This is a genomic window from Paenibacillus sp. RU5M (assembly GCF_900221055.1).
In the GTDB taxonomy this organism is placed as follows: Bacteria; Bacillota; Bacilli; order Paenibacillales; family Paenibacillaceae; genus Paenibacillus; species Paenibacillus marchantiae.
In genome coordinates, this window is the sequence record NZ_OBQM01000004.1 from 1 (window position 1) to 115,343 (window position 115,343).

Annotated in this window: 103 protein-coding genes and 1 pseudogene (1 of these 104 running past the window's edge); 78 read left to right on the forward strand and 26 right to left on the reverse strand. The window is 47.7% G+C overall.

The annotated features are described in order from the left end of the window. Positions 1-201 precede the first annotated feature (201 nt). Positions 202-1,047, reverse strand: coding sequence for an aldo/keto reductase (locus CRO25_RS13965; protein ID WP_079695410.1), 846 nt, complete (start codon positions 1,045-1,047; stop codon positions 202-204). 208 nt (positions 1,048-1,255) lie between these two features. Continuing rightward, positions 1,256-2,455 (reverse strand): MFS transporter, encoded by a 1,200-nt coding sequence (locus CRO25_RS13970; RefSeq protein ID WP_079695411.1) that lies wholly within the window; start codon positions 2,453-2,455, stop codon positions 1,256-1,258. Positions 2,456-2,618: 163 nt separating this feature from the next. On the opposite strand from CRO25_RS13970, the gene CRO25_RS13975 reads away from it, so the two are divergent. From CRO25_RS13975 to CRO25_RS13985, 3 genes are all read left to right on the forward strand, one after another. After that, positions 2,619-3,014, forward strand: a complete 396-nt coding sequence (locus CRO25_RS13975) for a helix-turn-helix domain-containing protein (RefSeq protein ID WP_063567750.1) — start codon at positions 2,619-2,621, stop codon at positions 3,012-3,014. Next, a complete protein-coding gene (locus CRO25_RS13980) occupies positions 3,011-3,688 on the forward strand; it encodes a TIGR00266 family protein (RefSeq protein ID WP_063567751.1) in 678 nt (225 codons plus the stop codon). Before CRO25_RS13975 ends, CRO25_RS13980 begins: the two co-directional genes overlap by 4 nt. An 80-nt stretch (positions 3,689-3,768) precedes the next feature. After that, a complete protein-coding gene (locus CRO25_RS13985) occupies positions 3,769-4,248 on the forward strand; it encodes a MarR family winged helix-turn-helix transcriptional regulator (protein WP_079695412.1) in 480 nt (159 codons plus the stop codon). Positions 4,249-4,343: 95 nt separating this feature from the next. Here the strand turns inward: CRO25_RS13985 and CRO25_RS13990 are convergent, their stop codons facing one another. Beyond that, positions 4,344-5,318, reverse strand: a complete 975-nt coding sequence (locus CRO25_RS13990) for an aldo/keto reductase (protein WP_079695413.1) — start codon at positions 5,316-5,318, stop codon at positions 4,344-4,346. Between the two features lie 110 nt (positions 5,319-5,428). Here CRO25_RS13990 and CRO25_RS13995 point away from each other — a divergent pair, with 110 nt between their 5' ends. Then, a complete protein-coding gene (locus CRO25_RS13995; RefSeq protein ID WP_306291809.1) occupies positions 5,429-6,463 on the forward strand; it encodes an LCP family protein in 1,035 nt (344 codons plus the stop codon). Positions 6,464-6,713: 250 nt separating this feature from the next. Beyond that, positions 6,714-9,281 carry a DUF2339 domain-containing protein gene (locus tag CRO25_RS14000; RefSeq protein ID WP_079695415.1) on the forward strand — a complete coding sequence of 856 codons (2,568 nt, stop codon included), beginning with the start codon at positions 6,714-6,716 and terminating at the stop codon, positions 9,279-9,281. 415 nt (positions 9,282-9,696) lie between these two features. On the opposite strand, the gene CRO25_RS33360 is transcribed toward CRO25_RS14000, so the two are convergent. Next, positions 9,697-9,852, reverse strand: coding sequence for a hypothetical protein (locus CRO25_RS33360; protein ID WP_176854514.1), 156 nt, complete (start codon positions 9,850-9,852; stop codon positions 9,697-9,699). Between the two features lie 223 nt (positions 9,853-10,075). Here CRO25_RS33360 and CRO25_RS14005 point away from each other — a divergent pair, with 223 nt between their 5' ends. Both CRO25_RS14005 and CRO25_RS14010 read left to right on the forward strand, forming a co-directional pair. After that, positions 10,076-10,747, forward strand: coding sequence for an FHA domain-containing protein (locus tag CRO25_RS14005; RefSeq protein WP_079695416.1), 672 nt, complete (start codon positions 10,076-10,078; stop codon positions 10,745-10,747). Between the two features lie 155 nt (positions 10,748-10,902). Next, the gene (locus CRO25_RS14010) at positions 10,903-11,481 is read left to right on the forward strand and encodes a class I SAM-dependent methyltransferase (RefSeq protein ID WP_079695417.1); all 579 of its coding nucleotides are present in this window, start codon (positions 10,903-10,905) and stop codon (positions 11,479-11,481) included. A gap of 226 nt (positions 11,482-11,707) precedes the next feature. On the opposite strand, the gene CRO25_RS14015 is transcribed toward CRO25_RS14010, so the two are convergent. From CRO25_RS14015 to CRO25_RS14025, 3 genes are read right to left on the reverse strand one after another with little or no spacing between them, the layout of a single operon-like run. Then, entirely contained in the window at positions 11,708-14,032 is a 2,325-nt protein-coding gene (locus tag CRO25_RS14015; RefSeq protein ID WP_079695418.1) for a carbohydrate-binding domain-containing protein, read from the reverse strand. 22 nt (positions 14,033-14,054) lie between these two features. Continuing rightward, entirely contained in the window at positions 14,055-14,738 is a 684-nt protein-coding gene (locus tag CRO25_RS14020; protein WP_063567759.1) for a DUF4956 domain-containing protein, read from the reverse strand. Then, positions 14,731-15,549, reverse strand: a complete 819-nt coding sequence (locus tag CRO25_RS14025; RefSeq protein WP_063567760.1) for a polyphosphate polymerase domain-containing protein — start codon at positions 15,547-15,549, stop codon at positions 14,731-14,733. The genes CRO25_RS14020 and CRO25_RS14025 overlap by 8 nt, the downstream gene beginning before the upstream one ends. Before the next feature lie 251 nt (positions 15,550-15,800). Between CRO25_RS14025 and CRO25_RS14030 the strand changes: the two genes are divergently transcribed. From CRO25_RS14030 to CRO25_RS14040, 3 genes are read left to right on the forward strand one after another with little or no spacing between them, the layout of a single operon-like run. Further along, a complete protein-coding gene (locus CRO25_RS14030; protein ID WP_063567761.1) occupies positions 15,801-16,478 on the forward strand; it encodes a response regulator transcription factor in 678 nt (225 codons plus the stop codon). Further along, positions 16,478-17,779 (forward strand): cell wall metabolism sensor histidine kinase WalK, encoded by a 1,302-nt coding sequence (locus CRO25_RS14035; RefSeq protein ID WP_079695419.1) that lies wholly within the window; start codon positions 16,478-16,480, stop codon positions 17,777-17,779. Before CRO25_RS14030 ends, CRO25_RS14035 begins: the two co-directional genes overlap by 1 nt. A 45-nt stretch (positions 17,780-17,824) precedes the next feature. Then, positions 17,825-18,148, forward strand: a complete 324-nt coding sequence (locus tag CRO25_RS14040) for a hypothetical protein (RefSeq protein WP_256863648.1) — start codon at positions 17,825-17,827, stop codon at positions 18,146-18,148. A 131-nt stretch (positions 18,149-18,279) separates the two neighbouring features. On the opposite strand, the gene CRO25_RS14045 is transcribed toward CRO25_RS14040, so the two are convergent. Further along, positions 18,280-19,047, reverse strand: coding sequence for an SDR family NAD(P)-dependent oxidoreductase (locus CRO25_RS14045; RefSeq protein ID WP_063567763.1), 768 nt, complete (start codon positions 19,045-19,047; stop codon positions 18,280-18,282). Positions 19,048-19,245: 198 nt separating this feature from the next. Here CRO25_RS14045 and CRO25_RS14050 point away from each other — a divergent pair, with 198 nt between their 5' ends. Continuing rightward, positions 19,246-19,881, forward strand: a complete 636-nt coding sequence (locus tag CRO25_RS14050; protein ID WP_179132180.1) for a TetR/AcrR family transcriptional regulator — start codon at positions 19,246-19,248, stop codon at positions 19,879-19,881. Between the two features lie 18 nt (positions 19,882-19,899). On the opposite strand, the gene CRO25_RS14055 is transcribed toward CRO25_RS14050, so the two are convergent. Then, positions 19,900-20,412 (reverse strand): acyl-CoA thioesterase, encoded by a 513-nt coding sequence (locus tag CRO25_RS14055; RefSeq protein ID WP_063567782.1) that lies wholly within the window; start codon positions 20,410-20,412, stop codon positions 19,900-19,902. An 81-nt stretch (positions 20,413-20,493) separates the two neighbouring features. Here CRO25_RS14055 and CRO25_RS34280 point away from each other — a divergent pair, with 81 nt between their 5' ends. Continuing rightward, positions 20,494-20,712, forward strand: coding sequence for a hypothetical protein (locus tag CRO25_RS34280; protein WP_372828775.1), 219 nt, complete (start codon positions 20,494-20,496; stop codon positions 20,710-20,712). A 104-nt stretch (positions 20,713-20,816) separates the two neighbouring features. Here CRO25_RS34280 and CRO25_RS14060 read toward each other — a convergent pair whose 3' ends face one another. Together CRO25_RS14060 and CRO25_RS14065 are read right to left on the reverse strand one after the other, a co-directional pair. Continuing rightward, positions 20,817-21,284 (reverse strand): hypothetical protein, encoded by a 468-nt coding sequence (locus CRO25_RS14060; protein WP_063567766.1) that lies wholly within the window; start codon positions 21,282-21,284, stop codon positions 20,817-20,819. A 184-nt stretch (positions 21,285-21,468) separates the two neighbouring features. After that, the gene (locus CRO25_RS14065) at positions 21,469-22,092 is read right to left on the reverse strand and encodes an acetate uptake transporter family protein (protein WP_063567767.1); all 624 of its coding nucleotides are present in this window, start codon (positions 22,090-22,092) and stop codon (positions 21,469-21,471) included. A gap of 471 nt (positions 22,093-22,563) precedes the next feature. On the opposite strand from CRO25_RS14065, the gene CRO25_RS34140 reads away from it, so the two are divergent. Both CRO25_RS34140 and CRO25_RS14075 read left to right on the forward strand, forming a co-directional pair. Then, positions 22,564-27,759: a fibronectin type III domain-containing protein gene (locus CRO25_RS34140; RefSeq protein WP_079695421.1), complete on the forward strand. Its 5,196-nt coding sequence runs from the start codon at positions 22,564-22,566 to the stop codon at positions 27,757-27,759. A 344-nt stretch (positions 27,760-28,103) separates the two neighbouring features. Then, the gene (locus tag CRO25_RS14075) at positions 28,104-28,280 is read left to right on the forward strand and encodes an aspartyl-phosphate phosphatase Spo0E family protein (RefSeq protein WP_053782597.1); all 177 of its coding nucleotides are present in this window, start codon (positions 28,104-28,106) and stop codon (positions 28,278-28,280) included. 118 nt (positions 28,281-28,398) lie between these two features. On the opposite strand, the gene CRO25_RS14080 is transcribed toward CRO25_RS14075, so the two are convergent. Beyond that, entirely contained in the window at positions 28,399-29,328 is a 930-nt protein-coding gene (locus tag CRO25_RS14080; protein WP_064641662.1) for a response regulator, read from the reverse strand. Between the two features lie 447 nt (positions 29,329-29,775). Here CRO25_RS14080 and CRO25_RS14085 point away from each other — a divergent pair, with 447 nt between their 5' ends. Next, a complete protein-coding gene (locus tag CRO25_RS14085; protein WP_079695422.1) occupies positions 29,776-31,212 on the forward strand; it encodes a sodium:alanine symporter family protein in 1,437 nt (478 codons plus the stop codon). Positions 31,213-31,407: 195 nt separating this feature from the next. On the opposite strand, the gene CRO25_RS14090 is transcribed toward CRO25_RS14085, so the two are convergent. Beyond that, the gene (locus tag CRO25_RS14090; protein WP_063567771.1) at positions 31,408-32,262 is read right to left on the reverse strand and encodes a methyl-accepting chemotaxis protein; all 855 of its coding nucleotides are present in this window, start codon (positions 32,260-32,262) and stop codon (positions 31,408-31,410) included. Positions 32,263-32,533: 271 nt separating this feature from the next. On the opposite strand from CRO25_RS14090, the gene CRO25_RS14095 reads away from it, so the two are divergent. After that, the gene (locus CRO25_RS14095; protein WP_063567772.1) at positions 32,534-33,226 is read left to right on the forward strand and encodes a Crp/Fnr family transcriptional regulator; all 693 of its coding nucleotides are present in this window, start codon (positions 32,534-32,536) and stop codon (positions 33,224-33,226) included. 152 nt (positions 33,227-33,378) lie between these two features. Here the strand turns inward: CRO25_RS14095 and pepT are convergent, their stop codons facing one another. After that, positions 33,379-34,617 (reverse strand): peptidase T, encoded by a 1,239-nt coding sequence (gene pepT / locus CRO25_RS14100; RefSeq protein ID WP_079695424.1) that lies wholly within the window; start codon positions 34,615-34,617, stop codon positions 33,379-33,381. Between the two features lie 315 nt (positions 34,618-34,932). On the opposite strand from pepT, the gene CRO25_RS14105 reads away from it, so the two are divergent. Then, the gene (locus CRO25_RS14105; RefSeq protein WP_063567774.1) at positions 34,933-35,967 is read left to right on the forward strand and encodes an NADH:flavin oxidoreductase/NADH oxidase; all 1,035 of its coding nucleotides are present in this window, start codon (positions 34,933-34,935) and stop codon (positions 35,965-35,967) included. A 231-nt stretch (positions 35,968-36,198) separates the two neighbouring features. Here CRO25_RS14105 and CRO25_RS14110 read toward each other — a convergent pair whose 3' ends face one another. Continuing rightward, positions 36,199-36,981 carry a bifunctional 2-polyprenyl-6-hydroxyphenol methylase/3-demethylubiquinol 3-O-methyltransferase UbiG gene (locus CRO25_RS14110; RefSeq protein WP_079695425.1) on the reverse strand — a complete coding sequence of 261 codons (783 nt, stop codon included), beginning with the start codon at positions 36,979-36,981 and terminating at the stop codon, positions 36,199-36,201. 328 nt (positions 36,982-37,309) lie between these two features. Between CRO25_RS14110 and CRO25_RS14115 the strand changes: the two genes are divergently transcribed. The 8 genes from CRO25_RS14115 to CRO25_RS14150 all read left to right on the forward strand — a co-directional run bounded on the left by CRO25_RS14115 (position 37,310) and on the right by CRO25_RS14150 (position 49,413). After that, complete coding sequence (locus CRO25_RS14115) at positions 37,310-37,732, forward strand: SRPBCC domain-containing protein (protein WP_079695426.1); 423 nt, start codon at positions 37,310-37,312, stop codon at positions 37,730-37,732. A gap of 216 nt (positions 37,733-37,948) precedes the next feature. After that, the gene (locus CRO25_RS14120; protein WP_079695427.1) at positions 37,949-41,047 is read left to right on the forward strand and encodes an ATP-binding protein; all 3,099 of its coding nucleotides are present in this window, start codon (positions 37,949-37,951) and stop codon (positions 41,045-41,047) included. A gap of 99 nt (positions 41,048-41,146) precedes the next feature. Further along, positions 41,147-42,307, forward strand: a complete 1,161-nt coding sequence (locus CRO25_RS14125; RefSeq protein WP_079695428.1) for a response regulator — start codon at positions 41,147-41,149, stop codon at positions 42,305-42,307. A 27-nt stretch (positions 42,308-42,334) separates the two neighbouring features. Further along, positions 42,335-43,681, forward strand: a complete 1,347-nt coding sequence (locus CRO25_RS14130; RefSeq protein WP_079695429.1) for a deoxyribodipyrimidine photo-lyase — start codon at positions 42,335-42,337, stop codon at positions 43,679-43,681. 250 nt (positions 43,682-43,931) lie between these two features. Beyond that, on the forward strand, positions 43,932-45,107 hold the full coding sequence (locus CRO25_RS14135) for an acyltransferase (protein ID WP_063567780.1): 1,176 nt from the start codon (positions 43,932-43,934) through the stop codon (positions 45,105-45,107). A gap of 591 nt (positions 45,108-45,698) precedes the next feature. Next, positions 45,699-47,315, forward strand: a complete 1,617-nt coding sequence (locus CRO25_RS34145) for an HNH endonuclease (RefSeq protein WP_306291810.1) — start codon at positions 45,699-45,701, stop codon at positions 47,313-47,315. Positions 47,316-47,600: 285 nt separating this feature from the next. Beyond that, on the forward strand, positions 47,601-48,260 hold the full coding sequence (locus CRO25_RS14145; RefSeq protein WP_063568231.1) for a TVP38/TMEM64 family protein: 660 nt from the start codon (positions 47,601-47,603) through the stop codon (positions 48,258-48,260). Between the two features lie 88 nt (positions 48,261-48,348). Further along, the gene (locus tag CRO25_RS14150; protein ID WP_079695430.1) at positions 48,349-49,413 is read left to right on the forward strand and encodes a DUF1835 domain-containing protein; all 1,065 of its coding nucleotides are present in this window, start codon (positions 48,349-48,351) and stop codon (positions 49,411-49,413) included. 55 nt (positions 49,414-49,468) lie between these two features. Here CRO25_RS14150 and CRO25_RS14155 read toward each other — a convergent pair whose 3' ends face one another. Further along, complete coding sequence (locus tag CRO25_RS14155; protein ID WP_063568229.1) at positions 49,469-49,987, reverse strand: cupin domain-containing protein; 519 nt, start codon at positions 49,985-49,987, stop codon at positions 49,469-49,471. Between the two features lie 147 nt (positions 49,988-50,134). Here CRO25_RS14155 and CRO25_RS14160 point away from each other — a divergent pair, with 147 nt between their 5' ends. Further along, entirely contained in the window at positions 50,135-51,142 is a 1,008-nt protein-coding gene (locus tag CRO25_RS14160; protein WP_079695431.1) for an NAD(P)-dependent oxidoreductase, read from the forward strand. Between the two features lie 160 nt (positions 51,143-51,302). Here the strand turns inward: CRO25_RS14160 and CRO25_RS14165 are convergent, their stop codons facing one another. Beyond that, positions 51,303-51,476 carry a CsbD family protein gene (locus CRO25_RS14165; RefSeq protein WP_064506464.1) on the reverse strand — a complete coding sequence of 58 codons (174 nt, stop codon included), beginning with the start codon at positions 51,474-51,476 and terminating at the stop codon, positions 51,303-51,305. A gap of 191 nt (positions 51,477-51,667) precedes the next feature. On the opposite strand from CRO25_RS14165, the gene CRO25_RS14170 reads away from it, so the two are divergent. From CRO25_RS14170 to CRO25_RS14225, 12 genes are all read left to right on the forward strand, one after another. Next, entirely contained in the window at positions 51,668-52,600 is a 933-nt protein-coding gene (locus tag CRO25_RS14170) for a hypothetical protein (protein WP_079695432.1), read from the forward strand. Positions 52,601-52,643: 43 nt separating this feature from the next. Next, entirely contained in the window at positions 52,644-54,455 is a 1,812-nt protein-coding gene (locus tag CRO25_RS14175; protein ID WP_079695433.1) for an RNA polymerase sigma factor, read from the forward strand. A gap of 666 nt (positions 54,456-55,121) precedes the next feature. Then, a complete protein-coding gene (locus CRO25_RS14180; protein WP_024629786.1) occupies positions 55,122-55,568 on the forward strand; it encodes a DUF1641 domain-containing protein in 447 nt (148 codons plus the stop codon). A 23-nt stretch (positions 55,569-55,591) separates the two neighbouring features. Continuing rightward, complete coding sequence (locus CRO25_RS14185) at positions 55,592-56,773, forward strand: NAD(P)/FAD-dependent oxidoreductase (RefSeq protein ID WP_063568226.1); 1,182 nt, start codon at positions 55,592-55,594, stop codon at positions 56,771-56,773. Between the two features lie 341 nt (positions 56,774-57,114). Next, a complete protein-coding gene (locus CRO25_RS14190) occupies positions 57,115-57,759 on the forward strand; it encodes an SDR family oxidoreductase (RefSeq protein ID WP_079695434.1) in 645 nt (214 codons plus the stop codon). 54 nt (positions 57,760-57,813) lie between these two features. After that, the gene (locus CRO25_RS14195; protein WP_079695435.1) at positions 57,814-58,563 is read left to right on the forward strand and encodes a response regulator transcription factor; all 750 of its coding nucleotides are present in this window, start codon (positions 57,814-57,816) and stop codon (positions 58,561-58,563) included. Then, positions 58,560-59,936, forward strand: coding sequence for an ATP-binding protein (locus CRO25_RS14200; protein ID WP_079695436.1), 1,377 nt, complete (start codon positions 58,560-58,562; stop codon positions 59,934-59,936). Before CRO25_RS14195 ends, CRO25_RS14200 begins: the two co-directional genes overlap by 4 nt. Positions 59,937-60,014: 78 nt before the next feature. Beyond that, on the forward strand, positions 60,015-60,812 hold the full coding sequence (locus CRO25_RS14205) for a PepSY domain-containing protein (RefSeq protein WP_179132181.1): 798 nt from the start codon (positions 60,015-60,017) through the stop codon (positions 60,810-60,812). Positions 60,813-60,950: 138 nt separating this feature from the next. Beyond that, entirely contained in the window at positions 60,951-61,583 is a 633-nt protein-coding gene (locus tag CRO25_RS14210; protein WP_179132182.1) for a PepSY domain-containing protein, read from the forward strand. 288 nt (positions 61,584-61,871) lie between these two features. Then, positions 61,872-63,374, forward strand: coding sequence for an RICIN domain-containing protein (locus CRO25_RS14215; protein WP_090994638.1), 1,503 nt, complete (start codon positions 61,872-61,874; stop codon positions 63,372-63,374). A 236-nt stretch (positions 63,375-63,610) separates the two neighbouring features. Further along, entirely contained in the window at positions 63,611-64,396 is a 786-nt protein-coding gene (locus tag CRO25_RS14220; RefSeq protein WP_079695439.1) for an ABC transporter ATP-binding protein, read from the forward strand. A gap of 1 nt (position 64,397) precedes the next feature. Further along, positions 64,398-66,059 (forward strand): hypothetical protein, encoded by a 1,662-nt coding sequence (locus tag CRO25_RS14225; protein WP_079695440.1) that lies wholly within the window; start codon positions 64,398-64,400, stop codon positions 66,057-66,059. A 235-nt stretch (positions 66,060-66,294) separates the two neighbouring features. Here CRO25_RS14225 and CRO25_RS14230 read toward each other — a convergent pair whose 3' ends face one another. Together CRO25_RS14230 and CRO25_RS33365 are read right to left on the reverse strand one after the other, a co-directional pair. Continuing rightward, a complete protein-coding gene (locus CRO25_RS14230; protein ID WP_079695441.1) occupies positions 66,295-67,512 on the reverse strand; it encodes a Glu/Leu/Phe/Val dehydrogenase family protein in 1,218 nt (405 codons plus the stop codon). Continuing rightward, on the reverse strand, positions 67,454-67,603 hold the full coding sequence (locus CRO25_RS33365) for a hypothetical protein (RefSeq protein ID WP_179132178.1): 150 nt from the start codon (positions 67,601-67,603) through the stop codon (positions 67,454-67,456). Before CRO25_RS33365 ends, CRO25_RS14230 begins: the two co-directional genes overlap by 59 nt. 258 nt (positions 67,604-67,861) lie before the next feature. Between CRO25_RS33365 and CRO25_RS14235 the strand changes: the two genes are divergently transcribed. Then, a complete protein-coding gene (locus CRO25_RS14235; protein ID WP_053782622.1) occupies positions 67,862-68,377 on the forward strand; it encodes a DUF2179 domain-containing protein in 516 nt (171 codons plus the stop codon). 79 nt (positions 68,378-68,456) lie between these two features. On the opposite strand, the gene CRO25_RS14240 is transcribed toward CRO25_RS14235, so the two are convergent. After that, positions 68,457-69,563, reverse strand: coding sequence for a Fic family protein (locus CRO25_RS14240; protein ID WP_218843445.1), 1,107 nt, complete (start codon positions 69,561-69,563; stop codon positions 68,457-68,459). 628 nt (positions 69,564-70,191) lie between these two features. Between CRO25_RS14240 and CRO25_RS14245 the strand changes: the two genes are divergently transcribed. Next, a complete protein-coding gene (locus CRO25_RS14245; RefSeq protein WP_079695443.1) occupies positions 70,192-71,619 on the forward strand; it encodes a hypothetical protein in 1,428 nt (475 codons plus the stop codon). Between the two features lie 158 nt (positions 71,620-71,777). On the opposite strand, the gene CRO25_RS14250 is transcribed toward CRO25_RS14245, so the two are convergent. The 3 genes from CRO25_RS14250 to CRO25_RS14260 form a co-directional block, all read right to left on the reverse strand. After that, a complete protein-coding gene (locus tag CRO25_RS14250) occupies positions 71,778-72,791 on the reverse strand; it encodes a LacI family DNA-binding transcriptional regulator (RefSeq protein WP_072733779.1) in 1,014 nt (337 codons plus the stop codon). Positions 72,792-72,994: 203 nt separating this feature from the next. Next, on the reverse strand, positions 72,995-74,179 hold the full coding sequence (locus tag CRO25_RS14255; protein WP_079695444.1) for a glycosidase: 1,185 nt from the start codon (positions 74,177-74,179) through the stop codon (positions 72,995-72,997). A 2-nt stretch (positions 74,180-74,181) separates the two neighbouring features. Then, positions 74,182-75,363: an AGE family epimerase/isomerase gene (locus tag CRO25_RS14260; RefSeq protein WP_079695445.1), complete on the reverse strand. Its 1,182-nt coding sequence runs from the start codon at positions 75,361-75,363 to the stop codon at positions 74,182-74,184. Positions 75,364-75,585: 222 nt separating this feature from the next. On the opposite strand from CRO25_RS14260, the gene CRO25_RS14265 reads away from it, so the two are divergent. The 5 genes from CRO25_RS14265 to CRO25_RS14285 all read left to right on the forward strand — a co-directional run bounded on the left by CRO25_RS14265 (position 75,586) and on the right by CRO25_RS14285 (position 80,989). Beyond that, positions 75,586-76,899, forward strand: coding sequence for an ABC transporter substrate-binding protein (locus tag CRO25_RS14265; RefSeq protein WP_079695446.1), 1,314 nt, complete (start codon positions 75,586-75,588; stop codon positions 76,897-76,899). Positions 76,900-77,147: 248 nt separating this feature from the next. Then, the gene (locus CRO25_RS14270; RefSeq protein ID WP_072733955.1) at positions 77,148-78,035 is read left to right on the forward strand and encodes a carbohydrate ABC transporter permease; all 888 of its coding nucleotides are present in this window, start codon (positions 77,148-77,150) and stop codon (positions 78,033-78,035) included. Continuing rightward, a complete protein-coding gene (locus tag CRO25_RS14275) occupies positions 78,032-78,871 on the forward strand; it encodes a carbohydrate ABC transporter permease (protein ID WP_079695447.1) in 840 nt (279 codons plus the stop codon). Before CRO25_RS14270 ends, CRO25_RS14275 begins: the two co-directional genes overlap by 4 nt. 22 nt (positions 78,872-78,893) lie before the next feature. After that, a complete protein-coding gene (locus CRO25_RS14280; protein WP_079695448.1) occupies positions 78,894-79,931 on the forward strand; it encodes a glycoside hydrolase family 130 protein in 1,038 nt (345 codons plus the stop codon). A gap of 116 nt (positions 79,932-80,047) precedes the next feature. Next, positions 80,048-80,989, forward strand: coding sequence for a 1,4-beta-xylanase (locus CRO25_RS14285; protein ID WP_079695687.1), 942 nt, complete (start codon positions 80,048-80,050; stop codon positions 80,987-80,989). A gap of 211 nt (positions 80,990-81,200) precedes the next feature. On the opposite strand, the gene CRO25_RS14290 is transcribed toward CRO25_RS14285, so the two are convergent. Beyond that, positions 81,201-81,782 (reverse strand): NAD(P)H-dependent oxidoreductase, encoded by a 582-nt coding sequence (locus CRO25_RS14290; protein ID WP_079695449.1) that lies wholly within the window; start codon positions 81,780-81,782, stop codon positions 81,201-81,203. Positions 81,783-81,989: 207 nt separating this feature from the next. After that, positions 81,990-82,601: a TetR/AcrR family transcriptional regulator gene (locus CRO25_RS14295; protein WP_072733774.1), complete on the reverse strand. Its 612-nt coding sequence runs from the start codon at positions 82,599-82,601 to the stop codon at positions 81,990-81,992. Between the two features lie 164 nt (positions 82,602-82,765). Here CRO25_RS14295 and CRO25_RS14300 point away from each other — a divergent pair, with 164 nt between their 5' ends. The 33 genes and pseudogenes from CRO25_RS14300 (at position 82,766) to CRO25_RS14445 (ending at position 114,714) form a co-directional block, all read left to right on the forward strand. Then, positions 82,766-83,806, forward strand: a complete 1,041-nt coding sequence (locus tag CRO25_RS14300) for a phosphotransferase family protein (RefSeq protein ID WP_079695451.1) — start codon at positions 82,766-82,768, stop codon at positions 83,804-83,806. An 18-nt stretch (positions 83,807-83,824) separates the two neighbouring features. Further along, positions 83,825-84,823, forward strand: a complete 999-nt coding sequence (locus tag CRO25_RS14305; protein WP_079695452.1) for a glycosyltransferase — start codon at positions 83,825-83,827, stop codon at positions 84,821-84,823. A gap of 53 nt (positions 84,824-84,876) precedes the next feature. Then, on the forward strand, positions 84,877-85,161 hold the full coding sequence (locus CRO25_RS14310; protein WP_063567583.1) for a hypothetical protein: 285 nt from the start codon (positions 84,877-84,879) through the stop codon (positions 85,159-85,161). A 111-nt stretch (positions 85,162-85,272) separates the two neighbouring features. Then, a complete protein-coding gene (locus CRO25_RS33370; RefSeq protein WP_162842465.1) occupies positions 85,273-85,434 on the forward strand; it encodes a hypothetical protein in 162 nt (53 codons plus the stop codon). A gap of 98 nt (positions 85,435-85,532) precedes the next feature. Next, on the forward strand, positions 85,533-87,467 hold the full coding sequence (gene abc-f / locus CRO25_RS14315; protein WP_079695453.1) for a ribosomal protection-like ABC-F family protein: 1,935 nt from the start codon (positions 85,533-85,535) through the stop codon (positions 87,465-87,467). A 413-nt stretch (positions 87,468-87,880) separates the two neighbouring features. Beyond that, complete coding sequence (locus tag CRO25_RS14320) at positions 87,881-88,348, forward strand: hypothetical protein (RefSeq protein ID WP_079695454.1); 468 nt, start codon at positions 87,881-87,883, stop codon at positions 88,346-88,348. Then, on the forward strand, positions 88,348-88,623 hold the full coding sequence (locus tag CRO25_RS14325; RefSeq protein WP_079695455.1) for a hypothetical protein: 276 nt from the start codon (positions 88,348-88,350) through the stop codon (positions 88,621-88,623). The genes CRO25_RS14320 and CRO25_RS14325 overlap by 1 nt, the downstream gene beginning before the upstream one ends. A gap of 6 nt (positions 88,624-88,629) precedes the next feature. Continuing rightward, complete coding sequence (locus CRO25_RS14330; protein ID WP_079695456.1) at positions 88,630-90,027, forward strand: glutathionylspermidine synthase family protein; 1,398 nt, start codon at positions 88,630-88,632, stop codon at positions 90,025-90,027. Then, positions 90,009-90,413, forward strand: coding sequence for a DUF350 domain-containing protein (locus CRO25_RS14335; RefSeq protein ID WP_063567587.1), 405 nt, complete (start codon positions 90,009-90,011; stop codon positions 90,411-90,413). The genes CRO25_RS14330 and CRO25_RS14335 overlap by 19 nt, the downstream gene beginning before the upstream one ends. A gap of 60 nt (positions 90,414-90,473) precedes the next feature. Continuing rightward, positions 90,474-91,421 carry a nucleoside hydrolase gene (locus CRO25_RS14340; RefSeq protein WP_079695457.1) on the forward strand — a complete coding sequence of 316 codons (948 nt, stop codon included), beginning with the start codon at positions 90,474-90,476 and terminating at the stop codon, positions 91,419-91,421. Positions 91,422-91,582: 161 nt separating this feature from the next. After that, positions 91,583-91,909 (forward strand): PadR family transcriptional regulator, encoded by a 327-nt coding sequence (locus tag CRO25_RS14345; RefSeq protein WP_079695459.1) that lies wholly within the window; start codon positions 91,583-91,585, stop codon positions 91,907-91,909. 6 nt (positions 91,910-91,915) lie between these two features. Next, positions 91,916-92,893, forward strand: a complete 978-nt coding sequence (locus CRO25_RS14350; RefSeq protein ID WP_079695461.1) for a permease prefix domain 1-containing protein — start codon at positions 91,916-91,918, stop codon at positions 92,891-92,893. Between the two features lie 124 nt (positions 92,894-93,017). Further along, positions 93,018-93,506 carry a signal peptidase II gene (gene lspA, locus CRO25_RS14355; protein WP_063567589.1) on the forward strand — a complete coding sequence of 163 codons (489 nt, stop codon included), beginning with the start codon at positions 93,018-93,020 and terminating at the stop codon, positions 93,504-93,506. A 299-nt stretch (positions 93,507-93,805) separates the two neighbouring features. Further along, complete coding sequence (locus CRO25_RS14360) at positions 93,806-95,011, forward strand: ABC transporter substrate-binding protein (protein ID WP_097115781.1); 1,206 nt, start codon at positions 93,806-93,808, stop codon at positions 95,009-95,011. Positions 95,012-95,036: 25 nt separating this feature from the next. Further along, the gene (locus CRO25_RS14365; protein WP_063567591.1) at positions 95,037-95,903 is read left to right on the forward strand and encodes a carbohydrate ABC transporter permease; all 867 of its coding nucleotides are present in this window, start codon (positions 95,037-95,039) and stop codon (positions 95,901-95,903) included. Next, complete coding sequence (locus CRO25_RS14370) at positions 95,903-96,730, forward strand: carbohydrate ABC transporter permease (protein ID WP_053782648.1); 828 nt, start codon at positions 95,903-95,905, stop codon at positions 96,728-96,730. Before CRO25_RS14365 ends, CRO25_RS14370 begins: the two co-directional genes overlap by 1 nt. Before the next feature lie 2 nt (positions 96,731-96,732). Further along, a pseudogene (locus CRO25_RS33045) lies at positions 96,733-96,846 on the forward strand (carbohydrate ABC transporter permease); the annotation flags it as partial. Positions 96,847-97,152: 306 nt separating this feature from the next. Further along, positions 97,153-98,559, forward strand: coding sequence for an MATE family efflux transporter (locus tag CRO25_RS14375; RefSeq protein ID WP_063567592.1), 1,407 nt, complete (start codon positions 97,153-97,155; stop codon positions 98,557-98,559). A 304-nt stretch (positions 98,560-98,863) separates the two neighbouring features. Next, positions 98,864-99,574, forward strand: coding sequence for a response regulator transcription factor (locus tag CRO25_RS14380; RefSeq protein WP_079695464.1), 711 nt, complete (start codon positions 98,864-98,866; stop codon positions 99,572-99,574). Then, on the forward strand, positions 99,571-101,076 hold the full coding sequence (locus CRO25_RS14385) for a HAMP domain-containing sensor histidine kinase (RefSeq protein ID WP_079695465.1): 1,506 nt from the start codon (positions 99,571-99,573) through the stop codon (positions 101,074-101,076). The genes CRO25_RS14380 and CRO25_RS14385 overlap by 4 nt, the downstream gene beginning before the upstream one ends. 58 nt (positions 101,077-101,134) lie before the next feature. Further along, positions 101,135-102,241 (forward strand): DUF5050 domain-containing protein, encoded by a 1,107-nt coding sequence (locus CRO25_RS14390; RefSeq protein WP_079695466.1) that lies wholly within the window; start codon positions 101,135-101,137, stop codon positions 102,239-102,241. 129 nt (positions 102,242-102,370) lie between these two features. Further along, positions 102,371-103,279 carry a LysR family transcriptional regulator gene (locus tag CRO25_RS14395; protein ID WP_079695467.1) on the forward strand — a complete coding sequence of 303 codons (909 nt, stop codon included), beginning with the start codon at positions 102,371-102,373 and terminating at the stop codon, positions 103,277-103,279. Between the two features lie 395 nt (positions 103,280-103,674). Continuing rightward, entirely contained in the window at positions 103,675-104,847 is a 1,173-nt protein-coding gene (locus CRO25_RS14400) for a M20 family metallopeptidase (RefSeq protein WP_256337986.1), read from the forward strand. 4 nt (positions 104,848-104,851) lie between these two features. Continuing rightward, positions 104,852-106,276: a YfcC family protein gene (locus CRO25_RS14405; RefSeq protein ID WP_244192812.1), complete on the forward strand. Its 1,425-nt coding sequence runs from the start codon at positions 104,852-104,854 to the stop codon at positions 106,274-106,276. Between the two features lie 251 nt (positions 106,277-106,527). Beyond that, positions 106,528-107,415 carry a rhodanese-related sulfurtransferase gene (locus CRO25_RS14410; protein ID WP_063567600.1) on the forward strand — a complete coding sequence of 296 codons (888 nt, stop codon included), beginning with the start codon at positions 106,528-106,530 and terminating at the stop codon, positions 107,413-107,415. Between the two features lie 13 nt (positions 107,416-107,428). Then, the gene (locus CRO25_RS14415; protein ID WP_090809140.1) at positions 107,429-108,076 is read left to right on the forward strand and encodes a metalloregulator ArsR/SmtB family transcription factor; all 648 of its coding nucleotides are present in this window, start codon (positions 107,429-107,431) and stop codon (positions 108,074-108,076) included. Between the two features lie 152 nt (positions 108,077-108,228). Further along, positions 108,229-108,363 (forward strand): hypothetical protein, encoded by a 135-nt coding sequence (locus tag CRO25_RS33890; RefSeq protein ID WP_256336484.1) that lies wholly within the window; start codon positions 108,229-108,231, stop codon positions 108,361-108,363. Continuing rightward, entirely contained in the window at positions 108,353-108,772 is a 420-nt protein-coding gene (locus CRO25_RS14420) for a PD-(D/E)XK nuclease family transposase (RefSeq protein ID WP_079695470.1), read from the forward strand. The genes CRO25_RS33890 and CRO25_RS14420 overlap by 11 nt, the downstream gene beginning before the upstream one ends. A gap of 353 nt (positions 108,773-109,125) precedes the next feature. Beyond that, positions 109,126-110,175: an ABC transporter substrate-binding protein gene (locus CRO25_RS14425; RefSeq protein ID WP_079695471.1), complete on the forward strand. Its 1,050-nt coding sequence runs from the start codon at positions 109,126-109,128 to the stop codon at positions 110,173-110,175. A 150-nt stretch (positions 110,176-110,325) separates the two neighbouring features. Continuing rightward, positions 110,326-111,186, forward strand: coding sequence for an ABC transporter permease (locus tag CRO25_RS14430; RefSeq protein WP_063567616.1), 861 nt, complete (start codon positions 110,326-110,328; stop codon positions 111,184-111,186). Positions 111,187-111,188: 2 nt separating this feature from the next. Continuing rightward, positions 111,189-111,983, forward strand: coding sequence for an ABC transporter ATP-binding protein (locus CRO25_RS14435; RefSeq protein ID WP_063567603.1), 795 nt, complete (start codon positions 111,189-111,191; stop codon positions 111,981-111,983). Between the two features lie 140 nt (positions 111,984-112,123). Next, complete coding sequence (locus CRO25_RS14440) at positions 112,124-113,302, forward strand: winged helix-turn-helix domain-containing protein (RefSeq protein ID WP_079695472.1); 1,179 nt, start codon at positions 112,124-112,126, stop codon at positions 113,300-113,302. Between the two features lie 71 nt (positions 113,303-113,373). Beyond that, complete coding sequence (locus CRO25_RS14445) at positions 113,374-114,714, forward strand: MFS transporter (protein ID WP_079695473.1); 1,341 nt, start codon at positions 113,374-113,376, stop codon at positions 114,712-114,714. 93 nt (positions 114,715-114,807) lie between these two features. Here the strand turns inward: CRO25_RS14445 and CRO25_RS14450 are convergent, their stop codons facing one another. Next, a protein-coding gene (locus tag CRO25_RS14450) for a hypothetical protein (protein WP_063567605.1) crosses the window boundary here: on the reverse strand, positions 114,808-115,343 show its 3' portion. The gene runs 46 nt beyond the window's last position; 536 of the gene's 582 nt are visible here — the last part of the coding sequence; its start codon lies beyond the right edge, outside the window — the gene reads right to left on this strand; the stop codon is at positions 114,808-114,810.

Consider the following 115,343-nt stretch of genomic DNA (forward strand, 5'->3'; position numbering starts at 1 on the left):
CAAAACTAAAAGGCATGAGTCCGGTACGGTACCGGATTCATGCCCAACAAGTTGCTTAAAGATATAATGTGTCTAACTTTACGGGGTCACTTCATGATCCGGTGGTTTTTGGCTATGGTATGTCAAAGCAGGCTCCAACAAGGCTTTGCCCTACTTAGTTTATCTAGAAGAAATATATTCCGACATAATTTGAATCTTCAATTAGAAATCAAAGTTGTCCGGGTCGGGTCCAACGCGAACATCTTCGTTCAGAGCGCTAATACGCTCCATCTCATCATTGGACAATTCAAAGTCGAAGATGGAAGAGTTCTCGACGATACGTTTTTCCTTGGTAGACTTGGGAATGGTGATGACACCGTTTTGCAAGTCCCAGCGCAGGATGACTTGTGCTACAGATTTACCTTTTGCAGTGGCAATTTCGGTCAGAACCGAATTGTCCAGAAGTTGACCCTGCATCAGCGGCGACCAAGCTTCCAATTGAATTCCGTTTTTCTCACAGAATGCTTTAAGTGGAGCTTGAGTCAGACGAGGGTGGTACTCTACCTGATTAATTGCTGGCTTCACTTCAGCATCCTGCAACAGATCTTCAAGATGATGAATCTGGAAGTTGCTGACGCCAATAGCTTTAATGCGGCCTGCTTTGTACAGCTGCTCCATCGCTTTCCATGCGCCTTTGTATTTCCCTGCTTTTGGCCAGTGAATTAGATACAGGTCCAGGTATTCCAGTCCAAGTTTGTTCAGCGTTGTCTCATATGCCGCAAGCGTCTCATCATATCCGAGGTCTGCGTTCCACACTTTGGACGTAATGAACAATTCTTCACGTTTCAGATTATTCTCTCTCAATGCCTCGGCAATCGCTTGGCCTACACCGGATTCGTTGCCGTATATAGCAGCTGTATCAATACTGCGGTAACCGTGAGCAATGGCTTGTTTAACGGCCTCGATTAATTCAGCTCCTTCTTCTACCTTAAATACGCCCAGTCCGAACCAAGGCATATGAACGCCGTTATTTAAAGCTACTGTGGATTGTAAATGTTGTGCTGTCATGTGAAGTCCTCCTCATATTATGAATCAAAATGATAGTAACGATGTTAAACAATAAATTCTAGTTTCCTTCATTAAGTCATAGTAGATTAAATTCGAATTAACGTATTATACTAGATTAAAATAAAGGCGAAACCGGTTCCGAGTTGCAGCTTCAACCTAGGAAAGACGCGTGTTTAGGCTGATATCTGACCGAACCTCCTAACCTGTCTTAAGACTCTGATGGGGAATAGGGATCTTTACGATCAAGCGCTCTTGCCCAACCAGTCAGAAGAACAGCAGCCAGAACCATAATTGCACCAACCCATGTGGTATGAATCAGACCGATGGAATCTGTGATTACACCGCCCAAATATGCACCAATTGCGATACCTGCGTTAAAGGCTGCGATGTTGAAGGCGGAGGCGACGTCTTTGGCTTGTGGAGCATAACGTTCTGCGAGCGTCACGACGTACGTCTGAAGCCCTGGCACATTCATGAAGGCAAGCAGACCCATGCTGAGTATCGTGAGTAACGCTGCCAGCTTAAATGGAACTGTGAAATACAGTATGCCCAGAATGACGGTCTGGATGATAAACATATAGAAGAGTGCTCGGAGCGGATTGCGGTTGGCGGCTTTCCCCCCGATAATATTGCCGATAGCAATGGCGATCCCGTACAGCAGCAGAATTCCCGCGACCGTTTTCTCGGAATACCCGCTGATATCATGCAATAGTGGGGACAGATAAGTGAATACCACAAACGTTCCCCCATATCCCACGGCGGTAATGGCAAAAGCCAGCAGCAACCGTCCGCCTGTTACCAGCTTCAGTTGTTCTCGGAAGGCAGTTCGCGTTCCGCGTTGCAACGTGGATGGCACGAGAAGCATGTTGCCGATAAAGGCCACAACACCTACGACAACGATAAGAATGAAAGCTGCGCGCCAGCCCCAGTTTTGACCGATGAGTGTACCCAGGGGTACACCAGTTACTGTAGCAATGGTCAAACCAGAGAACATGATGGCAATAGCGCTCGCCCGTCGGTTTGCAGGAACCAGGTCTGCCGCAATGGTGGAACCAATGGACATGAATACTCCGTGTGCCAAGGCGGAGACAATTCGCGCAATGAGCAGCATGGTAATTCCACTCGAGAGCGCCGCCATGGTGTTACCGGCGATGAAAACAACCATAATGGCAAGCAGCAGCGTCTTGCGTGACACCGTTGACGTCAATGAGGTCAGAATCGGTGCCCCGAAGGTTACGCCTAATGCATATAAAGTAACGGTCAGTCCCGCTGTCGTTACGGAAATGCCCAGGTCATCTGCAATAAGGGGCAGCAGACCAACGCTGATAAATTCAGTGGTGCCGATGGCAAACGCACTGATTGCCAGCGCCAGCAGTGCCCAGGTACTGCGTTTTGAATCATGTAACATGTCTTGTTCAACTCCCCAGAATGTAGATTTACGTACCGGCAAATGCTATTATGAGTTATTCGACATAAAATGAATAGTACGTACTTTTTAGTACCCTACGTACTTTTTAGTGCCTATATAGCAATTGCTTTTATGAATAACAATTTCCGGGAGGACATTCAGCATGATCAGAAAGAAGTATAATATTTCAGTTGAAGCGACACTTGAAGTCATCGGTGGCAAGTGGAAATGCGTTATCCTCTGCCATCTGACACACGGGAAGAAACGCACTAGTGATCTCAAACGTATTATGCCCGCAATTACGCAGAAAATGTTAACACAGCAGCTGAGGGAGCTTGAAGATGACGGGATTGTGAACCGCATTGTGTATAATCAGGTACCTCCCAAGGTGGAGTATGAACTGAGTGAATATGGCCGAAGTTTGGAACCGATTCTGAATGCCCTTTGTAACTGGGGAGATCAGCACATTATTAAGGAATACGGAGACAAATTCTCAGTGTTAGAGGATAATGGGTTAAATGATTTTAACACGGACAATAAGGAGCTGATGAAGCCGTGAACTATGAAATTCTATATGATGGTGCATTTGCGATGCTTAAGGTGCAATTGCAACGGGGAGAACGGTTCAAGGCAGAAAGCGGGGCCATGGTATCCATGACACCAACCGTTGACTTGAAGGGATCTGCTGAAGGCGGTATGTTTGCCGGATTCGGACGGATGATCAGCGGCGAGAAATTCTTTTTTCAGGAATTAACGGCTGCAGGGGGATCTGCGGAAATTCTGTTGTCACCCTCCAGCATGGGGGATGTGGAGGCGATTGAACTGGATGGCTCCTATTCGCTCTACGTACAGAAAGATGGTTTTCTGGCCGGAACGGAAGGCATCCAGGTGAATACCAAAATGCAAAACTTGAAGAAAGGTCTCTTCTCAGGAGAGGGTTTCTTTATTATAGAGATCAGTGGGCGAGGAACAGTGTTCCTATCATCCTATGGTGCAATCCATGCGATTAATCTGGCTGCGGGTGAAGAAGTGATCGTGGATAATGCCCACTTGGTCGCATGGCCCAATTATATGAATTATCGCATTGAGAAAGCTTCACAAGGTTGGTTATCTAGCGTGACCAGTGGAGAAGGATTGGTATGCCGATTTCGAGGTGAAGGTACAGTCCTGATCCAGAGCCGTAATCCGCATGGATTTGGTCAATGGGTCAAGCAATTTATTCCTTCACGCTAATGTTTTCCGCTGAAAATGTACAACGTTGAAACGCATGCGTTCCGACAATCGTTATAAGATAGGATGAAGCTCAAGGTGTAATGATGGAGGTATATGAGATGGAAAGCTCACGGTATAAAAATGCTCAGGAAAGTCCGGGGTATCTGCTATGGCAGGTTACTACGATGTGGCAAAAGGAAATACGCAGGGTGCTCGAGCCTCTGGAATTAACACAACCCCAATTTGTATTATTGCATGCCTGTGTGTGGCTCAATGAACGCGATACAGTGGGCAAGGGGGTAACTCAGGTCCAGCTTGCGCAATTTGCCAATGTGGATGTTAACGTTACTTCTCAAGTGCTCCGTGCTCTTGAAAAGAGAGAGTTAATAACTCGCAAGCGTCATCTTACCGATACCCGTGCGAATATTATTACAACAACGCCGGAAGGAACTCGCTTGGCGCTTGAAGGTATTCATCTTGTTGAAGCCGCGGACAAGGTGTTCTTTGATGTGTTAAGTGATCGTAAGGATGAATACATGGAAATCATGCAGGAATTTATCCAACATAAAACAGATGTTTAATTCATAGAAAGATTTTTTCTATGCTTTATTAGACTACAGAGTGTAGTGAAGTTGTACCTCCCAGACTTTTTAGCCGGGAGGTTTTTTGTATTGGTTCAATTAATTCGATAAGTCGCAAATGGCTTACCATGACGGAAAGAGTCGCTGAGTTGATCGAGCTGCGAGATTATATCATCGGTCAGTTTCATGTCCAGGCTAGCCAGATTATGCTCCAGCTGTTCCGTGCTCGTTGCCCCAACGATAACCGTCGAAACAGCAGGGCGTGCCAGCAGCCATGCAAGCGACAGGACACTTGGAGAGCAGCCATACGCCGATGCCTTTTCGCTGACCTGCTCACCTAATTTAATATTGTGTTCCAGCAGGAAACGATTGAAGGCTGGATCGGTATCCGCTCTGGAACCGGAAGGCACGCCCGCTTCACCGTTGTATTTGCCTGTCAGAATGCCACCAGCCAGCGGGAAATATGGAATGATACCTACGCCTTGATCAAGACACATCGGTACAAGTTCAAGCTCAGGTGTGCGATCAGCCAGAGAGTAGCTGGTTTGGGCCGAGATATAACGTACGTATCCTTTCAACTCGCTGGTACCAAGGGCTTTCATCAGCTCCCAGGCTGCATAGTTGGAAGCTCCGATATAGCGGACTTTGCCGGAAGTGACCATATCGTCCAATGTGCGCAGCGTCTCATCCAGCGGTGTGTGCGGATCAAAGGTATGGATCTGATACAGATCCACATAGTCCGTTTGCAGACGCCGCAGGCTATGTTCAAGCTCCTGCTGCAAATGATAGCGGGAGGAACCGCGCCCATTGGGACCCTCATGCCGGGGAAGTCCGGCTTTGGTAGCAAGCACAGCGTTTTCCCGTCTACCTGCCAGGGCCTGTCCGATAATCCGCTCTGATTCCGTTCCGGCGTAGATGTTGGCGGTATCGATAAAATTGATTCCCTGATCCAGTGCCGTATGAATAATGCGGATTGAAGTCGGGTCGTCCGCCCGTTTACCAAAGGCATTGGTGCCGAGTCCAAGTGCGGAAACGCGCAGACCGCTATTCCCCAAACGTCGATATTCCATCGTTCATCACTCCTTCTGTGTCATTTCTTGTATAGCAGATTATAACGTAATCTATTGAAAACGTGTTATTAATATAGTTAAATGATTCTAAGACCGTTATTAAAGGAGATATGATGGAGAACAGTGCTGCACATTTAACCAGACGGAAGCCGAAGAAACCGAAGAAGAGATGGAAGAAACCTTTGATTATCATCCTGAGTACTTTGATTGTGCTGGGGGGGCTCGGATTTATCTATCAAAAGCAACTCGTTGTGTTTGCGTTTAACCTGTTTGCTTCGGAAACCGTAAAGGAAACGCTCGATGAATCCTTCAAGCCTGTTGGCGATAAGGACGCACCCGTTGTAGAACATACCGATCCATTCTCGCTGTTGTTGCTAGGAATTGACCAACGGGATAACGAACCAAGCCGTTCGGATACCATGATCTATTCTGTTGTTCGTCCGGAAGAAAATAAAGTGTTGCTGCTGTCAATTCCGCGTGACTCCTACACCGATATTATCGGCCGGGATGTGAAGTCGAAGATTAATTCAGCCTATGCACATGGTGAAGCCAAGATGGCGATGGATACCGTAGAGCATTTGTTGGAAAACAAAGTCGATTTCTATGCCGCGATTAATTTTAACGGACTCAAGGATATTGTTGATGCGGTTGGCGGTGTTGAATTGCCGATCAAGAAAAATATTGAGAACAAATTGAAAATCCATGAGAAGCTGTTTGTTGAAGCGAACAAACCGATCTACAGCGGCGAAGAAGCGCTGGGCTATGTGCGTTACCGGGAAGATTCCGATTTCAATCGGACGATGCGGCACCGTCTTTTTCTAAGTGCCTTCATGAATCGTGCGCTTGAGGTCAAAAACCTGACCAAGATCCCGGACGTTATCCAAATCGCTGGATCGAATTTTACAACCAACATGAACTCGGATTTCATCATGAAATTTGCCGAGTCTCTATATATGAAAGACAGCACGCCAACAATCAGCAATTACATGCTGAAGGGTGAGGGCGCAACGCGTAGCGGCACATGGTACTATGATTTGTCAGAGAGTGATCTGCAATATGTGCGGACCCTGCTTGCCAACTGGCTGGACCCGGATGCCACTGAAATTATGGAGCCGGAGACGCCGGATACGAAAGATCCGGCGTAAGCAAGTATCCGAGGCTCAGTAAGATGACCAGAAATTGTATACGTGTGTAGAATGACTATATCAATGAATGAGAGTCCTGGGAGCTGATGCTTCCCGGGCTTTTTGTTATGTAAGCATTTGATATAAATCCCATAACGACTTCCGATCCGCAGAGAACGGTTGAATGATTCTATTCCTTAAACCCCATTTTATGGCATACATATAGTAAAATATAGGGAATGAATTCAACATCAACCAACGGAGGAAGCTCATGAAAGAGTTCAAGGATCGGCTTCACCAGGTTCAGGAGCAGCAGAAGCAGCTGGTAAAGGAATATAATGCTCTGCTTCAGGACTATCAATCCGATGACCTGATCGTGCAGAACGAACAACTGCGAACGCAATATGAAGCGCACCAACTCAAGCTGCAACAGCTTGAATTACGCACACGGAAAATGGAAGAGGAGAATGCCCGTCTTCGCATGGCTCTATCCGAACAGATGCTGGATGAGAAAATGAATCTCATTCGTGTATCCCAGGAGAAGATGGAGACCTACTTTCGGGGAAAGACGAGTGTACATAATGATCGGCTCGTGGCGCATGAGCACCGCGCCAAAGTGAATTTGAATGCCATATTCAACCGAGCTTCAGAGGAACTTCAGGGTGACGCCAATGAGATGAAGGAAAGAATTGCTCATCTGGCTGCTGAGGTGCAGGAACGTATTGCATTGCATAGGCAGACCCTGTGGGAGAGGGAAGAGGCGCTGCGCGGACAGATGCAACAAGGATATGAGCATATGGCAGAAGAAGGCTTAAGCGAAGAGACCATTCAGCGGCGCATTCGCCAGAATCGGATGGAGATGAAGATTGGCCTGAGCTGGATCAACAAGGTCGCCATCCTGCTGATCATTCTTGGCGTTGGTGCAGCCTTTCAGTACTCCTACAAGACCTGGTTCAGCGATGAGGTGAAAGGGGTAGCGTTCTTCCTGCTTGGTGCGCTTATGCTTGCCGGGGGAGAATGGCTGTTCCGGCGTAAAAGACAAACGTTCGCGATGGGGCTGCTGGGCGGCGGGATATCGGTTCTGTTTGGCTCCATTTTCTACAGCTATTTTCTATTGCATATCATCGGGTTATATACGGGACTTGCCTTGTCGGTGCTGGTTTCGGCGTTATCCGTTCTACTTTCGTTAAGGTATCAGTCCAGGACGATCTGCTCACTTGGTCTGGTTGGAGGATATCTGCCGTTAATCTCCTATGTGGCCTATTTCGGCCTTCAAGGCTCGGCTGTTTATGTGGCCATGATTTATCTGTTGCTCCTGAACGGAATTATTGTATGGATTTCATTTGGCAAACGGTGGCCAATCGTGCACTATATCAGTTTTCTGTTCAACACACCGTCCATGCTCATCCTGTTATGGCTCTCACCAAGTGAGAAGATCGGCATGGTGTATTCCATTGTGACATTTGCATTATATCTCGGCATTACACTGGCGTATCCGTTTAAACATCGGGTGAAGTTAACCTGGTGGGACTTTGCACTGCTCGCCATGAATACGAGCATCAGTTGCCTGATGTTATATGTATTGTTCGATGCAGCGGGCTGGAATGACGCACAAGGTTTGCTTGCTCTGATTTTTGCTCTGGTCTATTTCGGGCTCGCCCGTTTTATCCAGCAGAGGATGCCTCAGGAAAAGCAGACCCTTCTATTGTTCTACGTGACTTCACTGACCTTTGCCATTCTGATTATACCGTTCCAGTTTGGTGCGAAGTGGCTGTCTATGGGCTGGCTGATCGAAGGAATTCTGTTGGTTACGCTCGGACATCTGAAGCGGTTCAAGTTGGTGGAACGTGCTGGATGGGGAATCGTGCTTCTGTGCATGTTCACCTTTGTGTACTACGACGTGCTGGTGCTGTTCATCATGGGGGAGCAATCCTATTTCATGCTAAAATACTCCTGCATCACGCTGGGTGCGCTGCTTATTACGCTCTATTACGCCTTGGATCGCAACGCCTCCCTATCCGGAGAGAAATATCATTATAGCCAGACAGAGCTTGGCTTTTTGAATGCATTCAAGTACATCACACTCGCCAATCTGTGGTTATATGTGCTGTATGAATCGAATGAATTGTATATGAAAGCAGTTGATGACTCATTCCTGTTATACCTGTTCTACAAATGGCTGTTGTTCGCTGCGCTGACCATTGCCATGGCCTATGGATTGGGTAAAGTGAGGCTTTTGCGTGATCGGATCGTGCAGGGTTATATCTTCTTCCTGCATGCGATGGGCTGTTGTATTGCACTGGCAGTAACGTTATCCATGCCGGCACTTCAGCCGGATGTTCAGCAGCACACAGCGGCTGAAGTCGTAGGTTTACTCGTATTAATTATCTTTAATGTGGGCGTGTTCTTTGCAGGAAGGGATCTGCTGATCACGGCAATCCGCGGGCAGTTCAAGAGCGTTGAATGGTATCCGGTGATCGCAGGGTTCTATCTGCTGGGTGTCATCACCGTGTTCTTGACGGTCCAGTTCCATTGGGGAGATGTAGGGCTGATGTTCAGCCTAATCTATCTGCTGCTTGCGATCCTGTATATCGCCTACGGGTTCCGAAGAAAATATGTAATGATTCGGCGCCTCGGTCTGGGCCTGACGTTGTTTTCCACAGGGAAAATGGTCTTCTATGATGTGGGACTACTTACATCCGGTAGCAAGATCATTGCCTATTTCAGCTTTGGCGTACTGCTGCTTGGCATTTCTTATCTGTATCAGAAGGTGTCGAGCCGGATGGAGGAAATTCAGGCTAGAGAGATAGAACAGTCTAATGAATCCGATCTGCCGTAGGATGAAAAAAACCAATTTTAGGATAGTCGATACAGCATTCACAATCTTTGGGGGGAGGGATACAACATGGGATTTGATCTGAGTATCATGTTATGGCAATTATTATGGATTGCTGGCTCTGTAGCTCTTATTGTGTATGGGTGGAGGAAACTTGGTATCAGAAAAAAGCGGCGCTGAGGGCGGGGGATGCCGTTGCAACATCGCTTTTGACATAAGTCATTATCGGATGAACTGATTGGTATCCATATCATAAATATGCATTAAAATGAGGCTCTTGAGCGCTGGTTTTTAGCGTCCAGGGGCCTTATTCTGATGAACGGATTATGATCTGAACCTCATTCAGAATAGCATGACCCAGCATAAGATGACATTCGTGAAACGTTTTTTCTGTTGATCACGTTATAATAGAGTATACTTACGGCTGGGTATTCAGTTGCAACCATGAAGTTTCGGTTGTGGTTATGCCTTTCAGTGATTCTCCGCGATCATCATTGATGCGGGAGAGCACCGTTAATGTAATGGATAGGGTGAAGGCGAGCAGCACATATATGAAAATGTTTTTTTTGTTCATGATGAGGGACCTCTCTTGTTGATTGGGCTAGGGCATGGATACGACTGTTATGAGAAAAAAGGCACAACGTCTGGTATAGTAGAGAAAAGCATATAACGATGCCTGTATACACTATATAAATTATTATGGATGCAAACAATGGAACAAATCTGATGAATTTATCATTATTTATGAACGAAAGCGCTCATAGAGATAGAGTGATATTTGAAGGTGGGAGAATAACATGCGGGAGACGGCAAAAATCGTCATTCGTACGCCAGGGCAGGAAAGTGACGGTTCGTTCGCTTATGTCAGCCAGGGGCGTTCTATTACAGTGGGGCGTTATACGGGTGGAGATGAACTGGACTTGTCTGTCTACAATCAGTTGATATCGAAGCGGCATTGCCGCATTCATTATGATGTGCAGCAGCAACTTTGGATTGAGGATCTGGATAGCAAAAATGGAACGGAATTGAACGGGCAGCGCCTCGTTCCTTATGAGAAATACCCGTTTGCCGAAGGAGACAGCCTGACCCTGGTCAACGGCTTGATTCAGCTCCGCGTAGAAGGGGATCTCGAAGAAACGAGAGAATATCGGCTATCTGAGCTGCTGGGCGAGGGCGTGCGTTTACAGGATCACCTGCAAACGGTGCAGATTGGAGAAGTGGAGATTCCACTGTCCAAGAAAGAGTACCAACTGTTCAAGCTATTGTACAGCCAGTTGGATCACTTTGTGACACGGGAGCAGATTGTCGGCCAAGTGTGGCCGGAGCGAAGCATGCTGGAGAGTGAGCCGGTAGGCATTGACGAGATTAACTCGCTGATATACCGGACGAATCGCAAGCTGGGCGTACATTTTACAATCAAATCGGTGTACAAAAAGGGTGTATACATGAAGTCCCATGTGCCGGACTGAATGCGTGGAATGAGCAGTGGGATGGAATGAGGTAAAGCCAAAATAGAATAACAAGAAGGAAGCTTCTGTCAGGTTTTTTAGACCTGGGGAAGCTTCTTTTGTTATGATGAAAGTGCAAATGCCACCTCTTAATTAAAATCCAAAGGGTTGAGGTTATGTTCATATTTCAATTTATACCATGGCTGATTGCTGTGGTGACACTTATATCGGTAGTATCCATCGTGCTGGTCAGTTGGAAAAATGGAATCTCACCGATGCCCACATCCAGCATCGTCAGGCAGACAGTCATTCAAGAGGTCAACCATATTCCCGGTTACGGTGACGTGATTGAAGCAGGCTCCGGCTGGGGAACGCTCGCACTGGACGTAGTGAGGCATTGTCCAGGCAAACGGCTAACGGGTATTGAAAATTCAATTGTTCCCTTATGGGCCTCCCAACTGATTGCTTTTCTAAGTGTCCGCTTACGGCGAGCAAAGGGAAAGCGCCATTCTCTGGAGGGACGGCTGCGATTCATCCGTGGCAACATCTATACTAGTTCATATGAACACGCAGATTGCGTCATCTGTTATTTGTTTCCTGGAGCAATGAATCGACTCGTCGACAAGTTCAATCGGGAGCTGCCTCCGGGAGCAAAGGTAATTAGCGTCTGTTTTGCATTGCCAGGCAAGGTACCGCTACGGACAATCACATGCCGGGACACGTTGCGTACCAAGGTGTATGTATATACGTTTTGAGCACTAACAAACCTACCGCATCTTAAAAGGTGAATAATCAAGGAATGCAGCATTTAATGAACATCAGCAACGTTATTCCTTCATCCAATGGGAGCGGATAGCTTGTACGAGCTTCTTTAGAACAAAATAGCAAAAACAAGGGATGTCCTCCGTCATATTCATGACGTATGGGACATCCCTTGTTTTTAATCATTTATTTGTTGGCTTTTATGACCTGAATCATAACTTACTTCGCGGTATCCGTAGTGCCCGTTGTACCTGTAGTATCGGTTGTTGTACCCGATTGCGGTCTGTTTCTTCCGCCGCCGAATCCACCTTGGCCACCGCCTCCACCTGGACCCATACCTGTATTGGCAGTTGTAACACCAGATTCATTCACCCAAGTTACATTGCTTGTGGATTGGAAGGCAACCACTTTGGTCCCACCACTATACGTTCCGTCTGTATAGAGTCCATCCACTGCTTTGCCCGTCGATGTTCCGCCGGAGTAAATCACGTAAGATCCATCCTTCTTCAGATCAGGGGAACTAACCACAACAGATTGATAATCTTTCGCTGGAGCAAAGGTCAGGATGTTATTGCCTTCACTGTCTTGCACATGAACGAGTGTGCCTGCTTTTTGTGTTTCAGGGTATGTCATCACGATTGTATTTTGAGTTGATGTATCGGATGTACCTTGTGCCATGCCGGAACTGCCGGCAGCGACCAAATATCCACCACTCATCTCGAATGTACCATCATAGTCGAGTGGACCGTTGCCATTATCCGTTGGACCGTTCACAATGACCGTTCCGTCTGTCATATAGATGGAGCCATTCGAATCCAGTCCATCGCCGCCTGCATTTACGGTGAGGGAACCGCCGTTGATATGAAGCTCACTGTTGCTGGCGGATTCACCCGGCATACCACCTGGCCCACCGCCTTGTGGGCGAGCATTGCTATTCGCGTCTGTACTTTGATTGGACTGATCCGTAGTTGATGTTGTGCCAGTCGTCTCTGTAACAGAAGTGTTGGAGACTGCAGTTGTATCGGTATCGGCTGCTTTAGTACTGTCATCTGCAGTGGTTGCAGCATCGGCATCAGCATCAGCGTCAGTTGCAGTTATGTCACCCGAAGCATTCACGCCATCATCTGATGCAGTCACATCCACATTCCCATCGTTCAGGGTGATGATTGCACCTTCAAGGCCTTCGTAGCTCTTGGCAATGGTGATCGTTCCGCCGTTAATGGTAAGCGCCTGATCTGCATGAATCCCGTCATCACCGGATTCAATGCTGAACTTGCCGTTATTGACAATTACATTGTTGTTACTGTGTAGGGAATCATCCATGGAATCAATCGTATACGTACCGCCATTGACGGTGAGGTCAACTCCAGCTTTAAGTGCTTTGGCACTCGTCGTTTCTTCTTCTGTTGTTGTGCTTGTGTCTGCATCCGCATTGGAATCAGCAGGTGCTTTGGCATTTGTAGAGCTGGATGGAGCTGCGCCTGTTGCGTTCGTGCCATTATTGCTCGGCATATCAGCAGGTGGTTCACCATCCGGTGGTGTACCCATATCGGTTGGAGGTGTACCGCCACCCCATCCGCCGCCACCGCCGCCAAATGGTCCTTCTTCTACTTTTTCTGGTGCATTGGCACTGCCGCCTCCGGTTACGATGTTAAATGTGCCGCCATCCGTAACCAATGCGGTTTCCGCTTGAATGCCGTCGCTGCCGCTCTGGATGTTGAATGTACCTCCAGCAATGGCAACGAAGCCTTTAGTCGTATCCGTATCGTTTGTGGATTTAATGCCGTCACCTTCTGAATCAATGGTAATGATACCGGCTTGAATGGCCACCATATCTTTACCTTTGATGCCATCATCCGCAGATTTGACGTTAATTGTGCCACTGACGATTTTCAGATCATCCTTGCTCGTAATACCTTCATTGTAGTTGCCTGTAACCGTCAGCTTGCCTGTACCATTGAACGTCAGGTCTGCCTTGCTGAAGATGGCTGCATCCGGCTCATCCGTTGTAGCGTCGGCGTATACGTATGTCTTGCCATCGGAGACAGCATTCTCGGTTCCTTCCTCCAGCGTAATGATAGCTTTGCCCGCTTTCTGGATATAGATGGCTGCACTGTCGTTATCATTGATTGTTGCCCCGTTTAATACGAGATGTACGGTGCCCTTATCAGCAACATTAACTACAATCTGTCCATCGGTAAGCTTACCGCTAAGTACATAGGTACCCGCTGCGGAGATGGTTACTGATCCGTTTGCTGCTTTTGCACCCGATCCTGTGATGGAAGCGGTCGTCCCGTTCAGCTTAATCGTTGTGGAATCTGTTGCACTCCAGCTAACATTGGTATCGTCTGCATCCATTGTGACCAGATCGGCATACTTCACCGAGGTTTGTTCACTGACGGATACGGTTTTGGTTGTCCCTGTCGTTGACACTGCGGCGTTTGCAGTGCTGTTGGTTGCTGCCGGAGCGCTGCAAGCCGTAACCATTGCAGTAATCATCGCGACGGACCACAGTTTGCTGCCAGTTATGATTTTCTTTTTCATATTATATCGTTCCCTTCGAATTTTAATATTCAGTGGCTGTTGGACTCATCGTTAACGAGATATCCAGATTACCGTTTCGGGTACGGATCATGTCGAGGAATTCTTTTTGATTGACACTTTCATGAATGGTGACGTTGTAGACCAGCTCGTACAGACTGCCAAGTTCGGTTGTTCTGATTTTTTTGAGCTCATGTACGACATTGAATTTGTGGAATACTTCGTCCAGTGCTTCTTCGTAACTCAGATTCTCGGGAATAGTCACTTTCAACGTTTTTTGCTGGCTTTTCTTCGCTCCGAAGTTGAAGCGGCTCAGGACAAACATCAGTACACACAGGATGATGGTGAACATTACGGCATAACCGAATGCGCCTACACCGCAGGCAAGACCGGAAGCCATGGTGAACAAAACATAAGCAATATCTTTCGGGTCACCAGGCGCACTTCTGAATCGGATGATGGAGAAGGCACCGGCGAGGCTGAATGCACGGGCAATGTTGCTGCCGATCAGAAGAATGATAATGGCTACGATGACTGGCAAAACAACCATGGTTAGCGTAAAGCTCTGGGAGTAGGTGCTTTGATTGGTCTTCATGTATGTCAGGCTGATAATGGCCCCCATAATGATGGCAAGGCCGATGGTAACAATGGCATTGCTGAAGGTCAGAGTTGTATCGGTTAGTGCCGAACTAAAGATGGAATCAAGCATACAGGACACGCTCTCTTTCTGTGATTGTTTTTTCTTGTTCTATGGATGGGTTGAAATCGGTACCCGGCAGCAATTCTCGTTCAGTCTGGTAGTTCAGGTTGGTTGTTCTGGCCAGATGTCTGTACTCATTGCCGTATTTCGAGAATCCGGTGCGGTAAAGACCGTGTTCGGATAACAGTTGGGAGAGCCACATCGGAACGGTTTTCTCGGCTTTGACTTCCATCAGCCAGCGTCCGTCTTTCACCAGCGGCTCACCATAATCTCCCTGCTCCAGCTTCAGATCGTATCTACGACTGCGGATGTTGGTATCAAAGGTGATGCGGAGATCGCGGCTGTTCTTGTCGAACAGTGCCTTGCGTTCATACGCCAGATATACTTTTGGTTCCAGATCGTACAGCCGGAGGAAATACTTGATCTCTTCGACAACCTGTTTGTTCATGTAATCGGCGAGATCAGGCGCTTTGCCTGTCCGAACGAATTCGTAGGCTTCATCCAGCTTCAGGGCAGTTCGGCGTTTGTTCACCAGGCCAAATACTTTCTTTTTGATCTCCAGATATACCTTCGCATTCTCTTCAGGAACTCCGTATGCCCGCAGTCTCAGCTTCTCCTTGTATTTAGGTTTAGAGAGACTTGCGCGGATCAGGGAGTCCTGCGGAGTGTCGAAGTACAGATTGCTGATGGAGTAAAACTCGTGTTTCTTGTTAAAGGCGTCCAGCTCCATATACTTCAGCAGATCGGTGTAGAAGTTCTCGTATTGCTCATCTGTCAGGAGATACTTGCTCTCATATCGGTTGAATACTTCAATTGCCATTGGGGTTCAGTCCTTTCATCCATGTTTTGTATGTTTTGTTGCATCGTGTATTGCTTCCATGTCTGTATCTTAGAGCGCCAACCTTGAATGAATCTTAAATGATTTTACATTCCGTTGATCTTTTTTTACCTTCCTTTAATAGTTCGCGAAAAAACTGAAATTAAGATTGATTCAAGGTTCGGTTGCTACAATCGTTGGTATAATAGATTGACATATATCGAAACCAATTCATGCAGAGGAATGAAGAACCGATGAGAATACTAATTGCGGAAGATGAGGTTCATTTGGCAGAAGCCGTATCGCAAATATTGAAAAAACACAATTACTCTGTAGACATGGTGCATGACGGGAGATCGGGTCTGGATTATGCGCTAAGTGGAATCTATGATCTGTTGCTGCTGGACATTATGATGCCGGAAATGGACGGGATTACCGTGCTGAAAAAACTGCGCAGCGAAGGCAATCATACGCCTGTCATTCTGCTCACAGCCAAAGGAGAAATTTCAGACAAAGTGACCGGGCTGGATTATGGAGCCGATGATTATATAGCAAAGCCCTTTGCCACGGAGGAATTGCTCGCACGGATTCGGGCAGCCTTGAGAAGGAAGGGAGAAGTTGTTCCAGAGGATGGACTGAAGTTCGGTGACATCGAACTGAACACGACGCAGCTGAAGCTGAGTGTGCAAGGCAAGGAGATCAAGCTGAATCTGAAAGAAAATGAACTGCTGGAACTGCTAATCACGCGCAAACAGGCCATTACTTCCAAAGAGCAGATTATTGAGAAATTGTGGGGTTTCGATTCGGAAGTGGAGTATAACAATGTGGAGGTGTACATCTCGTTTTTACGCAAAAAATTAACCTTCCTGAACTCCTCGGTCCGCATCAATACGATTAGGGGTGTGGGGTACGTACTTGAGGTGACGTCCTGATGTTCAAGAAACTCAGAAACCGATTTCTGATCGTGAACCTGGTATCCATATCAATTATGATGCTGGTTGCCTTTGCCACGATCTACATCATTACGTACCAGAATGTACAGCGGGAAACCAACATGGAACTGTTCAAAGTGTCGGATTTCTATCATGGGCCTTACAACTCCAGCAAGATGCCTCGCGGTGATGACAGAGATTCGGGGACGGGATCACTACCGTCCGATTCCATTGCGAATGGAGATCCAGGGAGTGATCCGAATTCACCGCCAGGACGCTCTGTATCGTTCATGGTCAAGACGGACAGTGAATGGAAAATCACCGATGCACACTCCAGGTTTGATATGGATGACACGTTCTATACTGAAGCTTTGCAAAAGGTGAATAAAGTCGACGATCTGGATCGGAAGACCGGACAGTTTACACTGAATGGAACGGACTGGGCTTATGTGATCGACCCGAGCAGCACAGGGCATATGATTGTGTTCATCGATGTGACGGCCCAACAGGGCATCCTTACGAATCTGATTTATACTTTTGCCGTCGTGGGTTTGATCATGCTGATCGTTATCTATTTCCTGAGCCGCTATTTCGCCAATCGATCCATTACCCCGGTTAAGGAAGCCTTTGAGAAGCAAAAGCAGTTCATAGCCGATGCTTCACATGAATTGAAAACGCCGCTGGCGATCATTAATACCAACACAGATGTGCTTCTCGCGAACCGGGAGGATACGATTGAGAATCAAGCTAAATGGCTGCATTACATCAAGTCGGAGACGGAACGCATGTCGGGACTGACGAATGATCTGTTATATCTGACTCAAATTGACGATTCAAGATCCTCGATGATTCATGCCAAATTCAATATGAGCGATGCGGTGGAGACGATTATTTTGACGATGGAAGCCGTAATTTTTGAGAAAAATATATCTCTGGACTACAGCATTGAGCCGCAGCTCATGGTCCATGGCAACAGCGAACAGATCAAGCAGGTCATTCTGATTTTGCTCGATAATGCTGTGAAATACTCCAGAGCCAAGGGCTCGGTCAACGTATCGTTGAAGAAACAGAACAATGACGTTGTGCTGGCCGTTTCCAACACGGGAGAAGGCATTGCGCACGAACATCTGGACCGGATCTTCGATCGCTTCTATCGCACGGATGCCTCCAGAGCACGGAAACATGGTGGACATGGATTGGGTCTTGCGATTGCAAGGTCGATCGTGGAGCAGCACAAAGGTGAGATTTACGCCCGCAGTGTAGTAGGGGAAGGTGCAACATTTTACGTTCGTTTATCCTAGGGATAAGGAATAAGGCATGTCTGTTGTGGGTTAACCTATGCTACAATGGCAACAGAACGTATGAATCAAGGAGCTGACTTTAACGTGACTGAAGCAAATTCAATGAATGAACAGGAAATGAAGGCATATATTGCAGAGAAGACAAAGGCAAGCGAAGCGAATATCGCTCTTGTCCTGAAGCATGAGCAGGCGTACATTAACAAAGCACATGAAAATGCCAAAGGCGACGTGGATATCGACGGTGACGATCTGGCCGACTACATTTTGAGCCGCAAAGATGTAAAGCTGGATGAACTAACCGTTGAAAGCATACTGGATGCTGAAATGGACTACTTGATGGAAAAAGGTCTCGCAGGCTACGTGGATTAAATTTAAATCAATCTATTTATTAAAAAAATGACCTCAGCCTCCACGTTATTGTGGAATTTGAGGTCATTTTGGATTGTACACTCGGAAATACCTTTTAAAGCGTCAGCCAAGTTAGGCTAGCCCCATTCTTCTTATTGACCCATCATACCGCCATCGACAGTATAGAGCGAAGCGGTGACATACGAAGCTTCTTCGGATAACAGGAAGTTCATGATGGCTGCGACTTCTTCCGGTTCACCATAGCGGCCCATCGGAATTGCGGATACGGTAGCTGATTGATAATCTTCCACATTACCGGAGTTTGCTTCGATTTGACGCATCATACGGGTATTAATGGTGCCTGGCAATACCGCGTTAACCCGAATACCATGAGGCGCGAGTTCATTCGCTGCTGTGCGGGTGAGGCCAATCACGGCATGTTTGGACATAATATATGGAGATACGGCTGGAGCACCCATCAGACCTGCGAGGGAAGAGGTATTCAGAATCGCACCTGATTTTTGTTTTTTCATGACAGGGATGACGTTCTGCAAACCAAGGAATACGCCGCGCACATTGACGTTATATACGAGGTCGAGCGCTTCAACGCTCAGATCCTCGATCAGTCCGGTTGGACCTTCAATGCCGGCATTGTTGGCAAAATAATCGATACGACCAAACGTATCAAGTGCTTGCTGCACATAGTTTTTCACGTCGGCTTCCTGAGATACGTTTGCTTTCACTGCAATGGCGTGCTCTTTGTCGAGTTTCAGATCCGTGATGGTTTGCTGGATGGCTTCTTCGTTCAGGTCGACCAGCACCAGATTAATTTTGCGTTCAGCAAGGCGGCGTGCCAATTCTTTACCGATGCCTCCGGCTGCTCCTGTAATAACGGCTGTTTGGGTATATGATGTACTCATCATGTATTCGCTCCTTATAAAATGAAATCAGGTGAACTGTGAGTGAACATTCAACCTGTGGTCTATCGTTCCTATCTCAATGTTAAGATATACATAGTAATGTGACAATCATCATTGACAGCGCATATGTCAGCTATCGGACAGAGATGTAAGCGGTGTTCATTTAGGTTACAATAATGGACAGAGGAGGTGGAAATGTTGATTATCGAACACCCTCAGGATCGGAGAGCACGAAGAACGCAGGATGCCATCATTGCTGCGGCAGTTTCTTTGATATTGGAAAAGGGAGCTGAAGCCGTCACGATTCGTGACATTACGGAGCGGGCAGATTATAACCGGGGAACGTTCTATTTACATTTTTCTGGTAAACCCGAGCTATTGCAATTCATTCTGGATGATTTCATGCAGGGCGTGGGACAAGCTTATGCATCACCTTACGCAAAGTTAAAAGAAGTGGATATGACGGCATTGCTGCCATCAACGATGCCTGTATTTGAATATATCGAAGCACATCAGGATATCTTTCGAGCCTTGATGACGATGCATGGGGATATGGGAACGAGACTCTGCAATATGTTCAGAACATATTTAACCGAGGATTTTGTATTGGTGACCGAAGACAGCGACTACACCATTAATTACGATATCATGCTAAGTTACCTGGTATCTGCGACCGTTGGTGTGATTATGCACTGGGCGGAGATTGGGTTCAAGTATTCTTCCCACTACATGGGAGAACAGTTGACCGCGTTAATTAACATCAAACCGACCCGTCTCCTGATTGAACCAGGGCAGAAGGGCCGGACCATTCATGAACGCATGCTTCAGGACTGAATAGCGTGCCTGATTCTCTTATTCCCAAGGATAACTAACGGTGAGGAAGTCGGCGAAGTTCTTGCTTTCTGCCCGCCGTTGTTTCCGCATGGCCGCCCGGGCTGGAGCAGTCTCGTATAATTTCTTCTCTTCCTCCGTCTCCGGAATGATGCGAGGAACAATGAGTTTACGGTTATTTTCATCCAAAGCGACAAAGGTAAGGAATGCGGTCGCCGCAATCTTCTTCTCCCCCGTCTTCAGATCCTCGCGGATCACCTTCACAAAAATCTCCATCGAACTTCGTCCCGTCCACGATGCGAAGGATTCCAACGTCACCGAATCCGTCGGATTAATCGGATACAAGAAATCGACCGAATCGGTCGAAGCCGTAACGGTATTTACCCGGCACAACTTGGATGCGGCGATGGATGCAATGTCATCGATATAAGACATGAGTTTGCCGCCAAACAAGGTATTATGGTTATTTACATCGGTTGGAAATACTCTTGCCGTCTTGAAACAACGTGTTTCGCGCACATACTTTCTCTCCACTTGATCTAATTCCGTAGGTTTAGGTATCTCTCTCATTCTTTGTAGTCCTCCTGACAGTATGGCTGATGGACTCTGCAAGATATGCCGTGTCCATCCTCTCTATATGTTAGTTCTAGTATAGGTGTCGGTCACTTCTTCCTCGCCATCAGGAACCAGTTCAAAGCGCAAGCCAAGCGCAAAAGCCACCTTCTGGAGCGTATCGAAGCGCGGAATCTGCTCGGAGCTCTCCAGACGGGCAATAGCCGACTGCTTGAGTCCCTGCTCGTTCACCGATATTATCGGAAGCTAGGGCGCTTCTAGCGTCGACGACATGCCGTCTGATGTACCAATATAATAGACTGTCATACACTGTTACATTTCGAATCCTTTTTTGTGAATAATCAGTCGTAACGGATTTTAATGTTTTATGCGTTAGCTTCAGTGACGCTATTGGAAGCGAATGCAGACCACTTTGCATTTACACCACTGGAACAATGGAATGAGATGGTATAATCACCACCGCGCATACCTTGCGGATAATCCGCCGTGCTTCTCCAAGTATATGCTGCTCCCGGCTTAACAGTAGCTGCAATATACTCTAATCCTGATGAGTGTGTCATCGTAACAGTTAGATTGCTTGTTCCATTGTTTAGGAAGTAGAATTTACCATGTCCGTAACCAGCTGGAACCGAGAAATAAGCGGGGACGATAGAAGTAGCAGCGCTCACAGTTGTGAGCGGCTGTTGGTTACCAACAGAGAACGGAGTAACAATTGGTGGCGTTGTCTCATCTGCCGGATTTGCTTGGACGCTATCAGCGCTAACTACTGCTGGAATCGCCAAAGTTGCGGCTAGTGCTAAGGATAAAACTGCCGATCTTGCTTTGTTTCTCATTTGTTATAAACTCCCTCACCTAGTAGAATGTTGTATATGACATGTTAATATTATACTTTTTTTCAGAAAAAGAAATAAAAAAATGGTAAAAAGTAAAAAAGAAGCTGTATCCCTATTCAAGTGAAGCATAATTCAAAAAAACCGCCAGGCGCGGACCGGCGCGCTGGCGGTTTGATGCTGTATATTAAGCCTTGGGTCTGAAAATGCCAGCCGGCTTGCCGATGGGCAAGAACGTATAGCCGAAGTGAGCGTTCAGTACGGAAGCACCTGTGCCGTACAACGACACGATTCCGATTCCCATTTCAGCATAAGCTGCGATGGTATGGAAGATATGAGGAGCTACGCCGAACGCGTCAAAGGTCAGGCCAAGGAACAGGAAGTCAATGAGAATGAAAATGATGAGCAATACTTTGTTGGCTTCCACGGCACCCAGCGTCATGAACAGGGTGAACACGAGGTATCCGGCAAAAGCAAATCCGAGCTGCTTGCCATCTGCCTGTTCCGCAAGAGTGGAGCCAAACACGCCCATTTTGATCAGCCAGTTGGCACCCATCGCGAACCAGAAGAATGCGTATGCGCCGAAGGCAGTTGTACCAAAGGTATTGTTGCGTTTGGAATCTTGAATGCAAGCGAACAGCTGGGCAAAGGCACCGAGGAAAATCGCCCAAGGAATGGCGTAGCTAAGGCCGTCTGTAATGCCAAGCTTTTGGGAGGAAGCGACCAGAGTGACGATGGCCAACCCAAATAATCCCATCGCGCTGGGATCGGCGTTTATGATTTTGACTTTAGTCTGTGAATCGGTTTGCATGGTGTTGATGAGCCTCCAAATAATCAAATCAGGATGATCCGTTCGAACTGAACCGTCCTCTATACTTCGTATTTCGTATCCGCCTGGTCCGGACACACACATCGCCCTATTGTACCTGAATGTATTTCGTATGAAAAGGGATTTTATTACCTTTGGGGCATTATCCCTTCCCTTGTAAGGCTTGTGTTAGAGATCAAGAACGAAGAGATCGGTTTTTTGGTGGAAAAAGACGGAAAATTACATGTTCATTCCCTGGAAGAAGGGATAGTATCGAGGGGGAATGAAAACCTTTGCCTCAAAGTTTACTGATGTGAAGCATTAAAGAATTTGAAAATTAAAAATTAAAGAGGTGATCCGTTAATCAAAAGTAGTTCTTTTTTTAAACGACAAAATGCAAGCGCTTACTTATGGGTTGTACCATCGTTCTGGCTTTAATCATTCTATGATGAGGAAACGAAAGGATGGGTGTTCATGATCGCGAAGACGCGGCAGGTTGGTTTGGTTTTGCTCCTATGGGTATTTACAATTTCCAGTCTGGGGTGGGGAACAATGTTTGGCACACCAACAGCAAGTGCAGCCGTATCGGCTGATGAAGCTGCCGGTGGAGGCACTTATAAATTCGATTTTGGTTCAGGAGCTGTTGCGAATGGATATACAGGTGTGGACGCAACGTCTGCGTATTCGGCGGAACGTGGCTATGGATTCACCGATGTATCCAAGGTAACGGTACAGGATCGGGGTACAAGTGATCCGATTAAATCCGATTTTGCCAAAATCGCCGATGGGGGCGGATTCAAGGTGGATTTGCCAAACGGTGATTATACCGTCTCCCTTGTCGCTGGCGACAGTGCAGGCAACACAGATATTGCGATCAAAGTGGAGAGCATGAACAAGGTTCAGCAGAATACCAAGCCAGCGGGTGAATATCTGGAGATGAGCTTCGATATTGCCCTGGTGGATGGGCAGATGAACTTTGAATTCTCCGGAACGGCCGCTAATATCAATGCGCTCGTGATCACCAAACAACAGGAACGCGAGGCAGGGAACAAACCTGCTGTGTACCTTGCGGGTGACTCCACGATGCAGACGTATAATCCATATTGGGAGCCCCAAGCGGGTTGGGGACAAATGTTCCCGTCCTTTTTCAGTGATGCCGTGGAGATTAAGAACCATTCCATCGGTGGACGCAGCTCCAAATCCTTTATTTTCGAAGGCCGATTAGATGAGGTTCTGCGCCTCATTCGTCCGGGAGATTATCTGTTCGTGCAGTTCGGACACAATGATGCAACGATCAGTGTTCCTGACCGTTATGCTTCACCCGCCGATTACAAAAACTATCTGAAAACCTACATAGACGGCGTGCAGCAGCGGGGAGCTACCCCAATTCTGGTCACCCCAATGGGTCGCAGGGACTTTAACGCAGACACAGGCAAGTTCAATGTATCCTTCCCTGAATATGTGCAGGCGATGAAAGAGGTGGCTTCGGAGAAAAATGTGAAGCTGATTGATCTGAGCGCACTCAGCATTGCGTACTATGATTCCATTGGACCGGAAGCGACATTGTCTGTTTTCCTCCATGTATCACCAGGCATCTATCAGGCATTCCCGAACGGGGCAACGGACAATACGCACTTCCAGGAATATGGAGCGATTCAGATTGCCCGTCTGGTTGCAGGTGCGGTTCGTGAACTGGATCTGCCATTATCGGAAGCGGTTCAGGATGCTGAAGTTCCGGCTGAATTGCCAGCCAAACCTGCTGGGCTGAAGGCAGGCAGCATCAGCAACGCGGGAACGGTATTAAAATGGACGGCGGATGACACCGCAGACATCTACAAAGTATACCGTAAGCTCTCAACAGAGCCGGAAACTGCCTACAAGCTGGCAGGAACGGCAACCGTACCTACTTTAACGCTAAGTGGTTTGGTTGAAGGTAAGTCGTACACGGTTCGAGTAACGGCTGTGAATGGTCGCGGCGAATCCGATCCTTCGGATGAAGTCAGCTTCACCACCAAATCGGCAACGTATCGATATGACTTTGGCCCGGTAGGTTCTCCGGTTGCTGAAGGGTATACGGAAGTCAATCGGAATACGCTGTATACACCAGAACGCGGTTATGGATTAACGTCTTCCGCCAATATGGCGGATCGGGATCGTGGCAGTGCGACGGATAACCTGCGTCGTGACTTCGTGATCTATTTTAACGGATCATATGAATTCAAAGTGGATCTGCCGAATGGTACCTATTCGGTCAAGACGTACACTGGGGACTGGATTGGGTCAGCAAAAACCAACATTAACATCGAAGGCAAAGATTATGGAACCGTATCTTCCGGTGCTCAGAATATTGCCGAAAAAGTGATCAACCAGATTACCGTGCAGGACGGGCAGATGAATCTGGTCTTCAGTGGGGCTACGGCGCATCTCAACGGACTTGAGATTACACCTGTATTGGTGGCCCCTTCCAATCTGAAACTGAATGGCCTGGATCTGGAGAGTGATCCGATCACCGCTGCATTGTCGTGGGATGCTATTGCCGATGACGTACAGTATAAGGTATACCGTCAGTCAACTGGAGCGGCCAAGGCCGAGCTGCTGGGAACCACGGATGCAACAACCTATACCGATAATAAGATTGACCTGGGCATGAATTATGTATATACGGTAACGGCTGCGGATCGTACAGGTACGGAATCGGTAGCATCCAATGCATTGCCTGTATCGACGATTGATTCATCTGTAGACAAGGCAGAGGTTCCTTCAGGTCTGTCGTTACAAAGCATCAACAAAAATGACGTCTCCATCACTTGGACGGAATCAACAGGAGCGCGTGCATACCAAATCTATCGTGCTGTGAAGCAGGATGGACCGTATGATCTAATCGCTCGCACCAAGGAGACGGCATACACAGACTCCACCATTCTCAGCACCATTCCTTATTTCTATAAAGTGGCGTCTGTGAATGCGGGAGGGGTCTCCGAACTTTCGGCTGCACTCGAAACACCAGTAGCAACGACGCTGAATCGTGAAATGGAGTATCTGGACCGTGCTCCGGTGGCTGTAAAAACAGAAAACGGCAACTATATCGGCTGGCGCATGCTAGGCTTGGATGCCGAGACCATTGCTTTCAATCTGTATCGGGATGGTGTGAAGCTTAACGATGAACCGATAACTGGAAGCACCAACTTTACGGATGCCGAAGGTACGGATGCATCCAAATACCGGGTCATGACGGTAGAAAACGGCATTGAAAAAGCGGCAACGAAGGAATTCGGCGTTTGGCAGGAGCAATACCTGTCTGTACCTCTGCAAAAGCCTGCTGATGCCTATACGAAAGACGGGCAGCCGTATTCGTATTATGCGGGTGATGCCAGCGTGGGCGATGTCGATGGTGATGGCGAATATGAGATTGTTCTGATGTGGTCGCCAAACAACGGCAAGGATAACTCCCAATCCGGATATACCGGTATTGTCTATATGGATGCCTATAAGCTGGATGGAACAAGATTGTGGCGCATCAATATGGGGCCGAATATTCGTGCGGGTGCGCACTACTCTCCATTCCTGGTTTATGACTTCGATGGTGATGGCAGAGCCGAACTGATGATGCGTACCGCAGATGGTACCGTCGATGGACAAGGAAAAGTCATTGGAGACGCCAATGCAGACCACCGGAACAGTTCCGGTTACGTTCTGCTTGGTGATGAATTCCTGACGGTGTTCGATGGTGAAACCGGAGCAGCACTGGATACGGTGGAATATGATCCGCCGCGTGGAGATGTTGCTTCCTGGGGCGATGGCTATGGAAACCGGGTGGACCGTTTCCTGGCAGCGGTAGCGTATCTGGATGGCGAACATCCAAGTGCCATGTTCAGCCGTGGATATTATACGCGTACTGTGCTGGCATCCTACAATTTCCGTGATGGAAAGATAAGCAAAGTATGGCGTTTTGACTCAAGCGACGATGGCTACGGCGAGTATGCAGGCCAAGGGAATCACAATCTCTCGGTTGCAGATGTGGATGGCGACGGCAAGGATGAGATTACATTTGGTGCGATGGCCATCGACGATAATGGCAAACCGCTCTACAATACGAAACTCGGTCATGGCGATGCCATGCATCTGAGTGATCTGGACCCGACACGTCCAGGACTGGAAGTATTCGACGTACACGAACATAAAGATTCTAAGTATGGTATGGAAATGCGCGATGCGGCTACAGGTGAAATCCTCTGGGGTGTGTTCACAGGCATCGATACCGGACGTGGCATGGCTGCCGATATTGATCCGAACTATCCGGGAGCTGAGGTATGGGCTGCAACCATTACCAATGCTGAGCATATTCCAATCACCGGGCTTTACAGTGCTCAGGGGGAACTGATCACGACGAAGATTCCATCGTCCACCAACTTCGGCATCTGGTGGGACGGTGACCTGCTGCGTGAGCTTCAGGATGATATTCGTATCGACAAATGGGATTATGAGAACCAAACGACAGTTAATCTGCTGACGGCAACAGGTGCAGCTTCGAACAATAGCACCAAAGCGAACCCGAGTTTGCAGGCAGATCTGTTTGGGGACTGGCGTGAAGAAGTGATGTGGCGCAGTCAGGACAGCTCGGAATTACGCATTTATACGACGACAGATGAGACGGATGTGCGTATTCGCACGTTGATGCATGATCCAGTCTACCGCCTTGGGGTAGCTTGGCAAAATGTAGCCTATAACCAGCCGCCACATACCGGCTTCCATCTTGGAGTAGGCATGGAGCAGCCAGCGGCACCGAATATTCGTTATGTAGGTGGTCCGCAAGAAGTAGAAGATACGACACCTCCGGTCATTACAGGCATGCCTGCGGAACAGATGAGTGAAGAGGATGTACTCCAAGTTGATGTGAAGGCAGAAGATCCGGAGTCCGGGATTACTCTTCTGGAGTTGACTTGGGACGGTGAGGCCGTAGAACAGGGTGATGAGATTGCACTGACGGGTCTGGTGGGAAAACACACCTTTACAGCCAAAGCAGTTAACGGCGCGGGACTCATCACCGAGCTTTCCGTGGAAGTGACAGTCATCGCCGCAGACCAAGCCACAGGTGCACCGGGTGTACCTTCCTTGTCCGACGATAACCAACATGGCGACGGTTTGGCGGATGGAACATACACCATCACCATGAATATGTGGTGGGGGAATAACGGTACACAGTATAAATTGTATGAGAACGGTGAACTGATCGATACGCAGAAGCTCACGGCTTCAAGCTCTTCTGCCCAAAAGGCATCGACGGATATTTCGGGTCGGGTAAACGGTACGTATGTATATACTTGCGAACTAATCAATTCAAAAGGGACGACCGAATGCGCTCCGCATACCGTAATCGTTCGTGATGCAGCACCAGGGAAGCCGGTGCTCTCTCATGACAACTGGGATGGGGATGGAAACTACACGATTACGATGAATATGTGGTGGGGCACAAATGCCACCTCCTATCGTTTGTCTGAGAACGGTCAAGAGGTCGACAGCCAACCGTTGGCTGCAGCATCTCCGAATGCACAGACAGCAACAGCAGTGATCAAAGATCGTGCACCTGGCGAGTATGAGTACGTTGTGGAATGGATTAACGAAAGTGGATCGGTTTCTAGCGAAGTCATCACAGTGAAGGTCACACATTGATTAAAGTGATCTAACGATAAAGCACCTCTCTATCGATATAGGGTAACCCCTTGGGTAAGCCTTAGATAGAGAGGTGCTTTTTGGTTTTTTCAACATACACAATAATGACACAACTGTTTGATTATGAAGTTAGTGGGGAAAATTTGCTCGTGAAATTGTAATCCAACCTTCAATTAGGCGTTGCAGAGCCATTTTCGGATCGTCTTCTAGGGATAGCTATAGAGACTTTCAAAAATTGGAGAAGGATACAAAACATCCATGTGAACTATGCCATATGTTAATCCAACTATAGATTGACAGGAAAACCTAAAATGTAACACAGAAATAGGGAGGGATTAGACGCGATGGTTATGAGTTTGGAATTGAAAAATCAAATAGAGAAAGCCAGACATAACCTTCATATGTTGGTAGAGCATAACGAGGGTAGATTTGGACATCCCGATGTGCTTCAGCAGTCCATGGTACTGGATGAATTGATCAATGAGTATAATCGAATGCACTTAAGCAAGCCGAGGGCTTGATGGATATAGATGAGCTTTTTTTGCATGCGCACATGATAATAGCTGGAATAGACAGCAGGAAGAACGAATGCTGTATCATTCCAGTTCAATCATGAGCGCATGTTTTTTTTGTTACTCCTCAATGCAACAGCCGCTTGGCTTCCAGATAAAGTACCTGAACGAACTTTTTGGTATTAATGCGGGTCTGAGACAAGGAGGGCTCCACATTGTTTTGTAGTTCCAGCATTTTCTTGCGAATCTCCGTAAAGTCAAAGAACTTTGACGCGTAATTCTCAAACTTCGGATGTGTGTAATCCGTGAGTCCGAGCGATACGACATGGCTTAATGTTTGGAAAATTGCACGGCGAACGCGCTGCTCAGATGCTTTAATCTCCTTCGTTACTTCCGCTGGTGAGGCATCGGAACCCAGTTTGCGTATGGCTACATTCTGGAAGATATCCTTAAGTGATGGGAACGTGTATGGAGAGAGCTTATGCTCCTCCGTTTCAATCTGCTCCAGGTATTCCAGCATGTCCAGCAAATCTCTGCTGCCCGCTTCTCCGATCATGCCCATCTCGGATAGTAGGAAATGTCCTGCTGTGGTAATCGTTTTGTCGGGGGCTGGTGTTGAAGCACGTTCGGAAGATTGCAGTCTAGACAGTCCTTGCAACGTACGCTGAATATCTGCGATGGATTGCTGCATACGCAGACGTTCGTCCACCAGACGCAGAACAGACAGGATCTCCAGCCGATTAATCGGCTTCGTAATATAATATTCGATGCCAAGCGAATAGGCTTCCCCGATCATATTTTTCGACTCAATCTGGGAGATCATCACGATCTTGCCATCGAACCTTCCTTCAAGTGCACGTATCGTCTGAATCCCGTCTCGCTGCGGCATGAGCAGATCAATCAGCAGTACATCCACCTTATGCAGCTCCAGCAGTTCAGCATGAATATGAGCCCCATCTTCAGCTTCCCCCGCAATCTCGCCGAGCCCCTCATCTTCAATAATATCCATCAGCATGGATCGAACCCCAGGATCATCATCCACAATAAAATAACGCATTTCCGTGTCCTCCTTTCTGATTAAGTTAACTCCTATATATTCCGTTCTCTGCATCTATAAATGATCTTTCCCTGCTATTAATGTCCCCTATTATCATACTTGGTTGTATATCCCGATGTGAAGACCCGTGCATGCTAACAAATATGTCAGATAAAGTGACAGTGAATGGATAAACGTTGCTTATTTATAAAAAATTTAAATGTTTCTGTGTAGGTATTTGTCGGTTTCCGTAGATGCCCCTGTAGTATAGGTAACATCCGAAAATGTGGATTCCGAGATATGCAGAATGGTACAAACGATCTCTTAACCTATCGTACTTCAGCACAAAACGGTCCGTCTGAGGCGATAGAACTGCATGCCTTTATGAAGTAGTATGAGAATTTTTCGCTCAGTCATACAGCTGGGGAACGCTTTTTAACGAACCATCAACGAAAAGGGGCATTGCCAATGGAGCAAACAATACAAGATATTATTGCAGTTTTCAATGATTTTCTATGGTCCAAGCTGTTAATCATCTTGTTGGTCGTATGTGGTTTGTATTTTACGACCAAGACCCGGTTCATGCAATTCCGCATGATTGGAGATATGGTGAAAGTGCTCAAGGAGCCAAAGAGCAAGGAGCCCGGCAAAATTTCGCCGTTTCAGGCATTCTGTATCAGTATGGCAGCGCGCGTGGGAACCGGGAATATTACAGGTATTGCACTGGCAATCGCACTGGGGGGACCAGGGGCTGTATTCTGGATGTGGGTTATCGCGATTTTTGGTTCAGCTTCGAGTTTTGTGGAGAGTACACTTGCTCAAATTTATAAAATCAAAGATAAGGGCGGATTCCGCGGGGGTCCTGCTTATTATATGGAGCGTGGCCTCGGGAAACGATGGATGGGGATATTGTTCGCAATTCTCATCACGTTGTCGTTCGGTTTGGTCTTTAATGCTGTACAGTCCAACACGATTACAGTCGCATTCAAAAATTCATTCGGCATCGATCGGTTGACGGTAGGTATTATTATGGCCGTTGTGTTTGCGGCAATCATCATGGGTGGTGTTAAACGGATTGCCAAGGCGTCCGAATACATCGTCGTTGTTCTTGCTGTGCTGTATATTGGCGTGGCTGCATTTGTTGTTCTGTCGAACATCACACAGCTTCCGGCCATGATTGCGCTGATTGTGAAAAATGCCTTTGGCATTGAACAGGTCGCTGGTGGTACACTTGGAGCCGCGCTGATGAATGGTGTCAAACGTGGTTTGTTCTCCAATGAGGCGGGTATGGGTAGTGCGCCGAATGCTGCGGCTACGGCGGATACAACACATCCGGTTAAACAAGGGCTTATTCAGGCGTTTGGCGTGTTGACGGATACCTTGGTCATTTGTACAAGCACGGCCATGATTATTTTGCTATCAGGTGTATACAAAGGTTCCAATCTGGGTGGAATTGAATTAACTCAAGCGGCATTAAGTGTGCATATGGGTTCATGGGCGTCCGGATTTTTGGCAGTCATGGTGTTCCTGTTTGCCTTTAGTACGCTCATCGGGAATTATTACTACGGGGAGACCAATATTGAGTTTATCAAATCCAATAAAGGTTGGCTGTGGGTATACCGTGTGTGTGTTATCGCGATGGTGCTGTTCGGTGCCGTTGCCAAGGTCCAGCTGGTATGGGATTTGGCCGACCTATTCATGGGGCTGATGGTTGTGGTGAATCTGATTGCCATCCTGATGCTGTCCAAGGTGACATTCGATGCGCTGAAAGATTACAAGAAACAAAAGGCCGAAGGACGTGACCCGATCTTTACTCGGGACCGTATTCACATTCCGGGCGAAGTGGAATGCTGGGAGTCGGAGGCCGAGGTAGTAGGAACAAAATTGAGTGAAGTTGCTAAATAACGAAGAAATAACGGATACAAATACAACAAGAGATCCACATACACTACGATAAAAAGACAAATGAAAAAACAGGACTTAGAATTTCCGTCACGGGGACGGGGATTCCAAGTCCTGTTTATTACATATAAAGTAGTTAATGTTCAGTATATCTGGTGGAATGGGTGGTAACCATCCTATCGGGAGATGTACCTGCCCTTAATCGTTCACAGAGTAACTGATGAGTTGTTCAGACAGAGCTTTCATGCGTTCTCCTGCTTCATTCAGCTTTTCGATGACATCCGTAAAGGAAGATACGAGCGTGGCTTGCTCCTGAGAAGAAGCTGCAATCTGGGATACTTCGACTTCCATCTGTTTAATAACCTGTTGTACATCTTTCAAGCTGATATCAATATCGCTGGTAGCCTGTTTGGCATCGACAGAAAGTTTGCGCACTTCCGTTGCGACCACACCAAAGCCTGCTCCGGCTTCACCTACACGCGCAGCTTCGATAGCGGCATTAAGCCCAAGCAAGTTGGTCTGTTCCGAGATTTCACGAATGAACCCGGCAACCTTGTTGATCTGAGACGAATTCTTTACCGCCAGGCGTGTATTCTCCAGAATCTGTTCGCTGGTGGCCTGCAATTCCTCCGCATGAGCGGCAACGTGCTGGACCATTTCAACCAGGTTTCCATTAATCGTTTGGTTTTCTTGTATAATAGCTTCAAGCTGATTCTGGTTCGATTGATCATACGATACGCAGAAAATAGCAACGACCTGATGATTGTCATCAAAGATCGGTATATTAAGGACATCCAGCTCAATACCGTAGTATTCTGCCGGCAGGTGGGTCAGAGAGGCTTCGTTTCCGTTCTTGAGAGCGGTGAAGTTCTTATATCCATCCAAAAGAGGATCGCCTTCGTTGAATCCGAGATTGAACTTTTCAGTGGAGACAGAATACAATACCTTCTCGTGATCATACACCGTTAGACTGGCTGGTTCTCTAAGAATCAGACGGATATAAGGCATTACTTTCAAAAGGGCATCTACAACGTTCATAGTAGGTCGAACCATCCTTTCTTTATTTGGATTCTAAATTAGCAGTTGTAACTATGCTTATCGCTTTATCTTTCATCGGATAAGAGTGCGCTATCATGTACTCCATTTTCCATAAAATATTGTCATTTTGAAGGCTTAATTTTAGAATATTTCCCATTTGAATGAATGTATTGGATATAAAATCTAGTTGTAACTATTTTTATATCAAGATATTTGTACGAACCTATATCGTTTATGGGACATGTGTCCATTGTATATGTAGATTCACACAGGGGGTTTATCCGAGATGAGAGAAATTATGGACTTTGGATTGCTGCGCCAGCTTGCGCGGGAGCATGGCCTGGATCAGGTGCTCGACGAACCTGCGCTTGCTGAATTAAGGTTGCTCGAAGCCTCCAAAGGTGAGATTATATGTGCCAAAGGTGAACGTCCCGAACGATTATATTTTCTCGTCCAGGGTAAGCTCAAGATTTATACAACACTGCCGAATGGCAAGTCTTTGTTGCTTCGTTTCAGTATGCCTCCTGCGCTGGTAGGTGATCTGGAGCTGGTCAATGGCAAGGAAGCCAAAAACACGGTGGAATCCGTCAATAAGAGCCTGCTGCTCGGTGTAAGCTATCGCTATCTCAAGAATACATATGCTGAAAACCCGAAGTTTCTCCATTTTATGCTCAGTCATGTGACCCACAAATTATATACCTTCTCGAATCTGTCGAGTCTTAATCTGCTTTATCCTGTCGAGAGCCGTTTTGCAAGCTATTTGCTGTCCACGATGGAGCAGGGGGAGCAGATCACAGAAGAAATCCAGACTTCCAAGCTGACAGAACTGGCGGATATGCTGGGCACGAGCTATAGACATTTGAACCGAGTGATCCATGACCTCCGCGACCGTGAAATCATCCGCAAAGAACAGCGCAACATTGTCATCTGCAATCTGGAGCAGTTGCGCGAAATTGCGGGAGGTAATATGTACGAATAAATAAGGATAGTTCTGCTATTTTACAGCATTCTTAAACCATTAGTACGACAAAAACACCCTCTGCATGTCCTATGCCAGAGGGTGTTTTGCATCCACCTGTCGGTGGATGATCCATTTGAATTGCTGTGCTGTAGCTTTATGTTTGAATTGGATTAAATATCTCCACGCTGTTCAAATAATTGAGCAATTTCCACGATGACCTGTGTGGCCTTCACCATATTATCAACCGATACATATTCGAATTTGCCGTGATAGTTCTCTCCGCCCGTGAAGATGTTGGGTGTAGGCATACCCATGTACGAGAGCTGGGAACCGTCTGTACCTCCCCGAATTGGGCGGATGACAGGCTCGATATCCAGGCGAGTCATCGCTTCATGTGCAATATCGACGATCTGGCGCACAGGTTCGATTTTCTCACGCATGTTATAGTATTGATCATTCAATTCAATGGAAATGCTTTTCTCGCCATATTTGCTTTTCAATTCGCCCACGACATCCAACAAATACGCTTTACGTTTCTCAAACTTCTCCCGGTCGAAGTCCCGGATGATGTAGCTCATCTTGGTCAGTTCGACGTCTCCCTCGATAGATAACAAATGATAGAATCCTTCATAACCTTCTGTGAATTCGGGAGCTTCCTCCGCAGGCAGTCGGCGGTTCAACTCCATCGCAATTTTAGCGGAATTGACCATCTTGTTTTTGGCTGTGCCCGGGTGCACGTTGGTGCCCCGTACTGTGATTTTGGCAGCAGCCGCGTTGAAACTTTCGTATTCCAGCTCACCGAGAGGTCCGCCGTCCACCGTGTAGGCATATTTGGCGCCAAAAGCAGGCACATCGAACTTATGCGGCCCACGGCCAATCTCTTCATCCGGGGTAAAAGCAACACGAATCTTTCCGTGTTTTAATTCCGGGTGTTCAATCAGGTAGGCCATTGCCGTCATGATCTCGGTAATACCGGCTTTATTGTCCGCACCAAGCAGTGTTGTGCCATCTGTTGTAATCAGAGTGTGGCCTTTATATTCACGCAGTTCAGGGAAATCAGTGGTGGATAACACTACATCCAATTCCTGATTCAGCACAATATCCTGTCCATCATAGTTGTCGATGACCTGTGGTTTGACATCTTTGCCTGTGAAGTCGGTTGCTGTATCCAGATGTGCGAGGAAACCGATCACTGGAACATCCTTGTCGGTGTTGGATGGCAATGTCGCCATTACGTAGCCGTTATTATCCATGGTCACTTCCTGCAATCCAATGGATTTACATTCTTCAACCAGGTATTTACCCAAGACCAGCTGGCCTGGTGTGGAAGGGCAGGTTTCACTATTTTCATCAGATTGCGTATCCATTTGAGCATAGGTTGTCAGTCTTTGAATTAAAATATCTTTCACCAGTAATCGCTCCTTCGGCTCGGTTTATTATAGTTGGGTATATTATAACCTGTATGTCTGTATGGCTATCATATCATGTTTTAGATTCATTTCGAGTTGTGGTGAATGCATCAGAGGAAAGGGTCGACTAGGTATAAAAAAGGGTACTATCTCACAAAAAAGTACGTACTTGTATTTCTATAGGTTAGGTTCATAATAGTGATTGAGGATTTGAAGCAGGACAACTGCGGCAAGCATGGGCAGCTGTTTTCCGATCTGGAAAACAAGGAATTGCCTCAACATATATCATCATATTGAATAGGAGATGTAATTGAAATGACAGAGAAATTATTTTCCCCGTATCAATTCAAGGGACTTCAACTAAATAACCGTGTCGTCATGGCACCGATGTGCCAATATTCCGTTACTGCCAAAGATGGTATTCCGAACGATTGGCATCAGGTACACTATGTAAGCCGTGCGGTTGGGGGTACAGGATTGATCGTGATTGAGATGACGGATGTTGATCCGGACGGACGTATTACCGACAATGATTTGGGCATCTGGTCAGATGAACACATTCCTGCCTTTACCAAGCTGGTGGATGGCATTCACGCTTATGGCTCCAAGGTGGCGATTCAGATCGCGCATGCTGGACGTAAAGCAGAGGATGCGGCTCGACCTGTAGCTCCATCGGTGGTTACCTTCCCTGGAGAGAGCTTCAATACGCCGCATGCTTTAACTACAGAGGAAACACAAGCCATGGTACAGAAGTTTGCGGACGGTGTACGCCGCGCAGTAGCTGCTGGGGTCGATGCTATTGAGCTGCATGGTGCACATGGTTACCTCATCCACCAGTTCCATTCTCCGCTGATGAACCATCGCGAGGATGCGTATGGACAGGATCTTTCCCGTTTTGGTGTCGAGATTATTCATGCAGTGAAAAAAGAAATGCCTGAAGATATGCCTCTGATTATGCGGATTTCGGCAGTGGAGTACGCTGATGGCGGATATGATATTGATCATACCATTGAAATTTCCCGTGCCTATCAGGCAGCAGGCGTGGATATATTCCACATTAGCTCCGGTGGTGAAGGGGCTTCCGGACAACGTAAACCGGGTAACTACCCTGGTTACCAAGTGCCTTTTGCTCGTCGTTTCCGTGAAGAACTGAACGTTCCTGTCATTGCGGTAGGTATGCTTGAGGATTCAGCACTGGCTCAAGCAGTTATCGGCAACGGTGATGCAGATCTGGTCGCGGTTGGCAGAGGTATGCTGCGCGATCCTTACTGGGCGACTCATGCAGCTCTGGAACTGGGTGTTAGCAAAGATAAAGCGCCTGTTGCACAGCCATATTCCCGCGGATACTGATCTTAATTAGAACATTTATATAAATGCAATTAAAAAGGGATGTCCCATAAGTCATGAACATGACGGAGGACATCCCTTTTCTGTATCATTACGATCTAACGAACCGAACAGCTGTTATTAGCTGCAATTTCCACAGGTTTACGGATTAACAAATCGTAGGCACGTTTCTTCCTCGATCTTGGATCCTTCCTGGTGAGATCGATTCGTTAGCGCTTTGGCCTGAAAGTGAAATCACTTCGAGGGTATTCCTCGTGTAGCTTTAAACACAAATTTCTGATCAGAACGCGAAGGTGCCTGTTTGGGATCGAAGTCAGCATATACAACAACGTCGATGAAACCGATCTGTTCCAGAATTATGCGCAGCTCCTCCACACCGTACCAACGTAATGCAATCTGTTGCAGTTCTGTGGCTATGAGGGTGCCATGGCGCCACTTTTCATAGCGAATTAAACTTACTTTGTACTGCTGAAGCATATTGACTTCGATGTCTTTGCTCTCCATTGTAATCGTATCGCCATCCGGTAATTGAACAGTCGAGGTACCTGAGTAGTGTGAGGTCGTATTCGTTACATCGGGTAGAAAGAGGTCCAGCACAAGTCGACCTCCCGGTTCCAGATGTTGATACAGATTACGCAGGGCCTTTATGGAAGCCTGCCTGTCTTGAATAAGTAGCAGGGAGCCTGCGGCGATTATAATGACTTCATACCGGTAAGGAAGATCAAGTGTCTCCAGATCAGCAGCGAACAATTCAGGCATGGGCAATCCCCGCATGGAGCAAAGAGCACGGCATGAATCGAGCATATCCGTTGAATAATCAAGACCGTCTACGTTCAAACCAGCCTCAAGTAATGGAATCAGCATTCGACCTGAGCCAGACATCGCTTCCAGGATGCGTCCATTGCAGTTCGTCAGATAATTACGGTAAAATTCAATATCGCCTCCAAGGGAGTGGCCAACAGGCTTGGTGGCATTATAAACCTCAGTACATAACGGACCATAATAACTAAAAGACATGTAACGTTTCCTCCACAACATAATTAAAATGAGAATGTGGAAGGGACTAGCTACGAAATGTTTATCCCTTCCGGCAACGGTTGGAATTGAATTTTTCAGAGCAGACTATCATAGGGAATCACGCACCTTTTGTGTAATATATTCCAATTATAGGGTGGGGTTGAGAGTGGGTCAACAGAGTACCTGCCATAATACCTGTTGTTAGCAGAATTTATTTGACACTCATCACTTCATTTCGAACAATAAGTTAAAAGGGGATTTTGCATCAATTCCATGAGCGATAAATGGAATGATGCAAAATACTGATATATATCTAGGAGGAGATATCATGGAATCTTCAAGTGCATTGCCAGATATTCGGGAGCAGCTGTTGCTTCACGCGCCTGTGGAGAAAGTATGGGGGATTGTATCGAGGTCAAAAGGCTTGGAATCATGGTTTATGCCAAGCAATCTAGAGCCAGTGGAAGGGCATGAATTTATACTGGAAGCTGGACCCTTCGGAAAATCACCGTGTAAAGTTACGGAAGTTCAGCCGCCACGCAAGCTGTCATTCCAATGGGGTAAGGACTGGACGCTTACGTTTGAACTGACGGAGCAAGGACAAGACACCGACTTTACCTTGATTCACAGTGGCTGGGACGCGGACAAACTGACTGAATTTGGACAGGCTCATGCCATCATTCGTGAACGGATGGAGCAGGGATGGACTGGAATTGTGCAGAAACTGGCCCAGGTCGTTGGACAAGCGTAAGGAAACGAGAAAAGTAAAACAGATAGCCAACAAGTTCAAAAAAGTCACAGGTCCTACTCCGGTCTGCATTCCGGTAGCTGAGCCTGTGGCTTTTTTGACGTTAAAATATCATGTAAGAACTATTTCCGTCAGCAACAGAAACGTGTAACATGGAGTTATAGGTATAAAACGACAAAATTAGACGTCTCTCGCCATGGAGGCGGAAGGATTACATAGATGAGAAAACACTGGATTATGCTCACCATTAGCTTTATATGTATTGTTGTTTTTCCTCTGGGTTCCATTGTACAAACGTTATTTACCGAGCGCGGCAACCCTCATGCGAATGATGGGGTTATGGACCTGACCGGCTGGAATTTCGATAGACAGGGGGCTGCTTCCCTGGATGGTACGTGGGATTTCTATCCGGGCCAATTGTTGGCACCCGTTGACTTTGAGGCGGATGTCTCCGGACGCAAGCCACTTTCCAAGCCTCTCCCCATCCATGTCCCATCCCGATGGAATGGAACTCTTGGAGAGGCGCACGGTTATGGAACGTATCATTTGCGTGTTCGCATTCCCCCGAGATTAGAGAAGAACGATTATGGGATACGTACTCAAAATATCCGCATGGCCCATCGTTTATTCATAGATGGCAAAGAGATTGGCGGCAAAGGGCTGCCAGGTACAACGGAAAATACCGATATTCAGCTCAATTTGCCTTTTACGGGATTTACCTCCATAGATGGCGACGTTGCAGATATTATCATTCAGGTATCGAATTACAGCTACTCGTCTGGCGGCATTGTTGCATCCATTTTGTTCGGAGACGAGCACAGCATTCTGAAAGGCCAACAGCAGGACTGGCTCAAGGATCTGATGACACTGTTCGGATTTATTCTGCCAGCGGCCTTCTTCCTGATGCTCTTCCGGCTGCGGCGCAGTGAAAAAGAGCTTCAGTATCTGGGATTATTCAGCCTGTCCGGTGCGTTGTACGCATTGACTCATGGAGAGAAGTTGCTGGGAACCCTGTTACCGTTCTTAACGAATAATGAAATTCTGCGGCTTCAACTAATCAGCGCGGCTCTTGCGTATTATTTCTTGCTCCGTTATATGGATGCACTGGTACCTGGAGCGGTCCATCAATGGTTTGTTCGCTTGGGTGTGGTTTTGGTACTCGTCCAATGCGCGGTTGGTCTTACATTGTCTCCTGTTCTGTTCTCATTGCTGGAGCTGCCCATGCTGCTAATTTCACTCGTGGTGATTGGTTACACGTTGCGAGCGATGCTCCATTGGCTGAAAAAGCAACCGAATGACGGTCATTATGTCCTGATGAGCATGATGAGTATATTTATGGTGGTTGTGCTGCACACCGTTGGTGCTTTCACCACCGTGGATACGACATTTCTAGCACTGTATGAGCTGCTGTTATTTGTCTTTGCACAGATGATTCTAACAGCGATTCGGTTTGCACAGTCATTCCGTGAAGTTGAAGCGTTGTCTGAACGTTTGCTTGCCATCGACAGTCTCAAGGATGAGTTTATGGCGAATACGTCCCATGAACTAAGAACTCCCCTTCACGGCATCATTAATATAGCTCAATCGATGCTGGAAGGGGCGGCCGGGGCGGTCACACCCAAGCAGGCCAAAAATCTGTCCATGATCACCTCAACTGGAAAGCGGCTTTCGCTGCTGGTAAACGATATTCTGGACTTTTCCAAGCTCAAAAATGGTGAAATTGAATTAAAACGGAGTGCTGTGGACCTCGAATCCGTTGCCCGAACGGTTGTTGAAGTCTCTGGTTTTACCTTTGAAGATAAACCGGTTGTACTGATCCAGCAATGGCCTCCAGCGTTGCCGTTGGTTGAAGCGGACGAGGATCGCCTAAGGCAGATTCTGTACAACCTGCTGGGCAATGCGTATAAGTACACGAAGCAGGGTGAGATTCGTATCTATGCTCGTGTGGATGGAGCTATGGTGACGGTATCTGTCGCTGATACAGGTGTCGGTATCACCCAAGGTAAACTGGAAGACATATTTCAGTCTTACGAGCAGGGCAATGGAACAAGTGAGAGGGTTAACGAGGGAACTGGTCTTGGACTGAGTATCACTCGTAAACTGGTCGAGCTTGGCGGAGGGAGCATCTGGGTAGATTCGGAGCCAGGTGAAGGTTCGACCTTTCATTTTACCCTGCCAGTTGTGCAGTTTCCTTTGCTGCAAGCGAGTTCGAGGCCTGTTGCAGCCCAATATGTATCTACCCAAGAAAGAAGAGCGCAGGATACGGCAGCAGCAATGGATTGGGATGAGACGGATGATAATCTGGAAGCAGAGCATACCATTCTGATTGTGGACGATGATCCTGTGAATCGACAGGTATTGTTCAATCTTCTATCCACGGAACGTTACCGTGTCATTGCAGCAGATAGCGGGGCAGCAGCACTGAAGCTTCGTGAAAAACACCCCTCCATTGATCTTGTCATTACAGACTGGATGATGCCGCAAATGTCCGGGCTTGAGCTGTGCCGTAAGCTTCGTGAGAACAGTTCCTTGTCCGAGTTGCCCATTCTAATGCTGACAGCTCGCGGGCTGCCAGAGGATATCAAAATGGGATTCCAGGCAGGAGCAAATGATTTTCTGAGCAAACCTGTGGATGCAGGCGAATTGCGTGCAAGAGTACGGACGTTAATTGAGATGCGTACCTCGGTACAGGAGGTTGTTCGTACGGAAATGGCTTTTTTGCAGGCCCAGATCAAACCGCACTTTCTATATAACGCGCTCAACGTCATCATAGCGACATGCGCCGTCAATCCGGATAAAGCGACCGATTTGCTTATTGAACTGAGTCATTACTTGCGAGGAAGTTTCGACTTCCAGAACCGCGACCAACTGGTTCCACTAGCGAAGGAACTGGAGTTAGTGGAGTCCTATGTACATCTGGAACAAGCACGTTTCGAGGAACGTTTGGTGGTCCATTATGATATCGACCCAGATGTTCGTCTTTACCTGCCACCGCTTAGTATTCAACCGCTTGTGGAGAATGCGATTCGTCATGGGGTGATGGAACGTGCTGCAGGCGGCATGGTTAACCTGGGCATTACCAGGGAGGATGAACACATCGTCATTGTGGTACAGGATGATGGAGTAGGCATACCTCCTGAGCGTTTGGCTCAGGTAAGTTCAGGGCGAATCGAAGGTCCTGGAGGTGTAGGGCTACAGAATATTAATCGGCGCCTGTTGTCTTTATATGGTCAAGGGCTGGAGATTCAGAGTCATTCGGGGAAAGGAACGCTAATACGGTTTCGCATACCTGTGGAGAAGAAAAATGGTTCCAAATAATGGGCCGAGTTAGGCGAATTTGGTTAACAGATTATTAAACGAATGCCAAGATAATCGGTATTCCCATTGAATAATTCACGGCAGGAGGCTGGAAGAGCGATGAAAGCCATTGTAATCGATGACGAGAAACCGGCGCAGCTTCATCTGGAACGCCTGTTACGATCGGATGGGCGGATTACCCCCGTGCAGTGTTTTTCAACAGCCCGTGCCGGTCTGGATTTTCTGGCAAAAGAGCGTGTGGACGTTGTGTTTCTGGACATTGGCATGCCGGAAATGAATGGACTGGAAGCGGCTGAATATATACAGCAATTGGACAGCAGTATTCGCATTATATTTATAACGGCTTACGCCGATCATGCGGTTGAAGCCTTTGAACTTCAGGCGCTGGATTATGTGCTGAAGCCGGTAAGTTCAGCGAGGCTTGCCAAAACAATCGATCGCATTGCCGCAGGCATGATATCCTCATCCTCTCAGGTTGCTGCAACCGCTGAGGTTCAGGAATCTGAGGCTGTGGAGTTGGATATCCGTTTGCCTGGATTGCTTACTTTTAAACATCTGGATATTTACAGAAGCCTGGATCAGGAAGCAGAGAAGCACAAGTGGCGCACAGCCAAATCGCAAGAACTGTTTGCTTTTTTGTTTCACCATAGAGGGGATTGGGTAAGCAAAGAGATTCTGCTCGATAAGTTGTGGGCGGATGTCTCGCAAGAGAAAGGGCTAACCCATCTGCATACTTCCGTTTATCAGATCCGTAAACTGCTGAAAGAATGGAACATGACGGGCAAGCTGGAATACAACATGAACCGCTATCGTTTGTTATCGGGTAATCTGGTGAGTGATGTAGAGCAGTTCGAGCAAGGTATGGCATACGCTGACGTTACATCAGACAATGTCGATCAACTGCGGGATATCGTCCCCCTCTACCGTGGTGACTATCTGGAGGAGCATGATTATCGCTGGGCTCAAGCCAAAGCGAGAGATCTGAGAAGTAAGTATATAGGACTGGTTATGGATATCGCGGAATGGGACATGAAGCATGGACGGGGCAAGGAAGCGATGGAGCAGTTGAGTGAACTACAGGAACGGGAGCCATATGCCGAAGAAATCTGCCGATTAATGATGAGGGTAAGTGCATCCATGGATGATCAACAAGCCATACTCAGAATATATCATTCATTTACGCTGACCCTGCTTGAGGAACTGGGACATCAACCGGAGCCGGAGACAAGCAGGCTGTATAAAGATTTAACGGCAAAGTAGGCAGAAGTTCAGGCAGGAGGATGAAGCATGAAGTTATTCATACATCGCAAAGATTTGCGCACAGATGACCTGGTCGCATTCGATTATTTACTGCACCAGGATGCAGAGAGTCTGCATGTGCTCATCTATGATCCGTTTCTGCTGCGGCAAGGTCGTGAACAGGAACATAGTGGAGTGAATTTTCTACAGCATGCTGTAGAGCTTGGTAAGCGGTACCGCAAGTCAGGCCGTACGCTGCACATGGCTTATGGCAAACCAGCTGAGGTGATTGATTATATTCTCGATCAGATGCAAGGTCGTATAGATGAAGTTGTAGTTCATCGGGATATGACCCCATATGCAATTGAACGGGACCGTGGAATACGCAAGGTAACCGAGGAACGAGAAGTCACATTTACGCAGCTGACGGATCATCTGCTGATGGATTTGAAGGGATTCGCTGATTTTACGGGCAAGTCCGAGCCATATAAAGTATTTGCTGCCTTCCACCGACGCTGGGTGGAATTCATGAATGAGCATCCTAATCCAGCTTCAACCACTACGGTTGCAGAGGTGAAGGTCAGTGATCAGCAGATAGAATGGCCAGAGACCTTCCAGGTACCACAACAATTGCTGGCGTATGATGTATCTGATTTGAATGATCCTCATCTAATGTTGGATGGATTTTTATCTGATAGAATTGCCGATTACGGCGACCATCGGGATGAATATGAAGCTTATGAACCGAGCCGGCTCAGTTCTTATGTAGCTGTGGGGGCTGTATCCATCCGCAAGATGTACGATGCTGCGAAACGCACGGAGCATTCGGACGAGTGGATCAGACAATTGTGTTTCCGTGACTTCTACCTGTATCGGGCAGTGTATGAGAGTCATTATTTTACATATGAAAAAGTTTATGATCTTTCGGCGCTCAGCGAGGTTCACTTCGAACGATGGTGCAAGGCCGAAACAGGCATTCCGATTATCGACGCAGCGATGACGGAACTGAATGAGACTGGACATATGCCGAATCGGCTTCGTATTCTGACCGCAATGTTTCTTACCAAAAATCTGCAGTGCCCATACACGCTGGGTGAAGCGTATTTCAGACGTAAGCTCCGTGACTATGACAATATTCAAAACCGGGGCAACTGGCTGTGGTGTGCATCACTTGGCGAGAATGCAGCTCCATACTTTCGGGTGAACAATCCGGTGACACAGTCAGAGAAGTATGATCCCCAAGGGGATTATATCCGCAAATGGCTGCCTGACCTGAAGGGTTTGCATAGCAAAGAGATTCATCAGCCTCGCCAGGATGCCATTGTGGATCTGAAAACCTCAAGACAATCGGCTATTGAGATCTATAAACAAATTCTAGCTAGTCGTCAGCATTGAAGTTTACCATTTTCATCCCAGTGAACCAGCAATATTTTGGACAGATACGAAGCAAGCTCGCAGGCCGCGTCATAGCGGTCTTTTTTACATATATAGACATGAAAAGACTGTGAAACATGTTGAATATTTAGGAACTTTTAAGAATTTGGACTACCCATCTTAAGCTTTATGCTTTTTAATAGATAGTGTGCTTATCGTATTAAGTCATCTTAGACATATCAACGAAACATATTAAGGAGAAACGCTAATTATGAGTGAAACAATCAAAAGAGAGCGAATCCCAGAGCTGAATCTCGTACGGGCAATGGCTATCATCGGTGTGCTGTGTGTGCATTCCACTTCATATGCGACGGTAGACATGACGGGTTCAGGGTATTACTGGCTGTACAATTTTATTAATATTTTTATGAAATATGGTACACCAACGTTTATTTTCATGAGCAGTTTTGTACTGTTCTATAACTATTATTCTCGCCCGCTAGATAAGAAGCTGGTCAGCAATTTTTACAAAAAAAGATTTGTTTACATTTTACTACCGTATTTTCTATTTTCATTAATGTATTTTGTTATCCTGCACTTCACGCATTATCAGGGCCGTCCGTTCGGAGAATCAGCAGTAAGCTTCATAACAAAACTGTTCACCGGCAAGGCGTATACGCATCTGTACTTTGTATTTATTAACATGCAATTTTATCTGTTATTCCCGTTGGTATTGTGGCTGCTCAAGAAATATCCCTCAGTTGTCAAATGGTCGGTACCGATTGGGTTACTCATTCAGTGGGCATTTATCGTAAGTAATAAATATGGCTTCCAGGTGCCGAACAAGGGAAGTTGGGCATTCTCGTACTTCTCTTATTTCATGCTGGGTGCATTTATCGGGGTATACTTTCCGAAGATTAAACAATGGTTTGTCATTAGTCGGGAAAATGCAACCAAAGCTCGTGTAGTTTCATGGATTTTGCTGTGGGCGGTATGGATTTTTGCCGGACTCGGCCATGTATACATTTATTATCTGTTGCGCCTGAAAATTGCGACATATAACACGCTGTGGTACGAGTTTTTCTGGAATCTGCATACGTTCGCCTGTGCATTGGTGCTCATTCAGATTGCGTATCTGCTCTATCGTAAAGGGCCATCGCTGATCGTTAAGCCGCTCAATCGGCTTGGGGCATTGTCCTTCGGTATTTATCTGATTCATCCATTCTTCCTGTTGATCTATCGGAATTATCCACCACAAACCGGGGTATCCTGGCTGATTCACCTGTGGTACGCCGGAGGTTTTGGTGTGGCGTTAATCGCATCGTGGATTGTGGTTGGACTCACGGCAAGATTTGTTCCGTTTGCATGGGTAATATTCGGCAATTTGCCAAAACCGAAGCCACGTCTGGTACCACAACAAAACTCGGGACAACTCGACGTTCGTTAAAATATTTATGCTAATACAGGAATAATAAACCGTTTCTTGGTCGACCATTAGGGTTGAGCGGGGAACGGTTTTTTTGATTGCCGATTAGATTCATACATGGGGAACGGATGTTTCTTTTTCATAAGCGAAGGGTAATGAGAAGGCGGAACACATTTTAAATAATTTATAAGTCTAATCTAGGTTTGAATAAAAAATACACACTAACGGAGAGGGCAGAAAAAACCTGAAGAAGCGTAGCGCTCGCCTTTAGCACCGGATTTTACCTTTTAAAAAGGGGATTAAAGAAATCTGGGGGTAACAGCGATCGGAAGGTTGTTCTGCCAGCGTAGTAAAACAGTGTAAATTCATTTATTCAATGGATGTATTGACTTTTAAGAACAGGATTAAGGTGAGAACAATGACAACATGTGAACAATGCGGGAAACCGATGCAAGATATATTGGAATACGTGGAACACATCCTTCACGAATGCGTGGGGCAGACCCAGGAGTACAAGACAAAAGACTATGGGACATCTGGCTATGAGTGTGTTGGCGAGCAGATGTGATACAATAGAAAGAAACCGGATTCATACGGAACCGAGGTGACAACATGGAGATGGGCTCGGCCCCTTTCCGGCAGGAAATGACGGAACATGAAGCGCAACTGACCAAGACATGTATGTATTGCGGGCAAAAGCGACCTTTGTCCGAATTTCGACGAAGAACCGGAAAGCGGGCTGGCCCGGGAGCCAGACGTGGCGCTTGTCGTCACTGTCGTCAGCTCGGTGGACAAGCCGATAACAATAATACCTCACTCCGGCCTACGGATGAGGCGATAAAGAGTCATAAAGGTGCTGCGGCTGCACGGCCTTCTGCATCTGCAAGTCATACAGCAGAACGGATCGTCGATACAGCAAATAGTACGCCTTCTGTTGCTTCTACTTCAGAAAGACACGAGCAGTCTAAGCCGTCCGTAAGTTCATCTTCTTCGATGGAGGGTGAAACGGCTGACTTCGTTGCTTCTTCAACTGTTTCTTCGCCTTCGGGCAACCGCAAGAAGAGGAGAAGGAGGAGAAAGGCGAAGCGCCCAGAACTGCAGTCGGGTAATGAGCAAACGGAGCCGCTCTCCGGAACTGAGGTGGAGAGCGAGAAGGTAGATCAGCCGCAGACGAGGGCTGATCTGCAAGAAAGGGATTCGCAGACGCATACAGCGAATGCTGATCCATCTGCGAAGCGTGCCCGCGCGCGTATAGCCGCTGGCACGGATCGGGCCGCCGAGCAGGAGATTGCGGCGGCCAAAGCTCTGCTGCTAGCCAAGCCGCAAGGCCCGGCAGCAGAGCCAGGGGCTGCGGATCAGCCGACCGCAGCCAAGCGCAAACGCAAGCGGCGCCGCAAACGTGCTGCCGCGCTGCTGTCCGGCGCAGGACAGGCCCGCAGCATAGCTGAGGCCAGTGCGCCGAACCTGAGCGACCGTGGCGATGCCGCGGTCGCCGGACCCCCAGCAGCAGCCGCGCAGCCTGCCGCTGCTGCAAAGCCCGCCCCCGGCCAAGCGCCGGGCACGGCCATGGAGGCTGCGCCTCCTGCACCTGTGCGCCAGCCAGGCTCGCCCGGGTCAAAGCCACGCCCGGCGCGCAAGGAGCGTGCGCCTAAGGCAGGCGGCGAAGACGCAGCCCGTGCCGGATCATCCGGGCAGCGGGCGCCTGCACATTCCAGCCGCAGTCACGGGGCTGGAACGGAAAGCCGTCCCCGCCGTCATACTCCGGCGGTGCCTGTAGCGATTGATCCGGAAGATCCGTCATCGCTTCGGACGAATCGGCAGGGCATGGTGCGCATGCGTGGCAAGACGGACAAAGGGCGGCGCTGGCATCAGGAAGTGGATATGGAGCTGGCGGTCACGTTGGTCAAGGAAAAAGCCGCTGTTGTGGTTAATCGGTACACGATCCGCCGATTGTTTAGCAACAAGGATTTCAAACGGTTTATTTTGACCCGTGATAACTATACCTGCTACTTCTGTGGATCGTATGGAGACACGATTGACCATCTTCTGCCGCGAGCCAAAGGGGGGCATACCACCCCACTTAACTGTGTCTGCGCCTGCAATCTGTGCAACCAGTCCAAAGCAGCGATGGATGCCGAGGAATTCATGCGTTCCGGTATTCCCGAGTGGAATGCTGCGCATCAGGAAGAGCTGAATGAATTGGCAATGCAGGAAGCTCAGCTAGAATAAACGGTTTATGCGAAATACAAATACTGCCCTAGGCTTGTTCACCAATGATTTCAAGCGGGTATCCGATATATAGAGCACACCAAGACTGAACAGGTCCGGGTGTGCTTTTTTTGTTTTTCAGCGCAGCTGGTGAAATTTCTTCAAATTGACAACGGTACAGCGCTCATATGTACGTTATACTGGGGAGAAGTGAGTCGTGAAACTTCACATCCGTTTACCAGATGTATTTTATAATGGGCACCACATCTTTAGTAAATTTGAACTGTATAGATTGGAGGGAAGCAGATGAACCCGGCATCTTTGGACATCATGTCCTATATTACGGAAGAGAATATTCGTTTTTGGCTGGAGAAGTTTCGCTCCCTGGGCCCTTTACCGGCAATTTTGCTTACCTTTATGAAATCGTTCGTGCCCCCGCTGCCTACACTGCTCATTGTTGGGGTTAACGGAGCGGTGTACGGGCTATGGGCAGGATTTTTATATTCATGGATCGGGATGGTACTCGGCTGTACCGTTACGTTCCTGATTGTACGGGAGATTGGGAAATCGGCTTTTGTGGAACGTTGGGCTAATAAACCCCGTGTACAGCGCAGCATGGTATGGATTCGGCGGAATGCGTTCAGTTATGTGTTTTTGTTGAGTATTTTTCCGGTTGGTCCGTTCGTCATTATTAATGTAGCGGCAGGTATTGCGCGGATGAGATTAATGTCCTTCCTGCTTGCGGTGAGTTTTGGCAAAGCCATTATGATCTTCTGTGTGACGTATATCGGTTCCAATGTAGCTCAGTTTATGGAGCACCCTGTGCGATGGGGCGGCGTGTTGTTGTTTATCGCAGTATCCCTTTGGGCAAGTCGGAAGCTGGAGCGGCATTTTACCCGTTCTTCATCCAATCGTGAGGAAATGAATGATCTGAGTCACTCCTCTGGAAAGTCTATTTCGTCGTAAACTTATGATGATACAAATACGTACGTTCGATTTTGTATGGTTTAGTCGGAGATAACCATCGGTTTAGACTGTTTGGAGGGGGATAAGCATGATTGACAATATCTTTGATTTTGATCAGGAGCTGTACCGTATGGATGAGGACGAGCTGCGTTCGTTATTGCGTACGCTCTATCTCAGCGCAGATATGGCAGTCAGTGATCAAGAACATTCTGTTCATTTTGCAACGAAAATACAGTCGATATTTAAGACATTGGATGAGAATCGGAACCGGGAGAAAGCGGAGCAACAGGCATTAAAGGCACAGATACCACGTGAAATTCATATAGCGATTGGTGAATCGCCACTAGGTAGCATTAAGGTTGCGATGGGCAAGGTTCCAGGTCGCTCGGAGCGGCGGTTTTTCTCTATGAATGACTACTATGCCATCGGTCCATTGGGCGATCTGACGAACAAGGCGGATTTACACCGCAGGCACCTCTGGCTACTTGAGAAACTTTATTTGGGTGAGCATGGAAGTTATGCCGTCCAAGGCATGGATAAGCTGCTTCAATTAAACAACATGTTGAGTTCAATTGATGAAGATACGCGAATCACCATTTGGTATGCGAATAATGCTCATGAGAGAACGGGGCTTTTATATGCCATGCATTTGCTACGTAAAAGGCTGGGGCCTATCTATTTGATCGATACCGGTGCATTATATCAGGAATTATTCAAACTTTCTGAAGTTCAGTATGATGTTCCTAGAACAGGTGAAATTTTTTCTGAGAAGTTGTTATCGATGTGGCAACACTGTGTGAATGCTGAACCGTTGTCTGTGGAGGAACGAAAACACATGGAGCAAGAGTGGGTGAATCTGGCTGTACAGCCAGGACTTCTGCGATTAATGAAGGATGGCCAGATTCAGAGCGTGCCCGAAGACGCGATTGATGAGTACATTATGCAGAAGGCTAGAGAGGTCACGTTAACGAGACAGCCTGGCGAGTTTATAAAATCAGCCCGCGTCGTAGGTGAGGTGCTGGGCCATCTTGAACAAGCTGTCGGAGACGCATTCATTGAATACCGTGTTCGACAGTTGATCATAAAGGGACGGCTTGAGATGGAAGGGAAGCCACATGCCATGCGATTCTACAGTGTGAGGCTCCCCCAGTAACCGAAATGGACTGTTCCCGGTAGTTTTTTTATCCCGGAGCAGTCCATTTATTCTTTCATGTCTTATTCTGATTCCATAACTCCAATAGTGGCCCCTCTTGCCCATAGACTGGATCTGTATCCGGGATGGGAACCTCCTGAATTTCACGCAGAACTTTGGGACGCTCCCCCGGTTCACCCGTTCGGGTATTATAGCTCATGCCACCTGGATAGGCCCCTGCAATGCGGAAATCACGGCTCGCACTCAGCCGCTTATGTCCGGTTCCCGCAGGTAATACGACCACATCTCCTGCATGAAGACGCACAACCTTTCCATGTTGCCCACCAAGAATGAGCTCAACCCAGCCACTAACCACTGCAAGTACTTCATGAGCATTGCTGTGAAAATGATGATAATCAAACACACCGTTAATCCAGCTGTTTCCCCATCCATTTTGGTTCAGTAACGACTCTGCACGAGCGGAATTTGTTGCCCAAATTCCTTTATACAGAAGTACAGGCAGAATCGGATGATTGGGGATCACACCATCGTCCTGAAATAACATCGTTTGTACATTGTTGATGGCCTCTTTCATCGTAAATATCACCTCTCTATGGCATTACCCGTTTATTTCTGGTGAAGAACAAAAAACAATTGTAAAATGATACAAAATGTATCGCTATAAGGTTATAATCAGAACATAGACTCTCTTCAGTAACTTGTTGTATTAATCCAAGGGGGAATGTGCTTGAATATTGTCATTACAGGGGCTTCTGGATTTGTAGGATTTAACCTTTCTCAGTATTTGGCGGAAAAAGGACATCGAATCACCCTGGTGGACCAGGATGATTATTGTCAGAGGCTTGTTCACAGCTCTCCACTTCATGAGATGGCCTTTATCTGTTGTGATCTCGCGAAGGACAGATTCAGCTTGCCGCACGAAACAGACTATATTATTCATCTGGCAGCGATGCCACACGTAGATTATTCGTATCATCACCCCGGAGAAGTGTTTCGTAACAACACCCTCAGTACACAGGCCATTCTGCAATACGCTTCCGATCACCATATTCCCGTGGTGCTGGCTTCATCTGTTGAGGTATACGGAGGGAAGATGGGCAGAGTGTATCATGAATCCGATGAATATGCTCCGGTATCCCCTTACTCCGCTTCCAAAGTAGCCTGTGAGATGCTCGCACGATCCTACGCTCAATGTTACCAGCTTCCTATAAAAATATTTCGTTTAACCAATCTTTATGGACCTTGGCAGTTGCCGGACCGGATTATCCCGCGTAATTTTGGCCGAATGATGGACAGCCTTCCTCTGGATATTCAGGGATCAGCTGTACGTGATTTTTTGTATGTAGATGATGCGCTGCGAGCGATTGAACAGATTATGCTGAATGGACAAGATCAGCAGATCTATAACATTTCGACAGGGCAAGGAACAACCATGCAAGAGATCGGAGATCTTTTGCACCAATTGCATACTTCTAATGGAACGGCGGAGATTCGGGAGCAGGAGCCCACCCAGTCCAGAGGTTCGAGTCTGGTCGTTCACTCGGGAAAATTACGATCAGAGACCGGATGGTTTCCCCAGACGACGCTGGAGCAGGGACTGGAGCAGACCTTTCGATGGTATCAGGAACATCCCGAATGGGTAAGACAATTCAGCCGTGAATACCACACGACAAGAGAAGCACGCAGCTTTATTATCGATATGGCGAGATATGCAGTTCCGGCTATCTAACCAGGGCAAAAAAAGCCAGGGAAGGGTGTAGTGAATAACACCTTCCTTGGCTTTTTTGCGCCCCCGTCGAATCCCGGCTTTCAACCGGTATGGACGGTCGGGCAATGATCCTATATTTACTGCACGAATTGTCGTGCGTGTTCACGTTTAACAAATGGATCTAGTGATGTTTTTTTACATCAGCAATTTTGTCCTGCACAGCACCTTTGGCTTTGTCTTTCTTGCCCTCAGCCTGAAGGGATCTGTTGTTAGTCGCATTACCGATCTGATCTTTCACTTCGCCTTTGGCCTTGTTTACGCCTGCTTTGATTTTATCGCTAGTTGAATTACTCATATCGAACATCTCCTTCGTTTCTGGTGTAGTCCTTATTAACCGGGATGCCCGTATTCTAAACGTTGCTATTGTGATAAGGGCAGAAATTTGTTCTGGATATTCTGTCAGAAATGATCAGTACGAAGAGTCAGTATAAGTATAGGCATTGCATAACCGCGTGCTTCATTAAAGAAATGAGAGGATGTTATGATATGAGCAATTATATTGGAAATGGTGCATATTGCTACGCTAATTCAGCTTCAATGCTGCTGTCGTCCATTGGAGAAAAGGTAGACCCCGGTCTGCTTGAAGCAGTCGGTGGCTTTTCACTAGGGGCCTTTCGAACGCAGGAAGATATGCTTTTTTTTGATAACTGTACCTCTAGTCCTGATCTGGCCATCAGCAAAGCGATGAGCATTCTGGGATTTAGTGTGCGCGAAAGTGTGCAATCACCGGGTACAGAGATGCCTGTAGATGAGCTAAGAGAGGCTTTGAAGCAGGGTCCTGTGATGATGGGTCCGCTGGATATGGGCAAACTCGTCTACAATCCCAACTCTCCCAACCTGGGTGGTTGCGATCATTATGTAGTGGCGTTGAGCATGGAGGGCGATGAAATATGCCTGCATGACCCGGCTGGATTCCCAAATGTCTTCCTAACACTGGATAAACTTGAGGAAGCATGGAAGTCTGAATTCCCGTGGAGCAGCGGTGTGTATCGACGATGGTTGAGTCCTGAACGCATTGAACAGCCTAATCTGGAGGAGATTAACCGCCGCGCTTTTACTTGGTTCAAATCAACGCTTACAGAACAGATCCATGATATTGCTGCACAGGAAGGACGAACAGGAGCTTCAGCGATTCTTCATAAGGCGGAACAGGTTCGTGCTGGAGCAATCGATGGTAATGAGTGGGCTCATTATGTGTATTTTGCTCTGCCAGTAGGCGCGCGTCGTGCCCATGATTATGGGTCATTTTTTAAAACAATCCATCCTGACCTTTCTGCTTTGAAATACGCACAATCCCGCCAATTCGGGGAATGCCAATCCCGTCTTGTCTCCCGGAACTGGGAGGCTGCTGCGACAATCATGGTGGCACTCGCGGAGACGGAAGCCATGATCGAAGCTGCTATTTTGAAGATGGAATAATGTAATTGTAAGTGAAGCAAGGCTATGAGAAGGGGAGATACACATGGATGAATTAGCTGACAATCGCCATATCAGGCCAGGGGAAGATGAGACATTCGAGAATCGGCAAAAGGAGTCGGATGTCGCGCTTATCCAACGAGCCCAAACTGGGGATACAGAGGCTTTTGGTGAATTGATTCACCGTTACCGTGGGCAATTGTTCCGTTATGTGCGAGCACTTACACATGATTCTTATCTCGCAGAAGATATTTTACAGGATGGGCTTATTCGGGCGTTCATTCATATGGGGCAGCTTCAGAATGCCGAGCGTTTCATGGCTTGGATGCAGCGCATTGTGCGTAATCAGGCGTACTCACATATGCAACGCCGAGAGCAGCAGCGTGAACAACATTTTTCTTCTTTCCTTGCATTTGGAGCCGATGATCTCTCATGGAGCGATCAAGACTCGCTCGACATGACGCTGAACCATCTTTTGAATGACACCGAACGGATATCGCAGGAAACAGGCTATGATCCGTATCAAGCTGTTGCTCAGCAGGAAATGAGGAATAATCTCTACAAGCTGCTGGGATGTCTGAATTTAAGAGAGCAGCAGGTCTTCACATCGTATTGGATGGAGCAGCTGTCACCGCAAGAAATTGCCTGTAAATTCAATCTGACAAGTGCCAATGCGTATCAAATTCTGTCCCGTTCACGTAAAAAAGTGTCGCAGCTTCATATTCATTTATCCGTAGAAGAAATGCTGGCAGAGTGGAATTCACTCGGGCAAAATCGAGTGATTCTGGAGGAACCCCTTTCGTTTCGGGCTCCCCAAACCTGGAACTCGGCAGCAGCATCCATTCACGAGATGTTAGGTTATATCGGTTCATCTCCATCTCTCCCCATGGTTATGGGGATGAGTGGACTTTCTTTTCGTCTGACCATCCTGCCTCAGGACATACATATCGCTGGACCCACCGCCTATAACTTCAAAGAGGTACTTATCAGAGGATTGCACCATATGGGTTATCGTTCCCATGCGGTTGAGGCTTTGGCGAGCGAAGCGGGACTCAATGCCAATCTGATCGATCCTTCGATGCTAGAGGAGAAAGCGAAGGGGAAAAGGTTGCTAAATCCAAGGCTTGTTCGGGCCCTCTCCTTGATTCGTTACTCCATTCATAGGGGAATTCCGGCCGTAGTATGGGACCTGAATATTCCCGAATTCGGATTGATTTATGGCTATGATGATGCAGCCCGGACCCTGTACGGTACAGATTTCATTAAATCAGTGACAATTCCCTATGATCATGTGGGCCGGGGGGTGAATCAGGAAGTATTTGTACTGGCAGCGGAATCAGATGGCATGATACGAGAAATGAACTTGCGCGCGGCACTGACAGATGTTTTGGCTCATTATCGTGGGGAGGACCCGTATACCTTGTCGAACACAGTCAGTGGTCTGGCTGCTTATGCGGTCTGGAGAGAAGCCCTAGAATACAGAAGGGTAGAACCGAACGGTCACGCTTATAACATTGCGGTTTTGAGGGATGCAAGACGTTATGCAAGTGAGTTTTTCAGGGAACTTTGTCTGAAGTGGGCTTCGATTCCCCGCTATTCCAGCTTGATTCCATTCTGTCTTCAGGCGGAAGAGTTATATCGAAACATGTCCCAAAGGTTAAACGTGCTCAAACAGTGTTTTCCTTTTCCTGAAGGCGGAAAGCCAAACGAGAAGCTTCAGGTCGATCAAGCTATCTCGATACTTCTGGAGGTGGAGGAATTAGAGCGAGCTGCTGTCGTTGCAATAAAAGCGTTGCTTGAAGAAATGGATCAGCATTCCCCAGAAATCGTTATGGTGTGGCCGAAATGTAACGATTAGATCTGGCGAACAGTGAAAGAAATATCAGGAGGCAGGACGATCCGTCAGGCCTTCTTTCTGTCTTTTTTGCTTTCGTGCCAGGATAGGTTCATACTTGAACAAGAAATGATGTCATTTCAGGAATAAGGCTGCACCCCTAGCTGCATAATAACGACAGTGACCAATTTCGTTGCATGAAATTCATGGTTTTGGAAAACAATTCCTGAAAAATTCAGTTGAAAAAATCCTTCCTTGTGTACATATCGCACATATGGTCATATGTGATCTTGTCTTCCTACCACATGTGGTAGGATTACGGATCTGGGACAGGAGAATAATCGATTTTAATCCGACCACAATGCTTGACAAAAAAATCGATTTTGTTACAATGTTCACAATATCTTCACAAGTGTAAAAAATTTCTTTTTCATGTTCATGTGTAAGAGGTGTAATATAGGGGTATAGAGTTCGGTTTCGGCCTGCTTGTCGTTTTGCGTCAACACATGTTGTCCGCAATAGACCCAAGATACAATACACGATGTGGGAACGGCCCTTGGGCTATGCTCATTCTATTGTGTGAAATTTGGTACATTTAGTTGTATTGGATGTATTTGTGGTTCGGCTCTGCTTGACAGGCATCATGAAAGTCGCGGACTTCTATCCCAAAGTAAAGGAGGACTTTCTCTTATGTCACAATCGCCTACTCAACAAGAGGTGCCGGTTACAGAAGGTGCCGACGTTTCCCAACGCCAGTCCTTGGACGTACTGGATCAATTGATGAAGCCTGAGGTACAGGAGTCTCTGACCGTTCTGGTGGAGAACTTGCCTAAACTGGCTGAAATGGTCACTGCTATGACCAAAGCTTATGACTTTGCACAAAGCGTAGCTACAGACAAAGTTCTGATCAGCGACACAATGAGCGCAATGGGCGAGTTTGCTAAACCTGTTGTAGACAAAGCTAAAGGTGTAGCTTCTGCTGCCATCGAAGCAAGTGATCGTGCGCAAGCCGAGCAAACTTCGGTTGGTTTGTTCGCTATGCTCAAAATGCTTAAAGATCCAAACGTACAACAAACGCTTCGTTTTGCTCAATCATTCCTGAGCATCCTGAACGAGCGTCAACAACAGCAACGTTAAGATTAGAAGAACGGAGGATGGATATGTCGAAGCAAATTTTGATCTTGGGCGGAGGTTACGGTGGTCTGTTGACTGCGCTGACTGCGCGTCAATACCTGACACCGGAAGAAGCGACTATTACAGTCGTGAACCGTTACCCTACGCACCAAATTATTACGGAACTGCACCGTCTTGCAGCAGGAAGCATTGCTGAAAAAGCAGTTGCCCTTCCACTCGAAAAATTGCTGAGTGGTAAAAATGTGAACTTGAAAATCGATACGGTGGATACAATCAAGCCGGACGAGAAAAAAGTTCTCATGACTAGCGGTTCTACTTACTCTTACGATGCACTCGTTGTTGCCTTGGGCAGTGAAACGGCATTCTTCGGAATTCCGGGATTGCAGGAGTACAGCTTCACGCTGAAATCCGTTAGCGATGCTAACCGCATTCGTGCACACGTGGAAGCTCGTTTGGATGCTTACAAACAATCCGGCAACAAAGCAGACGCTACGTTTGTTATCGGTGGCGGTGGTTTGACAGGTATCGAGCTTGTTGGTGAATTCGCTGACCTTCTTCCGGCTGTATGCCAAGAAAAAGGTATCGACTTCAAAGAAGTTTCCCTGTACACGGTTGAAGCAGGTCCTTCCATCCTGGCAGGATTCCCGCCAGAACTGGTTGAGCGTGCAAAAGCGAGTCTAGAAAAACGTGGCGTTAACTTCATCGTTGGCGTAGCGATTACCGAAATGAAAGAAAATGAAGTTCTGCTGAAAGACGGAAGCTCAATCCCTACGAACACACTCGTATGGACAGGTGGCGTTCAAGGTAATGCAGTTGTTGCCAACAGCGGAATTGAAGTGGATCGTGGCCGTGCGAAAGTTACGGAAGTACTGCAATCCACATCCCATAAAGACGTGTTTGTTGCTGGTGACAGCGCAGTGGTCTTCCCTAGCGAAGGCGCTCGTCCATACCCTCCAACAGCACAATTGGCTTGGCAAATGGGTGAAACTATTGGTCACAACTTGGGCGTAATGTTCAAAGGTGGCGCAATGGAATCCTTCACACCAGTATTCTCCGGTACACTGGGAAGTCTGGGTCGTAAGGATGCTGTCGGCATGATCGGTGGCAACCAGACTCGTCTGAAAGGTCTGCCAGCAACCATGATGAAAGAAGCAAGTAACATCCGTTACCTTGCTCATATTCACGGTTTGTTTGCACTGGCTTACTAATACCTGTACGCCATGCAGCAGAAAGGTACCCCTCTTGGGGTGCCTTTTTTTATTTTTAACCAGCAAGGGTTTGGCATAGGGGCTAAGTTCCTTGAAGTGATATATAGGAGTGTATTCGTTGTTATCAGAGATGTTGAAGAAAAAAGTGCTCGGTATAAACCGTATAGGGTGTATGGTATATTAAAGGGAAGACGTGTTATCCGCATCACACCAGATGCGCTGAACGGTAGTAATACATAGCAGCCGGCGCTTAGAAGCGTCGGCTTTCGTTTAAATTAAAGACAAGTCTGTTTTATAAAAAAAGCTAGCTTATAAAAGGAAAACCGAGAGGAGAATGACATATGAACGTATTAGTCATTGGAGCGAACGGACAAATCGGCAAATTTCTGGTGCAGCAACTGGCACAGGAAGGGAAACATCAAGTCACCGCGATGATTCGCAAACCGGAGCAGGCAGATGCACTGAAGCAGTTTGGTGCCAATGTGGTGATTGGCGATTTGGAAGGCAGCGTGGATGATCTGGCCGAGGCAATGAAAGATCACAATGCCATTGTGTTTACAGCGGGTTCCGGTGGATCTACGGGCGAAGACAAAACATTGCTCATTGATCTCGATGGTGCGGTGAAAACAATGGAGGCGGCACAGCAGCAGGGAATTACCAGATATATTTTGGTCAGTGCGTTTGGGGCAGATCAGCGGGAGAAGTGGTCCGACGCCATTAAGCCGTATTACGTGGCGAAGCATTATGCCGATCGGGCGTTGTTCGCAAGTGATCTGAATTACACCATTATCCGTCCAGGTGGTTTGAAAAATGAGCCGGGTACCGGCAAAATCTCTGTAGGAACAGATCTGAAACCGGGAAGTATTCCACGTGAAGATGTGGCTCGTGTAATCGCTGCTTCCCTCCAGGAGGAGAAGACGTATCGAATGGCTTTTGATCTGATCGCCGGGGATGAATTGGTAGAGGATGCCTTAGGTAAATTGTAATTCGTATTGTAATATAACGGGAGTATGGAATGACGGAATGAGGGGGAGCTTTGCATGAAGGAAGCCGTGCTGGTGATCGAGGATGAGCCCAAAATTGCACGCCTGCTTGAACTGGAACTACAGTATGAGGGATATCAGGTGGGCAAGGCTGGCAGCGGAACGGAAGGGCTGGAGATGTATGGGGACGGGCAATGGGATCTAATTCTGCTGGATATTATGCTGCCGGGTCTGAGTGGTATTGAAGTGCTGCGGCGCATACGTGCCAAAGATGCGACCGTGCCCATTCTGATGCTCACAGCCAAAGACTCTGTGGAAGACAAAGTCTCCGGACTCGATCTGGGGGCCAATGACTATATTACAAAACCGTTCCGCATCGAAGAACTGCTCGCGAGAGTGCGTGCTGCACTGCGCCTGAGTGCTGCATCGGCTGCTGCCCATTCTTCCTCTTCGGTTCCACGGGACACGGCGCAATCATCAGATCACACGGCGGAGAGTGAGACAGGCTGGCTCACCGCAGGTGGATTGAAGCTGAATGAAGGAACCCGTGAGGTATCCAGGGATGGTCAATCGATTGAGCTTACCCCGCGTGAGTTCGATCTATTGGTGTATCTGCTGCAAAACCAGCGCCAGGTGCTGAGCCGGGATCAGATTGTTCAGGCCGTCTGGGGATACGATTATTATGGAGATACCAATGTGGTGGATGTGTATATCCGTTATGTGCGCAAAAAGGTCGATAACGGATTCACACCACCCTTAATACATACCGTTCGGGGTGTTGGTTACGTCCTGAAGGAGCAAGTATGAGCCTGCGCAGCAAAATCTACGGATACTCGTCCGTATTGTTCGCCGTGCTGCTGATTGCCGTCAATCTGTCGGTGTATATCGTGTTTGAACGGATGTCGATCGATAACGAGATCAAGCGGGTAGAGGCTGAGGCCGAGTCTGTTGTAAAAGGAGTGCGCCAGTCTGCCGGCTCCATTCCGCCGGACGACTTGCTCCGGGCCTACGCGCCGCTGGACGGCATGCTGCGGATCGTCAATGAAGACGGCACCAGCTCCCCGCCGGTGACGACATCGGCTGAGGAGCAGCTGAGCAAGCTGTCCTACAAGTACGAAAGTCAGAAGAAGTCCGAGTATATCCAAGTGGGGCAGATCGGTTATGTCTGGGTGTCTGTGCCCGTGATCTGGCCGGATGGTGAAGTGGTGAATCTACAAGTCACCGAGAGCATAGAGGATACCGAGAATCGCCTGTCTGTGCTTCGTACAGTTCTTGTTGCCGTGACCATCATCGCGCTGATTCCGGCCATCATCTCCAGCCGTATTCTGGCGAACCGGATGACACGGCCGATCCAGCAGATGACACGTACGATGAGTGATATCCAGTCAAGCGGCCAGTTCAAGCGACTTCCGCTCGATGAAAAATCGAAGGATGAGCTGAAAACGATGGGGCAGACGTTTAACCGCATGATGGATCTGCTGGAATCCAACTTCGAGCGGCAGGAGCGCTTTGTTTCTGATGCTTCTCATGAACTGAAAACACCACTTACCATCATTGAAAGTTATGCCAGTCTGCTGCAACGACGAGGTAAGGATCGACCCGAAGTATTCGACGAGGCAGTAGAAGCCATTCTGTCCGAATCTGTGCGTATGCGGGAGATGACCGAGCAGCTGCTATTGCTGGCAAAGCAGCCAGAGCAGTGGAATGTACAGCTGGAGCGGGTGGATATCACCCAACTTGCGCTGGATTCCACACGTGCATTTTGCGAAGCCTATCATCGGGAAGTTCACTGCGATGACCCAGGCAGGATATGGGCGATTAGCGATGTGAGCAAGTTGAAGCAGCTGCTTTTTATTTTGCTGGACAATGCTCGTAAGTATAGTGAGGATGCCATTGAAGTCCGGCTGGAGGCAAAGGGGCAGGAATGTCGGATACGTATTGTGGATAAGGGGATCGGCATGCGGGAAGAGGAACTGTCCAAGGTGTTTGACCGTTTCTATCGTGTTGATCAGGCCAGAACACGCAGCGGGGGAGCAAGTGGTTCAGGCTTGGGACTGTCCCTGGCCAAAGATATCGCAGAAGCCGTGGGCGCACGTATTGAATTGAACAGCACCGAGGGCAGAGGAACCGAGGCTTCGATTATTTTGCCCACATCCGTACAGAACGGATCGCTCTCATGAAAATCTCATTCTTCTCTTATATACTGGTAACACAGTACGATTAGGGATCACAAGAGAGTGCGTAAGGGAGGGAACATGATGGAAGAGCATGAGGGGCGTCCGGAAATGAAACGGGAAGAACAACAGCGCAAAGGATGGGCGAAGCCAAGACGTTCATTTTGGTGGGGTGCGGGATTCCTGGCTCTTCTTGTCGTTATAGCGATCATGTGGTGGAGGCCGTGGCAATCAGACCGCGTGATGTTAACAGCAGATGCAGCGGCCCAATCGGTCTTGAATCAATATCCTGGAGAAATCGTAAATTCCACGTTGAAGGACGGAACCTACATCATGCAGCTCCGCTCTGAAACCGGACTGTATGACGTACAAGTTGATGCGGTTACGGCGACCGTGAATTCCATTAAACGGCTGGAGTCCAACCCGCAAGCCGAGGAGAAGACGTTATGGAGTCGGGAACAGATCAAGACGGAATTGCTGAAACAAACGGATGCCGAACTGGTGTCGCTTGAACTCGTCGAGCAGCAGGGAAGTCCGGTGTATTTGGCGTTATTCAAGATGAAGGACAATACTCGGGAGCAATGGACCATTGATCCGTATACTGGAGTGAAACAGTCTTCAAAGACGCTGGAAGCCTCTTCACCCGACCCGACGACAGGGGAAGGCACCAAGACTTCATTTCTGAGCGAGAAAGAAGCAGAGCAGAAGGCACTGGCTAAGGTTCCTGGTGAAGTGGATGATATCGAACTGCGTGGAACGAATAGTGGCAATCCGTATTATCTGGTTGAAATTGACCTGGATGACGGTCGTGAGGCCATTGTACAGGTAAATGCCATTTCGGGCGCGATTCGTTCGGTCACTTGGGATGAAGACGAAGATTAAAGGTATGGAAGCCATTCTGTGAGGTTCTCACTCATTTTCTCATCAAATTCTAATCTAACTCTCGCTGAACTCTCATCCGTACAGGTTAATCTATAACTGTAGACGAGAACGAGAACAACAACGAGGAGATGAATGATGATGATGAACAAACATAAACTATGGATTGGCAGCTTGTCGGCAGCGGTGTTGCTCGGAGGATCAGCCGCTCTGGCTAGTGGGAGTGTAAATGGACAATCGGTACAGCCTACGCAAACGTCCACTACACAATCAGTAACACAAACCCAGAACAACACAGGTACATTGCTGACGGTCGCACAGGCCAAAGAAGCAGCCTTGAAAGCAACGGATGGCAAAGTGGATGATGTGGATCTGGAGCGCAGAAACGGCCAAACGTTCTATGAAGTTGAAATCGACAAAAAAGGTAGTAATGACGTTGTTGTTCGTTTGGATGCCTACACAGGTAAAATCCTTGCAGTAGTCGATGATAAAGATTACGATGACGACGATGATTATAATGGGACTGTGGCAGGTACTACTTCTTCCAATCAAGCTGCTTCAAAACAGGTTAAACTGACAGAGGCACAAGCTTCGAACATTGCCTTGAAACAGGTGACAAGCGGAAAAGTAACCGAAATCGAACTGGATCATGATAACGGCCGTTATGTCTATGAAGTGGAACTGAGAACAGCAAATGGCGAAGCCGATGTAGACGTCGATGCCAATACAGGCAAAGTGCTGTCGGTTGACCAGGATTTTGACGACGAAGATTAAGAAATAACGTATATTATAGGGATTTGGCTTGTGTATAAGAGAGGACGCTTCGGATGAAGCGTCTTTTTGCTGCTCACTCCATAAGTTCAGTGTGTAATCGTACATGTTCCGCCGTATTGTTCACTATTCGAGCAGGGGGATGGCGGATACAATCGTAATCAGGAGGTGAGTGCCGAGCCAGTCTGAGAAGCAGGTAATCTTAGAAATGCATCATCGATCGGAGGAAGAAGAGACGTATCGATTTTATTGTAAGCGCTTTATAAACGGATTACGGAGGTGTGTTTTTCTATGAATGAGGGTTGGTTCAAAAAGAAAACAAATTCACATCGTTTCACTCGTCGTCTATGTTATCTACTTGCTCTAATCTTGGCGCTACAATCGCTAGGCATGCTGGTCGCTCCAGGACAACAGGCTTCCGCTGCTCCACTCAGTGTAACCAACGGGGTACAGTTCAAGGATACGAACGGCAATGTCATTCATGCCCATGGGGGCGGGATGATTAAGGCTAACGGATACTATTACTGGTTTGGGGAGAATCGCAACCCTAATGGAACGTTCAAGGCGGTTTCCGTATATCGTTCAGCAGATTTGAAAAACTGGGAGTATCGCAATGATGTGCTCACCAGCAGCTCGGCTGCCGAGTTGAACATTTCCAACATCGAACGCCCGAAGGTCATCTATAACAGTGCAACAGGCAAGTATGTTCTTTGGATGCATAAGGAAAACGGGGTTGACTACGGTGAAGCCAGAGTGGCGGTAGCGACCTCAAGTACAGTGGATGGCAATTATACGTATGTAGGCAGCTATCGGCCGCTTGGCTATGATTCGAGAGACATGACAGTTTACAACGACAACGGAACAGCTTATCTCATCTCAGCGACCAAAGTGAATGCCGACCTGAATATCTACAAGCTGACTCCAGATTTTCTCGGTGTGGAATCGCTCGTAACGACGCTGTGGCCGGGTCAATATCGTGAGGCACCTGCCATGTTCAAAAAGGGTGGCGTCTACTTCCTGATCACATCCGGGGCTACGGGATGGAATCCGAATCAGGCCAAATATGCGACCGCTACCAGCATAACTGGCACATGGAGCGGCCTGAGCAACTTTGGAGATAGTACAACCTATGGTTCCCAATCGACCTACGTGCTTCCGGTGGAAGGCTCACAGACAACATCCTATCTTTATATGGGTGATCGCTGGGCTGGCGCCTGGAGCGGACCAGTGCAGGATTCTAAGTATGTGTGGCTGCCGTTGTCTTTCCCAAGTGCAACCAGTCTGGCGATGAACTGGGCAAGCACGGTTACCATTGATGCAGCCACGGGTTCCGTAACCGGAGTGGATACACCCGATGTATGGGACCCGAATGCTTCGTATCAGTTGATTAGTCGCAAAAGCAATAAATTGCTTCATGTCATCGGTGGTTCTGCGGATAACGGTGCCGATCTGGAGCAGCGGGCAGACGGCGGAACGACCAGCCAGCAGTGGCAGATCACGGATGCGGGTGGCGGTTATGTCAAAATCATCAATCGTTCCAGCGGCAAGCTAATCGGTGTAGAGAATGGCTCTACAGCAGATGGAGCTGTTATTGAACAATGGAGCGATGGCGGCTGGGCCAGTCAGCAATGGCAGTTGATTAGTGTCGGCGGTGGTTATTATAAATTGAAAAACCGCAGCACAGGCAAGGTGCTTGATATTTCGGGACAATCCCTGGCAGACGGGGCTGCTGCAATTCAGTGGACCGATAATGGCGGTACGAATCAACACTTCCAGATTGTTAAGGTGCAATAAGGATTTATTTTAAGGTGAGAGGTGATTCATCGAGAAGATCATGCGAAACCCTTGTCCCGCACCTATAGGTGGGACAAGGGTTTTGTGATGTTTTCACTCCTGTTACGTGAATATTAGTGCTGAGATGATGTTCAGAGGATTTATCATGTTGCGATGTATTTCCGATCATTACTATCCCAATCTGTGGTAAACTAGTAGAATTGTAGAAATAGTAGAGACAGGGGCTGGATAACGAAGTGAGTGAAAAACAGGTACTGTCAATTGAAGGCTTGCGTATGCGGTATAACGGTCGTTATGTGCTCAATGGGATTGATCTGGAAGTGAATCGGGGCGAGATGATTGGATATATTGGTCCGAACGGTGCGGGTAAAAGCACGACGGTCAAGATTTTGCTTGGGCTAGTTGAGGGATATGTGGGTACGGTCCGCATCTTTGGCAAGGATATCGCGGATGGTGACGCGGAATATAAGCGAAGAATCGGTTATGTACCGGAAGTCGCGGAGCTATACGAGCAATTAACCCCGGCAGAGTATCTGACCTTTATAGGAGAATTGTACGGGTTGTCCTATGAAGATGCCGATTATAAGGCGAAGCAGTTGATGGATTGTTTTGGACTGGAAAAATCATATCATTCCCGCATTGCTTCCTTCTCCAAAGGCATGCGTCAGAAAGTGCTGCTGATCTCCGCGCTGCTGCATGACCCGGATCTGTTGTTCCTGGATGAACCACTCAGCGGACTAGACGCTAACAGTGTGATGGTGGTAAAAGAGATTTTGACACAGCTGTCGGCCAAGGGCACAACGATATTCTATTCGTCACATATCATGGATGTGGTGGAGAAGATCAGCAGCCGAATCGTTCTGATTGCCGAAGGACGTGTGATGGCGGATGGTACGTTCAGGCAGCTCCAGCAGCAATCCATGGAAGGCTCACTGGAGGAAGTATTCAATCAACTGACGGGCTTCAATGAGCATCGGGCAATTGCAGAACGTTTTGTGTCCATCTTGCAGGAGGTGTACTGATATGGCGGAATCCTCCGACTTCCGCACGCTGAAGATTCTGGATCGTTTTCGGCCGATCATCGCCAGAACAGGAGCGGATTATGACGTACTGCGTTTGATTCTACGGGTGAAGTTCCAGATGGATCAGCGGAGGGTACCGACGGTATTGTCTGCACGAAATGGAAATAAGGAGCAGAAAGAAGGCAATCTGTATCTGCGTTCCCTCTGGTTATACGCACTGATGGGGCTGATTATGGTTCCGTTTGTTGTCTGGGATACGGGACACTTTATGCTCCAGATGGGTCTAGTGACCGCCATGCTGATGTTTATGATCATGACCTCCATGATCTCCGACTTTTCTTCGGTACTGCTCGATATTCGGGATCGTAATATCATCATGACCAAGCCGGTAAATGGACGCACTGTTGGCTTGGCTCGTGCCATTCACGCAGGGGTTTATTTGTTCCTCCTGACAGGCTCTCTGACGGCTGCACCGCTGGTAGCCGGATTGATTGCCCACGGGATCGGCTTTTTCCTGCTTTTTCTGGTGGAACTGGTGCTGATTAATATGTTAATTCTGGTGACCACGTCCCTGATCTATCTATTCATGATGAAGTTTCTGGATGGCGAGAAACTTAAGGACATGATCAATATGATGCAAATCCTGCTTTCCATCGGGATTGCCGTAGGTTATCAGCTGGTCATACGTTCGTTCAGCATCATCGACTTTAATATGGTGTTCACACCTGCCTGGTGGCAGTTACTGCTGCCTCCGGTATGGTATGCAGCGGCATTTGAGTTGCTGTTCGGCGGCGGGGGAGATGCCTGGCTGTATACTTTCTCAGCGCTTGCTGTGATCGTTCCAATGGTCAGTCTGTTGGTGTACGTGAAGCTGATGCCTTCCTTCGAATTGTATTTGGAGAAAATGGCACACGCAGGTCAGGCCTCTGGACGAAGACGTGGGAATTGGGATCGCATCATGGCGAAGGTATTCTCCCGTTCCAGAGAAGAGCAGGCGTGCTTTCGTTTGTCTGCCAGTATGATGCGAAGTGAAAGGGAGTTCAAGCTGAAGGTATACCCGTCGATGGGGTTATCTTTTGTATTGCCCTATGTATTCTGGTTCACCCAATTGCAGAGTTCTTCGTGGGCAGAATTTAGGGAAAGCTCCTTCTTTTACACACTATATATTGTGCTCTTGCTGATTGTGTCTGTTGTGACCATGCTGAAGTATTCCGGACAATACAAGGCGTTTTGGACCTTCCGGGCAGCCCCTCTGGCCAATGAGAATGTGCTATATAGTGGAGCGCTAAAAGCTTTCTTATGCAACATGTTCTTACCCGTATTTATATTGAACGCCATTGTATTTGTGTGGACCTTTGGGTTAAGAATTCTTCCTGATCTGATCGTAATATTTTTGGTGGCAACTGCACTTATTCCGCTGTCTGGAAAGTTGTTGATGCGAAAACCGCCGTTCTCCCAATCCTTTAGTGTGGCCGGGCAAAGTGACGGCTGGCTCGTCTTTGCCTTCTTTCCGCTCATGGCACTGTTATGGGGACTGCATGTATTTATCCGCACGATACCAGCGGGCATCTGGATCTATGTAGCACTACTGGTTTCGATCAATATGCTGTTCTGGACGATGCTGCATCGAGTGAAGCGGGCTTCTGTAACGGTTGAAGGTTAAGGCGGGCGGTAGTCGGTTGAGGATGAATGTGAAGTTTAGTAGATGGAATCCTGAAGAAAAGTTGATTGAAGCCAATCCGGTGTTGATGAATCGGATTGGCTTTTTTACGTTTTTTCTAATTCTTTACGTGATGCACTGATTTTTAACTGCGGAGAAAATGATATGGCGAACTGTAACAGTGATCTCGATTCTGGAATAATTAACGAGCCACTAGTAAATATGCAAAATCGGTATGCTAAGCATGAGGTTTTCCGCTTTGCAGGACAGCTTCTGCCAGCTGATCTGCTGCATCCGCCGTGGACAGGGCAGACTGCTTTGCTATCGCATAGACCTTGGACAGTGTGCCCGCAATCCCCGCCACCTTTTGGCGGATCAGGTCGGGCCCTGCGCCCTCCAGCTCGTAGGCGGTGCTGATGATTCCGCCTGCGTTGAGCACATAGTCAGGCGCGTACAGAATGCCGCGCGCCTGCATGCGGCGAACAACCAGCTCCCGGTGGCTGAGCTGGTTGTTCGCCGCCCCGGCAACGATGGAGCAGCGCAGCTCCTCCACCGTTGCCGGGGTCAATACGCCCCCTAGGGCACAGGGGGCGAACACCTTGCAGTCAGCGGTGTGAATATGGGCCGGATCGGCCGAAATGGCGCCGCTGAACTGCACAAGGGCACGTTGTACACGTTCGGGTACAACGTCTGCCACAATGAGCCGTGCCCCGGCTGCATGCAGGTAACGGCACAGGGCATACCCGACCTTGCCCAGTCCCTGGACGGCAACGGAAATGCCCTGCAAGGCGTCAATGCCTTGGTGACGCAGCGATGTCACAATGCCAGTGTATACACCGTAGGCGGTCATCTCAGCTGTGAAATCATCTTGTGCACCAAGTGATCCGGTCGTGTCCGTCACATGTACCGTTTCCAGCCGGATCTGGTCCATATCTGCCGCCGTAGTGCCCAGATCCAGGCCTGTCACATAACGTCCGTTCAGTCGTTCCAGATAGCGGCCCAGAGAACGGAACGTTTCGGCACGCCGGCAGGCTTGTAGGTTGTTTTTGGATGTCTTATCTAAACCCTTATCTAATCCGTTCGATGTATCCTTGCCTTTAATGATGTTCGCTTGGAGTCCGACATCCTGTTTGCCTTTTCTGGGATTCAGATTGTTGTCTGGGCTGGCCTCATCCGATTGGGTGACCAGTTCGGCGGGCACATCCCATACCACAGCTTTGCCGCCGCCATATGGCAGACCGGAGACCGTCGATTTGTAGGTCATGCCCTTCGCGAGTTTGATGGCATCCCGAACCGCTTCTTCCTCCGATGCATACGTCCAGCAGCGGCATCCCCCGATTGCGGGACCCAGCACCGTACTATGGATGGCGATGACGGCTTTAAGCCCGCTCCGTGGATCATGGCAAAATATGAGTTCTTCCATACCTTCCCGCTGCATCTCGTGCCACAACTGCATGACAGTTCCCCCTTTTGGTAGCCGTCGTTTCCCGAACCTGTTTGCCTGTACGCCTCAATCGAATTGCTGTTGGTTCAGCATATTCAGACACGCCGATTTTCGCCCCTGGGTCTCAGGCCGGTTGATAATGAGTGAAAAGGGCTCTATAATGTCAGTTCCGGCTTGCCAGTGGGCAGAAAATAGAAAATGCAGTCCAATTTACGTTCAACCGTTTAAAATGACCGCATAACGTCCAATGATGGAGATAGAGTAAACATGCAGAAGAATAAATGATATGTAGAGGAAGCGGAAAGAAGGCACGCAACAAACGGCCCATTCCGTTGTGAAAGTCAGGAAAGAGGGATTGCGATTGTTTAAAATATTGGTATTTATCTTTTTGATCCAAATTGTGTATGTATCTGCTTATACACTTCGAATGATTCTGACGCTCAAAGGACAGAAATATATTGCTGCGCTCATCAGTATGGGCGAAATTGTGATCTACGTACTCGGTCTGAATCTGGTACTCAAATATCTGACCCAGCCATCTGCGTTAATTGTATATGCTGTTGGTTACGGGCTAGGGGTATTGCTAGGTGCCTGGATTGAAGAGAAGATTGCACTCGGTTACGTTACCGTTAAGGTTATTTGTAACCAGATGGGCGGGGATGTAGCGAATGCCTTGCGGGATAAAGGATACGGTGTCACCGCCTGGGTTGGTAGTGGACGAGATGGAGATCGGCTGGTTATGGAGATTTTGGCGAAACGCAAAAACCAGAAACTGCTGTATCAGACGATTCTGGAGCTTGATCCCAAAGCATTTGTCATCACCGTTGAACCCAAACAGTTCCATGGCGGGTTCTGGACACGTTCCATCAAAAGATAAATTATGGCAGGTCTGCAGCAGGTGCAGGCCTGATTTTCAGTTGTAAATATAACATTTGTTAAATTTTCAAATAAAGTTATCATTCAAAGTATTTTCGACTAATTGAATAATACGCTGGTTTCTCACCGTTTTTATCAATAAGAGATACTTGTAGCAATTCTTTGATTGTTTTGCGGATTGTCATTTCGGATTTATTTAAAATTTCAGCCAATTCTTTGATGGTCAGTCCGTTTTCTGTAACAAAGAAATGGTTTTGGGCTAAGATAAACATGATATGGCGATATATGGAATCTTTATCTTTAAGTCTGTAATCTTTAGACAGTTTGTTCTCAGTAATTTTAAGTAATTCAATTTTTTCTTTTAACTCTCCACTCATTTTGCTAAGCGTTTCAAGAATAATTTCAAGGAAAGATTCAATAAAACAATTCATTTCGCCCCGACTCTTAATACTATTTGTAATCTCGAAAGTCTCCAGGTACTTGTTCCGATACGTATTGCACCCTCTAGATAGAGACAGTGTACCGATCTCACCAAGTACCTCTATCAAATATAAGCTACTAATGAAGCGAGAACTTCTGCCATTACCGTCATAGAATGGGTGGATATAACCAAAGAAATAATGGCCAACGGCCACTCTAATCATCAGCGGAATCTCGTCATGGGTATTCATAAAGTTTAATAACTGTTCTATTGCACGATAAACTTCTTTTTCTGGTGTCATTCCCTGGTGAATAATCTTTCCGCTGCCCGATTTTTTATAAATATAGGTTGCTTCTTCTCTGAAAATTTCGCCATCGGGTAATTCGCTCGAGTCAATCTCGCCATTTGTAATCTCATCATAGATTTGTCTTATATCTTGGGGTGAACCGGGGTACTTCATTTCATTGTTTAATAGAGCCAAATAAGATTTAATCATACTGTCAAACCTGTTTTTAGATTTTCTTTTTAATTGAATCTCTTTCGTGCTTCTTGCGATCTCTTCGCGTGAACTCCTTACTCCTTCCAAATCATTGGTATTGTATAGTTCTTCTACCAAGCACTCATTAATAAATTGCTGTTGAGCTACCGTAGGGAGCTGTTCAAACGTTTTCTGAAACTCTCGAGATATGAGATGGATATTGTTGACGAGGGTTAACAAGTGGTTAGTGGGAACATAGTAAAGCTCATATTCATTTGGCTGGTTCATTGGTTTTATTTTTAGTCCCATTCGTACTGTTGACTCATAATTGAATCTCTGTTGATATGTAGTGTTAAATTCACTAGCACTTTTTTCATGATAAATTTTATGAATATACCTCATTCCATCACCTCTTATCTATAATTAAAGATATTTTTACATATAAAAGGCGAAATGTACATATCTATTTATAAAAATGAGCTTGTTTTTATAAATAGAATGAAGTGATGGAGTGGTTATTTATCATTTATAACCTTTATGTGGGCACCACAAGTACATCTGCCGTGGCCATTTTTTTTAATTTTGACTTCTTTACTACAGGAAGGGCAAGTGACATACATTGAATGAACACCTCCAGGATATTCATAGTTTAGACTTGAATAATAGATAATATTCTCAAAAAATCTTAAGTAATCGCTAAATTATGGTAGAAGGGCTCTATACATAAGTTAAGTGCGAACGATGCCAGGTTGCATACGGTACAATCCCTGAAGATACGATCACATATACATAGAATCTGAGATAAGGATTATTGTTGTAATTCCTCCCAACATTTACATTTAGGACAAGTCCTTCGTGACATGCGGATGGCAGAGATGGACGGACGCAATCATTATAATTAGGGAGGAATGGTTTTATGAAAAGCAAAATTCGAACATGGTGCAGTGCCGCGCTGGCTCTGACGTTGGGCTTCACCCTACTGTCTGGACCGACAAGTGTACAGGCAGCAGGCAATGCAGATTACAATCTTACAGGTTTCTCCCAAGGCAATACGGGTGGAGGTACCATCAGCGAATCTGACACGTCCAAGTATAAGAAGGTATACAATGCAACGGATCTCGCAGCGGCGCTGAAAAAGAATTCCGGTGTCAAAGTCGTCGAGATTATGAACGACCTGAATCTGGGATGGAACGAAATTCCGAGCGCTGCACAGACATCGCCTTTTGCCAAGCATAATGATGCGCTGACTCATCCTGTGCTGAAACAAACAGGTGTCAGCAAGCTGACCATCGACAGCTTCAATGGCCTGACCATCTTCTCAGCCAACGGGGCCAAGATCAAGCACGGAGCCATCAGCGTCAAACGCAGTTCCAACGTTATTATCCGCAACCTCGAATTCGATGAGTTATGGGAATGGGATGAAGCGACCAAAGGTGACTACGACAAAAATGACTGGGATTATATCACTCTTGAGGAGAACAGCAACGTTTGGATTGATCACTGCACATTCAATAAAGCCTATGACGGGCTTGTCGATTCGAAAAAAGGAACGAGCGGTGTGACCATCTCCTGGTCCCTCTTCAAAGGGGATGACGGCAGCTCAAACAGCTGGGTTACCCAGCAAGTTAACGAGTTGGAAGCGAACAAGGCTTCCTATCCGATGTACAACTACCTGCGCAGCAGCGCGGTTGGGCTCAGCAAAGCCGATATCATTGCCATTTCGTCTCCTCAGAAAAAAGGTCATTTGGTTGGTTCGACCAGCTTCGAATCGGCCAATGCCAATCTGTCCATGACCCTGCACCATAACTTGTACAAAGATATCCAGGATCGCATGCCGCGTCTGCGCGGAGGCAATGCGCACGCCTACAATATTGTGATGGATGCGACAGGGGCACGTGCGGCCAAATCCAGAATCACTTCTGCGATGGCAACGGCGATTTCGTCCAAAGGGTATCATTTTGATATCATCGGCAACGGAGCGATTTCCACTGAAGATGGTGCAGTACTGGTCGAAAAGTCGGTGATCAAAGACGTACTGTTCCCGGTCCGTAATAACCAGACGGATCCGGCCGATGCAACGTATACCGGTAAAATTCAGGTGAATGATACGATGTATTCTCTGGATGGAAGCTCATTCCGTGGAAATAGTGATACATCCGGCAGTCCGCTCAGCCCGGTTCCGGCCGCAGTGAAAGCTTTCTCCTGGAACGGATTCTCGGCACTTCCTTACAGCTACACTACCGATGATCCAGCGACACTGAATGCACGCCTCACCGGTTCGAGCGGAGCAGGTGCAGGCAAATTATCCTGGTCCAAAGACAACTGGCTGAAGACGAGTTACTAGGCTGTAACAGGAGTTAGGTTTTTGGAATCGAGTGGAGAGTGGCCGTGATCTATAGTGGTTCCTGACCACTTTCTCTTTTTTTCATAAGCAAAGAGTGCTCCTGCAGCCGTAATGGCCGGGAGCACTCTTTTTGTGGAACGGGAAGTCTTCGTTCCTTTTTAGTTAGATACGTTATCCGAAAGGGCAGGTGCAGCAGTTACCGAATCACGATAAATGATATTACCCTTCACGTGTACGCGGCCGAAGCTGCGACTCGGGTTATCAATCTTTTTGAGCATGGAATGAACCGCAGTGCGCGCCATCTGTTCCACATCGACTTCAACCGTAGTTAATTTGGGCTCGGAGAGTGTGGCATAGATATCATTATCGAACCCAACCACAGAGCATTGTGCAGGAACCTGAATACCCAGTGAAGTCAGTTTCTGAACGAGCAGATGGGCCACCTGATCACAGTTGCATACAAATGCCGTAGGCAGCTGCTCTGGCAGATCAATTTCAATAAACGTACCTCGCTCATCGCGGTCATTAAGCACAAGATCCGGATTCATCGGCAACCGATGTTCCAGCAATGATTTGTAATAACCGAGGAATCGGTCCTGAATGCTGCTAGTAGAATAGAGATTCCCCACATAAGCGATGCGGCGGTGTCCCTGCTGTACAAGAACGTTTGTCAGCTCATAAGCAGCGTAAAAGTTATCGGTAACGACAGAATCAATATCAGAATGCTCATCGTAGAAATCGAGAAACATTTTGGGTACCTCCATCGACTGGACCAGCTCGATATATTCCTTGCTGACTTGTCCAAGCACAATGAAACCATCCACTTTGTTGTCACTATAGAGCTTCGGTAGTATTAATTCCTCTTCGTCCTGAACATTCAGAATATGCAGAATACCGTAGTACCCCTGATCCTCCAGATGTTTGGTGATGCGCTGGAATACACGTACATAGAACGATTGTGTAGGTCCGGTAAAACGCTCCGGGATAATAACACCAATATTATGAGTTAAGCCTTCCTTCATCGAACGGGCTGCGGCGTTATACCGATAGCCCATCTGAACGGCAAGCACTTTAATTTTTTCCTTCAATTCGCCACTGACGCCATCTTTATCATTTAATGCTTTCGAGACCGTCACACTGCTAACTCCGAGCTTGTCGGCGATATCCCGCATGGTGATATTGTTCTTCAGCTTTGGTCGCCTCCTTCAAGCCGGTTTACGTACAATGTGCTGTCATTATGGTTAGCGCTTCCTTCAAACATAACAACAATCCATATTAGTATACATCGTTACCCACATGGAATAAAGAAATTCTGGTTAGCGCTGCGCTAATTTTTCAGCATGCCGCATTTTCGGTTGAAGGCTGATCTTCAGTTTTAAACCATTTGCTTTTGGAGAAGCTTCTCATTCCGCTCAATCAGGTCACCGCGCTGGCTGGCACAATCCAGGGAACGATAAGGATCAGATGGGGTATTGAAGTTGTAATCGACCAGTTTATCCAGCGTCGTTGTGGCCACATGACAGCGGGTATCGCTGGATGCGTAATAAATGAAAACTTCACCCTGTTCGTTGACCACCGCACCATTGCAGAAAATAACATTGGACACATCGCCTACGCGCTCGTCGTCATAAGGAGCAATGAAATGTCCGCCCGGCTTGGCGATGATGCGTGCCGGATCATTCAGATCCGTGGCGAACGTGTACAGCACATAACGAAGACCCGCTGCCGTGTTGCGAACCCCGTGGGCAATGTGAATCCAGCCGCGATCCGTTTTGAGCGGAGCAGGGCCCTGGCCATTTTTCACTTCGTATACGGTATGGTATTTGCGTTCATCGATAATTGTCTCTTCATCAATTACCGGATTCAGAATGTCATTGCACATTCCGAAGGCAATTCCGCCACCGCTGCCTGTGGAGATGAACCCGTCTTGCGGCCGTGTATAGAACGCATATTTACCATCAACAAATTCTGGATGTAATACAACATTTCGTTGTTGAGGCGAGTTGGTTGTGATGTTGGGTAGACGCTCCCAGCTGATCAGATCTCGTGTCCGCACAAGTCCAGCCTGGGCTACGGCACTGGATGTATCAAATGCCGGAGCTTCCGGGTCTTTGCGCTCTGAACAGTAGATACCATAGATCCAGCCATCTTCATGCTGAACCAATCGCATATCATACTGGTTGGTCTCGTCGGCATCGATATCTTCCCACACTAAGGGTTTGCCTGTGAAGCGAAATCCGTCGATACCGTTATCACTCTCAGCTAGGGCAAAGATGGATTTGCGGTCCAATCCCTCGGTTCGGATGACCATCACGTATTTGCCATTGAAATAGATGGCCCCCGGATTAAGCGTAGCGTTAATGCCCAGACGCTCCATGAAGTGGGGGTTCGTCGTTTCGTCCAGATCAAATCTCCAGTGCAGCGGTACATGATGTCGTGTGATTACTGGATAACGGTACCGATCATATACGCCGTTGTAGAATGAAGAATCAATTTCATTTTGACGCGTAAGCAGCTGCTCCTGTTGCTCCAATAATTCATTGTATTTGGGGTGTAACATCGTTATCCCATCCTCTCAATTAGTTCAATGCAGAATCGGCTATTGTGATACGGGCATTTCCACGGTCCGGCGATTTCGCTTTGATCCGGTGTGCCGTTTCCGTCTACCGACCAGTGCCATTCCCCGCCAGCACGGTGATCGATAATATGTTCCTTCGTATATGTCCACAAGCGTTCCACTCTCTCCAAAAACAAAGGATCACCTGTACGCTCATAGGCGTTGTAGAAGCCGACCATCGCCTCAGCCTGAACCCACCATATCCGTTTCTCATCCACACGGTCACCCTCTTGTTCATTCATCAGGGAGCCATCGGCCTGTACAGCCACATTGGAAATGTTATAGGCAATATCCGTAACCATCGCAGAATACTCCGGGTGTTGATCCAGACCCAGCACTTTCAACGTTTCGTCGATCAGCCAGCTGGCTTCAATGTCATGCCCGAATGAGCGTAGATCAATGATGGAGTCCCAATCCTTGTTGAAAAATACCCCGAGAAACTTCGTGTCCTTGTCATACACCCGTTCATATAAGATGCCGAGCAAGCGTTCCAGCGCCGTCTTCACCTGCTGATCTGGCCACACTCGGTAGAGCGTGGTATAGGCCTCCAACACGTGAATATGCGTATTCATCGTGTAATCCGCGATCACACCATTCTCGCTCAGCATTTCATTGGGCTGTTCATTCCAGAAGCGATCAAATTGTTCCTTGTATGCAGGTAATTCGGCATTCAGCCCTTGATCCTCTATCAGGGCAAAAAGCGTTTTCGCAAGTTCCAAAGCAGATGCATCCCCAGTGGCACGATAGTACTCACTCAGTGAGTAGACGCCGAAGGATTGCGTATATACATGCTTGCTCGTGTCCATTGGTTCTCCTTTGGCATTCACCATCCAGTACATGCCGCCATACTCCGTATCCATCACATGGTCCACAAGAAAACGGTAAGCATGTTCAGCGTGATCACGCCAGATTTCATTTCCGGTTACCCGGTAGGCTGCTGCAAAAGACCACAATTGTCGTGCCGTGGCGATTCCGCCCTTGGGAGCGAGTGGATCGACCTGAAGGTCATTACCGACCCAGCCGTAGAATCCGCCGTTGTTATGATCCTTGAGGGCAGACCAAAATGGTAGAATATGACCTTCCCAGTGTTCTTTTATTTCAGTTTTGGTGTCATTGGTGTTAGTCATAAGTGAGCGCTCCTTCAAAGTACAGGATTCAATTATATTTAAGTTAACGTTAACTTTATTGATTAATATTAGTGTCGGGAAAATACGTTGTCAACGAGTCCTGCAAGAAAAAGTCTGATTGAGTAATAAATAATTTAATTGACAGGTAAACGTTACCATAATAAAATTCATTTTGTAACCTTAACGATAACTTAAATTAACTTAGAAAAGGGGTAGAACCAAATGAGAAAAAACAAAGGCTGGATGCTTCTGCTTACCATGCTGCTCATCACTTCTCTGCTCGCCGCTTGCTCTTCCGGGGGTGGATCTCCACAGGCAGGAGAGGAAATCAGTACAGATCCTGCGGATATTAAGGGTGAAATTACCGTGCTCACACAGCGTACAGATATTGTTGATAGCGTATTCAAAGATTACGCCGCGGAGTTCAATAAGGAATACCCGGATGTCAAAGTAAACTTCCAGGCACTGGCCGATTATGAGGGACAAGTGAAGATTCGTATGAGTACCAAAGATTATGGTGACGTGCTGATGATCCCCACCAGTGTACCGATTGCCGACATTCCGGACTTTTTTGAACCACTAGGCACGTACGATGAGCTGAAAGAGAAGTACACAGGCATCGAAGAACGTATGGTGGACGGTCAGATATATGGAATTCCAACCGTTATCACGTTCTCTGGCATCATCTATAACAAGCAGGTGTTCAAGGACGCTGGCATTGCGGAAGTTCCCAAAACGCCTGAGCAATTCCAGGCTGCACTCCAACTGGTGAAAGACAATACGGACGCGATTCCACTGTACACCAACTATGCCTCCGGCTGGGCTTTGACACAATGGGAAGCAGATCTGCCGACGGTTGCAGGCAGTGTGGACTATGTAAACATTGACCAACCGAACACGGATGAAAACTTTGTGGCTGGCAAGCCGCACTATGAATTGTACAAAGTGCTTTACGACGCAGCCAAGAATGGCCTGATTGAGAAAGATCCGACCACAACCGACTGGGAAAGCTCCAAGGCTGATCTGGCGAATGGGAAAATTGCAACGATGGCGCTTGGATCTTGGGCGATTACCCAAATTCAAGGCTTGACGGATACACCGGATAATATCGGATTCTTGCCATTTCCTACGAATGCAAGCGATGTTGTCGTTCCACTCGCAGCAGACTATAACATCGGCATGAACGTGAATAGCGAGAACAAACCTGCTGCGAAAGCATGGATTGACTGGTTCCTGGCGAAATCAAACTATGCGGTTGAGCAAGGCGGAGGCATGAGCGCAGACAAAAATGCGGAATTGCCACCGATTTTGGATCAATACAAAGACGTTACATTCTCCACACTGACTCCTGCCAAAGAAGGACAGGAAGGTCTGGTTGACAAAATCGACAACGAAGGCGAGATTGGCCTCTGGCAGCCTGACTTCAAGAAACGCATTATTGAAGCTGCCATCGGTAATCGCAGCGAATCGTACGATGACATCATGAAGGATCTGAATGATAAATGGGTTAAAGCGCGGACAGAACTGGCGAAATAAGCAGATTGCGGGGATTCATCGATCTGTAAAGGCGCTACCTGTTGGCCGACCACCGCTGAAATACAGCGAGGCACCACGCCTTGGCTGAGGGGAGAGGGTCTCCCCTTTTCCTACGGCATTTTGCATCTGGAAGCAGCATATCGGATGTGAAATGCCACCTTCGGTGGTTGATTATCCAGCCGGATTTGTTCATTGGACGGGAGTCTTTCGATATAAAAGCGGCAGAACCGCTTGGAGGAGTGGAGAGCATGAAATACTTGAAGATTTCGAATTGGGGCTATTCAGCGCAACGCATATTTATCATCTGTGCCTTCTCGATCATTCCGCTGGCACTGCTGTTCACGTTTGCTTATTTGCCTGTCATTAATATGTTCAAATACAGCTTCACCGATTGGAACGGATACAGCAAAAGGTTCGACTATGTGGGGTTTGAGAACTACTCGCGGATATTCAGTGACCCTGAGTATTTTAAAGTGTTTATTGTCAGTTTGTATTATTTTGTGGCTACCTTCGTACAAATGGGTCTGGCCCTCTACTTTGCAACGATTCTTAGCTTCAAAATCCGCGGCAAAAACTTTTTCAAAGGCATATTGTTCTTCCCCTATCTGCTGAATGGCGTAGCCATCGGCTTTATCTTCCTCTTTTTCTTCAAACCGGATGGTACCCTCGATACACTCATGCAGGCTGTAGGGCTTGGACAATACACTCAGCTCTGGCTTGGGAATCCGAACATTATTAACGTGTCGCTCGCAGGCGCATCGGTATGGAGATACATGGGCTTTAACTTCATTATCTTCCTGGGTGCGATCTCTTCCATTCAAAAAGATGTCTATGAAGCGTCGGATATTGACGGAGCCAATCGCTGGCAGCAGTTCCGCCATATCATCCTGCCGAGTATCACACGCATCCTGCAGCTCAACCTGATTTTGGCGATTAGCGGCGCAATCAGTGCGTTCGATATTCCATACATTATGACCGATGGTTCCAACGGCAGTGAGACGTTTGTGATTCAGACCGTTCACTTGGCATTTAAGTACGGCAAGCTGGGCTTGGCATCGGCAATGGCTGTTGTGCTGCTGTTTATTGTCATTCTTGTTACGCTGGTTCAGCGTGTCACCATGAAAGGGGAGGAATGAACGTGCAGCCATTCAAATATACCCTTGCGAACATATTTAAATATGCTTCACTCATTCTCGCAGCGTTCATTGCGCTTGTACCCATCGTTGTGGTGTTATTTGCATCGCTCAAAACCAATGCAGAGTATGCGACCAGCAGTCCGCTGGCCCCGCCAGCCAACTGGCTTAACTTTGCGAACTATACCAAGGCTTTTGTGGACGGCAACATGCTGGTCGGTTTCAAAAATACGATTATCATCCTGATCATCTCCATCGTGGGTGCCACTTTAACGGGTTCCATGATCGCGTATGTGCTGGATCGTTTCAAATTCAAAGGCAAGAAAATTATGGTCGCCGCGTTTCTGCTCGCTACCCTCATTCCGAGTGTGACGACGCAGGTCGCCACATTCCAGATCATCAATGCGCTCGACCTGTTCAATACCAGATGGGCAGCCATTGTGATGTACCTTGGTACAGATATCATCGCGGTGTATATCTTCCTGCAATTCCTGGGTTCCATCTCGAATGCGCTGGATGAATCCGCCATGCTGGACGGCGCTTCCTACTTCACAATTTATTGGAGAATCATTCTGCCACTACTGAAACCGGCGATTGTAACGGTCATTATCGTGAAGGGTGTCAACATCTACAATGACTTTTACACACCATTCCTGTACATGCCCAAGACAAACTTACAGGTCATATCCACGGCTCTTTTCAAATTCAAGGGACCGTTCGGATCACAGTGGGAGGTCATCAGCGCAGGGATCATGATCGCCATCATTCCAACGATGATCATCTTCCTACTGCTACAGAAGTACATTTACAACGGCTTCGCACAAGGCTCCGTTAAATAAAAACGAAGGGAGAAATGAAACGATGACAGTTGTTGATACGAAAAACGTACACATTGTTGGGGATGCATTGCCGAATATGCCTTGGGAGGATAAACCGGAGGGAACAGAAGGCCCGGTATGGAGACACTCCGCCAACCCGATTGTGCCGCGTAACCCGGTCAAGGGAGTTGCCCGTATTTTCAACAGTGCGGTGATTCCTTATAAGGGGAAATTCATCGGAGTATTCCGCGCAGAAACCATTAATGGACGTCCACACCTGCACATGGGATCCAGTGAGGATGGCCTGAAGTGGAAAATTGAAGAACAACGAATTAATTTTGTGGACGAGAACGGCGATTCCTTTATGCCGAACTATGCATACGACCCACGTCTGGTGAAAGTGGAAGATACGTATTACATCATCTGGTGTACCGATTTCTACGGTGCAGCGCTGGGCTTGGCGAAGACGGAAGATTTCAAAACGTTTGTACGTCTCGAAAATCCGATGCTTCCGTTCAACCGCAATGGCGTGTTGTTTCCACGCAAAATCAATGATAACTATGTGATGTTGTCCAGACCAAGCGACAGCGGACATACGCCGTTCGGGGACATTTTTCTGAGCGAAAGTCCGGATCTCGTGTACTGGGGCAAGCACCGTCATGTCATGAGCAAAGGTGGTCAGGGCTGGTGGCAATCGGTCAAGATTGGCGGCGGTCCGGCACCGATTGAAACGTCCGAAGGCTGGCTGGTGTTCTACCACGGCGTAACCGGAACGTGCAATGGTTTTGTTTATAGTATGGGTGCGGTCATTCTGGATCTGGATGAGCCATCCAAAGTGAAATATCGTTCCTCCAACTTCGTACTGACCCCGGAAAAATGGTATGAGGAGCAAGGCTTTGTGGACAATGTCGTCTTCCCATGCGCCACATTGCATGATGCAGAGACAGGACGGATTGCCATCTATTATGGTGCAGCCGACACATACGTTGGAGTGGCTTATACCACTGTCGAAGAGATTGTGAAATACGTTATCGAGACCGACGAAGTCATTGCCGGAGACCGTGAGGAAGGCAAATTATAATTGAAGTGAAACAATTTTAAAAAAAGCTGATGGTACTGCAATCGTAGTGGGACGTGTTATACATTCGGTCATTCATTTTACATTAATTGAAAAAGGGGCATTGCGGAACAATGCATATGGAATACATCAAGGGATTTACATTTGGCTGGATGAGTGGCAGGGGAGACTTCCGCAGGCCGGAAGCGAAAGAATCCTTGCGTCTGATGGCTGAACGCACTGGTAGTTCGCATGTTATTTTTGCACTGGCGGCACATCAGGATCGTCCGCAGGCTGTAGAGGTCAAATATGAGGGTGAACATATGGTGGAAGACGATGAATTGGTGGATATGATACGTTATGCCCGCACACTGGGACTGCGGGTCATTCTGAAACCAACCGTCAATTGCACCGATGGCACATGGCGTGCACACATTAACTTTTTTGATATCGATGTGCCGTGTGAGCCAAAATGGCAGGACTGGTTCCACAGTTATACCGTGTATCAGAAGCATTATGCGGCCATTGCAGAGCGTGAGAAATGCGAGATGTTTATTGTGGGTTGTGAGATGGTGCAGTCTGAGCGTCGGAGCGAGGAATGGCGCGAGGTCATCGCGGGAGTGCGTGAAGTGTATTCGGGGCTAGTATCCTACAACACCGACAAGTATCAGGAAGGGCATGTGAATTGGTGGGATGCCGTGGACGTCATCTCGTCCAGTGGGTACTATCCCATCGGAGATTGGGAAGCGCAATTGGATCGGATTGAACAGGCCATTGCACCTTATGGTAAACCCTTTTTCTTCGCAGAAGCGGGCTGCCCTAGCCGCAGTGGATCGGCACAGGTGCCGAACGACTGGGGATTGAAAGGTGAAGTGAATGCGGAAGAGCAGGAGCAGTTCTATGAAGCCATGTTCCGTCATGCAAGTAAGCGGGAGTGGGTACGCGGCTTTGGTCTGTGGGACTGGAGCGCCCATCTGCATCAGGAGCAAGATGCCTTGAGTGATGATGGATACGGAGTTTATGGTAAACCAGCCGAGAAGGTCATTCGTCGGTTCTATGAAGGCATTGCATTGGAAGCTTAGTCTGTCTTGGAGTTGAGTTATCCCATCTACTTGAATAGCGTTTATATATGGACAAAGATACTGCTGTGCTTATGCACGCAGTATCTTTTTTGGTTAAGTTTAATTTCTTTCTATTAAATGTAAATAGTCTCGAATATAAATTGTTAGAAGAATATATCGTTTGATTTAGTGATAACATTATATGAAAATCCTTCAAGAACGAGTTGTTTTTTTACCCCAATTTCCGTCCAAGCTGCTCAATTTTCTCCAGCCATTTCTTTCTCTGTTCCTCGGACTGTTTGCCCACCAGATCTACAGGTGTTATGCGTACAGGTTTGATGCCTGTCAGAGCAAAGGTGGAGATCTTCATCATTTTGTGTGCAGGTTCACCCTGGAACCATTTGTAGTACCAGTTCGGACCATCCATGGTGGTGATCATGCGTGCGGAGCGACCTTTGAGCAGTTGATCCGGGAAAAGTTTACCTTTGTGATACTTGAAGGCATAGCCTGGCATGAAGATGCGGTCGATGAATCCTTTGAACAAAGCTGGTGGTCCTCCCCACCAAATCGGAAACACCCATACGAGATGCTCTGCCCACTTAATGGCCTCTTGGGCTTCCAGCAAGTCCGGTTCGAGCGGCAGTTTATTACGATAGCCTCCCTCTAAATTCATGTTGAACTCTAGTTCGTTCAGGGTGATCATGCGAACCTCGGCACCTGCCTGCACAGCGCCTTTACGATAAGCTTCGGCGATTGCGCCATTGTAACTTGGGGAGACGGGGTTGCCTTGAATAATTAATATTTTCTTCATAATGATGACACGTCCTGACTATTTTAGTTAATGAACACTAACCTCATGTGCAAAAAGAAAAGGTCACGAATGACCTGGTAAATATTCAGGAACCTCCTGAAAGTCAGTTGAAGCCGGCGCTTCTAATTTAAAAGAATGTTTTTACACAGGAGCACTGTGCGATCAGATGCATCTCTTGATCGCCGACAGACCGGAACGATCTTCGCAAAGCTATTCCGCCCGCTTCTGCCCCATATCATTTGCCCCCTGGCCCAACATCGACACAAGACGATGAACGGTCTCCCCGGTGTATGGAACAAGCAGCTCCGGCAGTTCACCCTGCATACTAGATACGGCCATGCGTGTAATGGCACCAATGACCAAAACGGCAGTTAGCCGAGAATCCTGAGCGGGCAGTTCACCTCGCATAATCCCCTGATCGATTAGATCAATCAACGCATCCAGCGGCTGGCGGTAATCTTCACTGCTTCCAGCTTCAATGAAAATCTCGTGATTTTGTGAAATTAACAGCAGTCCGTAGGGATCTTCATCATGCAGGTGGAGAACTTCGGTAATCAGTTGCTGGAAGCGTTCCAGCACCGGGCCCTCCTGGCGAACATACCCGTCAATGAGGGCGGTATAGTCCGCGCAATATTGGGTGAAGGCCTCAAGGGCAACGGCATCTTTGTTTTTAAAATGTTTGTAGATCGCCGCATCCGTTACTCCGGCGGCGTCACCGATCTCTTTGACGGAAATGCCGTCAACGCCTTTGGTTGCAAACAAGCGCATTGCCGCTTGTAGGATGTCTTTCTTTTTGCTGTCGACATGAGGTTTGTTCTTCATGATTGTATAGTAAGTTATTACTAACTAAATTGCAACTACCATTTCAGAATCTCTTATTTAACGCTAGGAAAAGTGCTTTCGCTCAAAGCTTGCAGGCTTATGAACGGCAACGTATGATGGATAGAAATAATAACGGATAGACGGGCAAAGGAGCTTGGACAGAAGTGGGGCTGCAAAGCAAACATCAGCGGCACCAGCTCCAAGCCTGGGGAATGAAATGGAAGGTGAATGGCGTGAATGAAGACGTGCAGGCGCATCGCTGGGTGACTCCCGAAGGGACGTTGAATGAACAATATATAACAAGCCGGAAACGGCTCTACAAAGGCATGAATGGCAAGTATGTGGAGCGTTTCACTGTTCATACCGGGGAAAGTTATATTTTCAAACCGCTTACCAATCCTGCGCAATATGGGCGAGAACAGTGGATGTCCAGGCATGTGCTGTCTGTATTGCCCCCTATCTATCCAGCACTAATTGCTGCATCAGACCATGAAATTGACGCGGAACAGAGCTGGATCATCTATGAGGATCTGGGCGAACTGGTGCATGATTCGCGGGAAGAGATGATGCTGGCTGCTGCTGTACATATGGCGGAGTGGCACACATTATCTGTTGCTGATTGGAGTGAGCTTCCCCGGGTGGGTCAGAAACCGCCAATTCGGGATATACTGGATGATCTGCTTGGGCAAAAGGAATCCACCGCTGATTTGTTGTCCAAGCTGGAGATCTCGCTGTCACCATCGGATTGGCACAACATCGCCGCGCTAATCCATACGGCAGAGGAGGAGTTACCTCGTGTCTTGTGTCACGGAGATCTGCATCCCGGCAACATGGCGGATGTGAATGGCAGGCTGGTGATTATCGATTGGGAGCATGCACATCTGAATACGGCTCTCTGGGACGTGTATCATCTGGTGGATCTATCGCATCCGCTGTTCCCGAGAACCGTTACGCCTGAGCTGCGGGAGCGGATTATCGATGTTTATCTGGACGGGTTGGAGCGCCATAGCGTTCAGGTTGACCAGGTTTCTTTTAAAAGGTGGTACAGTGCGTATGCCATTGTATTCTCGCTCTGGATGCTGCGTCTGATTGATGGGGATCTAAGAAGTGCAGACTGTGTATGGCCGGAGGAACAGCTGCGGAACCAGTGGCACGAGACGGCAATGACGCTGAAACAGTGTATGAAGCAGTGTTGTAGGGAATAGAAATGAGGGGTGCAGAACATGCGTAAAGTAGGACTCGTAATGCGTAAAATTCAATTCACGGAGGCACAGGGCCCGCGCGTATTTGCGGATCGTCTGAAGCAGATTGGGCTGGAGCTGGGCGTGGAGATTGTGTTCATCTCGCCGGAGCGCCATGTTAGCGGGTATGACTGGTTGCCGGGTTATGAGCATGAGAAAGGCGACCTGGTGAACTATGATATCGTACTGGACCAGATATACAGCCAAAATATTGAGCATGTCATCTACACCGTATCCGGGTTTACGTTCTTGAAGATGTTTTTACCGAAGAGTGTGTTGTTCCCGCACAGCTTTCCCGACCCGGCGCTGACGGGTTATGAGATGATGAAGCCATTTTATACGATGGTGGATAAAGCAATTGTGCAGACGGAGTTTTTGAAAACAGAACTGGGCCGGAATTTCGGTGTACATGACGTGAACGTCATCCCGATCGGCTTCAACGAAGAGCTGGCGCATCGCCACTACGACCCGAGTCAGGTTGTGCATAATCGTGTGCTCTGGATCGGTCGGGATGAAGCGAATCGTCGCCCGGATCTGGTGCTGGAATATGCCCGGCAGAACCCGGACAAGGAAGTATACATGGTGTTCGGCGGTCGCCGCTATGAGGAAAGCATGAAGAAATACAACATTCCGGACAACGTAAAATTGCAATTCGCGCTGACACAGGATGAAGTATTTACCCTAATGAACTCGTCCAAGGTGTATTGGAGCTGTTCGGCCTTTGATACGTTTGCGATGCCGCTGACCGAAGCCATGGCGATGGGCAAAATGGTTGTGAAGCCGGAGCATGCCTGCTATGGACACATCCGTTCCACGCATGCCTTTGCAGGCAATGAGGATAACTGGTTTGAACTGGTGAACATGGCTGCTGCCGCGCCGCGCAGTGTGTCGGAAGACAACCGTGAGTATGCCTTTGGTGCTTTTTCGCGCACGATCATGAAAGAGGGATACCGGGAGTTCTTTGCCAACTGGTTGAAGTAATGAGAGGTCTGTAGCGAAGGCTCTAACCATTCAGCAAGAAGGAGGAGAACCTTATGGAAGTACTCATCCTGTGGACGCTTGGCATGTGGGCTGTGCAGCTGCTGATCGAATGGCTTATCTATCGGTTGCAGGGACGTCGAATGACCGGTGTTCAATATATACTGCCATGTGTGGCCTTGCTCGGCGGAGCCGTTGTGATCATGATTAGCATTGAGATTGGCGGGTGGAACGGTATCGGTTATGCCTTGCTTGGTGCATCGCTGGGTGCAGCGGGAATGTTGACACTAATTACGGTGGCGATTACGGATGTAGTGTTTCGGCGTCGGAGACGGAATTAATCGGAGGGTTAGCTGCTGTACAGTAAGAGTGAATTGGTCGATAGGGCGGTTGCAGGAATGCATTCGTCTGTGATATATTGACATTAATTATGACAAGGGAGGTGAAGACAGGTGAATCACGAGATGCTTAACAACCGTATTAGCCAGCTGCCGATTGCTATGGCTGGCATTGTTCATACTTTTCTGACCAACGGGAGAAGTCTGTCCAATTTTGAATATACGGAAATTAACATTTGCGAGAAGATGCCTGCCTTGACCTCATTCGGACGATAAGCGATATTGCTTGAATTCTGAAGGGCCGCGGAGCTAACCTCCTGCGGCTCTTTTTGTGTTGCGGTCAGGATCTTCCAATCCATAGGAGGAACCTTATTATGATGATTATTAGTGCGCAACAACTGACTCAATACCACGGAGCACATCTGGTGCTGGATGGCATTACGTTTGAAATTATGGAAGGCGACAAGGTCGCCCTGATCGGCCGCAACGGCAGCGGTAAAACGACATTGATGCGTCTGATGGCACGACTGAACCAGCCGGATGAAGGACAATTGATGATCAAGAAGGATACACGTATTGGTTACGTCGCTCAGGTGCCGGAAGGAATGGACGATTACACAGTGCTGGATGTGCTGAGTCTTGGATTCAGGGAGCTTATGGCGTGCCGGAGTCAAATGAAGGATATGGAGCAGCAGATGTCCGATCCGGACTGTGCATCCGATCCGAACCAATTGGAGCGACTGTTGAAGCGGTACGCGGCCTTGCAGGATCAGTTCGAGCGCGAGGGTGGATATGAAATGGATGCCCGGATCGATCAGGTGGCGGACGGTCTGGATATTGCGAAGGAGCATTACGGATGGCGTTTTGGTTCGTTGTCTGGTGGTGAACAGACCCGGGTTGTGCTGGCTTCACAGCTAATTGTAAGGCCTGATCTGTTGTTGCTGGATGAGCCGACCAACCATCTTGATCTGGAGCGGGTGGAATGGCTGGAAGGATTTTTGCGTGAGTACACAGGTACGATTATCCTGATCTCACATGATCGCTACTTTTTGGACCGTGTAGCATCCCGGACGTTAGAGATGGAGGATGGAGAAGCAGAAACGTCCGCTGGCGGTTATACGGAATATATGAAAGTGAAGGAACAACGACTGTTGCAGCAATTCGAGGAGTTCAAGGAGCAGCAGAAGGTGATCAAAAAAATGAAAGAAACGATCCGCCAACTGGAAGAATGGGGCCGAGTCGGGGGAAATGAAAAGTTCTTCCGTCGCGCGGCTTCGATGCGTAAAGCAATCGAACGGATGGAACAGGTGAAACGCCCGGTACTGGAGAGGCGTAACGCCGACTTCGATGTACGTCCTACAGACCGTACGGGAAAACGGGTGGCTGTGATAGAACAAGTCGAAAAGGCTTATGGAGAACGCACAATTCTGTGCGGTGTATCGGGATTACTCGAATATGGCGAGAAAATTGCCCTCATTGGACGCAATGGTTCAGGCAAAACGACCTTGTTCAAGCTGTTACTGGGAGAGGAACAACCGAGTGCAGGCAACCTGGAGTGGGGTGCACGAGTGGACGTCGGCTACCTGGCTCAGCAGGAGGAGCCTTCCAATCCGAAGCTGAACGTGCTGGAGTACTTCCGTCTGGAAGCGGGCGTGGAAGAAGGAGAAGCACGCGGCATTTTGGCCCGATATCTATTCTATGGAGCAGATGTATTTCGCTCGGTAGGACAGTTATCCGGTGGGGAATGGACACGGCTAAGGCTGGCTCTGCTGGTTCAGCGCAAGCCGAATGTGCTTCTGCTGGATGAACCGACCAACCATCTGGATATCGCTTCAAGGGAAGCGCTCGAAGAGTCGCTTGTTGATTTCGAAGGCACGGTGCTTGCCATCTCGCATGACCGCTACTTCGTCAATCGACTTGCTTCCCGCGTGTGGGAACTGGAGAATGGGCGGATGACCGCTTATCTGGGAGACTATGAAGCCTATCGCGAGAAGAAGCTTGATCTGCAAGCTCGCGCAGCCGCGGCAAATCAGCATATAGCAGTTGTTGCCACTCCATCACGTGGGAGTTCAAAACCGAAACAGGAGACGAAGTCCGGTAGCACGCTTAATACAACGGCCACTTCCAAAAAGCTGTCCGCTGAACAATTGGAGCAGAGATTGGCCCGTCTTGAAGGGCAAATCCAGGAGATGGATCGTCAGCTTGAATCCTTGCAGGATAATCCAAACGAGCTGGAGCAAGTGTGGAACGAACGCGAGCAATTGTCTGGTGAATACAATGATATGTTGGCCCAGTGGGCAGAGCTGTGAGACAGGTCAGATTACGGAACTTATCTTGAAATAGATCTTGAAATAGATGAAGAAGGAAAGAAGGCCGGAGGGAGATCTCTGGCCTTTTTGATTTTCAAAGTTAGCTTTATAACGGGATGATATCCGAGGTAATTAGCTGGTAAAATTGTGTATCGCCACAATCTTATCTTTACTAGCATTTTGCATAATTCGATTCTTATTGTTCGCGGGCAAAAGATCTAGACGAATAGATTCATTTCGATCTATATCTTGCTGATTGAAAACCACTCTTGGGATTTATGCAAAATGCTTTTTTACATGTCATCGGGAATAGTGTAACTTTTTTCCTTCTCATGCGTTAAATACGTTTGTGTGTATTGAAACGGCTCCTCTTAGAGCTCACAGAAAGGCAGGTTATCGTTATTTATTATTCATTGACTTATCGGAACTGGTCGGATGACCGGCAGGTGGAGACGGGCGTACTGGAGCAGGTATCGGGTACTCGCGATGAGCTTTTCATGCGCAAGCTGGTCGATGCTACCCTGATGAAAAATAAGCTCTGGGCGCATCTATCCAATGAATCCGAGGATCGTCGGGAGCATGCAGTTTACGTGACCGAGTATGACAATCAAAAACCTGCGGAATACGGTACAGCGATTGCGGACGCTGCACTGGCAATGTGTAAAATGTCCTCCATGTACAGTGCGGAATACATGCTGTGGAATGGGTGTGCATTTCAGGAATTGGACTTGGCAGAATCCTCCTCGTACACGATGGAGCTTGCCGAGCAACTGCTGGACCATTACATGGTCCGGGGCGGTACGACCTATGAATTTGTGTATTCCGTGTTGGATGCGGATCGCAAGAAAGTGTTGTTTTTGTTGAAGGAGGTAGATTTGTAATGGACGAAAATCCCAAACCCAAACCTGGATCACGCGCCAAGCTGGTTGCCTTCTCGCTAATGCTTGCGGTTCCAGCCTTATTATCCGGTTGTAGCAGCAATAGCGATGAGTGTGACCCGGAATACGATACCGGATGTGAATATGACTCCAGCAGTGGGCACTATTATTACGGTGGCGGATCGTCCTATCGGAGCAACAAGGACAGCAGATCCTACAGCAAATCCAGTTCAAAATCGAGCGGCTTTGGCAGCTTCTTCCGCAGTTCGGGAGGTTAGAACCTGATGAGGAATATATACCAACTGCCATTCAGTCATGAAGAAGTATTCAGGGGTGAAGCAGGGCAGCAGGTTCCCTACCATCGGATGTATGGCAAGCAATATTGTGTGCCTGCATTGACGGTTTATTCCCCTGCAGAGATGCAGGAATTGCGTGCAGCAGTTGAGGCTGTAGACGGGATTTATTGCAAGGTGATGCGTTTTATTCAGCAATACATGCCCGACTCTTTCCTGGAGCAGCAGTTGGGCATTCATCCCGGCCTTATTCCGGCGGCTCGTCTGGAGATGGTGACAGGCGGGATTACTCGGCAGGACTGGATTATTGGGGAAGCTGGACCTAAATGTATCGAAAATAACACGGATACCCCAACCGGCATACCTGAAGCAGCTGCATTGGAAGGTATTTTGGTGGGGATGGTTGAAAAAACATCGCTCCATGCTCCGTCCAAAGGAATGGATGAATGTATCCGGGAATGCTTTCACCGCTGGCTGGATGCTTACGCACAGCAGGGTTTGCTGGGCCCGGTGACCTTTACTTCATTTGGAGAGCATGTGGAGGATCGGACCAATACGGAGTATCTGATGAAGCTGTGCCAGGAGGAGGGGTATGAAACGTTCTACGCTCCACTGGAGGAGTTGGAGATTATTCCAGGGGAGGCGCTCTACCATCATGGACGCGAGATCAACCTGTTGTACCGGCTCTATCCCCTGGAATATCTAATCGATGATCGAGATGAAACGACCGGCGTGGACATCGGCGCAGCACTGCTTGAATTGGTTCAGGATGGCCGCCTGGGCCTGATGAATCCTGCACAGCATGTGCTGATGCAGAGCAAGGGTTTCATGGCGGCGATCTGGTCACTCTATGAACGCAATGAACAAACCATGGAATATTGCGGGTTTCGGCTGTTTGATGATGCAGAGTTAGCGGCGATTTCGCGTTATCTGCTACCGACTTATTTCGAAGCTGGACCTTTCGAATGGAGCGCAATGCCCTATGTGGCTAAAAGCTATTGGGGCCGCGAAGGTCGAGGCACATCGCTGCTGGGTGAGGGATCGGATCATCATGGGGGCCAAACTGCTGCTTCACATAAGTTGCACGCCCCGATGAACTCCAACACAACAGACGAACTGCAAGAAGATGAGGAGATCGCAGCCTATTATAATAATCAGCCTAAAATATATCAGCAGCTGGTACCGATGGAACAGGCCGTGATTCAGACAGAGGATGGCGAATACAGCGGTTATTTGCTTACAGGAGTGTTTGTCATCGGTGGACGTTTTGCCGGTGTGCTGCCCCGGATCGGGGAGAAGGTAACCGGAGATATGGCCTATTATTGTGCGGCTGTGGTCAATGAACGGATGGATGACGAGGAGGAGAAGGAATGGACAATTTGGGATTGAACCTGCTGAATGTAGCGGTAGGTGTAGGCATTCTGCTGGTAGTATTGGTATGTGGGTATTTCGCTTTTAGCCAATTGACCCGGTATAACGATAGCGAGGAAATCGCGAAAGGTAACGAGGCGGCAGGCATGTATATGGGCAGCAAATTGCTGGGCCTGTGTATCATTGTGGGCATGGTGTCCTTCTCCACGCATTCGTGGCTGGATATGCTGCTCTGGTCGGCGCTTGGAATCATTATTTTGTGTCTGGTCTATATTATATTTGACTTCCTGATTCCCAAGATGCGGGTCTGTGACGAAATCGCACGAGGGAATATGGCGGTAGCACAGCTGCTGCGTTCCATTATCATCGGCGTTTCCATCGTCATCGGTACGTTTTTGATGTAAAATAAACCCTAGTGTTTATTTGGAATGAATATCAATTCAACGAAGAAGGAGCGCGGCATCATGAGAAAAGTCATCATCGATACAGATACAGCAGGAGACGATACGATTGCGATCCTGACGGCACTGCACCATTTCCAGGTGGAGGGCATTACGATTACAGGTGGGAACGTACAGTTTGACCAGGAGGTTGAAAATGCCCTGTACACTGTACAGGTTGCGGGACATGGCGGCAAGGTGCCTGTGTACAAAGGGTGCGAACGCCCATTGATGGCCTATGGTAAGGCCCAGCACCGCACGGTGGAAGACGTACATGGCGATGACGGCATGGGCGGAGCCCATTTCCCGAAGGCAGACCAGCGTCCAGAGGCAGGGCATGCGGTTGATTTTATCATTGAAAAGGTACACGCACATCCGGGCGAAATCTCGCTTCTGGCCATTGCACCCCTGACCAACATTGCGATGGCAATCCAGAAGGACCCAACCATTATTCCGGAGATTGCTCATCTCTACATCATGGGTGGAACGAATAATGCACTGGGTAATATCACACCAGCCGCGGAGTATAACTTCTATGTAGATCCGGAAGCAGCCAAAATTGTATTACACGCAGGCATTCCGACCACCATGGTTGGCTGGGAGATGTGTACTCAATATTCTGTTATGGATGATGATGATCACGCTGAAATTGCAGCACTGGGTACATCTGGTGCCAATTTCTTCACAGCCATCAACAAAGTGGTTATGCAGTTCAACAAATCGGTACATAAACTGAATGGCACCACTCACCCGGACACGTTGCTGATGGCTGTTGCCGCAGATGAGTCGCTCATGACCAAATCCGGTCAGTATTATGTGGATGTAGAAGCAGCAGGAGAGTTAACACGCGGATATAGCGTTGTGGATATCAACGGACGTTTCGGTAAAGAGCCGAATGTACGTGTTTGCGAGGCCATTGACCGTCCGAAATTCAAATCCATGCTGCTGGATGTGCTCTCTGCTATTCAATAAAATTGTGGTTTTAACTCCAATAAAAGTATTCATCATCCGTGCCTATTCCAGGTACGGATTTTTTTTGCCTATTTTAGGTCTAACTACTTCACCTGTCGTAGTAAGTTGTGATATACTTCAACTACTACGACAGATGAAGTAACGGAGGAGGATTACCTTTTGTGATCAGCAGTGACGTTATACGCGGCTACAACGATACGCTAATTCTCTATATGCTGCTGGAAGGGGAGTCGTACGGGTACGAGATTTCCAAAAACATCAGACAGCTGACAGATGAGAAGTATGTGATGAAAGAGACGACACTATACTCTGCCTTCACCCGATTGGAGAAGAACGGGTACATTGAATCATTCTACAGGGATGAGAGTCTTGGAAAGCGGCGCACGTATTACCGGATCACGCCGCTCGGCCTCGATTATTACAAGGAAAAATGCGAGGAATGGAAGGTTACGCAGGAGGTTGTGAATCTATTTATCAGGGAGTGGTGACAGAGCATGGAGACGATTATGGTGTATCTGGAAAACATGTTTGCTAATCTGCCGAAGACCTCCGAGGTGGAGCATTTGAAACAGGAGCTTCTCTCGGGGATGGAAGATAAATACTTGGAACTGAAGCGAGAGGGCAAATCAGAGAATGAGGCGATTGGTATTGTGATTTCGGAATTTGGCAATATCGAGGAGTTAACAGCTGAGCTCGGTATTCAACCAGCCGGGATTGAGGAAGCAGCACCTGTGCTGACAGAGGAAGAGGCTTACGATTATGCTGCTGTCAAACGCAGCGTGGGTCTATGGACCGGCTTGGGCGTTTTTCTCTGCGCAGCGGGGGTTGCATTCCTGATATTCCTTGATACATTTTTTGAACACAACAATATCAAGTCCATGACAGGATCGATGGAAACGGGTAGCCTGCTGGGACTAATCGGGATGTTTGTACTGATCGCCATTGCAGTCGGCATGTTTATTCACAGCGGGATGAAGCTCGATCGCTTCAAGTATATGGAGAAGGACTTTCAGTTGCCCTATGCGCTCAAGATGTCGCTTCAACGCAATCAGGCCCATTTCGCGCTGACGTACCGCGTTTCAATCATTACAGGCGTCGGTCTGTGCGTGCTGTCACCCGTTTTTATTTTTGCGGGTGCATATATTAACGATGTCTATGCATCTTACGGTGTCTCTCTCTTTATGTTAATGGCAGCGGTGGGCGTTTTCCTGTTCATCTATTACGGTAATATCCAGGGGGCTTACACGAAATTGCTGGAGGAGCCACACTTTAGTGCTGATAAGAAGAAGCAGGAAAGGGTTGTGGGCGCAGTGGGGGCAATCGTATGGCCTTTGGCTACGGCGTTGTTTCTGTTTACGGGCTTTGTATACCAGCGATGGGACGTTAACTGGGCCATATTTCCGATTACAGGTGTGTTGTTCGGCATGTTCAGCAATACCTATCATATATTAAAGCGGAAAAATCATTCCTGATGGTTTGCTATGCGCGTGCGCTACCCATTTGTTGACAACGCTTCGGGTGTGTTAAAGTGAAGGAAATGTTACAGCGGAGACCCTTTAGTTTAACTTTTGAGCGTCTGGCAGGAGGAGTGGCACAATGTTATTTTATTTTGTAGCACTGCTGGTTACCTTGGTTGATCAGGGAACCAAGATGGCGGTGAGGATGTATATGGAAGTTGGGGACACGATGAGGCTTGGCGACTCGGGAATGCAATTGCAGCATTATGAGAATAGTGGAATGGCAGGCAGCCTGTTTCAAGGGAATGCGCGTCTTTTCGGTGTGGTCGCCATTCTATTCGTGGCGGGTATGATGTATTATCGGAGAAAAGGTGAGATTCGCGGTTTCTGGATGCAGGCAGGTGCCGGTTTCATGGTCGGTGGTGCTTTGGGTAATGCAATCGATCGTTTTATCTACGCACGCGTAACGGATTTCCTCGTATTTCCGTCGGGACGTGGTATTCTCAATTTGGCGGATGTAGCGATAAATGTTGGCGTGGTTATGCTGGTCATCGGCATGTTAATCCGTGCATTTCAGAGTTACCGAGCCAAGCGTTTACGTAATGCTTTGCCGAAAATAGAGCGTTGATAAAGAGTTAACAACAGCTGTGATGTAAGCAGCGTAACTGAATACATGATGGACATTGGATATATTCCAATGTCCTTTTTTTGTTATGTCGACGAGCGGACTCGCGGTCAGTGGGACTGATTCATTTTTACCGAAACCGTTTTAGGAATAATAGGACACATTATAGTCAACGCTCTAAGTATAAAACGGTGGAAGGATTAACCACGTGGTTACTTCACTAATTTAATGGGTAAATCTTTACGTATATAAGCTGAGGGAGGTACAACATGAGAACATCGCTTACCAAGGCACTCGGGTTAATGCTGCTTTGTGGAATAACGGCTGTACTTCTGTCTTCCTGCACTAGCGGGAATAATACCAATGGCAAAGTGCAGGTTGAATTTTTTCAGAACAAACCCGAAGCCAAAGGAACCTTTGACGAGTTAATCAAAACATTCAACGCCGAACACTCCGATATTCAGGTCACTCAGGTGAATCCACCTGACGCGGAGACGGTGCTGAAGACACGTGTGGTGAAGAACGATGTACCAGACATTATGGCAATGGGGGCAACCGATACCTATTCCATTCTTGCACAGAGTGATATTTTCGCCGATCTGACAGACAGTCCACTGTTAAAAACGATCGATCCCAACTACATAAAGATGCTGAAGGATGTCACGGGCATGGATGAAGTGACAGGTGTTCCATACGCAACAAATGCAAACGGCATCATGTACAACAAAACCTTGTTTAAAGAAATGGGTCTGAACGTACCCAAGACCTGGGACGAGCTGATTGCTACAGCCAAAAAAATTAAGGATGCGGGTAAAATTCCATTTTACTTCACATATAAGGATGATTGGCAGACGAATCTGCCGTTCAATGCACTCGGACCTAACTTGGTTGGTATTGATTTCTACCTGGAGCGTCGCGAGAACAAAGTGACCTTCAAGGAGAAATACCGTGAGGTTGCGGAGAAGCAGTTGGAGCTGATGAATTACGGTCACGGCGACAACTTCGGTAAAGCGTATTCGGATGGTAACCGTGCCTTTGCCAATGGTGAAGCTTATATGTACATCCAGGGTACCTGGGCGATCTCCGAGATTCGTAAAGCGAACCCGAATGTGGACATTGGTTTCTTCCCATTCCCGACAGGTAACGATCCGAGCCAGATCAAGTTGGTGAACGGAATCGACTCCCTGTTTACCATTTCAGCGAATACACCAAACAAGGAGCAGGCCGAGCAGTTCATCGCGTTTCTGCTGGAGCCTGAAAATATAGGCAAGTACATTAAGGAACAGACGCTGTTCTCTGCGGTGGAAGGTGTAAAACAAGATGATCCTGCTGTACAGGAACTGACACCTTACATTGAGCAGGGCAAGGTTATCGACTTCGCCGATCACTATATTCCGGCTGCGGTGCAGCTGAATTCCATCGTACAGTCCTTTTTGCAGAACAAGAACATCGACAACTATCTGGATACACTCGACAAAGAATGGGACAAGGTAGCGAATCGGCGATAACGCCTTGTCCGAAGGAGGATGGAGTATGAACAAGCGCATCGCGCCTTATTACTGGATGACGGTTCCGGCGGTAATACTGTTCTTTGTATTTATGACGCTGCCGGCCCTCCAAGGGATCTATTATTCATTTACGAACTACAACGGGTTCGGTAAAGGTTATGATTTTGTTGGATTCAAAAATTATTTCAATCTGTTTCAAGATGACAATGTAGGCAACGCCTACTGGTTTACCTTCAAGTTTGCGATCGTTGTAACGATCCTGACGAATATTCTAAGCCTGCTCATTGCACTTGGGCTGAATGCCAAGATCAAGTTCCGTAACTTTTTCCGTGGCATCTACTTCTTGCCGAATATCCTGAGTGTATTGATCGTAGGTTACATATTTAACTACCTGTTCTCCAACGTATTCCCGATATGGGGACAAAACCTGGGCATCAACGCCCTATCCACCAACATTCTGGGCAGCGAAAGCCTGGCATGGATTGGGATCGTGATTGTAGCGGTATGGCAATCCGTCGCGTTGAATACGATTCTGTATTTGGCGGGCTTGCAAACCATCCCTACGACATTGTATGAAGCATCCAATCTGGACGGCGCCGGCAAATGGCGTGAATTCTGGAGCATTACGTTTCCACTTATTGCCCCGTTCTTCACGATTAATATGGTGCTGGCGATGAAAAACTCACTGATGGTCTTTGACCAGATCGTGGCCTTGACGAATGGTGGACCGGGACGGGCAACACAGTCCATCTCCCATCTGATCTACACGGGTGGATTTGAAGGCGGCGAATATGCATATCAATCTGCGAACTCGGTTATCTATTTCATCGTTATTGCGGTGATTTCGATTCTGCAAATCCGGTTCCTGCAAAGAAGGGAGACGGATCTGTAATGAGAAGCCGTTTACGTACCAACTGGCCCGTTATGTTGTTAATTATTCTGGGTACCTTGTTCATTCTGTTCCCTTTATATATGACGGTTACAATCGCATTGAAAAATCCGGAGCAAATGGCCCAATCGGTCTTTGCTATTCCGACAACGCTTCACTGGGAGAACTTTGCAAGTGCAATAGACATGACAAACTTCTTCCAATCGTTCCGTAACAGTGCCATTGTTACTGCGTCAACAGTCATTCTGACCTTGCTCAGTAACTCTATGGTTGCTTACGCGATTGCCCGGAATATGGAGAAGCGGAAATTTTTCAAAGGGCTGTATTATTACTTCGTCAGCGCGATGTTTATTCCGTTTCCAATCATCATGCTGCCGATTGTTAAGCTGACTGCATCACTGGAAATGACCAATCTTCTGGGTCTTATCCTGCTGCATACGGTGTATGGTCTCGCCTTTAACGTATTTGTGTATGTAGGTTACATTCGGTCCATTCCAGTAGCGCTGGAGGAAGCAGCCTTCGTAGATGGAGCAACAACCTGGGGCACATTCTGGAAAATCATTTTCCCATTGATGGCGCCGATCAGTGCCACGGTTGGTATTCTAACTTGTCTGTCTACCTATAATGACTTTCTGCTGCCACTCATTATTATTAGTGATCCGGCACAATACACGCTTCCACTGGTACAATATGTGTTCCAGGGTCAATTCAATACTGACTTCAACCTGGCGTTTGCATCGTACCTGCTGGCGTTGCTGCCGATGATCATCATTTACCTGTTTGCACAAAAATGGATTATCAATGGTGTAACGCAAGGTTCAGTGAAATAAATTGGGGAGTGATTGGTGCGACACTGATGATTAGCATCCTGCCGATCCTGATCGCTTTCCTCGTCTTGAGCAACCGAATTGTAGAAGGTATTGCTGCCGGATCGGTAAAAGGATAGACCCATGTATTCCAGATGATTAAATGGCTAACTTAAACCTTGGACCCTTACACATCCCGATCCAAAAGGGATGTGTGAGGGTTTTTGCTCATCGCCCTGGACTTCTTCTATCTCCTGAGATCGTGTATTTATAACGAGTATATCAATTCAGTTATTCTCTATAATGCAAACTAAATGAAAGAACTGAAAATACCTATTATTGGAATTTCAAAAAACTTTCAAGTTTTTTCGCAAAACTACTGCATTTTCAAACCACCTGTGCTAACATACCCTAAGAATTAAAGCCCACACGGGAAAGGTGAGAAAATGACAGCAATATCCTCAACCAAAGAGTCCCTGCGTTCGGATGCCAAGGATCTGAATCTGATTCGGCTAACATGGCCTATTTTCCTGGAACTCTTCTTGTTTATGTTGATGGGGAGCGTGGATACGTTCATGCTCAGTTCAGTGTCCGATAATGCAGTATCCGGAGTCGGAGCAGCCAACCAGATTATTTCCATTGCGATTCTTGTACTGGAAGTCATTGGACATGGCGCTGCTATTGTTGTGGCACAATATATTGGTTCGAAGAAGTTGAGTGAGGCGGCACAGGTCACAGGTAATGCGATTACACTAAATCTGATTGTTGGACTGATCCTGAGCGGAAGCTTCCTTCTGTTAGGAGGACATCTGCTTACACTGCTTCATATCCAAGGTGAAATATACGATTTTGCCCGTTCTTATATAAGTATTGTCGGAGGCGGGATCTTTCTTCAGGCGCTGATTAACGCGCTGGCCGCGACGATTCGTACGCATGGTTATACCAAAGAGACGATGTATGTTTCCGTTCTGATGAACGTGATTCACGTCGTTGGTAACTACGCTCTTATTTTTGGCCATTTCGGCATGCCGAAGCTTGGTGTAGAAGGGGCAGCGATCTCAACGGTCGGAAGCCGTCTGATCTGTTTGATTATTTTCTTCTGGTTGCTCTATCGGGTTATGGATGTAAGGGTAGAGTTTAGCTATTACATCAACCTTTCGAAGAAGTTTATCAGCAAAATCTTGCGAATCGGTATTCCCTCTGCACTGGAATCCGTTGTATATCAGTCCTGCCAGCTCGTCTTCACACTGTACGTAACCTATCTGGGTGCTGAAGCGATGGCAACCCGGCAATATGCGGGTAATATTTCAAGCTACATCTATCTATTCAGCATGGCGATCGGAATGGGAACTTCCATTATTGTTGGCCGACTGGTCGGTGCACGGCGCAAGAATGATGCATACAAACGCGTATTCGACAGTGTAAAATGGGCGCTGCTCGCAACGGTTGTGATCGATGTAATTATTATTCTCTTCCGTGTTCCGCTGATGAGTGTGTTCACGGATAATCCGGAAATTATCAAGCTAGGGGCACAGGTCATCCTGCTAAGTCTTCTGCTGGAAACCGGGCGAACCTGCAACATTGTGATTATTGGTTCCCTTCGTGCCGCAGGTGATGCAAAGTTCCCAGTATACATGGGACTGATCTCCATGGTCTGCATGAGTCTACCGCTGGGCTATCTGCTGGTGTTCAAGCTTCACATGGGGCTCGCCGGTGTCTGGCTTGCTATTGCCGCAGACGAGTGGACACGAGCTGTCATTATGTATTTCCGTTGGAAGAGCCGGGCTTGGGAGAAACATGATCTGTTGGATCATGAGGAGGAAGTTGGAGCTCAGCCGGTGCCGGCAGTATGATGTTGATTTTGGAAAATAATTTCGATTTGAGTGGAGTATAGAAATAAAAAGACGCCTCACTTGGAGTCGTTAGTCTTATTAAAGAAGAAGAGTCAATCATGGGATGGAGCACTCCTCCTTATGGTTGGCTCTTTTTGTTGTGTTTGGGGTATAAAAAAAGTGGAGCGAAGTCGAAGCTGAGAGGATACAGTATATCTGACGTTTCTCACAAATCGAAAAGTCCTCCATAGCTAATCAGGCGATACCTTGTTAACATAGATCCAAAGAATACGATAACTCATGACACATATAGAGGATGATTTCGATGAATAAAAAAGTATTGGTCGTGGATGACGAGTCAAGCATTGTCAGTGCCATTGCTTACGCGCTGCGGCGCGAAGGATATGAAGTAGAGACAGCAAATGACGGCGAAGAAGCGCTGGTCAAGGTGGCGTCATTCCATCCGCAGGTCATGATTCTGGATGTGATGATGCCCAAGCTGGACGGATACGGCGTATGCCGCAGGTTGGAGGATCGAGAGGATATCGGCATTATTTTGCTGACCGTCAAAAATGATATCGTGGATAAGATCGTCGGACTGGAAATGGGCGCGGATGATTACATGACCAAACCGTTTGAGATCCGCGAACTGCTCGCCCGAGTAAAGGCATTGATACGCCGTGTGGAGAAAAGCAGCCCGTCCCCTGACGACCAGAAGAATCAGGTTATCGTCAATGGAACACTGCGCATCCATATCGCTCACCGCACCGTGACGGTGAATGAGGAGAAGCTGGATTTGACGCCAAAAGAGTTCGACTTGCTGACCATTCTGATGTCCAACCCCGAGCGTGTATACACGCGGGATGATCTGCTGGACCGGGTGTGGGGCATGGAATATGCCGGGGGCACACGCACGGTGGATATTCATATTCAGCGGCTGCGCAAAAAGATCGGCGATACCGATCAGCAAAAATTACAGACGGTATACGGCATTGGCTATAAGGCATCAGCCCCTGAACCGGGCGGCTCGGTATGAGAATCAGCATCAAGCTGAAGTTCAGCGTTTTTCTAGCTGCATTGCTAATCCTGACCGTCGTTGTGCTCAGCTCGCTGGTATTGCGAGGTATTGAGCGCAACCAGCAGACGCAGATCGAGACCATTCTGTCCCAGCAGACCCGTCTGGTGAATCTGAATGTGCGGCAGTCTTACTATACCGAGTCCGTTCGTCTGGAGCAGGAGGTTTTTTTACAGCAAAATGGCCGCAGGTTGGCTCAAGAGCTTGCAAGCTCCACAGGTCTGCCCATCGCGCTTTATGATATGAAGGGACAGCAGGTTGGTTCATCAATCATGTCTGAGGAAAGTGCAGATATCACAGCGACGCTGAACTATGCGCTGCAAAATAAAATTGCTTATCACGAACAGGGGGATACCCTGCTATATGTAGCACCGCTGGACGGACCGGATGGACAGATGGGTGCTGTACGCATGCAGTATCCGGTTCAGAGCTATCATGAATTCTATGCCCGTATCCTTCAGTTGTTTATGTGGGCAGGGATTGCGGTTGTTGGGTTAAGCTTCATTCTGGGATATCTCTTCTACAATCGCTTTGCCGTTGCCATAACCCGCTTGAAGAAGTCTGCCGATTCCATTCGTGAAGGGCATTATATTACTGAATCACCTGTGAGTCGCAAGGATGAGTTAGGTGAGCTGGGGCAGGGCATTTATTATATGAGTACATCGATTCAGCAAAATATTGAAGCCATGCATGCGGAGCAGCAGAAGCTCCAGCTCGCTATCGAGAAGCTTCAGGCCCTGGAGCAGCAGCAGAAACAATATATCGGCAACATCAGCCATGAGTTCAAGACGCCACTTACGTCGATTAAGGCATATGTGGAGCTGCTGGACATGTATAAGGATGATCCACAATTGCTGGATGATGCCACAAGCAATATTGGCAAGGAAACCGAGCGGCTGTACGAGATGGTTGAGAAGGTATTACATTTATCAGCCCTGGAGAAATATGATTTTGAGAATCAGGCGGAGGACGTGGAGGTTCGTGCTCTACTGGAGGATGCCTGTGGCCGGATGCGGGGCAAAGCCGAGAAGTTTGCGCTGAACATGGAGCTGACGTTACTGCCTGCGGTGATCCGCAGCGATCGGGAGAGCCTGATGCATATTTTCATCAATCTGTTGGATAATGCGATCAAATATAATGTGCCGGGAGGTGTCATCCGGGTAAGCAATGAACTGCGAATGCAGGAGCGACAAGCGGTAATTCGCATCTTCAACTCGGGGACGCCCATTCCGGATGAGGCGAGCGAGAAAATCTTTGAACCCTTTTATACCGTCAATAAAGACAGGGCCAGAAAAACCGGGGGAACCGGGCTGGGACTATCACTCGTCAAGCAATTTGTAGAGAAGCAGGGCGGCACAATCTCATTGTTGCCGGGCGATCCGAAACACGGGGAAGGAACGACGTTCCAGCTTGTTTTCCCTCTTGCCCATTCAAGTTTACAAGTTGGAAACAAGTCTGAATAACTTTGGAAGTATGCGATGTGTATGCTTGGTCTATAGAAAGCACTCAGGAGGGACCATGATGAATTGGAAACAGGCGGCTATGGGCACGCTCGGGGCGATTGTCCTATTATCGGCAACAGCATGCGGGGGAACAACGAAACCAGGGGATAATACACAGAACGGGAAATCAGGCACGGATATTACAGTCAAGGACAATACAAATACATCGGTATACCAGAGCTTTAAGCTGGAGAAAATCGATAAACTGTCGAATATGCGCGGGGTAGCATGGCTAAGCAATGACTGGATTTTGTCGGATAAAGTAAACGAGTCCATGAAGCCTGTCACCGTTGAGGGTGAGAAACGTTACCCGCATAACTTATACATGTACGATCTTACAAAGGGCACAGATACACCCGTGAAGGAAAGTGAAGTGAATCTGGGCTCACCACTCGTGTCCCCGGATAGTCAGTATATTTTCTACAGAGAACCAGAGGAATCGACGGGCAAAGGCTTCATTCTGAACCTGCACAACGGGGAAGTGGTTCCAGCAGGCAATGACGATGGATTTGTCTTTGAAGGCGCATGGCTGGATAAGGAGCATGTCGTTTTTCCAAACATGAATGGGGATATCATATCAGCAAGTGTGGATGGAACAACCAAAGCGCTGGTCAAGACGGGGAACTTCAATGTAAGCAGTGTCAGCGTTTCGGGTAATGTAATTTACTACATCACAGGCACGGACGGACAGTTGAATAGCTACGATACGAAGACCGGTGAAGTGAAGCAGGTGTTGAAAAGTGTAGAGAGGGTAATCCCGTCCAACGATGGATCAAGACTGGCGATTGTGAAAAAAACAGCCGATACCAAACGGGCGCTGGTGCTAACCGATCTGGAAGGGAATGAAAAAGCCACGCTTGCCAGAGGCACGCAGATCTTCGGCACGAGCTGGTCTGGTGACGATTCCAAAATCGCCTACACAATCAATTCGGAAAGTGACGATGAAAAAGGGCTGTTCGTCTCTAATACGGAATCGGCGGAGCAGTTCCAGATCTCGGCCGAAATGGATAACGCATCTGATCCACTGAGCTGGAGTCCGGAAGGCAACCGAATTTTGCTGTCACAGGCAGTGCAGGAAAATGAATCATACCACTTTGTCACCTCGGTCATTACGATCTCGCAGTAAATCATCATCGAAGAAGAAGTAAATTAGCAGAGCGGGCCTGACTCATATCGAGTTGGGCTTTTTCTGTACCTTTAACGCTGGTTTTCTGGGTTATACTGAAGAGACGAGAAGTAAAGGGGGAACATGATCATGGATGAAAAGGACTGCCGTCTGCTGCTGAGCGTTTCCGAAGAAAGTAGTCTGACCAAGGCTGCGGAGCGCATGTTTATGACCCAGCCAGCTTTGACATACCGTTTGCAGCAATTGGAGAAGGAATTTGGCGTGCCACTTATCGATAAAACGTTAAAAGGTGCCAGATTTACTCCCGAAGGAGAGCATCTCGCGATTTATGCCCGTAAAATGCTCAATGAGCTTAACCAGGTCAAGGAACTGCTGTCGAACATTCGGAATGAGGTTAAGGGAACGCTGCGTCTCGGGATTGCCAATCATTATTCGTTGTACAAGCTTCCTCCCTTGTTAAAGCAGTTCAAGGAACTGTACCCTGAGGTTCAGTTTGCTGTGACCTGTGCTCTGAGTGTGGAGGTTATGGAACTGTTAATGCGGGATGAAATTCAGGTAGGGGTCATCCGGGGGGAGCATCCATGGTATGAGGGGAAACATCTGCTGCACGATGAACCGGTCTGTATTGTATCCCGTGAACCCATTAATCTGGATGAACTTCCCGAGCTTCCGCAAATTGCATTTCAGGAGCCCTTGACGAAAACGGGTGGAACTCCTGTGAGCCCCTTCCGAGAGGGAGTAGCGGCCTGGTGGTATGAGCGCTATGAATGTTCACCAACCGTAACGATGCGTGTGGACAGCTATGAGACATGTAAGGAAATGGTGCGTTATGGGCTTGGTTATGCCATTATTCCGGGTATTTTCGTGTCTGATTCGGATGGCCTTCACCAGCAGGAATTGATTCGACAGAATGGACAGGGATTGCGGCGTAATACGTGGTTAGTGTATAAGGAAAGTGTGCTGCAGCAGGCAACGGTGGGTCGCTTTATTGACTTGATGAAAACGGCTGGAACACAGCATGTTGTGGACGGAAGCTAGATACAGACATAGCGGAATAGATGCATTTCTTTATGCATAATTATCCGATATTTTATTATCAAATAAGGAATTTTATTGCTGTTTGGCAGTGTCATTTTTATAGGGAGTACCCATTCGAAGGATGTACATAAGATTAAAATGTATACCGATGCCGTCTTGGCTAATATGAAAAATAACCAGTAATATACTGACATCTAATGATATCCATATGTTATTGTCTAGCGAGTCCATAAAATTTTTTATGGGCTATTCCTTAATTTTTTTGAATTTACTTCTGGCTTGGTCACACATACAATATATCCAATCTGATTGTATATTTATTCGATTGAATTGAATATAGAAATGCTGTATTTGGAGAAAGGCGGCAAAACAATATGTATCCTGACCCAGCTCATATGAAGCAAAAAATCAAAGAAACCGTAGATCGGCTGGACCCTGACTTGCGGGAATTATCCCTGCGCATTCACGCTAACCCTGAACTTAGCTTTCAGGAAGTCCAAGCACAACAATGGTTAACCGAACCGCTGGAAGCGGCCGGATTTCAGGTGGAAAAAGGCATTTCAGGCCTCGACACCTCGTTCCGTGCTGTATGGGAAGGCCAGCCAGGTGGACCCACGATTGCACTGCTCGCTGAATATGATGCGCTGCCCCGCATCGGACACGCCTGCGGACACAATCTGATCGGAACCTCTGCTGTAGGTGCAGCACTGGCGCTCAAGGAATCTTGCCCTGATCTTCCGGGACGGATCGTCATTCTTGGCACACCGGCTGAAGAAGAGGGCGGCGGAAAAATCATTATGGTGAACGATGGCGTATTCAATGAGATTGATGCCGTCATGATGTGTCACCCGCAGCAAAAAACGATGGTACTGAGAGGTGCGCTGGCCTGTGTGGACGCAACCTTTACGTTCCACGGCAAACAGGCACATGCTGCCTCATCTCCTGAGAAAGGTATTAGTGCACTGGATGCCTTGGTCAACGCGTACGCGGGTATAAACTCACTGCGTCCTTATTTGAAGGATGACGTTAGGGTGAACGGGATTATCACCAAGGGTGGAGATGCGCCCAACGTGGTGCCTGAGCTGGCTGAAGCCGTATATATCATTCGGGCGAAGACAGTCGAAGAGCTGAAAATCGTCATGGACAAAGTATATCGCGTCGTGCGCCATGCTGCGGAAGGTGTTGGGGCTACGGTAGATATTACGGAAGGCCTGATCTATGCCGAGCGGAATAACAACAAGACTCTGGCGGGTCTGTTCCAGCAGAACCTGGAGGATATGGGTATTGAAGTGCATGATCCACCGCAAACAGGTGGTGTTGGTTCATCGGATATCGGTAACGTAAGCCAGATTACAGCCGCAATCCATCCGTATATTCGGTTAGGAGATGCGACAACACACACACCTGAATTTGCCCGGCTTGCCGGAGCAGAGGAAGGCATGATTGAGCTAAACCGTGCGGCGAAGGCACTTGCACTGACGGCGTTCGATTTGTACGCAGACAAGGCAGCATTGCAGCAGGTACGTGATGAATTTAAAGCATGGAAACAACAGAAGGACGAGGGATGATGAATTGGAAAACATAACAAAACAACCACAACAACGGCGCAAATGGTTTAAGATGCCTCACACCTTCGTCATCTTGTTTATTCTGGTGCTGGTAGCTACTGTGCTGACCTACATTATTCCTGCAGGGGAATTTGATCGGGTTAAGGATGAGGCGACAGGCAAATCCTTGCTCGTTCCAGGTTCATATCATCATGTAGAGGCCAATCCAACGGGATTATGGGATATTCCCAAGTCCATCGTTCGCGGACTGGTTGACTCCGCGGACGTTGTATTCTTTATTTTCATCATCGGCGGAGCATTTCAGATCATTACGAGTACGGGAACGATTGAAGCCCTTACAGGTAGGGTAGCCCGTTCGTTCGCCAACAAGGGATTATGGGTCATTCCGGTATTCATCACCTTGTTCTCAGTTGGTGGATTCACGATGGGCATGTCCACAGAGGTTATGGTCTTTGTACCGATCGGGATTGCCATTGCGCGTGCGCTGGGGTATGACGCTCTAACCGGTACGGCGATGATCTCGCTGGGGGCCTCGTGTGGTTTCACTGCCGGACTGCTCAATCCGTTCAACGTAGGACTGGCTCAGGCCATTGCAGAAGTTCCAATTTTCTCAGGGATGTGGCTTCGTGCAATTATCCTGGTGTGTCTCATCTCCGTGACAAGTATCTATATTATGCGGTACGCGTCCAGAGTGAAGTCTGATCCAACACGTGGTTTGGTGCATGAGCTGGAGCAGGAGCAGGCAGCAGATACACCTGCGGTGGACCTGAACAAACTGCCAACGATTCGCATCACACATATTCTGACTATCATTACAATTGTAGCTGGCTTTGCCCTGTTAATCTGGGGTGTTTCCAAAGAAGGCTGGTGGATGGAAGAACTGGCGGCCCTCTTCCTGAGCATGGGCGTGATCGCTGGTCTTGTCTCCGGGTTCGGTCCTAGTCGAATTGCAAGTGAATTCGTCAAAGGTGCTAGTGGCATCGCTTATGGTGCCTTTATCATCGGTCTGGCAAGAGGTATCATGGTTGTCCTCGATCAGGGTAACGTGATTGACTCCGTAGTATACGGAATGTCTACAGCGGTTGGCGAATTGCCGTCCTCCGTGCAGGTACTGGGTATGTATTTCTTCCAAAATATCATGAACGTGTTCATCACCTCGGGTACAGGTATGGCAGTGACAACGATGCCGATTATGGTTCCATTATCGGATCTGCTCGGGGTTACCCGTCAGACTGCCGTACTGGCTTTCCAGTTCGGAGACGGATTCACCAACATGATTCTGCCAACGTCTTCAGCCTTAATGGGCAGTCTCGCGGTATCCGGCATTCCGTATCAGAAATGGGTTAGATTCTTCTGGCCGCTGATGGTCATGTGGATCGCTATGGGTATTGTATTTATGCTGATCGCCAATGCCATTCAGTATTCTTAATCGTTCGATTGAGACAAGCAGCGAAAAATGTATTCCATAACTTACATTCCTTTCTATACATTTATATTGACTAAGCTATTCCGCTTCCGATAAACTAGAATGCAGGAATAAAAGTCGAATGTTCAAAGCAGCAGTTCGAGACATTGTTTCGGACGGCTGTTTCTTTTCTTTTTCATAAGCAAGGTTGCAACGTTTTAGTCTTGTCGGATGATCCGGCCAATAACAACATGGAATAGGAACAGGTGATACACATGTGTAACAGCGCGTACCGCGTGCTTTTATATTATAAGTTCGTGAAGATTGAAGACCCTGAAACGTTTACGCAAGAGCATCTGCAATACTGTAAGGACCTGGGTGTAAAAGGACGTATTCTAATTGCCTCGGAAGGCATTAACGGTACCGTATCCGGTACACCAGAGCAAACCGAGCAGTACATGAAGGATATGCATGCCAACCCGCTATTCAGCGATATGGTATTCAAGATTGATGATGTCGAAGAGCATGCGTTCAAAAAAATATTTGTTCGTCACAAAGCTGAGCTGGTTACATTCCGTGTGGACGAAGACTTGGACCCGAACGAAGTTAGTGGTAAACGGTTGTCCCCGAAAGAATTTTACGAGCATCTTCAACAGGAGGATGTCATTGTAATTGATGGCCGCAATGACTACGAGTACGAGATTGGTCATTTTCGAGGTGCGATTCGTCCGGACGTGGAGTCGTTCCGCGAGTTTCCGGAATGGATTCGGGATAACCTGGGCGACATGAAGGACAAAAAGATCATTACTTACTGTACTGGCGGTATCCGTTGTGAAAAGCTAACCGGGTTCATGATTAAGGAAGGTTTCCAGGACGTGGCTCAACTTGATGGCGGAATCGTGACCTATGGCAAGGATGATGAGGTACAAGGTCGTTTGTTTGATGGGAAATGTTATGTTTTTGACGAGCGTATTTCCGTGCCGATTAACCGGACGGATGAAGATATCGTGATTGCCAGCTGTTATCACTGTGGAACGACGCATGACCGTTATATTAACTGTCCAACCTGCAACCTGCAGCATGTAAGCTGTGAGGATTGCGAAGAGACGCATAACCGCTTTTGCTCGGATGCCTGCCGGGAGGCAGCACCGGTAACCGCATAAGCAGGGAGAGCAGGTGCTGATCGTGAAGCGCGAAGAGGAACGAACGACGCGTGAACGGATTTTGTTCATGCTGAAGCAGCAAGGCACAATGACCGCAAGGGAAATGACAGCTGAGCTTGGTCTGACCGGCATGGCGATTCGCCGTCACCTCACGGCACTGGAGCAGGAGGGATGGATTGAAGTTCGGGAAGCCAGAGCTACAGCTGGACGTCCCTCCGCCGTATACCATTTGACGGTACGCGGGGATAGCTTTTTCCCAAAATCATATTCATCACTGACCCTGGAACTGCTGGAGGAACTGTCGGATTCAGCGGGCAGCGGTGTCGTGGATGCATTGTTCGAGAGCCGCCGGGACAAGCTGCTTCGCAGCGGACAGCCACAGATGCAAGGTCAGGATCTGGCCGGACGTGTCGAGGAACTCGCGCGCATTCAGAATGCAAACGGATATATGGCCGATGCCTCCAAGGAAGAGGATGGCACCTATGTGCTTACCGAGCTGAACTGCCCTATTGTGCAGGTAGCGAGTGTCTATAAACAGGCTTGCCGCTGTGAACTGGAACTGTTCCGTTCATTGCTGCAGGCTGATGTGGAGCGCACCGAATGTTATGCGGATGGCGGCAAAAAATGCACGTACCAGATTCGCGAAGCGGCTGGGAATTAGCATGTATAGAGATTGTTTCGATCACTCGGAACAGTCTCTTTTTTGTTTGGAAAATGATGTAAAAACGTTATATTAAGTATTAGATGCGTGTTATTATTAAATTTACATCCAGCTCAAAAAAATGCGTAGCGATTAACATTGTTAATTTCAATATGCTCGCTAATGATCATTATCACAACGTATTTCATTTAAGAGAAGATCATACAGATATATCCCTGACAGATGATATAGAGATTCATTTTAGGCGAAATTTCGAAGTTAAAAGACAACAACATTATGATGAATGATGGATTAGTGCGATGGCTATTATTTTTAAAGGGGATAACCAAGTCTAGCTGGGAGGAGTTATTGATGCACGAACCGGAACCGGCGTTGAAAAAAGCCATGAGTGTATTGGAGTTTCTGAGCCAGGATGAGCAAGCACGTCAACAATATATCGACCGTCAGAAATTTCTGTGGGATGAAGTTTCCATGATTGAGGGCGCACGAGAAGAAGGTCTCAAGAAAGGCTTGGAGGAAGGCATCCAAAAAGGAATCGAAGAAGGCATCAAAGAAGGCATCAAAGAAGGAGAAGCAGAGAGTAAACGTAAAATCGCAATCAATATGCTCGTTTTGGGGCTTGATCAAGATACCATTATCAAAGCTACCGGGCTAACATTATCTGAACTAGAAGAATTGAAAAAAGAAAAAGAATGATGTGTATTTTCTCTTCACCCAGTTGTATATCCTTTCTTAGCAGAGGCCTTATTGCAAAATTGCAGAGGCCTTTTTTTGTTTTATGTAATGTTTTCTCTCACGTATCTGCAATGAATGCAAATTGGAAGCGGTTCAACCATTGACGGGAAACAGGTCGCACCTTAATATTAGGGAAACAATAAAATACCAACACGAGTCATGGACTTCAGTCGCATGAGAAAAGTCTATATTTGTCTGCTTTTGTCGGTCAAAGCAACAATGCGTTGAAGCGTTCGTTTTGTCCCGCCCTATCGTGTCACTTGGATAACGATGAGGGCATCAACATTTTAGAAGATGGAGAGGGGTTCTCACACATGAAAAAGAAATGGTTAATGTCTCTGATGATGGTTGCATCTATGATCGTAGCGGCAGGTTGCGGAAATAACAGCGGCGGTAGCACAACGACCGAGGGATCAGGCAGCACAACAGGCGAAGGTACGGCAGAAAAATCATATCGCATTGCGATCTCACAAATCGTCGAGCATCCATCGTTGGATGCCACACGTGAAGGATTTATTGCAGCGCTGAAGGATGCTGGTCTTGAAGAGAACAAGAACTTGACGATTGACTACAATAACGCGCAAGGCGATTCAACGAACAACCTGTCCATTGCCCAGAAGATTGCCGGGGATTCCAAAAATGATCTGGTCCTTGGGATTGCAACGCCATCCGCACTGGCCCTGGCTCAACAAGTGAAGGACAAGCCATTGCTGTTCGCGGCAGTGACGGACCCGCTGGGTGCCAAACTGGTGAGTGACATGGACAAGCCAGGTGGTAACGTAACAGGTGCATCGGATACGAACCCGGAGGCGATCGTGCAATTGGCTGATTTTATAGCCAAATATTTACCGGACGTGAAGACGGTAGGTCTGGTTATTAACGAGGGCGAACCGAATGCGGTGGTGATGGCGAACAATGCGGAAAAAGCGCTGGCAACACATAATATCAAGCTGGTCAAAGCACCAGTTACGAACACATCCGAAGTAAAACAGGCAACCGATTCTCTGGTTGGCAAAGTGGATGCCTTCTATATCACGCTGGATAACTCGGTAGTTAGCGCAGTGGATACAATCATCCAGACCGCGAACAAAAATAAAATTCCGTTCTTCTCCAGTGACCGGGATACCGTGGAAAAAGGGGCTTTCGCAACCGTTGGCTTCAAATACTACGATCACGGATACCAAGTGGGTGAAATGGCTGCGGACATTTTGAAAAATGGTACGAAACCGGGCGACATGAAAGTCACCGTGCCGGACAAGCTGGATCTGATTCTGAACCTGAAAGCTGCTGAAGCTCAAGGCATCACTGTTACTGATGAGATGAAGGCAGAAGTGAAGGACCAGGATAACAACATTATTCAATAATCTGACCGGAGATCCTCCGGCAGTACGGATGCGAGGCGGACGTGCAGGCGGGTTCGCCTCATTCTTTTCGATAGACAGGGAGGAAGCAATGTGAATTTGACTTGGGGTTCAATTGAAGGGGCAATCGAGCTTGGATTGTTGTATGCACTGATGGCATTGGGTGTATATATTACATTCCGCATACTGGACTTCCCCGATCTCACCGTAGACGGAAGTTTTACAACTGGAGGCGCAATCGCGGCGGTCATGATATCCAACGACTTCTCTCCTTGGCTCGCTTGCTTGGCAGCAATGGCTGGAGGAATGGTGGCTGGCGCCTGTACAGGTCTGCTGCACACCAAAGGCAAAATTAACGGGCTGTTATCCGGTATTCTGATGATGATTGCTCTGTATTCAATTAATATGCGTATTCTCGGCGCACCGAACAAATCCATTATGGGCATGGATAACCCCTTCTCGGGTGAGCATGTCATGGTTATCATTATCGTAGTTGTGCTGGTATTCAAAATTATGCTGGATCTGTTTATGAAAACAGATATCGGACTGGCACTGCGCGCCACAGGTGACAACAAACGCATGATTCGCAGCTTCGGCGCGAATACGGATGTGACCACCATTGTTGGTGTCAGTCTGTCCAACGGACTTGTTGCGCTGTCTGGAGCATTTATTGCACAGCAATCCGGTTTTGCAGATATTACGATGGGAATTGGTATGATCGTTATCGGACTGGCCTCCGTTATTATAGGGGAAGCCATTCTGGGTGCAAGAACCGTATTCTGGGCCACACTTGCGGCCGTTGTCGGTTCAATTATTTACCGGATTGTGGTCGCGATCGCACTCCAGGTAGAATGGTTCGACACATCCGATCTGAAGCTGATCACCGCGGTGATCGTTATTATCGCACTTGTTTTCCCAACCATGCAGCGCTCCATGAAGCAGAAAAGCCTGGCTCGCAAACGAACCGAAGAGCTTATGGGCTCGTCGAGCCAACAGGCGAAGGGAGGCATGTGATTATGCTTGAGATTACACAAGTGACCAAACTGTTTAATCCGGGAACGACCGACGAGAAGACTGCGCTGGTTGGCGTAAACCTGACGATGAACCCGGGAGACTTCGTGACCGTGATTGGCAGTAATGGCGCGGGAAAATCAACGTTGATGAACATTATCTCAGGCGTCATGAAGCCAGATATGGGCGATGTGCTGATCAATGATCGTTCCATCAAAAGCCTGCCTGAGCATAAACGCAGCAGTTGGATTGGCCGTGTGTTTCAGGACCCGATGGCGGGTACAGCACCGCATATGTCCATTGAGGAGAATATGGCGATGGCGTACAAACGTGGCAAGGGCCGTGGACTGGGCTTTGGAGTGACCCGTGCAAGACGGGAGATTTTCAACGCCCAGTTGGAGAAACTCGGCATTGGACTCGACAAACGCCCCAATGCCAAAGTGGGCCTTCTGTCTGGCGGTGAACGCCAGGCGCTCAGCCTGCTCATGGCAACATTCACCCAGCCACAAATTTTGCTGCTGGACGAGCATACGGCTGCGCTTGATCCTTCTCGTGCGGAGCTGATCACAGAGCTGACAGAGACGCTTGTACGTGAGATGAGACTTACAACGTTGATGGTCACACACAATATGGAGCAGGCCATACGTTTGGGCAATCGTCTAATTATGATGGACAAAGGCCGAATTATTTTGGACGTTAGTGAAGAGCGTAAGCGCACGCTGACCGTACCTGAGTTATTGGGCGAGTTTGAACGTATCAGCGGTAAAAAAATGGCCGACGATCGCGTGGTGCTGGGTTAAATCCAGGGAGCACCTTGCGATTACCGAAGAGAGCCAGTACATCTCATTACAAAAACCTTTTGCGTTCTCGCAAAGGGTTTTTGTGGTATGTTGAACAGAATAAGGATCACAAGTAGTAAGCATACATAGGAGGGCCAAGCATGTTGTTACAATTCGATGAAGGAACATACACGGTAATCCAGCGTACCGATTCCATCCGCCTGCTGGCGAAGGAATTTGCACTGCTGTATTTTTTGTATGAGAACAAGGAAAAAGCCTTTACTCGCAGCCAACTGCTGGATCGGGTATGGCCCTTGGAATATCCGGTTGAACGCACCGTGGACGACCATGTGTATCGACTGCGCAAGAAACTGAAACGTTGGGAAGAAATTGCACTGGAGACCGTGCGTGGTTATGGTTACCGACTTATCATCCGATCGAATATGGCGATATTGCCCTCTAACCCTTCCGCCCAAGATCAGGAGATGCGAGAAGTGATTCATGGATTGTTCCGCAAATATCATCTGTATGGGCAGGGCAAATCGATGCTCACGCTGCTGGATCAGCAAGAAGCGCTGGGCATTGAGATTGATCCATTTTATCAGCTGTATATCCACTTTATTCAGGGAGATCTGGAATGGTTGATTACAACGACGGAAATTCCCTTCGAGGAACGTTTGTATTGGCTGCTAATTTTTACACATACCCTGATTGAACCATCGGAGAGTTTGCCATTGTACGAAAAGGCTCTGAATTCATCCGCACTGTCTGCCGATCAGCTTCGTGAACTTCGTATTCTGAACATTGTTGAAGTCTACGCAGAGGTGGGCCAGTATGAACGAGCCAAAGCTCGACTTATTGAAACGTATCACGTGATGGAGCAAGATGAACTGGTCCATTTCAGACTTCCGGTAAAGCTCTCAGCGTTGTATGTGGAACTGTGGGGTGGCAGCGGCGAAGCGGTAGAGGATCACATGTCTGCTCTGCGTTCCGGGTTGAAAGATGCGCCATACTTGCGGGAAATCGGACGCTTTCAAGTTATGGAAGGCCTATGGTTGCTTAGACAAGGGAGAATCCGAGAGGCAGAGCCTAGAATGGACGATGGTCTGGACGTATTGAAAATGACATTGAACGCACCGCTATATCTCAATTCGGCTTACCAAATATTGTTGTTCATGGCACACCACCGGATAGAGGGGCGTCTTCGCACTAAATACCGTCAAATTTATGCGGATATCTCCAAAAGTTACGGCGTGCCTATTTATGGACAACAAATTGTGGATGAAATCCGCACATTTTTATCGCCGTTTGCTCCATCCTCTGATCTTCCTCTGATATAACACCCTTATGATTACAGCCAAGGAACATATAAGCCAGCAACAAGGCTGTAATCAGGGGAGGAAGTATACGTATGACCGTCATTTCAAATGAACCCAATCCATCATCCATTTCGTCCAATGGTTCATCCAAAAGCCTATGGACCAACTTCCGCTTCATGCGGATGTTTATTGCTTATTCGCTCGCAACCTTTGGAGATTGGTTTGACGCGCTCGCCATCCAGGTAATGGTCGCTTATCGTTGGGGTGCTGATCCTCTGATCATAGCCCTTATTCCGGTATGTATGGCTGTTCCGGGGATCGTACTTGGCTCGGTGGCAGGTGCACTAGCTGATCGTTTGCATAAGGTGAAAATCATGATGATATGTGATGTGATCACCGTCTTATTAACGATTGCAATTCTGTTCGCGCCAAGTGCGGCTTGGCTGCTGCCGCTTCTTGCTTTACGAGCGATGATGGGGGTATTCCATGTACCTGCGCAGCAGGCACTTACGCGTCAAGTGGTAGCAGAGGAGCATCTGTTTCAGGCATCATCACTGAACGGTTTTGTGAACCAATGCTCCAAAGTAGCGGGACCGCTGCTGGGTGCAGTCATTGTGGCCGTCTTTTCACCGCAAGTCTGTATTTTAATCAATGCTTGTACACGTTTGTTGTCCGGAGTCGTGTTATGGCCTTTACGGCGTCTAACAGAGGATCCAGAACCTTCTGCATCGGATGGAGGTCCTTTGGAAACGGGGGAGACCGAGGAATCTCTGTTCATTCAATGGCAGAAGGGTTGGCGTTTTATTCAGAGCAGCCGTACCCTTCTGAGTACGATGCTGTTTGGTTGCTTTGGATTAATGGCGATCCTCATGATCGATTACCAGTTTACGACGCTGTTTAGGGAGATCAAGCCTGGCAACGAAGCTCTGATCGGCTGGCTGGGATCATCCGCTGGGGCAGGTGCGGTTGTGATTATTCTACTATTGAATCGACTTCCGCGAATAGGGTATGGCTGGGGGTTGGGTGGAGGATATTTGCTGATTGGTGCCGGAATTGGTGCGCTTGGTTGGATCAGTTCCCAAACGTCCGAGTTCTGGATCATCATCTGGGGCTTATGCATCGGAGTGGGCAATGGACTGTTCATGGTGACGTTGAATTACTTGCTGCAAAAAGAAACTCCGCCTGCCTATGTAGGCCGTGTATTCGGTATTCAAAACTCGCTTTCCAGTGTCGTGCTGGTCATTGCTCCACTCGCTGGAGGTGCCTTGATTCGGAGTGTAGGACCGAGTCCCACATTTCAATATATTGGCATGGCGACACTGGCTATTGGTTTCGCAGGCATGATGCTGCAACGAATCTTATGGAAGGGGCAACAGCCACTTCCGGCAGAGTCGACTGGAGAACTTGGGCAGAAGACAGTCAGACAGCCATAACTGCCATCGTTACGATAAAAAGAAAATGAACGATGAACAGCCGCTACGGTTACTTATCCGTAAGCGGCTATTTCCATCTAATAGGGTAGTGCATCATGCCTCCCACCAAGAGAAATAGGAGGTGGAGGCCATCAGCCCACCAACAGACAGGGATCCGCTCACCGACAGGTTAATGGACTGACCAGGAGGAACCACGTAACGTCCTAACTCATTGGATAGAAAGGGACCTACCTGCAAGGGCATAGCCAATAAGTTTGTGGTACCCGTGGGAGCGGCAGCGGAGAATCGCACCGTTGCAATGCTCGTGTTACTGCTTGATAAATTATTGTTTACCGGTGTGAGTGTGCTCGGTGATGTCAATGTTCCATTTGCAGACAGAGTCATGGTACCACTGAAGGAAGAAAGCAAGTTGAGCGCGACCGTGATTCCACCGGAAAGCCGTGATATATACACATTTTTACCGCTCCCGACTGGGTTGGTCAGTTGGACAGTAGCAATAACACTGCCCCCCAGCAATCCTAGTGTTGTGGAGTTGGTTGAGCCTGCATTGTACAGATTGCCAGTACTACCTGCATTATTCTCAGGTGGAGCCACAATGCCGGGAGAGGTAAACGTATTCGTAATGGATG

Bases quoted from the DNA above. Each gene is read 5' to 3' on its own strand.
- CRO25_RS14030 (WP_063567761.1), top strand. From the start codon at position 15,801: ATGAGAATACTAATTGCGGAAGATGAGGTTCATTTGGCAGAAGCCGTA.
- CRO25_RS14255 (WP_079695444.1), bottom strand. From the start codon at position 74,179: ATGTTACACCCCAAATACAATGAATTATTGGAGCAACAGGAGCAGCTG.
- CRO25_RS14190 (WP_079695434.1), top strand. From the start codon at position 57,115: ATGAACGTATTAGTCATTGGAGCGAACGGACAAATCGGCAAATTTCTG.
- CRO25_RS14175 (WP_079695433.1), top strand. From the start codon at position 52,644: ATGGATGAATTAGCTGACAATCGCCATATCAGGCCAGGGGAAGATGAG.
- CRO25_RS14090 (WP_063567771.1), bottom strand. From the start codon at position 32,262: ATGGTTCGACCTACTATGAACGTTGTAGATGCCCTTTTGAAAGTAATG.
- CRO25_RS14080 (WP_064641662.1), bottom strand. From the start codon at position 29,328: ATGCGTTATTTTATTGTGGATGATGATCCTGGGGTTCGATCCATGCTG.
- CRO25_RS13970 (WP_079695411.1), bottom strand. From the start codon at position 2,455: ATGTTACATGATTCAAAACGCAGTACCTGGGCACTGCTGGCGCTGGCA.
- CRO25_RS14270 (WP_072733955.1), top strand. From the start codon at position 77,148: ATGAAATACTTGAAGATTTCGAATTGGGGCTATTCAGCGCAACGCATA.
- CRO25_RS14380 (WP_079695464.1), top strand. From the start codon at position 98,864: ATGAATAAAAAAGTATTGGTCGTGGATGACGAGTCAAGCATTGTCAGT.
- CRO25_RS14215 (WP_090994638.1), top strand. From the start codon at position 61,872: ATGAATGAGGGTTGGTTCAAAAAGAAAACAAATTCACATCGTTTCACT.
- CRO25_RS14360 (WP_097115781.1), top strand. From the start codon at position 93,806: ATGCTGCTTTGTGGAATAACGGCTGTACTTCTGTCTTCCTGCACTAGC.
- CRO25_RS14160 (WP_079695431.1), top strand. From the start codon at position 50,135: ATGTGCTTGAATATTGTCATTACAGGGGCTTCTGGATTTGTAGGATTT.
- CRO25_RS14395 (WP_079695467.1), top strand. From the start codon at position 102,371: ATGGATGAAAAGGACTGCCGTCTGCTGCTGAGCGTTTCCGAAGAAAGT.
- CRO25_RS14110 (WP_079695425.1), bottom strand. From the start codon at position 36,981: ATGTCTTTTAGTTATTATGGTCCGTTATGTACTGAGGTTTATAATGCC.
- CRO25_RS14375 (WP_063567592.1), top strand. From the start codon at position 97,153: ATGACAGCAATATCCTCAACCAAAGAGTCCCTGCGTTCGGATGCCAAG.
- CRO25_RS14075 (WP_053782597.1), top strand. From the start codon at position 28,104: ATGGTTATGAGTTTGGAATTGAAAAATCAAATAGAGAAAGCCAGACAT.
- CRO25_RS14350 (WP_079695461.1), top strand. From the start codon at position 91,916: ATGGAGACGATTATGGTGTATCTGGAAAACATGTTTGCTAATCTGCCG.
- CRO25_RS14020 (WP_063567759.1), bottom strand. From the start codon at position 14,738: ATGCTTGATTCCATCTTTAGTTCGGCACTAACCGATACAACTCTGACC.
- CRO25_RS14085 (WP_079695422.1), top strand. From the start codon at position 29,776: ATGGAGCAAACAATACAAGATATTATTGCAGTTTTCAATGATTTTCTA.
- CRO25_RS14170 (WP_079695432.1), top strand. From the start codon at position 51,668: ATGAGCAATTATATTGGAAATGGTGCATATTGCTACGCTAATTCAGCT.
- CRO25_RS14305 (WP_079695452.1), top strand. From the start codon at position 83,825: ATGCGTAAAGTAGGACTCGTAATGCGTAAAATTCAATTCACGGAGGCA.
- CRO25_RS33890 (WP_256336484.1), top strand. From the start codon at position 108,229: ATGCTCGCTAATGATCATTATCACAACGTATTTCATTTAAGAGAAGAT.
- CRO25_RS14000 (WP_079695415.1), top strand. From the start codon at position 6,714: ATGAAAGAGTTCAAGGATCGGCTTCACCAGGTTCAGGAGCAGCAGAAG.
- CRO25_RS14265 (WP_079695446.1), top strand. From the start codon at position 75,586: ATGAGAAAAAACAAAGGCTGGATGCTTCTGCTTACCATGCTGCTCATC.
- CRO25_RS14035 (WP_079695419.1), top strand. From the start codon at position 16,478: ATGTTCAAGAAACTCAGAAACCGATTTCTGATCGTGAACCTGGTATCC.
- CRO25_RS14115 (WP_079695426.1), top strand. From the start codon at position 37,310: ATGGAATCTTCAAGTGCATTGCCAGATATTCGGGAGCAGCTGTTGCTT.
- CRO25_RS14340 (WP_079695457.1), top strand. From the start codon at position 90,474: ATGAGAAAAGTCATCATCGATACAGATACAGCAGGAGACGATACGATT.
- CRO25_RS34145 (WP_306291810.1), top strand. From the start codon at position 45,699: ATGGAGATGGGCTCGGCCCCTTTCCGGCAGGAAATGACGGAACATGAA.
- CRO25_RS34280 (WP_372828775.1), top strand. From the start codon at position 20,494: ATGCCGTGTCCATCCTCTCTATATGTTAGTTCTAGTATAGGTGTCGGT.
- CRO25_RS14335 (WP_063567587.1), top strand. From the start codon at position 90,009: ATGGACAATTTGGGATTGAACCTGCTGAATGTAGCGGTAGGTGTAGGC.
- CRO25_RS13990 (WP_079695413.1), bottom strand. From the start codon at position 5,318: ATGGAATATCGACGTTTGGGGAATAGCGGTCTGCGCGTTTCCGCACTT.
- CRO25_RS14200 (WP_079695436.1), top strand. From the start codon at position 58,560: ATGAGCCTGCGCAGCAAAATCTACGGATACTCGTCCGTATTGTTCGCC.
- CRO25_RS33360 (WP_176854514.1), bottom strand. From the start codon at position 9,852: ATGAACAAAAAAAACATTTTCATATATGTGCTGCTCGCCTTCACCCTA.
- CRO25_RS14135 (WP_063567780.1), top strand. From the start codon at position 43,932: ATGAGTGAAACAATCAAAAGAGAGCGAATCCCAGAGCTGAATCTCGTA.
- CRO25_RS14095 (WP_063567772.1), top strand. From the start codon at position 32,534: ATGAGAGAAATTATGGACTTTGGATTGCTGCGCCAGCTTGCGCGGGAG.
- CRO25_RS14435 (WP_063567603.1), top strand. From the start codon at position 111,189: ATGCTTGAGATTACACAAGTGACCAAACTGTTTAATCCGGGAACGACC.
- CRO25_RS14240 (WP_218843445.1), bottom strand. From the start codon at position 69,563: ATGAACCAGCCAAATGAATATGAGCTTTACTATGTTCCCACTAACCAC.
- CRO25_RS14230 (WP_079695441.1), bottom strand. From the start codon at position 67,512: ATGCAGTTGTGGCACGAGATGCAGCGGGAAGGTATGGAAGAACTCATA.
- CRO25_RS14060 (WP_063567766.1), bottom strand. From the start codon at position 21,284: ATGAGAAACAAAGCAAGATCGGCAGTTTTATCCTTAGCACTAGCCGCA.
- CRO25_RS14180 (WP_024629786.1), top strand. From the start codon at position 55,122: ATGTCACAATCGCCTACTCAACAAGAGGTGCCGGTTACAGAAGGTGCC.
- CRO25_RS14105 (WP_063567774.1), top strand. From the start codon at position 34,933: ATGACAGAGAAATTATTTTCCCCGTATCAATTCAAGGGACTTCAACTA.
- CRO25_RS14195 (WP_079695435.1), top strand. From the start codon at position 57,814: ATGAAGGAAGCCGTGCTGGTGATCGAGGATGAGCCCAAAATTGCACGC.
- CRO25_RS14310 (WP_063567583.1), top strand. From the start codon at position 84,877: ATGGAAGTACTCATCCTGTGGACGCTTGGCATGTGGGCTGTGCAGCTG.
- CRO25_RS14125 (WP_079695428.1), top strand. From the start codon at position 41,147: ATGAAAGCCATTGTAATCGATGACGAGAAACCGGCGCAGCTTCATCTG.
- lspA (WP_063567589.1), top strand. From the start codon at position 93,018: ATGTTATTTTATTTTGTAGCACTGCTGGTTACCTTGGTTGATCAGGGA.
- CRO25_RS13975 (WP_063567750.1), top strand. From the start codon at position 2,619: ATGATCAGAAAGAAGTATAATATTTCAGTTGAAGCGACACTTGAAGTC.
- abc-f (WP_079695453.1), top strand. From the start codon at position 85,533: ATGATGATTATTAGTGCGCAACAACTGACTCAATACCACGGAGCACAT.
- CRO25_RS14330 (WP_079695456.1), top strand. From the start codon at position 88,630: ATGAGGAATATATACCAACTGCCATTCAGTCATGAAGAAGTATTCAGG.
- CRO25_RS14065 (WP_063567767.1), bottom strand. From the start codon at position 22,092: ATGCAAACCGATTCACAGACTAAAGTCAAAATCATAAACGCCGATCCC.
- CRO25_RS14185 (WP_063568226.1), top strand. From the start codon at position 55,592: ATGTCGAAGCAAATTTTGATCTTGGGCGGAGGTTACGGTGGTCTGTTG.
- CRO25_RS14150 (WP_079695430.1), top strand. From the start codon at position 48,349: ATGATTGACAATATCTTTGATTTTGATCAGGAGCTGTACCGTATGGAT.
- CRO25_RS14430 (WP_063567616.1), top strand. From the start codon at position 110,326: ATGGCATTGGGTGTATATATTACATTCCGCATACTGGACTTCCCCGAT.
- CRO25_RS14045 (WP_063567763.1), bottom strand. From the start codon at position 19,047: ATGAGTACATCATATACCCAAACAGCCGTTATTACAGGAGCAGCCGGA.
- CRO25_RS14225 (WP_079695440.1), top strand. From the start codon at position 64,398: ATGGCGGAATCCTCCGACTTCCGCACGCTGAAGATTCTGGATCGTTTT.
- CRO25_RS14210 (WP_179132182.1), top strand. From the start codon at position 60,951: ATGATGAACAAACATAAACTATGGATTGGCAGCTTGTCGGCAGCGGTG.
- CRO25_RS14040 (WP_256863648.1), top strand. From the start codon at position 17,825: ATGGCAACAGAACGTATGAATCAAGGAGCTGACTTTAACGTGACTGAA.
- CRO25_RS14325 (WP_079695455.1), top strand. From the start codon at position 88,348: ATGGACGAAAATCCCAAACCCAAACCTGGATCACGCGCCAAGCTGGTT.
- CRO25_RS14120 (WP_079695427.1), top strand. From the start codon at position 37,949: ATGAGAAAACACTGGATTATGCTCACCATTAGCTTTATATGTATTGTT.
- CRO25_RS13985 (WP_079695412.1), top strand. From the start codon at position 3,769: ATGATGGAGGTATATGAGATGGAAAGCTCACGGTATAAAAATGCTCAG.
- CRO25_RS14245 (WP_079695443.1), top strand. From the start codon at position 70,192: ATGAAAAGCAAAATTCGAACATGGTGCAGTGCCGCGCTGGCTCTGACG.
- CRO25_RS13995 (WP_306291809.1), top strand. From the start codon at position 5,429: ATGATGGAGAACAGTGCTGCACATTTAACCAGACGGAAGCCGAAGAAA.
- CRO25_RS14385 (WP_079695465.1), top strand. From the start codon at position 99,571: ATGAGAATCAGCATCAAGCTGAAGTTCAGCGTTTTTCTAGCTGCATTG.
- CRO25_RS14295 (WP_072733774.1), bottom strand. From the start codon at position 82,601: ATGAAGAACAAACCTCATGTCGACAGCAAAAAGAAAGACATCCTACAA.
- CRO25_RS14145 (WP_063568231.1), top strand. From the start codon at position 47,601: ATGAACCCGGCATCTTTGGACATCATGTCCTATATTACGGAAGAGAAT.
- CRO25_RS14400 (WP_256337986.1), top strand. From the start codon at position 103,675: ATGAAGCAAAAAATCAAAGAAACCGTAGATCGGCTGGACCCTGACTTG.
- CRO25_RS14275 (WP_079695447.1), top strand. From the start codon at position 78,032: ATGAACGTGCAGCCATTCAAATATACCCTTGCGAACATATTTAAATAT.
- CRO25_RS14365 (WP_063567591.1), top strand. From the start codon at position 95,037: ATGAACAAGCGCATCGCGCCTTATTACTGGATGACGGTTCCGGCGGTA.
- CRO25_RS14010 (WP_079695417.1), top strand. From the start codon at position 10,903: ATGTTCATATTTCAATTTATACCATGGCTGATTGCTGTGGTGACACTT.
- CRO25_RS14165 (WP_064506464.1), bottom strand. From the start codon at position 51,476: ATGAGTAATTCAACTAGCGATAAAATCAAAGCAGGCGTAAACAAGGCC.
- CRO25_RS14005 (WP_079695416.1), top strand. From the start codon at position 10,076: ATGCGGGAGACGGCAAAAATCGTCATTCGTACGCCAGGGCAGGAAAGT.
- CRO25_RS14250 (WP_072733779.1), bottom strand. From the start codon at position 72,791: ATGCGGGATATCGCCGACAAGCTCGGAGTTAGCAGTGTGACGGTCTCG.
- CRO25_RS14420 (WP_079695470.1), top strand. From the start codon at position 108,353: ATGATGAATGATGGATTAGTGCGATGGCTATTATTTTTAAAGGGGATA.
- CRO25_RS34140 (WP_079695421.1), top strand. From the start codon at position 22,564: ATGATCGCGAAGACGCGGCAGGTTGGTTTGGTTTTGCTCCTATGGGTA.
- CRO25_RS14260 (WP_079695445.1), bottom strand. From the start codon at position 75,363: ATGACTAACACCAATGACACCAAAACTGAAATAAAAGAACACTGGGAA.
- CRO25_RS14440 (WP_079695472.1), top strand. From the start codon at position 112,124: ATGTTGTTACAATTCGATGAAGGAACATACACGGTAATCCAGCGTACC.
- CRO25_RS14445 (WP_079695473.1), top strand. From the start codon at position 113,374: ATGACCGTCATTTCAAATGAACCCAATCCATCATCCATTTCGTCCAAT.
- CRO25_RS14025 (WP_063567760.1), bottom strand. From the start codon at position 15,549: ATGGCAATTGAAGTATTCAACCGATATGAGAGCAAGTATCTCCTGACA.
- CRO25_RS14205 (WP_179132181.1), top strand. From the start codon at position 60,015: ATGGAAGAGCATGAGGGGCGTCCGGAAATGAAACGGGAAGAACAACAG.
- CRO25_RS14410 (WP_063567600.1), top strand. From the start codon at position 106,528: ATGTGTAACAGCGCGTACCGCGTGCTTTTATATTATAAGTTCGTGAAG.
- CRO25_RS13965 (WP_079695410.1), bottom strand. From the start codon at position 1,047: ATGACAGCACAACATTTACAATCCACAGTAGCTTTAAATAACGGCGTT.
- CRO25_RS14130 (WP_079695429.1), top strand. From the start codon at position 42,335: ATGAAGTTATTCATACATCGCAAAGATTTGCGCACAGATGACCTGGTC.
- CRO25_RS14015 (WP_079695418.1), bottom strand. From the start codon at position 14,032: ATGAAAAAGAAAATCATAACTGGCAGCAAACTGTGGTCCGTCGCGATG.
- CRO25_RS14425 (WP_079695471.1), top strand. From the start codon at position 109,126: ATGAAAAAGAAATGGTTAATGTCTCTGATGATGGTTGCATCTATGATC.
- CRO25_RS14285 (WP_079695687.1), top strand. From the start codon at position 80,048: ATGGAATACATCAAGGGATTTACATTTGGCTGGATGAGTGGCAGGGGA.
- CRO25_RS14155 (WP_063568229.1), bottom strand. From the start codon at position 49,987: ATGAAAGAGGCCATCAACAATGTACAAACGATGTTATTTCAGGACGAT.
- CRO25_RS14280 (WP_079695448.1), top strand. From the start codon at position 78,894: ATGACAGTTGTTGATACGAAAAACGTACACATTGTTGGGGATGCATTG.
- CRO25_RS14370 (WP_053782648.1), top strand. From the start codon at position 95,903: ATGAGAAGCCGTTTACGTACCAACTGGCCCGTTATGTTGTTAATTATT.
- CRO25_RS14390 (WP_079695466.1), top strand. From the start codon at position 101,135: ATGAATTGGAAACAGGCGGCTATGGGCACGCTCGGGGCGATTGTCCTA.